The organism is Alcaligenes parafaecalis (genome assembly GCF_026344135.1).
GTDB lineage: Bacteria > Pseudomonadota > Gammaproteobacteria > Burkholderiales > Burkholderiaceae_B > Alcaligenes > Alcaligenes parafaecalis.
The window spans coordinates 171615-276735 of the sequence record NZ_JAPKNA010000006.1 but is presented as its reverse complement, the minus strand read 5'-3'; the positions used below and the strand labels follow the sequence as shown (position 1 = coordinate 276735).

The window sequence follows — 105121 nt, the reverse complement described above, 5'->3', positions numbered from 1 at the left end:
TGAGGAGGTGTGGCTGCGCGTAGTCGGTGAGTGGGTGGTGTCTGGAGTTGGGCTGTCGGAGGCAAAGCTCAGTCAGATTGAGAAGCCAATTCAAGCTGCTCTTGTTATACACATTGGAAGATTGAGGACGACCGGGTTTTACAGTGTGGTTAGCGGCTGTGTCGGGAATGCCAGCATGCTCGGCTTGGTCAGTCCGGTCAGTGCCTGGATGACTTTTCTGGCTTGCTCCATGGGGGCGCTGCTGATGAAGGCGCTGTTGCCTGTTTGTATTTGTGTATTCAGGCAGTTCGCTTGTTCCAGGCGGCGGTGGACTTGGGCGGCGACGGCGAAGGAGGGTTCCAGAATGTGGAAGCGCGAGCCGCTGATGGCTTCGATGGTGGGGCGCAGGAAGGGGTAGTGGGTGCAGCCCAGTACGAGTGTGTCGGCTTGGCTTTGCAGGGCCGGGGCCAAGCGTGCCTGGAGTTCTGCTTCGATTTCCGGGCCTGACAGTTGCAGGGCTTCGACGCGGTCGGCCAGGCCGGGGCAGGGAATGCGGATGACTTCTATGTCGCTGGCGTAGCGCTCAATCAGGTTTTGCAGGCCGCTGCTGTCCAGAGTGCGGCTGGTGGCCATCAGGGCGATGCTACGGCTGCGGCTTAAGGCAGCCGCCGGTTTGATGGCCGGTTCGATGGCGATGATGGGGATGTTGAGTTGGGCCCGCAAGGTGGGGGCGGCAACCAGGGTGGCGGTGTTGCAGGCGATGACGAGCGCTTTGCAGCCTTGGTCGACCAGCACTTGTGCCATGCGCTGGGTGCGTTCCACGATCCATTCGGGGGAGCGGTCGCCGTAAGGGGCGCAGTGTGAGTCGGCCAGATACAGCAGGTTCTCGTTGGGCAGGGACTGGCGCAGGGCGCGCCAGATGGACAGGCCGCCCACGCCCGAGTCAAACAGGCCGATAGGAGCCTGAGCAAAGGTGGACGAGGTGGATGGACTCATGGCGCTGGATAATTCTTGTGGAGCAAAGCTCGTATTATGGCGCGTTTGTGGTCCTTGGAGCAGGGGGCGGGTTCTGCCTGGAGACAAAGTTAAGGTTTCTAGTTGCAACGAGTGAGGTGGGGTGTGGGCGGCCGGTGTTTGGCCGCCCTGTGTGGCGTGTCAGGCCAGTTGCTTCAAGACGCCGCCCACCGCATCAAAGAGTGAGCTGAGTTGGGCGGGTGTGCTGGTGAAGGGCGGGCCAAATTGCAAGGTGTCGCCGCCAAAGCGTACGTAAAAACCTTGTTTCCATAGTTGCAGGCCTGCTTCAAAAGGACGGATGGCGGGGTCGCCATTGCGGGGTGCCAGTTGAATGGCTCCCGCTAAACCGCAGTTACGGATGTCGATGACGTTGGGGCAGTCGCGCAGTTGGTGCAGGGCTTGTTCAAAGTGTGGCGCCAGTTCGGCGGAGCGTTGCAGCAGATTGTCTTGTTCCAGCAATTCCAGTGCGGCCAGACCGGCGGCGCAGGCCACGGGGTGGGCGGAGTAGGTATGGCCGTGGCTGAATTCGACGGCGTGCAGTGGCAAGTCCTGGCCCATGAAGGTTTGGTAGATCTCTTTGCTGGCAATGACCGCGCCCATGGGAATGGCGCCGTTGGTCAGTTGCTTGGCCATGGTCATGACATCGGGTGTGACGCCAAAGTATTCGGCTCCGGTGTGGGTGCCCAAACGACCCAGGCCGGTAATGACTTCATCAAATACCAGCAGGATGTTGTGCTGATCGCAAATCTGACGCAGGCGTTGCAGGTAGCCGGTGGGGGGAACCAGCACGCCTGCCGAGCCGGAGACGGGCTCTACAAATACAGCGGCGATGGTACTGGCATCGTGCAGTTCGATCAGTTTAAGCAGTTCATCGGCCAAAGTAAGACCGCCGGTTTCAGGCTGGCCGTGGGTGAAGGCGCAGTCTGCTTGCAGTACGTGGGGCAAGTGGTCGGCATCCATCAACTGGCCAAACATTTTGCGGTTGCCGCCTATGCCACCCAGGCTGGTCCCAGCCACGTTGACGCCGTGGTAGCCGCGGGCTCGGCCAATCAGGCGGGTTTTGGTGGCCTGGCCTTTGATGCGCCAGTAGGCACGCACCATTTTGACGACGGTGTCCGTACATTCAGAGCCGGAGTTGGTGAAAAACACGTGGTCCAGGCCTTCAGGGGTGAGTTGAGTCAGCTTGTCGGCCAGTTGAAATGCGGCGGGGTGTCCAAACTGAAAGGCGGGGGAGTAGTCCAGTTGCCCCAGTTGGCGATGCACGGCTGCCTGGATCTCATGGCGGGCGTGGCCTGCACCGCAAGTCCAAAGCCCGGACAGGCTGTCAAAAATCTGGCGGCCGTCCTGGTCGTACAGCCAGTTGCCTTCGGCTTTCACGACCAGGCGTGGGTCCTGCTGAAAGTGCCGGTTCGCGGTAAAGGGCATCCAGTGGGACTGGAGATTGAGTTCACTGGCGATCTGCTGGGGCGCAAAGTAGGGTGAGTTCACGTCGGTCTCCTCAAGGCGGTGAATACCCCCAGTGTAGGGAGCTAAGTTGTTGAGTAAAATACGTTTTTATTCAACTTCACTTATTGTTTTACTCACCTATATGCATCTGAAAGGACTCTTGCAGGTTTCCGATTTTGATTTGCGCCTGCTGCGTGTGTTCAGAACGGTGGCGCAAGTGGGCAGCTTTTCGGCTGCAGAGGGTGTGCTGGGGATTACGCGCTCGGCCATCAGCTTGCACATGAGCGATCTGGAAAAGCGCCTGGGGGGTATACGGTTGTGCCAGCGTGGCAGGGCGGGTTTTGCCTTGACGGAAGAAGGCCGGCAAGTGCTGCGGGCCAGTGAAACCTTGATGGCGGCGGTGGAGAACTTCCGTAGCGAGGTTAATCAACTGCATTCCAGTTTGAGGGGAGATTTGAATATAGGGTTGATGAATAGCCTGATCTCGCAGCCACATATGCACATTACGTCGGCCTTGCGCACCCTGCGGCAAAACAGTGATGCAGTGCGTGTGCATATCAGCATGAGTACGCCGGGGGAGATAGAGCGTGGCTTGTTGGAGGGCCGCTTGCACATGGGCGTGCTGCCTGAAACCAATGCGCTTAGCGGTTTGGAGTACCGCACGCTGTATGCCGAGCCTTATTTTCTGTATTGCTCCTGGGAGCATCCCTTGTTCCGTACCGCTCAAAAAGGAGAAGTATCACCTGCAGATTTGCGCGCTGCGGCTGCTATTGCTCCTGCGTATCGCATGAGTTCGGAAGCCATTGCCCAGCATCAGGATTTGAATTGTGTGGCGACGGCCAGTGATCGAGAAGGCATCGCTTTTCTGATTCTGACCGGCGAGTACATCGGCTTCTTGCCCGAGCATGTCGCTGCCCGTTGGGTGGAAAAAGGGCAGATGATAGCGGTGGACCCGCAGCAACGCCAATTCACGATTCCCCTGTCGCTGGCCATGCGCAAGGATCGGCAGGCGCATGCGATTGTGGATTATTTTTTGAATGCGCTGGACTCTGTTGCGCCGAATTGAAATGGCCAGCGTCGTGGCTGGCCGTGTGCTTGTTGGACGTCTCTGACGTTTGCGCCTAGGTCGGGCTGGCCCGGTGCCATAACAAGGTGCCCATGCCCAACTTGCCACCGACGACCACGGGGTCACGGGTGATCAGTTCCAGGGCTCCTTCTGTGAGCCGCGCCAGTCTTGGCTGGGGCACGTCTACCCAGTCCGGGTCTAAGGACATATCCACAAAATGGGTCACACAGTGGGTTTGCTCATCGACCTCAAACGTACCGGCATAAGCCAGGTAGCTGTCTATCAGGCTTTGGCAGGGGTCTTGCACGGTTCTGTCACTGCTGCTCAGTTGGGCGGCCATGTAGCCTGTTCCCGTATAAATCAGCATGCCGATCGGGTTGGGGCCTAGACCTGGATAGGCAGGCGAGCCATCCGAGGGGACGAAATCAAACGACACCAGTTTCCAGACGCCAATCAGTTTGCTACGTAAGGTATGCGACATCAAAAACTCCTGAATAGTCGGTTTTTTTCTGCAGTAAAACCGTTTTATCATGAGGTTTTTGTCTATATATATCAATCTATTAGCGATTTTTATTTCCTATCGATCAACCCTATGGGTCTTTATTTTTTAAGTGACAATGGCCTGCACAGATTGCCCAGTATTTCAAGGGCACTGCTGCTTTGATCGGTCCAGGGATGACCAAAGTTCAGGCGTAAACAATGGCTGTAGTTTTGGGTGGTAGAGAAAATAGAACCCGGTGCCAGACTGATGCCTTGTGACAAGGCCTGACGATGCAAGTCCAGGGTCTGTACGCTTTTTTCCAGCTCTACCCAGAGAAAGTAGCCGCCTTCGGGACGCGTGGCACGGGTGCCTGTCGGGAAGTAGCGTCCCAGGGCTTTGGAGAACTGTTCATACTGATTTTTCAGTTGGGTGCGCAGGCGACGCAGATGCTGGTCGTAGGCTCCTTTTTCCAGATAGCTGGCCAGTGCCAGTTGAGTGGGAACGGGAGAGGTCAGCGTTGTGGTTAGCTTGGCTTTGGCAACCTCGCGGGTATAGCGTCCCGGCACGGCCCAGCCTACTCGATAGCCGGGGGCCAGGGTTTTGGAAAAGGAGGAGCAGTGCATCACCAAACCCTGGCGGTCAAAGGCTTTGGCGGGTCGTGGGCGTTCGGTATCGAAGTACAGCTCGCCGTACACATCGTCCTCGATCAAGGGGATTTCGTGGCGGGCCAATAGTTCTACCAGTTGTGCTTTTTTGGCGTCCGGCATCAGGCTGCCCAATGGGTTCTGGAAGTTGGTCATCAACCAGCAGGCTTTTGGGGAGTGGCGCACGATGGCTTGCTCCAACGCATCCAGATCGATGCCCTCGCGTGGGTGAGTGGGCACTTCCAGAGCTTGCAGTTTCATACGCTCCAAAGACTGCAAGGCAGCATAGAAAGTGGGGGACTCCACCAGCACGATATCCCCCGGCTGGGTGACGGCGGCCAGGCAGAGATTCAGGGCTTCCAGTGCGCCATTGGTAATCACGATATCGTTGGCGTTGACGGCCATGCCTTGAGCCAAGTAACGCAAGGCAATCTGCCGACGCAAGGCGGCATGGCCTTGGGTCAGATCATCCAGGCTGGCCCAGGGATCTTGCTGTTTGAGACTGGCTGATAAAAAGCGGCCCAATCGTTCCAGTGGAAAGAGCAGGGGACTGGGAAATGCCGATCCCAAGGGAGCAACGGAGCGCTCTGAACTGGATTGCAAAATCGCCATGATCAGGTCGCTATTGTTGACGCTGGTGGCTTGCAAGGGAGGCTGGGACGCGGTGTCGGCTTCCAGCGTATGTGGGGCCAGATGAGAGCACACGTAATAGCCCGAACGCGGACGCGCCTGTATTAGCCCCTGTGCTTCCAGGCGGTAATAAGCCTGGAAGATCGTCGAGGCGCTGATCTTGTGCTTATCCATTAACTGACGCACCGAAGGCATGCGTTCGCCCGCCGCGACCGTGCCCTCCAGAATGGCCTGGGCCAGCTCTTTTGCCAGAGTCTCATACAGTTTCATGCGGCTTAATAATCCATCTGATACGGTTAATTCGCCAAATGTGGTTTTTTTATTATCTGATGGGTAAGGCTGTAAGCACAAGCAATCCGCTATTTACGCCGCTTACAGGACAACTGATAGGGTTTTTGAAGCTTTAACTGATTCTTGGAATGCTCTGTACCGACAGGTAGCCTTGCGAGTGTTTTCGTCCGTGCCCCTGCGGGGGACGGCCCTATCTCATCAGAGGAATACCATGAACCCGACGGCGCTTTTGCTTGCCGCATTCATCCTGTCGATTGCCGGGCTTTTTGCCTTTATCTGGTCCTTGCGCAAGGGCCTGTTCGATGCTGACGTCAGTGGTGCACGCACTATTTTCCATAAGGGCGAGATCGGCCAGCCCGAAGAGCCTTCTGCCGGTGATGCTCAACGGCAAGCGCTCAGTCTGGCTGCCGCTGACCATCTGGCAGAGAACCACGGCCAGCAAACCAGTGCTGTAGAGATGGAGGCACGCGAGCAGGCTGACCGTTCCAGCTCCATGCCTGCTTTTTTATTGATTGTCTGTGCGGTGGTCTGGCTGGTGGTGGCGTCTTTTGCCGGTCTGATCAGTTCGCTGAAACTGCATTGGCCCGAGTTCCTGGGCGATGTGTCCTGGTTGAGCTTTGGCCGTCTGCGCACGATTCACCTGAACGGTGTGGCTTATGGCTGGGCCCCGATGGGCTTGCTGGGGCTGACAATCTGGATGCTGCCGCGCCTGCTGCAAACCCCACTTTTGGGTGGCCGTTTGGTGATGGTCGGTGGCTTGGTCTGGAACGCGGCTCTGGTCGCCGGCATCGGGGCCTTGGCCATTGGTTTGAATGCTGGTTTGGAGTGGCTTGAAATTCCCTGGCAGATTGGTGTGTTGTTTGCCTTTGGCGGCATGATGATCGGTATGCCTCTGGCCTTGATGCTGTCGCAACGCAAGGTCAAGCACTTGTACGTGTCGGTTTGGTACATCGGTGCCGCATTGTTCTGGTTCCCGATCCTGTATCTGGTTGCCAAGGTTCCGGGCGTGCACTTTGGCGTCGAGCAAGCCACCATGAACTGGTGGTTCGGGCATAACGTATTGGGTCTGTTCTACACCCCCATGTCGATTGCGGCCATTTACTACTTCCTGCCTAAAGTCATTGGGCGTCCCGTACGTTCCTACAACTTGTCTTTGCTGGGTTTCTGGACGCTGGCCTTTTTCTACGGTCAGGTCGGTGCGCACCATTTGATCGGTGGTCCTATTCCTGAATGGCTGATCACTCTGTCCATCGTGCAAAGCGTGATGATGGTGATTCCGGTGCTGGCCTTCTCGGCCAACCAGCACTTGACCTTGAAAGGTCACTTCAGTGCGCTGCGTCATTCGCCGGTTCTGCGTTTCATCGTCTTTGGCGCCATGATGTACACCGTCGCGTCCCTGCAAGGTTCTGCTGAAGCCTTGCGCTCCCTGAACTCCATTACGCACTTCACGCACTTCACCGTAGCGCATGCTCACCTGGGCATGTATGGCTTTGTGACCATGGTGATTTTTGGTGGGGTGTACTTTGCCTTGCCACGCATTCTGAATACCGCCTGGCCCCGTCCTGCCTTGATCTCCTGGCACTTCTGGCTGGTGGTGGCTGGCTTTGCGGTGTACATGATCACGCTCAGCATTGGTGGCGTACTGCAAGGCTTGGCCTTGCTGGACCCAACGCGTGGCTTTATGGAATCCGTGGCTGTCACCATGCCCTGGCTGCAAGGTCGCTCCATTGGCGGCGCCCTGATGACTTTGGGCCATCTGGTGTTTGCCCTGCACGTCTTGCTGATGATTGTGAAGTCCGGTGCGTTCGCCTTGACCGAGTCTCGCTCGGCTGCCGTGCGCCGTACTGCTGAGCTGGAGGTTTGAGGACATGGAAAACGAACTGAAGTTGATTATCGGGTCCATGGTGACCTTGTCCCTGGCCACGGCCGCCATGATTGTGGTGCCTTTTCTGCAGTTGAAAGACGAGCCTGCACCGGAAGGCTTGTCGCCCTATACCAGCCAGGAAGTACGTGGCCGGGCGGTGTATCGGGGCAATGGTTGTATTACTTGCCACACTCAGCAGCCCAGTACCACGGGAGCCGGTGTCGCTGATGCCAGCCGTGGCTGGGGACGCGCCTCTGTGGCGGGGGATTATCACTATGATGATCCGCCTTTGCTGGGCACCATGCGTACCGGGCCGGATCTGTTCAATATTGGCGTGCGTCAACCTAGCCAGGATTGGCATCTGGGCCATTTGTACGATCCGCGCGCGTATTCGCCAGGTAGCAATATGCCTCCTTATCGTTTCCTGTTTGAAGCCAAAGACCCGGATCAGGTGCAGCCTGATGAGCGTGTGGTCAGCCTGCCGCCGGGTGTAGCGCCAGAGGGCAAGGTGGTAGTGGCACGTCCGGAGGCCTTGGATCTGGTCGTGTATTTGCAGTCGCTCAAGCACGTCTATCCAATCTTGAGTGCTGATGTCGTGGAGCGCGAGGAATGAACAAGCCTGTGCAAAATCGTCAAAGCGAGAACGCCGATCCCCATGAGCAGTACAACCCGGTTCCGCGAGTTGTGATTCTGGTGATTTTGGCGCTGCTGGCCTGGGCGGTGTACTACATCGTGTCGGCTCAGCCTAATAGCTCTCCCCGCTTGGGTGATCAACGACCGTTGGCTGTGTTGGCTCCTGCCCCTGCCAGTGCCTCTGTGGATGGCAAGCAGCTTTATGCCAATGCCTGTGTGGCCTGCCATCAGGCGACGGGGCAAGGTTTGCCGGGAGTGTTTCCCCCTTTGGCTGACTCTGAATGGGTGAAGGGCGAGCCCAAGGTGTTGGCTCAGTTAGTGCTGCATGGCATTAACGGGCCTATCACGGTGAAAGGGCAGCAATATCAGGGAGCAATGCCTGCTTTTGCGGAGCAGTTCAGTGATGCGGAGCTAGCCGCCGTGTTTAATTTCATTCGCCATGAATGGGGGAATGAGGCAGAGGCGCTTACTCCTGAACTTGTCGCTGAAGCGCGTGCGGCTAGTGCGGAGCGTACTCAGCCTTGGCAGGGGGAGCAGGAGTTACAGGACTGGATTGCAGCGCAGTAAGACGCTGGGATGCTTTTGAAAGGAATCAATAATTAGAAGCACGTTTTGAAACGGTAGCACGCCGGGAACAGGCCCCCGGCTTTTGAACCGATATCTCACCCGACCCCAGGGTTGGAGATGTCGGTTCTTTTTTTGTTGTTTGGTCGTCTCGGTGAGGGACGCCGCTTGGGGCCGGGTTCAGGGGCTTGGGCTTGACTACTTGCCGATGCTGCGCATCGGTGCCCTTGTCGGTGTCTTGATCCGGGCGCACTCTGAACTCGCCCGGTGGTTTGTCCCCCGGACAAACCACAAGCGTCGGGCTCAAACAGCAGAGTGCTTGCACCCCGGATCAAGACACCGCCTGCGGCAAGCAGTCTGAATCGCCCAAGCCCCTGAACCCGGCCCCCAAGCGGCTCATAACGGAGAAATACAAAAAAACCGATTTGGGGTGGGAGGAAGTGCTGGTTGTAGAGAGGACGGGGGGCTGTGTAGCGATCCTCGGTTTGGCGCTTGGTAGGGTTTGTTGTTGGCTAAGTTGTTGAGATGAATTGGAAGGCTATTGTGATTGAGCGTAGCGAGAACTCGTAAACCAGGGGCTTTTAGAGGGGGCTTTGAGATTTGTCTCTGAGCATCTGGATCTTGGAAGCAAACCGGCTTGAATCGTGGATATGCATCACTGTGAACCACTTGGGTCCCTGCAGAGGGACCCAAGTGGTGGCTTCATGGAGACCGATCTCATCATTCAAAGACCGGCCTCACTTGTGTTAACGCAGGTAAAAACCCACCTTACGCTGCTTTCTTCCGTAAAGTCAGCCACAGACCAGCCAAGATAGCGACCAGTCCCAATCCAGCCCGAGCGGCCAAGGTATTCCCCAGAATCAGGAAATCCAATCCCGCTGTCACCACTGGCACCAGATAAAATAGGCTAGTGACATTGACCAGATTCCCGCTGCGAATCATGCGATACAACAGCAACTGAGCCAGCACGGAAATCACCAGGCCAAGCCATATCACCGGCCCCCAAAAGCCTAGTGTGTTTTCCCAGCGAATCTCTTGCCCCAAACCCAGGGACACCAGAATGAACAAGCCCAGAGACAAGGAGTACTGCAAAGGCATGCCTTGCAAAGCACCGACGGGCTGACGCTTTTGCACAATCGTCCCCACCGTAATACTGAGCAAAGCGGCAATTGCAAACACCAGACCCGTGACGGACAAACGGCTGACAATCAGGCTTTGATAAACCACCAGAATCAGGCCAGTCAAAGACAAGGCCAAACCAGCCATACGAGTCAGGGAAAAACGCCGTTCGGTCAATGCCAAGGTCAGAATCGGCTGTACACCCAAGATTGTGGCCAGCAGACCCGGCGTAATCCCTTGTGCCAGGGTTTCAAAATAGAAAAACGAATACAGCCCGATCATCAGCAAACCGCTGATTGCGGGCAGCAGACGTTGCCCTTTGGGCGGTAGCCAGCCGCCATTGAAGTGCCCCAGCAGGATCACCATAGGCAGGGCGATGGCAAAACGCAGGATCAGCATGGCCATGACCGAGCCATGGTCCAAACCCACACGCGTGAAAATACCCGCGCTGCCCCATAGCAGCACGAACAAAGCAATAGCACCCGCTTGGGCGCGAGAAGAAGAAATCATGATGTTCTTTATCTGTCTAAATAAATTAGGTTTGTCTGCAAAGACATTCCAGGCGCATCGGTAGCGCAGGGAAAAAAAGACGAAGTCTTAGGAGCAGACGCTGTAGACGCGTGTGTCGACGACGACGTCGGACACGACTGCGGCTTGATTGACGACGCCCGGGGCGACGACAGTCATCAGCAAGACAGATGGAGGAGGAGGAGAGCCCGCCCGCAGCGACGCGGCCCGCGATAGGGGCAGAGTGCTTAGCAAAGAGGATGCGGGGCGGTTCATGGAATAAGAATCAGATCGTTAAATCGATGGGCTACTTTAGCACAATTTTTATTTAGGACGCCAATAGTCAGCCGCTAGGGTAATCGCTAGTACAGGCGAGAGACCGGGCTATGTAAGAATTGCACCGATCGCGATTTCAGATCGCTGTAACATTTCCGAATTGAAACGACATCTGCTGCCAATGTTGCCAGCGTTGATGTTGGGCAAAAAGGCCCAGACTGGTTCATCCCTTGAATCCGTCTGGGCCTTTTTGTTTGCCCGAAATAAGTCCGACCTCATAGTTAGGTTGCGAACTATCTGGAAATGCCAAACAGCAAGAAGCCATTGCGATACACAGAGCTCACGCAGCGCCAGGAGGGTCCTGACGCCAGCCAGGCCGGAATCGTCACCTTGTTTTGGAGGCTTATGCCATGTTGGGTGTTGCGCTTTTCTTTATTGGGGCTGTGCTGATTGTTAATGGTGTGGGTTTGACTGGACGTATTGAAAGTCGGGACCTTGCCCCCTTTAATTTGCTGGTGGGGCTGCTGGCCCTGTTCATCAATCTGGTGGGCTTGCAGCGTGGCGAGCAAATGGCGGATTTCTTTGCCGTTGCCGGTGGCTTGCTGTTTGCCTTTACGTATCTGTATCTGGCCGTGGTGCAGTGGTATGGCCTGAAGGGCGTTGGCTTTGGCTGGTATTGCCTGTTTGTGGCTATCAGTGCGCTGGCCTTTGCCTGGACGGCGGGTGATCCACGCTTGATCACCATGTGGCTCTTGTGGTCCAGCTTGTGGTTCCTGTTTTTTCTGGCTTTGGGACTGGGTCGCACAGTACGTATCTTGCCCGTGTACACCATCCTGATTGGTGCGCTGACATGCTGGTTACCCGGCACGATGATCTTGATGGATGCCTGGTAAGCAAGGCAAGAATGGAACGTCGTTTGGGAGCCGAAGTCATGCTGTTTTTTGGAGTAACCTGATGCTCGCTCGTAGTGTTTATTGGCAGGTCTGTCGACCTGCGCCTCTACCATGCTAGACAGGAGATGGACTTTGGCTCACAACGACCCCGTACGCGTCGGCGTTCTTTATTCCGCAACCGGCATGACCTCTACCATTGGCCAGTCGCAATGGCAGGGGACCAAACTGGCGATTGATGAAATCAACGAGGCCGGTGGCCTGTTGGGGCGCGAATTGGTTGCCGTGTGCTACGACCCGGCTTCCAAGCCCTCATGCTATGCCGAGCAGGCCGAGCGGCTGATTGTGCATGACCGCGTCAATGTGATTTTTGGCGGTTATATGTCCAGCAGCCGCAAGGCGGTGATCCCAATTGTGGAGAAATGGAACAAGCTGCTGTTCTATCCCACTTTGTACGAAGGCTTCGAGTTCTCGGGCAATGTGATCTATACCGGCGCCGCGCCCAATCAGAACAGCGTGCAACTGGCGCATTTCATGACCAGTAATTTCGGGGCACGGGTCTACATGATTGGCTCGGACTATATCTATCCCTACGAGTCCAACCGCATCATGCGCGAGCTGGTGATGCAGCATCCTGACAGCAAAGTGCTGGGCGAGCACTATCTGCCTCTGGATGCCAGTGAAAGTGATTACAGCCGCATCATGCAGGACATACGGGACAAGCAGCCGGACTTTATCTTTTCTACGGTGGTGGGGGATTCCACGGCCAATCTGTATCGCGCGTATGCCAATGCAGGCTTTAATCCGCAGACCATGCCCATTGCCAGCCTGACGACCTCGGAGGCAGAGATCGCGCAGATGGGGGCAGAAATTGCCTGTGGCCATTTCACGGCAGCACCGTATTTTCAATCGATAGAGTCAGAGGTCAATGCGCGTTGCCTGGCCAGCTTGCGCAAGCGCTTTGGCGCTGACTGCCACCCTAATCTGTGTTGGGAAGCGGCCTATTCACAGATGCATTTGTTCGCCAATGCGTATCGACAATCGGCCAGTGATGCGATCGAGGACTTGTTGCCTTATCTCTTGGGCAGTGAGCTGGATGCGCCTCAGGGGCGGATCAAAGTTGATCCCGATAATCACCACACTTGGCTCTACCCCCGGATTGGGCGCATTAACGCCGATGGCGAATTCACGATTGTGCGGCAAGCAACACGCCCCGTCTCGCCCGACCCGTATCTGGTTACCCACTCTCTGGGTGACTGGACTGCCAAGCTGGATACTTTGGAGACATAAAGCGTGGCCAACTCCTCTTCCTACGGTGATGAGCCGGCAAACAAGCCCCTGCGAGCGCGGAACCGGTTTCCGCATGCCACTTCGCCACAGTTGAAGGAACTGCGGCAATTGACGATGGTGGTCATGCACCCGGACGATAGCGATGGCCGCTTGCTGACCCAGCAACTGCAGCGTATTGGGTGTGCGGTCCAGACGATCTGGCCGCCCACGCAAAACCTGCCTTCAGGAACTGATCTGGTTTTTCTGGCTGTGCAACCTGATCTTTTGCACCTGCGCCTGGATTGGGTATGTGATGAGGAAGCACCCACCATTATTGCGGTGGTCAATTATGAGAACCCCACTATTGTGTCGGCGGTGCTGGATCTGAATATACAGGCGATTTTACCGTCGCCCATTCGTTCTTTTGGTCTCTTGTCTACCGTCGTACTGGCCCGTAAATACCATAAGGAACTGCGTCAGCAACGTCGTCTGATCAGCAAGTTGCAGAGTAAATTAGTAGGGCAACGCCATGTGGCGCAAGCCAAGACGATTTTGATGCGTGCCCATCAGGTTTCGGAGGATCAGGCCTATGATCTGATTCGCGAGCAGGCCATGAACAAGCGCAGCACGATTGAAGATATCTCGATTGCCATTGTGAATGCCAGTGAAGTGCTGTCCTTGGGGCAGAAAGGTTCGTCCTTGCAGGGGAACTAGCAAGGTTTTATAGCGTTTTTCTAGAGCACTCCGCTGCCAAGCGTAGAGATAATGAGCCATCAGGAATATGAACAGACCCGGTCTGACTTCGTTGTGACATCGGAGCAGCGCATGGCCTGGGTACAGTTGAAAAAAAACCGTGATCAGTTGTGCGAGCAATTGGAGACCCTGGAGCGTGGTCACCAGGACTTGAGTAAATTTCTGCTCAAAGCCAAACGCAATAACTGGATTGCCTGCACCTTGGTGGTGATTTTTACCGTGCTTGGTTGGTTGCTGGATGCTTCGGCCTGGCTGCGTTGGTATGTATTGCCGATTACGCTTTTCTGCTGCGCTTTGTTGTGGTTTGGCGGGAAGCTGCTGGACCGGCTGATGCAAAGCAAGATTGCGAATCTATCCGAGTTTCTGCAACAGACGGATGCCCAAATAGAAAAGGGGCGGTCCATCTTTGAGACAGACCACCCCCAATCCCATCAAGTCTGAAATTACTCAGTGATGCTTGGCGTTGCCACTCCCCAACCCAAGGCCTGATACAAGGCAATCACATTCAGGTAGGAGCCGGTTTCAGCCATTGCCAGCTCTTGCCGGGTCTGGTTCAGGCTGCGTTGATTCTCCAGCACTTGCTGATACGCACCTGCGCCCACTTCATAGCGCGTCAGGGCACGAGTGTGAGCATTTTCCAGATGCGAAGCAGCCCGTGTCAGGCTAAGCAGGCTTTCCTGATGTTGCGTCAGCCTTTGCAAAGAACCCTGAATTTCCTCCTGGGCCTGTAGCAGGACTTGCTGATAGTGCAGACGTGATTCGTCTGCCACGGCTTCCATGCCTCGCAAGCGTGCCTTGGCATGCCCTAAACGAAGAGCAGGCCATTGCATGGCAGGCGAGACATCGAAGGCTCGCGCAGCATTACCCAGGTTGCTCCCCCGCAGAGCAAAGAAGCCGATGAAACCAGCCAGATCCAGACGGGGGTATAGCTCGGCGGTGGCTGAGGCGACTTCGTGCGAGCTGGCCAGAATCTCCTGTCGTGCAGCGCGTACGTCAGGCCGGTTGAACAGCATGGCGTTTACATCGCCCAAAGGCAGGGAAGCGGCCAACGGCGCTTTGGCGCTGGGCAGCGGTGTATCGATGGTTTCGGCTTCGCCACCGCTCAAGACCTGAATGCGCAGGCGGGCCAGTTCCAGGTCGCTGCGCAGTTGCGGCACTAGGGTTTTGGCACGCTCCAGACCGGCGTGGGCATTGTCCAGATTCTCGGGCAGTTCCCGGCCCAGCGATACACCGGCTTGCACCAGTTTGAGGGTATGTTCCCAGCTTCGTACATCGTCCTCTGCCAGGGCCACGCGCCGTTGCAAGCCCTGGGCCTGCACGTATTGGCGTGCCAGTTCAGCGGCCATCGCCTGTCGAGTCAGCTCCAGTTGATCCGCGCTGGCTTCGCTGCGTGCCTGGGCAGAGCGGGCCAGTTGTTCCACACGGCCAAACAGGTCGATCTCCCAAGTGGCTTGCATACCCAAGCGCCAGTTCTCGGTAATGCCGTGATCAATGGAGCCGTCTGGCGCGGTAAATTGTGCGCCGCTACGGTTGTAGCTGGCCTGGGCAGTGACTGCGGGCAGCCTGTCATGCTGGCGCTCGTCGATCAGGGCGCGGGAGGCCCGCCAGCGGGCTTGTGCCTGGGCAATATCCAGATTGTGATCCAGAGCCTTGGCAATCAAGGCGTCCAACTGGGGGTCTTGAAGCAAGGTCCACCAGTTTTCGCGCTGCTCAGGGGCTTGTGCAAACTGACTGTTCCAGTTGCTTTGGGCCAAGGTCGGGGCGGTGGGAATGGAGGTATCCAGTCCCACGGCGCAGCCGCTCAGGATCAGGCTGGGGATCACCAGTCGCAAAGCACGTGCCACAGGGACGAGCCTGTTTGATAAAGCATGTGGCGTCATGATGCGTGTTCTCCAGTCGAAGGGCGCAGGGCCTGAGCCAGGTCGCGCGCCCGCGGGGTGTCTGCTTGATGGGCGTGATCACGCGCCAGCAAGGTATACAAAGTAGGCAGGATGAATAAGGTGAAGACGGTGCCGATCAACATGCCCGATACCAGCACCACGCCCAGGCCAAAGCGGCTGCTGGCACCCGCGCCCGAGGCAAACAGGAGCGGCACCAGACCAAAGACCATGGCCCCGGTTGTCATCAGTACAGGACGTAAACGGATACGGGCCGCTTGCAAGATGGCTTCAGGTTTTTTCAGCCCCTCTTTGAATTGCAGCTCATTGGCAAATTCCACCATCAGGATGCCATGTTTGCTGATTAGCCCCACCAGGGTCAGCAAGCCAATCTGGGTATAGATATTGAGCGTGCCCAATCCTAGCGCCAGAGGCAGCAGTGCGCCGCATAAGGACAAGGGGACGGTGACCAGAATGATGATGGGGTCCACCAGGCTTTCATATTGCGCGGCCAGTACCAGATAAATCACTACTAATGCGGCCAGGAAGGCCCACACCAGAGACTGGCTTTCCTGCGTGAACTGGCGCGATTCGGATTGCCAGTCATGGGTAAAACCGGCGGGCAATTGGCTGGCGACCTCATCCAGATAGGCAACGGCCTGGCCCAGGGTGACGCCGGGCGCAGGAATGGCTTGCAAGGTGGCCGAGTTCTGCTGATTGAATTGGCGCAGGCTGTTCGGTTCCACTTCGCTGTGAATCTGGACCATGGTCGACAAAGGCACCAGCTCGCCATTGGCACTGCGTACAAACTGGCGGGTCAGAGCCTGGGCGGTCAGGCGCAGTTCGCGCTGGCTTTGCGGAATCACGTCATACGAGCGACCATCCAGCGAGAAGCGGTTCAGGTAGTTTTCGCCCACCAGCACAGCCAGGGAGTCTGCAATATCACGCAGGCTGATGCCCATGCTGGCCGCTTTGCTGCGGTCGATCTCGACGCGGGAAACGGGCTTGTTGTAATCCAGATCACTGTCCACCACCACAAACAATCCGCTTTCACGCGCCTGCTGTTTGACCCATTCCATGGTGTCGTACACCGTGCGGTAGTCGCCGGGACTGCGCAGCACCAGTTGGACGGGCAGACCGCCGCTGGAGCCGGGCAAGGGGGCGAGCTGGAAGGCGAAGATACTGCTGCCGGGAATGCTGCTGACGCGTCCTTGCAGCTCACCTTGTACGGCGCTGGCATCGCGCTCGCGCTTGCTCCAGTCTTTCAGGTTGATCCCGCCAAAGCTGGCGGCCGGGCCGTCTGTGCCCACAATCAGCCAGGTGCTCTCGGTTTCGGCTACGTCACGATAGGTATCGTCTAGCAGCTTGCCGTCGCGCTCGGCATAGGCCAGGTTGGCGTTCTGTGGGGCTTTCACGGCCGTCAGCACGCTGGCCTGATCTTCAATCGGTGCCAGTTCGCTGTGTGTCATTTGATAGAGCACAGGCAGGCTGATAAAGACCAGCAGGGCCATAGCGCCGGTAAGCCAGCGGTGACGCAAGGACCGGGCCAGCAAGCGGCCATAGCGGGCAGACAAACCACCGAAGAAGCTCTCGGCCAGATGGGCCATGCGACCTTCATCTTGCTGAGAGGGCAGCAGCAAAGAGCTCATCACCGGGGACAAGGTCAGGGCCACCACACCGGACACCAGCACGGCACCGGCCAGCGTCAGGGCAAACTCTTTGAAGAGCGCTCCGGTCAGGCCGCCCATCAGGCCAATCGGTGCATAGACGGCGGCCAGGGTCAGGGTCATGGCGATAACAGGTCCCGCCACTTCCCGTGCGCCCAGCAAGGCCGCCACCACGGGTGAGCGTCCGGCGGCAATGTGACGGTGCACGTTTTCAACCACCACAATCGCATCGTCCACCACCAGCCCGATCGCCAGTACCATGGCCAGCAATGTCAGCAAGTTGATACTGAAGCCAAAGGCCAGCATCAATGCGGCCGCACCCAACATGGACAGGGGAATGGTAGCCAGGGGAATCAGCACACTGCGGAAGGAGCCCAGGCACAGGTAAATGACCAGCACCACGATAATCATGGCTTCGGTCAGGGTCTTGAGCACCTCATCAATTGAGGCTTGAATAAAGCGGGCGGTTTCAAAGGCCAGAGCCACTTCAACACCGGGTGGCAGGGTGGCTTCAATAGCGGGCAGGCGATCACGAATGCCTTCCACAATGCGCAAGGGGTTGCCGCCAGGGGTGGGGAACAAACCCAGGTGAATCGCGGGCAGGCCATCCATCAAGGCGCTGGTTTCGGTCGCCGCCGCACCCAGTTCCACTTTGCCCACATCGCGCAGTCGTACCAGGGACGTGCCGTCTTCACGCACAATCAGGTCCTGGAATTCGGCCACGCTGGTCAGGTCTGAATTGAGCTGAATATTGCTCAGTACATGCTGGCCTTTGACCATGCCGGGGGCGGCCTGATAGTTATTGGCTCGCACGGCCTGGGCGATATCGGCGGCTGTCAGTTGATAACCGGCCATGCGGTCCGAATCCAGCCATAGACGCATGGCCAGCTTCTGACCACCAAAGGTCTGGATTTTCGCCACGCCGTCAATGGTGGAGAACATGGGTTCGACCACGCGGGACAAGTAGTCATTCAACTCCGGGATGGAGATCGACGTGGTGGAAAAACCGACATAGGCCACCGCCGTGGAGTCCCCGGAGGAACGCTCCACCACCGGGTCGTAGGCACCTTCAGGCAGGCGATAACGCACCTGGCTGACTTTGCTCATGACTTCGGTCAGGGCCTGGGTAGAGTCGCGGTTCAGTTCCATGCGCAAGGTCACGACACTGCGGCTTTGCACGGAGTTGGAGGAGAGATAGTCCACCCCTTCCACCGAGGCCAGAGCCTGGGCGATGGGCTGGGTCACAAAGCCTTGCATCAGTTGTGCAGAGGCGCCGGGGTACTCGGTGGTAATCGTGATGGTGGAGTTTTCCAGCAGGGGATACTGCCGGATGGGCAGCTTGTCCAGGGAAAACAGACCCAGCATCAGGAGCAGGGCGCTGACCACCAGGGCAAGTACCGGCCGACGAACGAACAAGTCGGTAAAGCCGGGACGGGAGGTGGTGTTCATACGGGCTCCTTATCCTTGGCGGTCTGCACGGTGGAGCCGTCCTGAATCTTGATCTGACCGGCGCTGACAACGGTATCGCCTGCTTTTAGCCCATCGGTAATTTCGACACGCTCATCCCAGGCTTCGCCGGTTTGCACCGATACGCGACGCACTTGCCACAAGCCCTGGTCCTGAGGGGTAGCAACGAATACGGTTTGCCCGTAAGCGGTATAGGTCAGTGCGGTTTCAGGTACGGTCAGCACGGGGGCTTCGGCCGGGCGCTTTAATTGTGCGCGGGCATACATACCCGCCTGCAAACGGTGTTCCGGGTTGTTGAGCACGGCTTGCAGGCGAACGCTGCGCGAGTCTCCAATCAAGGGGTCAATCGCACTGATCTTGGCCTCGAAGGTTTCTTCGGGCCAGGCATCTACCTGTATCTGCAAGGTCTGGCCCACATTCAGGTCACGCAAACTGTGCTCGGGCACGGTCAGGTTGACGCGCAACTGGCTGTCATCAACCAGGCTGGCAATGGTTTGGCCTGGCTGCAGATAGTGGCCCTGGTGCAGGCTGGTGATACCGATACGGCCTGCGAAAGGGGCGTTGATCTGCTTCAAGGCCAGCTCAGCGCGCTGGTATTGCAGTTGGGCTTGAGCCACGGCGTGATCGGCCTGGGCCTGATCCAACTGTTCCTGGGTAGCGGCTTGCTGTTCTTTCAATTTGCGCACGCGGGTCAATTGAATGGCCGCCTGTTTGACCTGTGCTTGCTCCCGACGCACGCTGGCTTGTTCCAGTTCGTCATTCAACACAAGCAGTGGCTGGCCCGCCTTGACCGCCTGTCCGGAGGTGAAATCTATCTTGCGAATGCGGCCGCTGGTTTCTGCGCTTAGCAGCACTTGTTGCCAGGCTTCCAATGCTCCCACCGCATGTAAAAGACGGGGAGCAGTTTGAGACTCTACATTTGATAGCTCGACGACGGCGGGTGGGTAGGCGCCACCAGCCTGTGCTTCTTGTGAGGCGGGCAGCAAACGCCAGCCCAGGGCCAATACGCCGGCCAAAACGGGAATCATGATCCATGTACGACGCGAACTCATGCTGCTTGCCCTCCCTGTACGGAGGAAGGCCACAGAGGCAGTTTGTTCGGGAGAGTCCAGCCGAATCGTTGATCACTTTGTGACCAGTCTTCGGGTTTGAAGTACGTGGCTGACACAAGCAGGGATTGCCGCAACCATGACAACGGTCCGGCAAACATAATCCAAATGAGGGGAGGCATGGCAGGTTCCTGTGACAACAAAGGGGGCAGCCAACACGGCTTGCCTTAATTAGGTACCTGGACTATAAAACCTCAAGTTAACTTGAGGTCAAGGGGTGGCAAGATGGCAAAAACAGCGGATTACAGTCGTGTATTGACGGTGGGGGAAGTGGCTAAACGCAGCGGTGTGCCTGTGTCGACCGTGCATTTTTATGAATCCAAGGGCTTGATCGCCAGTACCCGAAACAGTGGCAACCAGCGCCGTTTTGAATCGGTGGTCTTGCGCTACATTGCGATCATCAAAGTGGCGCAACGCACGGGGATTCCGCTAGAGGAAATTCATGAGGCTCTGAGTGGTTTGCCACCGGGGAGCAAGCCATCGAGCAAGCAATGGCGGGCCATGTCCAGTCGCTGGCAAGACAAGCTGAATGATCGTATTGAACAGTTGACGCGGCTGCGTGATGAGCTGACCCACTGTATTGGCTGTGGGTGCTTGTCGATGAGTGAATGCCCCTTGCGTAACCCAGCCGATATTCTGGGCCAGCAAGGGCCCGGCCCCCAGATTTTGGAACGAAAACTGGAGGCCGGATCAGAGGCTTAGGTCGGGTCAGGCGACTGTGCGTAGAGTGCGGTGGCCTCGGAGGTCACCAGGGCCTGATAGCGCTCGAAGTGGTTCAGGATGTCGTTAATAACCTGGCTGGACGACAAGCCCATCAGGTCATAACCCCGACTGCCATCAGCAAACACCGTGCGCACTTGCCATTCGTGGGGGCGCGTCTGCTCATTGCGGGCAGCGGCCGCCGTAAAGCTGGCGACACGGCGTGCGCTCAGTTCCACGCCATAGACAAAGTTGCGTTGGTTATCGGCCTGGATGGTCAGTTGAGCCTTGTCTTGCTCGCCTGTGTCCAGGCTGACATTCAAGTCGCGCTTGCCCAGCTCATCGGCCACGGCTTGCAAGGAAGGCAGGACGGTATCGGCCAGGAAGCGACGTGCATCACGCTGATTCGGCGTATGCAGAATGGTCGACAGGCGTCGACGCCAGGATATTTCCGAACCCGGGGCAGGCCCGGAGGCAGGACCCTGTTGACGGCGCAGGCGTGACATATCCGCTTTCATGCCCTTGAACAGCCCCAGTATCAGCAAGAACATGATGATGGCAAAGGGCAGGGCACTGACCAGCGTGACAGTCTGCAAGGCGGTCAGGCCACCGGCCAGCAAGAGCAGCGAAGCGGTGGTGCCTTCCAGTGTGCACCAGTAGATACGTTGCCAGACGGGAGCGTCTTCCACACCACCGGCAGCCAGCGTATCGATTACTAGCGAACCCGAGTCGGCCGAGGTCACAAAGAAGATAGCAACCAGAATAATCGCCAGGGTCGAGGTCACATTGGACCAGGGCAGGTATTCCAGGAACTCGAACAGCGCGACAGAGGCGTTGGCTGCCGCATCCTGTGCAAGCTGACCCCCGGCTACCGTCATGTCCAGGAAGATGGCGGTGTTGCCAAATACAGTCATCCAGAAGAAGGTAAAGACCGTGGGCACCAGCAAGACACCCAGCACAAACTCACGTACTGTGCGGCCACGCGAGATGCGGGCAATAAACATGCCGACAAAAGGCGACCACGCAATCCACCAGGCCCAGTAAAACAAGGTCCAGGCTTTCATCCAGCTTTGCCCGCGGAACGCTTGTGTACTAAATGAACGTGCAAAGAAGTTATCGAGATAACCGCCGATATTCTGTACAAAAGCATTCATCAAAAAGGCGGTTGGCCCCACGGCGAGCACAAACAGCATCAAGGCAATAGCAACCAGCAAATTCAGTTCGGACAGGCGGCGAATACCGACGTCCAATCCACTGACCACGGACAGCGTTGCCAACGCGGTCACGACCACAATCAAAATAATTTGCAGCCAGGTTTCCTGGGGCCAGCCAAATAAATGCTCCAGACCGGCATTGATTTGAAGCACGCCCAAACCCATGGAAGTGGCAATGCCAAATAACGTGCCGCAAACGGCGAAAATATCGACGCTATCGCCAATCCAGCCTTCGATGCGTTTGCCAAATAAGGGATAAAGACCCGAACGAATCGTTAAAGGCAGGTTGTAGCGAAAGCAGAAATACGCCAGCGATAAACCCACGACCGCATAGACGGCCCAGGCATGAACGCCCCAGTGAAAGAAGGTGATGATCTGCGCCTGGTGGGCGGCTTCCACTGTGCTGGCCAGACCCGAAGGCGGGGCAGAGAAGTGTTGCAGTGGCTCGGCCACGGCAAAGAACATCAAGCCAATGCCCATACCGGCGGCAAATAGCATCGCCATCCAGGTGAGATACGGGTAGTCAGGCTCTGAATCATCCGGCCCTAGTTTCAAATTGCCATAGCGGCTTAAGGCCAGATAGACGACGGCAAAGAAAAAGAGGGCAACAGCCAGGATATAGAACCAGCCGAAACTTTTGATGACCCAGTTTTGTAACTGTTCAAAAATAAGTGCGGCATCTTTAGGGAAAATGATCCCGATCAGCAAGAAGATCAGGACGATAAAGGTAGATCCCCAGAACACCCGTGGATGTAGCGTGCTTTTAAAAGGCAGCCCCATGTCATGCTCCGTTTGTAACTAAGAGCGCACAGCTTAACGAGAACGGCCGCCTGTTGAAAGGTTTGTTAGATTAGGAAATATTTGCTCAGGCTCGGAAAGGATCTATGGGCAAAATCAATTCCTGATGCCCGGCCTGACGCGTTAATTCCAATTGATGCAAGACACTGGCACTGGCTGTATGCACCGCAGAATGCAGGTCTGCGCCCAAAATCAGGTGGGCCAGCAAGGTGGAAGCAAACAGGTCACCCGTGCCTTTGGCAGCACAATCCACGCGGGGATGGCTAAGCAAGGTGTCGGCGCGTGGCTCTTTGCGGGCCATTAATAATTTGATCTGGCCATCCTGCCAGGACTCGGGGGCGGCACTGGTGGCAATGACCCATTCGGTACGGCCATTGAGCAAGGTGTGCGCGGCAGCCGAGCTGGCTTCAACGGTGTCGCAAGGCTGTTGGGTCAGCAGGGACAGTTCGTAATTATTGGGTGTCAGGCCAGTGGCCAGGGGCAGCAGGGTTTTGTGATAGGTCTGGATCAGGGCCGGATCGACATAGACCCCTACATCCAGATCACCAATGACCGGGTCCACAATAACCAGGATATCCGGGTGTTGCAGTAACAGCGTTTTCAACCAGTTTGCAATGATGACAGCCTGGTTCGCGCTGCCCAGATATCCCACCAGGACAGCCCGTACCTTGTCCAGCGCGCCCCGTAACACCAGGTCGTCCAGAAAGCCTTCCAGCCATTCGTCGGGTACGGCACCGCCATGCACCGTGGGATATTGCGGGTTGTTGCTGAGCAACACGGTAGGAACGGCAGCGACTTTAAATCCGTGTCTACGCAAGGTCGGGCCAGCAACATTGTTGCCAACCCGACCGTAGACGACTTGGGACTGAATGGAAACGACATCCACATGGTAGGGATGTCGTTCCCGGTCAACGAAGCTTACTGCTGTGTTCATGCAGCGCAATCGGCCTTATCGGTTTGTTTAAGTTGACTGAGCCAGCTAGTCAGCACGGTTGCGGCGGCGGCGTGCAGGCGTTTTTGGACCGCCATGGCTTCCAGACGCAGCATTTGCGGATCGATATCGGCTTGGCCCAGTTCGTTAGCATGGCCCACCAGCCAGCGTTCCAGTTTGCTGGTGTCAGCTTCCAGGTGAAATTGCAGGCCCAACACCTGTGTGCCAAAAGAGAAAGCCTGGTTCGGACCCACATCGGTACTGGCCAGGTGAATGGCGCCGTCCGGGATATCGAACTGATCCCCGTGCCAGTGCAGCACCGGAATGCCGCTTAGGGCGGCCAGGGGCGATTCTTTGCCCGCTTCGCTCAGTTTCAAGGGGGAAAAACCAATTTCTTTGACACCCAGAGGGTACACATTGGCTCCCAGGGCGCGCGCAATCAATTGTGCGCCCAGACAAACACCCAGCAAGGGTTTGCCAGCCAGCAAGAACTTGTTGATCAGTTCCAGCTCATCGCTTAGGAAAGGGTAAATCTTTTCGTCGTAGGCGCCGATAGGCCCGCCCAATACAACCAGCAGGTCAGCGTCCTGTTCATCTACGTGGCGTAGTGACTCGACGGAAGGGTCAATGTATTGAACTTGGTAGCCCTGTTCGAGCAGAACGGGTTCCAGTGTGCCCAAGTCTTCAAAATGGATATGACGCAGTGCGATGACTTTCTTCATAAGGGTTTCTTTCAATCCAGAGGGTAAGGATGTCAGCTCGTGGTACCGATGTCTACATTAATGGCACCGGATAGGGGGAAGGTGCAACACGCCAGCGCATGGCCCTGGGCTTTGTCCTGATCGCTCAGGCAAAAGTCCGGCTCGGAACGGTATTCGCCATCCGAGATCTGGACCCGGCACGCACCGCAAATACCCGAACGGCACTGGCTGCGGATAGGCACATCGCCCGCTTCCAGCATTTCCAGCAAGCTGCTGCCCGGTTCGGGCGACAGCGTTTGCCCCGTTGTACGTACATTGATCTGCAAAGGAGCGCTGCCTGCTTCAGGCAGGATTTCCACGCCGGACTTGGCAGGCGGGGAAAAGGCCTCGATCAACATATGCGAGATGGGGTGCGCCTGAATGGTGTATTCGCGCAGCGCCTGGGCAAAGCCGTGGCTGCCACAAATCACCACCGCCTGCGGGTCCTTCAAGAGCTCCAGGTTTTCAAAAGAGGGGCGACCCACTTTGAAATGAGCGCTATCGCGGATTTTTTCCTGCGTGACAAACACGGTCAGCGTGAACCAGCTACTGGTCAGATCCAGTTGCAGCAGTTCGTGCAGAAAGGGAATGTCGGCAATACGGGCAATACTGAGCAGCAAATGTACTTGTGGTACTGGCAAGCCGTCCTGGGCTCGCGCCGCCAGTTCTCGCAGCAAGGCAATAGGCAGGGTAATGCCAATGCCGCCTGCGATCATGGCGATACGCTCGTAACCCACAATAGAGTCCACCGAGATATCACCCGCCACATATTGCAGGGGCACATTCATGCCCTCGCGCAAGGTGGCGTGCAAGTGATCGGAGACGCTATTGCGGCCCGATCCTTTAACGGCAATTTCAATCAGGTCTGGATCGGCCATACGAGTGATCGAATACATACGCTGTTGAAGAGTGCCGCCGGTATCGGGGTAGCTCAGGGCGACATGCTTGCCCGCCTGCAGGCCCTGCAGGAAATCAAAGTGGCCACTTTGCACGCGCAAGGTGAAAACTTTGACATTCCCGGCCTCTGGGCGAACGGTCTCGCAGCGCGCCTGAATCATGGCTGTCATTGCAGCGCCTCCTGTTGCTCGGCTTCAGGCTGGGCCTTGCCGGATTTGCTGTTCAGGCCAATGCGCTCGATCAGGCTTTCTACCGAACCGGTGTACACACCAATTTCGTTGGAGTCGCCCGTGTCGTGCAAAATGTCGCGGGCATTGGGGAAGTTCACCATGGAGAACACTTTTTCCCAGGCGCCCATTTCATTGTTGGCAAACATTTCTACGGTGCGCAAAATAACGGCACGCATATGCTCGCGCTCTTTCTGGCTCAGGCCGTGAATGATGTCAGAGGCCACAAAGCTGAACACGCTGGAATGGCTCCACTCGTCCATGGCATGGGTGCGGGTGACTTCATGGCACACGGTCTGGATGCTCTTGTCCTCGGCCATGGTCTTCAGATAGTCGGTAATCAGGGTCTCGGAGGCGCAGGCAATCGCAAAGCGGGTCAGGCGACGCTCGGATTCCGAACCGCAGTGGCTCAGGATTTCATTGCGCCACTGCACCAGGTTGAAGTTGGTGAAGTCCAGGGGCTGCAGGCCACGCATGGAGTAGATGTAGTTGCAGGCCATAATCGACATGCGAGTGTGCAGGGCTTCGTCCAGCAAGGCCTGGGACATCACGTCTTGCAGCAAATTGCGGTTGGCACTGGGTGGTGGCGTCTTGATGATGTCTTCGCAGGAAGGCGTGACCACGTTGCACTCAACGTAAATGGTCTTGAGGTTGTAAATCCCCCAGGCGTAGGACAAGCATTGCGATTTCAATTCTTCAGGAGCTTCCAGCCAAGCCTGGTGCTCGCGAAATGGCAATAAGCATTCGCTGAAGTCTGCTTTGTTGGCATCGAAAGCCAGATTGTTGTAATCAGGCAATTCCTGATTAACGGCAGCCCGGTTTTTCCAGAGTACAGACAGCTTTTGCAGCATATTACGTACGGCGTCATCAGTTTCGTAGCTTTTGATTGTCATTTCAAACTTCCTTGCTGTGTTGAGTGCGATCTGTTCGAAATGAACAGATCGTTTCGTTATTCCACCCATCTTTATTTCCAAATGGAAATTCGCAGGCTTAAAAGAATGTGCTGATTTCGTAGAATAAGGACCAAAAAAACCCCGTTGCCGGGTTTCTTGAGGCTTGGGGGATCAGCGTGGTTGAACTGCCGTTAAAGCAATGGCGTTTCCTGTAGTCATGGGAAAACTGGGGATGTTTTTTTCGTTTGCAGATTGAAAAAAGTGATAATCTGCTTGAGCGTTTAGAAGTATGGGTGTTGAGTATTCGTTGGCTGCATTCTAATGATCCTATGACAATAAATGACAGACCATTTCAAGATCATTTAACAGACCACTTGATAATAAATTTATGATCTCCGTTTTAATTCTTGAGTGAATTTATCGGAATTGGCTTTCGCCCTGTGTTTTAGCGGGTTTTGATTGTTTTATGCTTTGAATATTTATTCAAATAACAATAATTAAAAGTGGTCTGGTGAATTAACTTTTAATGGACTGTTTGATAGGGCGATAAACAGAATAGGATGTTTATCTTTCGCCCTTGGAATCGTCAGGCCAAGGGCCGCGCTTTTGCTTCGTGCCTGAATAATGGCCACGACCTTGAAGCGGCCAATATCTAAACAGGAACTCCCATGAAGAGTCTTGCCGGTGGCGACACCCCCCACCTGCCTCTGGTGGGTTCGCAATTTCTACAGCAAAGCGATCGCAATCTTTGGGACATCATCGAAGCCGAGCGGCGTCGTCAACAACACACCATTGAGCTGATCGCTTCCGAGAATTACCTGAGCCGTGCTGTCCTGGATGTACAGGGTTCCCTGCTGAGCAACAAGCAGGCGCAAGGCTATCCGGGACACCGGATTTACGGCGGGTGCGAACAGGCAGATCAGACTGAAGAGCTGGCTATTGAACGGGCCAAGTCTGTCTTTGAGGCGGCCTATGCGAATGTGCAGGCTCATTCGGGTAGTCAGGCCAATCTGGCGGTGTACCTGGCCTTGCTCTCGCCAGGTGACACGATCCTGTCCTTGGATCAATGTGCGGGTGGCCATCTTAGCCACGGCTCGCACTTCAATGTGTCGGGGCGTTGGTTTCAGACCTGCTCCTATGGGGTGGATCGCCAAACGCAATGGGTAGACATGGATCAGGTGCGCGCCTTGGCCCACAAGGAGCGCCCACGGCTGATTATTGCCGGGGGCTCGTCCTACTCACGCACGCCCAATTTTGCAGAATTCCGGCAAATCGCCAACGAGGTCAACGCGTACCTGATGGTGGATTTGGCCCATAGCGCCGGGCTGGTTGCGGCGGGCCTGATGGAGTCGCCAGTCAAACATGCGCACGTCACTACGTTTTCCACACATGGGACCTTACGGGGCCCGCGTGGCGGCATTATCTTGTGCAACGAGCCCAAGCTGGCAGAGCGCTTGAATCAGGCTGTGTATCCAGGGCTGCAAGGTGGACCTTTGCTGAACATCATGGCGGCCAAAGCGGTGGCGTTGGGTGAAGCCATGAGCCCGTCTTATAAAGCCTACGCCCAGTCCGTTATTGTTAATGCTCGCAGTCTGTGCCGACGTCTGTCTGAAGGGGGGTTGACCGTGGTGTCAGGCGGGACGGATTGTCATTTTGGGGTGGTGGATTTGCGCCCCTGGGAGTTGTCCGGCCCCTTGGTGGAGCGGGTATTAACCCAGCTAGGCATCAGCCTTAGCAAACACCGGGTGCCTTACGAGCAAATAAGTGGTGCTTACTCCGGTATCCGCGTAGGAAGTGCTGCCTGTACGACTCGCGGTTTGGGCGAAGACGACTTCAAGGAAATTGGCGACATGATTTTGGCTTTGCTGGGTGGGGTGCGCAGTGGGGCGCGCAATCCACGAACCGAAAATGCCATTCTGGAAGGGGTCACCGACCTGAACCGGCGATACCCCTTGATGTACTGATTGCCCCCACTTAGCCTTTGCCCTGACGCAGGGCGTTGGCTAGACGCAACATGGCGGACTCGATCTCATACGCGGTCAGTGAGGCATAACCTAATAACCAGCCCTGTTGTTTTTCTTCACCGATGTACAGGCGACTTAAGCCTGGCAGTTGTACTCCCGCACTCAAGGCACGACGCAGGGTGTGTTCCTCGGACCAGCCCGGTTCCAGAAAGCAGGGGATTTGCAGACCGCCTTCGGGGCGGGCAGCGCGGACAATCCCTTGCAAATGCTGTTCGATCGCTTCCAGCATGATCTCCCGTCGTCCTGCATACAGCTTGCGCATGGCGCGGATATGGGAGTTGTAGTGTCCGTCTTCCATAAAACGTGCCAGCGTCAGTTGCAGGATTTGTGGCGTATGACCATCCATGATGCTGCGCGCCTGGGTGAAGGGTTTGACCAGTTCGGGTGGCAGGGCCATGTACCCCATGCGCAGCCCTGGATAAAGGGTTTTACTGAAGGTGCCCAGGTAAATCGTGCGCTGGTATTTATCCAGGCCCTGCACACAAGCGGTCGGCAATCCGTCGTAGTGAAACTCGCTGTCGTAGTCGTCTTCCAGAATCCAGCGACCATTTTCAGCGGCCCAGCGTATCAGCTCCAGGCGGCGTTCCAAGGACAGGGTCGCGCCGGTGGGGTATTGGTGGGAAGGTGTGACGTAAATGCAATTGGCTCCGCTGCGATCTTCATGCAAGAGCTCGGTACGCAGACCTTGTTCGTCCACACCAATAGGTACAACTCGGGCCTCGGCGGCTTCAAAAGCTTTGCGGGCACCAAAGTAGCCGGGGTTTTCAACCAGAATGGGTTTGCCCGCATCCACCAGCAACTGAGCACACAGGAACAGGGCTTGGCGCGTGCTGCTCAGAATCAGGATCTGGTCCGCAGACACTTTGGCTCCGCGCTCCAGATTCAGGTAGACAGCAATGGCTTTACGCAGGGACTCCGTGCCTTGCGGATCACCGTGCAGCAGGATATTGGCTCGAAAGTCTTTCATGGCCTGACGCTGCAAGCGTTCCCAGACATCCGTGGGGAAGTTGCGGGTTTCAGGCAGGCCCGTGGCAAAGGCCTTGATGGTCTGCTGGTCGGCAATGCCACCACTTTCAAACACGGCGCGACCCCGGCGGCTTAAGCCCGTACCCGGTTCCATCACGCTTCGTTTCATATCCTGAGCCTTGATGCGGCGGTAGGCGCTGCCACGCAGCTCGGTGCCTACCGATTCGGAAACATAGCTGCCCGAGCCTTCGCGCCGCACGATAAAGCCGTCGCGGTGCAGTTGGACATAGGCATTTTCAACCGTATCGCGCGCCATGCTCAGGGACTTGGCCAGGGAGCGCGTGGCAGGCAGCTTGACTCCCGGACCCAGGGCACCATCCAGAATCAGTGCCCGCAAGGCACGCTGAATGCGCTGGTGAAGATCCAGGGATTGAAGTTCGTCATCGTTAAGACGCATCTTCAAGGTGTCCAGTTCAAACGAACGCGTCATGCGGTCTGCTCCAGAGAATATTAATGGTCTGACTAGTCAGACCATTGTGCTCGTAGACTTGATTGTCATTGCCGAAATAGGGGGGGCCTGTTCCGGCGTTCAGGTTTGTACAGGATCTCAGCAAGTATGTCCCGACCCTTTAATTTCAGCGCAGGGCCCAGCGCCTTGCCAATGGATGTTCTATTGCAAGTGCGTGATGAGCTGCTTGATTTCGCTGGCACAGGTTTGTCTGTGATGGAAATCAGCCATCGTTCCCAGCCCTTCATGGATTTTGCCCATCGTACCGACGCTGCGTTGCGCCGTGTCCTGGCGGTTCCATCGGACTATCACGTCTTGCTGCTGCAAGGTGGTTCTTACTTGCAGTTTTCTCAAATTCCGATGAACTTGTTCCATCAAACAAACACAGCGGACTATATACATACGGGTTTATGGTCGGAACAAGCAGCTAATGCCGCCAGGCAATATGGAAAGGTAAGAATCATAGCCAGTTCTCATGAAACTGGATTTGATCGTATTCCCGAGATTAATGAATCTAATATTAATCTGGATGCGGCTTACTTGCATTACACAGAAAACGAAACAGCACAGGGCTTGCAATTTTCAGCACCACCTGTCTCGCCTATTCCATTGGTGTGTGATGCTTGCTCCAGTTTGATGTCAAAACCGCTTGACATTTCGGCGCATGATTTGATTTATGCATCTGCCCAAAAAAATATGGGGATTGCTGGAGTCACGCTTGTTGTCCTGAATCCCGCTATTTTAGACAAACCTTTAACAAGTACACCACAAGCCCTGGATTTTTCCATTCAAGCAAAAAAACAATCCTTATTAAATACGCCTTCCACCTTTTCCTGGTATGTGTTGGGTTTAATACTGGAATGGATTGAGCGTGTGGGTGGAGTAAATGTGTTGCATGAAATAAATAAGAAAAAATCACAACTGCTCTATGAGGTTATTGATAGAAGCAATGGTTTTTATATCAATAATGTTTTGCCTGACTATCGATCCATCAATAACGTTCCATTCCATATTTCCAAAAATAATGTAGATGCTTTATTTGCAGAAGAAGCACAAAAAAATGGTTTTCATGGTTTGAAGGGACATCAATCAACGGGGGGCTTGCGCGCCAGCATCTACAACGCCGTCACCTTGGATGCGGTACAGGCGCTGGGGGAGTTCATGCGCGAGTTCGAGCGCACGCACGGGTAGGGCGTGTGCCTGCTTTACACAGCGGCCCGGCAAGTGGCTGCAACTTGAGTTGAAATTTTTTAAGGAAAAGCGATGTACGACAACACACTCAGCCTGGCTGAATTCGACAAGGAATTGGCGCAGGCCATCCAGGGCGAAGAAAGCCGTCAGGAAGATCACGTAGAACTGATTGCCTCGGAAAACTACGCCAGCCCCTTGGTGATGCAGGTGCAAAACTCGGTGTTTACCAATAAGTACGCCGAAGGTTATCCCGACAAGCGGTATTACGCTGGTTGTGAATTTGTGGACGTGGCCGAACGCCTGGCGATTGAGCGCCTGAAAGCCGTGTTCGATTGCGACTATGCCAACGTGCAGCCTCATGCTGGAGCACAAGCCAATACTGCCGTGTTCCTGGCCTTGCTCAAACCAGGCGATACGGTCATGGGGATGAATCTGGCTCAGGGGGGACACCTGACACACGGTAACCCCATCAATATTTCCGGGCGTCTTTACAACATTGTTCCTTACGGGGTTGATATCAAAACCGGCTTGATCGATTACGACGAAATGGAGCGTATTGCCATCGAGACCAAGCCCAAAATGCTGATTGGTGGTTTTTCGGCCTATTCCCGCGTGAAAGATTGGGCACGCATGCGCCAGATCGCGGACAAAGTCGGTGCCTGGTTCTGGGTAGATATGGCCCACGTGGCGGGTCTGGTCGCGGCGGGCGAGTACCCCAGCCCCTTGCCATATGCGCATGTGGTTACCAGTACGACACATAAAACGCTGCGCGGTCCACGTGGTGGCGTGATCATGGCCAAAGGGCAAAGTGAAGATTTCTACAAACGTCTGAACTCTGCCGTTTTTCCTGGCGTGCAGGGTGGCCCCTTGATGCACTTGATTGCCGCCAAGGCGATTGCTTTCAAAGAGGCCCTGCAGCCGGAGTTCCGTAGCTATCAGCAAAACGTGGTGCGTAATGCCCGCGCCATGGCCACCGTATTGATGCAGCGTGGTCACAACATCGTGTCAGGTGGGACGGATAACCACATGATGCTGATTAATCTGTCGGCCAAGCCTTATACGGGTCAGGAAGCCAGCGATGCCTTGGCCGATGCCTACATTACCGTGAACAAGAACTCGGTGCCTAACGACCCGCGTTCGCCCATGGTGACTTCCGGGATTCGTATCGGGACGCCTGCCGTCACCACGCGTGGCTTTACCGTAGCGGATTGCGAGCAGTTGGCTCATTACTTGTGTGATGTGCTGGATGCTTACGAGGCAGGCACCCTGGACAAGATCAAGCACGATATTCGCGAAAAAATTGTGACCTTGTGTCGACGCTACCCGGTATATCAGGTGCAGACAGAGCCAGCACAGTTGTGAACTGATTAACTTCTTTATAAGGGCCCAGCTACTTTGGTGGCTGGGTTTTTTTTGTCATGAATTTAATGTCTTCTGTTTTTTACTCTTTCTCTTCCATTGCCAATATTTTCTTTTTCAGTTTTATTATTGTTGGATTTCTTTTTCTTGTCTTTAATCGTGCTTATTTTGTATTTTTCAATAAGCTCTGGGCTATTTTTCATCGAGAGGAGTTTTACGATTCCTATCTGGACTCCACACGGAAAAACACGTTGGATGTTGAGCGGTTCAAGGTGATGTTTGGAATGGGTAGGGGACAGGGAATTCGTACTGTGAGGGATACGCATCAAGCGATTAAGTGGGCAGATAGCGTTGCTATCCCTTTGAGAACTTTGGGTAGAGCAGGGGATTGGGTCAACTGGCCAGAGCAGGATGTGAAAAATCCTGGTTATTTTCAGAGGGGAGTCTTGTGCGTGTTTATTGCGCTTCTTTGCCTTTTTTTGGCTCCCGCTTCTATTTTGTCTTTTGGTTCTGAGTCTATTGTCAAATTTAAAGAAAGTGAGGTTTGGGCTTGGCAGGGTGAACAGGGGATGAGATCGCTTCTTGCTCCGGATGGTAAGCGATGGGTTTTTAATATAGCGGATTGTTCGCTGGAAGCAAGGAATTCGGAGACGCCTCTCTTTCAGAATGAGATTGACTATATTTGCAACTCTGTTCAGTCAGGAGCTTATTTCTCCAGTTTGAAATCAGGGGTGAAGTCCCAGCGTTATTTTGGAATTCCGGCCTTGATTTATCTGGTGTCTTTTTTGATCTTTTTATTCAGAGCAATGCAATCCTGCAATGCGGCACGGCGTGCGTATCTTGTTCTTCACCCGTGCCGCTGCAAGAAGTAGCAAGGTAATCAGTCTCGCACGGCCCAATCCTGATAGCCCTTGGCCCGCAGCTCACACGCCGGGCAGTGCCCGCAGCCATATCCCCAGTCATGCAGCGTTTCGCGCTCATTCTGGTAGCAGGTATGGCTGTCTTGCTGGATCAGCTCCACTAAAGCATCTGCGCCTAGCTGGTGGGCCAGTTCCCAGGTGTCTGCCTTGTCCAGCCACATCAGTGGCGTTTCCACGGTCAGCGGGCGCTCTATGCCCAGGCTCAAGGCCACTTGCAAGGCTTTGAGCGTATTGTCTCGACAATCCGGGTAGCCGGAGTAGTCGGTTTCAGACATGCCACCCACCAGCGTATCCAGGCCCCGGCGGTAGGCCAAGGCACCTGCCAGGGTAAAGAACAGCAGGTTCCGACCCGGTACAAAAGTATTGGGGAGCCCGTCTTCCTGCATGGCAATCGTCATGGATTCGGTCATGGCACTGCCGCCAATCTGAGCCAGCACGCGGGCGTCCAGCACATGATCTTCCCCCAGGCGTTCTGCCCAATGCGGGAATTGCTGGCACAGCTTGTCTCTTAAGGTCTGGCGGCACTGCAATTCCGCATGGTTGCGCTGCCCGTAGTCAAAGCCCACGGTTTCCACCAAGGCAAAGCGGTCCAGTGCCCAGGCTAGACAAGTGGCTGAATCCTGTCCGCCCGAAAATAAAACCAGTGCCCGGCGGCGGGGAGTGTGCGGCTTCATGCCTTGACCTGTGCGGTACTGAGCGCGCGGCGCTTCATGGTGCTGATCAGGGAGTTCAGCAGTACGCCATACATGGGCACAAACAGCAGCAGGCTGACGCCCAGCTTGATAACGTAGTCCACCACGGCAATTTCACCCCAGTGCTCGGCCATGAACGGGTTGCTGCTGCGCCAGAAGGCGATGCCGAAAAAGGCCAGGGTATCCAGAGCCTGTCCAAAGATGGAAGCGGCTGCGGGTGCGATCCACCATTGCTTATAGTCGCGGCGGATGCGATCAAATACCTGCACATCCAGCAACTGCCCTAGTACATAGGCAGCAAAACTGGCCAAGGCAATGCGGAAGACAAAGCTGTTGAATTCGCCTAGTGCTTGCAGACCATTGAAATGGCCTTCGTTAAACAGGACGGACACCACATACGAGGCGATCAAGGCCGGGAACATGGCGCGGGTAATGACGCGACGCGCTTCGGACTTGCCCATTAGACGGACTGTCAGGTCTGTGGCCAGAAAAACGAAGGGAAAGCTGAAGGCTCCCCAGGTACTATGAAAGCCGAACAGTTCAATGGGAAGTTGAACCAGGTAATTGCTGGCGATCACAATAAAAATGTGAAACGCAATTAAAAGTCGCAAATAGAACGACAGCCGTGAAGACGGCACGGTAGGCAGAGTCATGTCTGAACCTTTTTGGTGGATGGGGTGAGGGAACCCATTGGAAATAGACTGCAACCGATTATTGTACGGGCAGTTGCTGTTCGAGGGAATGATCGTTGCCCTCAAGTGTAGCGTGAGCGCCCGAGTCGCTTATACGTTTGGCTTGATGAGGATTATGAGGAAAAGCGAGCGGGTTGCAGCAGCGGGCCATGAGCCCGGCTCTATCACCAAGGCAGCCGAGCCGGTGTTGCCTGCTTCACCTGGACGAGTGCTTAGGCCGTTGCAGGCTGCAGGCACTCGATTAGCAAGCGCTTGTGCAAAAGATGGACTTCCTCAAAAGGCACGGGCGAGTTCTGCGGACCTAGAACCAGCAGAACCATAAGCCACATCAGGGAAGGGGAGGCCGCCAGGATGTAGTCAGACGAGCTGACGTCGGGGCGGATGAGACCACGCTGTATGCCCAGTTCAAAAAACGCCTGATTGGACATGTAGTTCTGACTCAGGAGTTGTTTGCCCCAGTAGTGCGCCAGATCGGGCACGCGGCCGCTCTCGGTCATCAAGAGTCTGAACATGGCTTGCACGTCCGGGCTGGACAGGCGTTTGTACAGTTGCTTGAGGTACTCATCCACGATACAGGACAGGGTGTCGGCATCCGATGTATCGGTCAGCTCAAAAGTATTGCCATCGGGTGGCAGCAGGGTGCTGTGGAGCATGTCCTCGAACACTTCATCCTTGCTGCTGTAGTGCGCGTAGATCCCGGACTTGGAAATGCCGGCGCTGGCGGCAATCCGTTCCAGAGAGGTTCCCAGAAAACCCCGATGGGAAAATTCTTCAAAAGCGGCTTTCAGGATTTCGCGTTTGCGCTCGGCCGAGGGCAGGTAGCGTCGCTTGCTTGTGGTTTCGTTTTTTGGAGGTTTATTTTGGTGCGAGTCTGTCATGTCACCCTGTGTGGATGGGCAAGATATGGGGCTTGCAGTATATCAGGCCACTGCTTTCGGGCTGGCGTCTGATCAGGTCTGTAGTGGCTTGAATCCCTAGCCGGGACGGCAGCTTCGTTTTGTCATATAGCTAAGAAATAATTGTTCTGTTGCCTGTTTGAAGTGCCATATGTTTCAGTGGGTTGCATGGTCTTTGTTGTTTTTAAAAGCCTTCCCTTTTCAGTGAGGGTTTATTTATTTTTATGCTTGTTTTTATTTCCCCATTTCATATCAGGCACGTTATAACAGGAAAGGTGGCTTGAGCTGACCGTTTTTTATCTGTCATGAACTTGATCTACCGCAAAGGTTTTTTATAGGTCTTTGTTAAAAGGCCTGCATGCAAAAAGTTTAGATGTAAACTGGTGTATTATTAAAAAGACTAAGCAGTCGTATCTGCTTTTTTCTTTATGTGTACTTTTTGCGGAGTGGCAATGGTAAGCAGGCAGTGCATCGATCAGACTGAGCATTTAGACGCATCCGCACGAGCCGCCTGGGCCCGTATCTGGAGCTCCATCTCCCCCGAATCGCAGTTCATGGCCTGGATGGACTGGATACGTCATCTGACCCTGAGTCCCGGCAAACAAGAACAATTACGGCAGTTGGCCCTTAGTCAGTGGGAACAGTTGTTCCGTGACTGGAGCGAGGAGCTGGCCGCCTCTGCCCAGCTTCCTGCGCAAGCCCCTGCTCAAGCAACCCCCCCCGCTCAGACAGACCGCCGGTTTGCGGATCCCGCCTGGGACCGCTGGCCCTTTAATTTGTTGCGGCAAACCTATCAGGCGCAGCAGCAATGGTGGCAAAGCGCAACCGAGGGTGTGGCAGGGGTAGAACCCCATCATCAACAGTTGATTGCCTTTGGTGCCGAGCAATGGCTGAACATGCTCAGCCCCAGCAATTTCGCACTGACCAATCCTTTGGTATGGGATAAAACCCTGGCAGAGCAAGGGGATAACTTCAGCCGTGGTCTGGAGCATTGGCAGCAGGATATGCAGGCCCAGTTCGCGGGCGAGCCTCCTGTCGGTACGGAAGATTTCACGGTAGGGAAGGATTTGGCGGCGACACCAGGCAAGGTGGTGTTGCGCAATGAGCTGGTGGAGCTGATTCAATACACCCCCACCACGAAACTAGTACACCCAGAGCCTATTTTGATCGTTCCGGCCTGGATCATGAAGTACTACATTCTGGATCTGTCTCAGCAGAATTCGCTGATCAAATACCTGGTCGACCAGGGCCATACAGTGTTTTGCCTGTCCTGGAAAAACCCCGATGCCAAGGACCATGCCTTTGGCATGGACGACTACATTCGTCTGGGCTGGAAAGCCAGTCTGGATGCCGTCAATGCCATTGTTCCAGGCCAGAAAGTGCATGCTACCGGCTACTGCCTGGGTGGCACCTTGCTGGCTATCGCGGCGGCCGCCATGGCACGCGATGGGGACGACAGGCTGGCTTCCCTGACTTTCTTCGCCGCTCAAACCGACTTCTCCGAGCCTGGCGATCTGTCCCTGTTCATTGACGAAAGCCAGGTCAGCCTGCTGGAAGCGCAGATGGCCGATGAAGGGTTTTTACGCGCCAATCAGATGGAAGCCGCATTTCAAATGTTGCGTTCTGCTGATTTATTGTGGGCGCCTATGATCAATAAATATTTATTGGGCGAACGTCGTCCCTTGAACGATTTAATGGCCTGGAATGCAGATGCCACACGTATGCCTGCCACCATGCACTCGCAATATTTGCGCCGCTTGTATTTGAATAATGATTTAAGTCAAAACCGTTATCCGGTTGAAGGCCGTATCGTTTCTCTGGCGCAAATCAATTTGCCTGTTTTTTGCGTGGGCACCGTTTCCGATCACGTCGCACCCTGGCGTTCGGTTTACAAGCTGCATTATCTGGTTCCTGCCGAGATCACCTTTGTCTTGACCACAGGTGGTCACAACGCCGGAATTGTCAGCGAACCCGGCCATCCGCGTCGCAAGTATCAGATCCATACCCGAGCCGCAGGCACTGCTCCTGTTCTGGTGGACGAGTGGCAGGCACAAGCGGCCTCGCATCCGGGCTCCTGGTGGTCCGCCTGGACCGAGTGGCTGAAAGCTCGCTCCGGTGCAGACGTGAAGCCACCGCAAATGGGGGCGGCCAAGCAAGGCTTTGCCCCGGTGGGCCCTGCGCCCGGTCAATACGTATTAGTGAAGTAAGCAGTCAGGTCATGCAAGCTCGCTAAACAGTGAGCTTGTCGCTCTGTGTTATGTCGGCGATAGGCGCAAGCCCATCGCTGACGTGCTGTTTTGTCTTGACGGCAGTTTCCCTTTTTCTCATTAGGCATTTTTTACAATGGCCCCACAGACCTACGATTTGAGTCTCAAGCACCGAAGCGCTGCGCGTCGCCCTCATTTCGCGCTGGCTGCCTTGCTGGTCACCCTGGCGGGTTGCGCCTCGATGGCGCCCGATTACGATCAGCCAGCTTCCCCTGTTCCGCAAGCCTATTCAGACCTGTCGGCTGGCTCGGCCACTGCGGTACGAGCTCGCGACTTGGGCTGGCGCGAGTACTTTAAAGATCCGGTTCTGGGCAAGCTCATTGAGACCGCACTGGAAAATAACCGCGATATGCGCGTGGCGGTCCTGCGGGTGGATGAGGCTCGCGCCATGCTGAATTTGCAGCGTAGCGAACGCTTCCCGGAATTTACTGTAGGTGGTCAGACCGCTCGTTCGCGCGTGCCGGGGGATATGAATCCTAGCGGCCAGGCCGTAACGGGAGGCGATTACCGCGCTCAAGTCGGGTTGACCAGTTGGGAACTGGATTTGTGGGGGCGGGTCCGTAGTCTGGAAGATGCCGCCTTGCAAGGCTGGCTGGCGACCGAAGCGGGCCGACAAGCCGTTCATGTGGCTCTGGTCTCGCAAGTGGCCAATAACTATATTGTGGTGCGCGAGCTGGACGAGCGTGTGCAGATCGCTCGTAAAAGTGTAGAGACTCGTCAGGAGTCCTACCGTATTTTCTCCCGCCGCTACGAGGTAGGAGCAACGTCCAAACTGGATGTGACCCAGGTGCAAACCTTGCTGACCCAGGCCCAGTCCATGCTGGCCCAGTTGGAGCAGCAACGTGCTGTGCAACTGCATGCTCTGCAGCAGCTATTGGGTGCAGACCCTGGAGTTTCCCCAACTGGCGCGCCATTGAATGAAAACGTCATGCTGGCTGAACTGGCCCCCGGCCTGCCTTCAGACCTGATGATGTGGCGTCCCGACATTATTGCAGCTGAACACAAGCTGCGTGCGGCCAATGCCAATATTGGTGCCGCGCGAGCCGCTTTCTTCCCGCGCATCGCCTTGACAGGCAATTTTGGTACGGCCAGTGCCGAGCTGGATGGCTTGTTTGATTCAGGCAGCAAGGCCTGGATGTTCGCCCCCACCATTTCCCTGCCTATTTTTGACGGCGGCCGTCGCAGCGCCAATCTGGACGTCTCTTATGTACGTCGTGACATGCGTGTTGCCGAGTACGAGAAAGCGATTCAAACCGCCTTCCGTGAAGTGTCAGACGCCTTGTCGACCCGTCATTGGTTAAGTCAGCAACTGGAAGTCCAGTTAGTGGCCCGAAGCGCCCAGACCGAGCGCGCTCGTTTGGCACAAATGCGTTACGACAACGGCTCGGCCGCTTATCTGGAAGTGCTGGATGCGCAGCGCGATTTGCTGGATGTGGAGCAGCAAGTCGTGCAAACGCGCCGTGCGCTTCTGGCCAGCCAGATTGCCATGTATAGCGCCTTGGGCGGTGGTCTGGACCCCGCCGAGCCCCTGACCAACACCCATAACTCCTCTACTTCGGATCCATCCTCGAGCCAGCTATGAGCAAACAATCTTCCTCTTTGAAAAAAAATCTTGTTCCTGTCCTGATCGTTGCTGGGGTTCTTGGCCTGGGTTGGTGGGCATGGCAGAAAATGTCCAACACTGGCCCGGGAGAAGGCTTTGTGAGCGGCAATGGCCGTATCGAAGCCACCGAGATTGATATCTCCACCAAGTTTGCCGGCCGTATCCAGAGCATTGCCGCTCATGAAGGCGACTTCGTGAAGGAAGGCGAGGTTCTGGCCATCATGCAGCAAGACAGCCTGGAAGCGGCTCGGGATGAAGCGGTAGCCGGTTTGCGTCAGGCAGAAAACAATGTGGCTGCCTCTGAGGCTCAAGTGGCCTTGCGTGAAAGTGATGCCATCGCCGCCAAAGCTTTGATTGGTCAGCGTGAGTCGGAGCTGGATGCGGCCCAACGTCGTCTGGCCCGTTCCACCACCTTGTCCAAAGAAGGCGCCGCCTCGGCTCAGGAACTGGATGATGACCGCGCCCGTGTGCGTGGTGCTCAGGCTGCCGTTGCTGCTACCAAGGCCCAGGCCACCGCAGCAGAAGCCGCTATTAACGCTGCTAAAGCTCAGTTGATTGGCGCACGTTCTGCCGTGGAAGCCGCCACGGCCGCTGTCGCCCGTATCGAAGCCGACTTGCGCGACAGCAAGCTGGTCAGCCCCCGCGATGGCCGTGTGCAATTCCGCGTTGCTCAACCCGGTGAAGTGCTGGGTGCCGGTGGTCGTGTGCTGAACGTGCTGGACCTGTCCGATGTGTACATGACCTTCTTCCTGCCTAGCGAAGTGGCGGGCAAGGTCGCTCTGGGGACCGAAGTTCGTCTGGTGCTGGATGCCATCCCTAATATTCCGGTCCCCGCTACGGTGTCCTTCGTGGCCAGCTCGGCCCAGTTCACGCCCAAGAGCGTAGAAACTGCCTCGGAGCGCCAAAAGCTGATGTTCCGCGTCAAGGCCCAGATTGCCCCTGAATTGCTGAAAAAGCACCTGGAGCAAGTCAAGACCGGCTTGCCCGGTGTGGCCTGGGTGAAGCTGGACCCCAATGCCAGTTGGCCTGAGTCGCTGACTTCTACCTTGACGGAGTAAACCATGCCCAAGCAGCAAGCGGCGGCCGTTGCTCGCGTTGTTGAGCTTAGTCAGCGTTATGGCGACACGCTCGCACTGGATCGTTTAAGCCTGGATGTTCCTGCCGCTTGCATGGTCGGACTGATTGGTCCTGACGGCGTGGGTAAATCCAGCTTGCTGTCCCTGCTGGCGGGTGCTCGCGTCATTCAGGAAGGGCGCATTGAAGTGCTGGGTGGCGATATGGCGGAAAAAAGCCATCGCGACCAGATTTGCCCGCGCATTGCCTACATGCCTCAAGGTCTGGGCAAGAACCTGTATCCCACCTTGTCGGTGGAAGAGAACTTGCAGTTCTTTGGCCGCCTGTTTGGGCATGATGCCGCCGAGCGTCGCCGTCGCATTGATGACTTGACGCGTAGCACGGGCCTGTATCCCTTTTTGACCCGTCCGGCTGGCAAGTTGTCCGGTGGTATGAAACAAAAGCTGGGTCTGTGCTGCGCACTGATTCACGACCCGGATTTTCTGCTGCTGGACGAACCCACCACCGGTGTTGACCCCTTGGCTCGCAAGCAGTTCTGGGACTTGATCGAGCGTATTCGCATCGAACGACCCAGCATGAGCGTAATTGTGGCCACCGCCTATATGGACGAAGCCCAGCGCTTTGACTGGCTGGTGGCGATGGATGATGGCCAGATTCTGGCTACCGGCACGCCCAAGGAATTGCTGGAGCGTACCGAAAGTAAAAGTCTGGAGCAGGCCTTTATCCGCTTGCTGCCTGACGACAAACGCCAAGGCCATAAAGCAGTAGAAATTCCGCCTCTGGAGGTGGATGCCGACGATATCGCAATTGAAGCCGAAGGGCTGACGATTCGTTTTGGTGACTTTACGGCTGTCGACAGCGTGTCCTTCCGCATCCGACGCGGGGAGATTTTCGGCTTCCTGGGCTCGAATGGTTGTGGCAAGTCCACCACCATGAAGATGCTGACCGGGCTGTTGCCCGCGTCTGAAGGTCAGGCCTGGCTGTTCGGTCACGAGGTGAATCCTAAAGACATTGATACCCGCCGTCGCGTGGGTTATATGTCGCAGGCTTTCTCCCTGTATAGCGAACTGACCGTACGACAAAACCTGGTGCTGCACGCTCAGCTTTTCCACGTTCCTGCCGAGGAGGTTGAGGCTCGTGTCGCCGAGATGGTGGAGCGCTTTGATCTGGGGCAGATTCTGGATCGCCTGCCTGACGCCATTCCTTTGGGGATGCGTCAGCGTTTGTCTTTGGCAGTCGCGATGGTGCATAAACCCGAGCTGCTGATCCTGGATGAACCCACCTCCGGCGTGGACCCGGTAGCACGTGATAATTTCTGGCGCTTGCTGATTGAGTTATCCCGCCGCGACAAGGTCACGATCTTTATCTCGACCCACTTCATGAACGAGGCCGAGCGTTGCGACCGCATGTCCATGATGCATGCTGGTAAAGTGCTGGATAGCGACACACCGGCCAATCTGGTTAAAAAACGCGGTGCTGCTGATCTGGAAGAGGCTTTTATCGGCTACCTGCTGGAAGCGAGTGGTCCTGAGCCAGAAGTGGAAGCCGCGACAGAACAGGCCGTGGTTTCTGATGAACAGGAACATGGCGGCAAACCAGACCGTTTCAGCTTGCAGCGTCTACTAAGCTACACCTGGCGCGAGGCGCTGGAGCTACGTCGGGACCCGGTACGAGCGACCCTGGCCCTGGCCGGTTCCCTGATTTTGCTGTTTGTGATGGGTTTTGGTATCACACTGGACGTAGAGGATTTGCGCTACGCCGTGCTGGACCGCGATCAAACTAGCATCAGCCAGAACTATGCTTTGAACCTGTCCGGTTCCCGTTATTTTCTGGAGCAGCCGCCGCTGACAGATTACGAGGACCTGGACAACAGAATGCGGCGCGGCAAGATTGCGCTGGCGATTGAAATCCCGCCCGGCTTTGGCCGTGATGTTCTGCGCGGCAGCAAACCAGAAATTGCCGCCTGGGTCGATGGCTCCATGCCAACCCGCGCCGAGACCATTCAAGGCTACGTCAAAGCCATGCACCAGCAATGGCTGATTACGCAGGCCAAGGAGCGCCTGGGGGCAGGGGCCTTGGTAGTGCCCGCCAGTATTCAGGACCGTTACCGTTACAACCCGGACGTCAAGAGCTTGCCCGCCATGGTGCCCGCGGTGATTCCGGTGCTCTTGCTGATGCTGCCTGCCATGTTGACGGCGCTGTCCGTGGTACGCGAAAAAGAGTTGGGTTCCATCATCAATCTGTACGTCACGCCGGTGACGCGAGTGGAGTTTCTGCTGGGCAAGCAGATTCCCTATATCGGCTTGGCGATGATCAACTTTTTGTGCATGTGTCTATTGGCGATCACGGTCTTTGATGTACCGATCAAGGGCAGTTTCCTGACCCTGAGTGTGGCGACCTTGATGTTCTGCGTGATCTCAACCGGCATGGGTCTGGTGGCGTCCACCGTGACGCAAAGCCAGATCGCGGCCATGTTCTTTGCCATGATTGGCACCATGCTGCCCGCCACGCAACTGTCCGGTTTGTTGAATCCGGTGTCTTCCATGGAAGGGATCAGCCGCTGGGCGGGCGAAGTTTACCCGGCCACCCATATGTTCAACATCAGTCGCGGGGTATTTAACAAGGCGCTGACTTTCTCGGATCTGCATGGTGCTTTGTTCGCTTTGCTTTTGGCGATTCCGGTGGTGTTGGGTGCGGCAGTCATGCTGCTGAAAAAGCAGGAGAAGTGAGATGAGAAAACTCAAGAATGTGCTGTTGCTGGGTCGCAAAGAGCTGTGGAGCCTGGCGCGCGACCCCATGATGTTGCTGCTCATCGTATATGTGTTCTCGGTCTCGATTTACACCTCGGCAACGGCCCAGCCGGAAACCCTGAACAACGCACCGATTGCGATTGTGGATCAGGATCAAAGCCCTTTGTCGGCCCGTATTACCTCGGCCTTTTATCCGCCGGAATTCATTCACCCGCACATGATCGAGTACGGAGAAATGGACTCGGGCATGGATACGGGGGCGTTCACCTTTGTGCTGAATATTCCCCCCAATTTTCAGCGTGACGTGCTGGCCGGGCGCAGTCCTGAAGTGCAATTGAACATTGATGCTACCCGCATGAGTCAGGCTTTTACCGGCAATAACTACATCCAGCAGGTGGTGATGGGCGAGGTCAACGAGTTCGTGCGGCGTTATCGCAGCATTGATACCTTGCCGGTGGATCTGGCCTTGCGGATTCGTTTTAACCCCACACTGGAAAAAGCCTGGTTCGGCAGTATTGCCGAGGTCATCAACTCGGTGGCCATGTTGTCCATCATCCTGACCGGGGCTGCCCTGATTCGGGAGCGTGAGCACGGCACCATCGAACACTTGCTGGTGATGCCCGTTACACCGGGCGAGATCATGGCCTCCAAAGTCACGGCGATGGGTCTGGTGGTGCTGATTGCCACGGCGGCTTCGCTCAATTTTGTGGTGCGCGGATTGTTGGGCGTTCCTATTGAAGGTTCTATCCCGCTGTTCTTGTGTGGTGCGGTGCTGTGTCTGTTTGCCATGACCTCCATGGGTATTTATCTGGCCACCTTGTCGCGCAGCATGCCGCAATTCGGTTTGCTCCTGATGTTGACCTTGTTGCCCATGAACTTGCTCTCGGGCGGTCGCACGCCCCGTGAGAGCATGCCGGAAATTGTGCAAAACCTGATGCAACTGGCCCCCACTACGCACTTCGTGTCTTTAGGGCAGGCCATATTGTTCCGCGGTGCTGGTATTGAAACCGTATGGCAACCCTTTTTAGCCCTGCTGGTGATTGGGACAGCCCTGTTTGTCCTGTCGCTGCGGCGTTTTCGTAACACCATCTCTCAGATGGCTTGATGGACTGGGCCCCCTCAGGGGGCACTTTTTTCCTTTAAGGAGATTTCGATGAGCATGGAGACACTTCCCCTGGATCTGTACAAGGCTAATGTTGAGTTGCAACTGCGTATCACCCGCCTGCTGCAGGCGGGTGGTCATCGTTGGTTGGAGTCCGTACAGAAAAGCAGCATGAGGAGCATGGAGCAGACCACGGCTGAAATTGAAGGCCTGCTGCAAACCGGCAATTGGCAGTCTCTGGCGACCTTGCCTGCCGACACCTTCTGGCGTTTGTTCCAGCACGGTGTGAATGACAGCCAGACCATCAATGAACTGGCCATTCAGAACCAGACCGAGTTCACCAACGGTTTGCAAGAAGCGCTGGAAGCCTGGCAGAAGTCGGTCATGGGCGTGGTCAGCAACACCAGCGCCGCTGTGCCAGTCATGGATATTTTCAAGCAGTGGGGCGCACCTTGGGCAAATGCTGCCAGCGCCTCTGACACTAAAAAGGGAGCATAAGCGGTATGTCTACGGTTAAACGCACTGCGTTGGTGACAGGTGGTATGGGCGGTCTGGGTCAAGAGATCGCCCGTGCTTTGCATGATGCGGGTCACCATGTTCTGGTGACTCACTCGCGCAGCGATGCTGATGCCCAGATCTGGCTGAAAGAGCAGGCCGACGCAGGCTATGTGTTCCAGGGCTATCACGTTGATGTGGCGGACTTCGAGTCGTGCCAGCAAATGGCGCGGGCGATTGCAAAGGATGGTCAGCAGGTCGACATCCTGATCAATAACGCCGGTATTACGCGCGACGGCACCTTCCGCAAATTGAGTAAAGACAAATGGGACGATGTTTTGCGCGTCAATCTGGACTCGGTCTTTAACGTCACCAAGCCCTTTATTGACAGCATGCTGGAGCGTGGCTGGGGCCGTGTGATCAATATCTCTTCTATTAATGGCAGCAAGGGGCAGTTTGGTCAAACCAACTACTCGGCCGCCAAGGCAGGGATGCACGGCTTTACCAAGGCGCTGGCTCAGGAAGTGGCGCGCAAGGGCGTGACGGTGAATACGATCTCCCCCGGTTATCTGGCCACGCAAATGGTCATGGCTGTGCCTGAAGATGTGCGTAACAGCATCATCGCGGGCATTCCTGTGGGCCGTCTGGGCAAGCCGGAGGAAATCGCGGCCTTGGTTACTTTTATTGCCAGCGAAGCAGCCGGATTTATGACGGGTAGTAATGTCGCCATGAATGGCGGCCAGCATATGTACTGAGCCCGACTCGGTTCGGCTGCTGCCTGTATGGGCCCGCTAGTCGGGCCTGCGACTTATGAAAGGAATGGATATGCACAAAGATATCGCGATTGTTGCGGCGACTCGTACCCCCATTGGACGCTTTCAAGGGGGGCTGTCTACGGTGCCCGCCCATGATTTGAGCGCACAACTGATTCGTGCCGTGCTCCAGAGCACAGGCGTGGCAGCCGAACAGATTGATGAAGTCATTCTGGGTCAGATTCTGACTGCTGGAGCCGGGCAGAACCCGGCTCGCCAGGCGGCCGTGAACGCTGGCCTGCCTTATGAAGTCCCCTCCATGTCCCTGAACAAGCTCTGCGGTTCGGGCCTGAAAGCGGTGCATCTGGCGGCGCAGGCCATTGCCTTGGGTGATGCGGATCTGGTGCTGGCCGGTGGTCAGGAAAGCATGAGCCTGGCTCCCTTTGTGGTGCACAAGGCGCGCACAGGTTTGGGCCTGGGCCACGCCATGATGGACGACACCTTGCTGCGCGACGGTTTGACTGATGCCTTCCATAACTACCACATGGGTATCACGGCAGAAAACCTGGCCGAGCGTTATGACATCAGCCGTGAACAGCAAGATGCTTTTGCGGTGGAGTCCCAGCGTAAAGCTGTAGCGGCCATGGAAGCTGGGCGTTTCAAGGACGAGATCACCCCGATCGACGTGCCCCAGCGCAAAGGCGATCCTGTCCGTGTCGAGGCCGACGAGCAACCACGCGCACAAACCACACTGGAATCCCTGGCCAAGCTGCGTCCTGCCTTCAAGAAAGACGGCACGGTCACGGCAGGTAACGCGTCCACCATTAATGATGGTGCCGCGGTGCTCTTGCTGGCCAGCGCCGACAAGGTCAAGGAATTGGGTCTGCCCGTTCTGGCGTGGATTCGTGGCTGGGCCAGCACGGGTGTAGACCCGGCCATCATGGGGATTGGCCCTGTGTCGGCCAGCCGCAAGGTCTTGAAGAAAGTGGGTTGGGAAATTGATCAACTGGACCTGATCGAAGCCAACGAAGCCTTTGCCGCCCAATCGCTGGCTGTGGCCAAAGACTTGCAGTGGGACATGAGCAAGGTCAACGTCAACGGCGGTGCGATTGCCTTGGGTCACCCCATTGGTGCGTCCGGTGCGCGCGTGTTGGTCACCCTGATTCATGAACTGCGTCGCCGTGGTGGCCAGAAAGGTCTGGCGACCTTGTGCATTGGTGGCGGTCAAGGCGTAGCCATTGCCATTGAGGCCGCTTGAATAGCTAGCTGATTGAAGGGAGAAGATGATGACAGATAAGTCTCGTGACGACCGTACGGCCTGGTCCCCCTGGAACCTGGGTCAGACCGTCTCCTCGTACTTTGTGGACGCCTGGCAGCGCGCCATTCTGTATGCCGATATCGAGCGTCAGGTCGGGGATCAGTACCAGGCCCAACGCAAGGTAGAAGTGCCGAATGTGCTGAACTTCCCGGCCGAACTGGTCATGTCGGGTCTGACTCTTCCCCGACCCGTTAACTATCTGATGGTGCGTATTCTGGCACCGGAAGATCAGCCTACCGACCCCAGCAAACGCCCGTTTCTGGTGGTTGACCCTCGTGCCGGTCATGGGCCGGGCATCGGTGGCTTCAAGTCGGATAGTGAAATCGGTGCCGCGCTGCAAGCGGGGCACCCTTGCTACTTTGTCGGGTTTTTACCGGACCCTGTTCCTGGCCAGACGGTTGAGGATGTGATGCGTGCCCATGCTGCCTTTGTCAGCAAAGCGGCCGAGCTGCATCCAGAAAGCCAGGGCAAGCCGGTGGTGATCGGTAATTGTCAGGCGGGCTGGCAGATCATGATGGCGGCGGCTGTGTGGCCGGAGTTGTTTGGTCCCTTGATTCTGGCCGGAGCCCCCGTGTCTTACTGGGCAGGCCGCAACCCCATGCGCTATGCCGGTGGCTTGCTGGGTGGTAGCTGGTTAACAGCGATGACCAGCGATCTGGGCAATGGTCGCTTTGACGGTGCGTGGCTGGTCAAGAATTTCGAGAATCTGGACCCGGCCAATACCTTGTGGTCCAAGCAGTACAACGTGTACGCCAATGCAGACACCGAAGCCGAACGCTATATCGGTTTCGAGAAATACTGGGGCGGTTATGTATTTCTGAACGATGTGGAAATGCAGTACATCGTGGATAACCTGTTCATTGGCAACAAGCTGTCTACGGCACAGTTAATGACCTCCGACGGCATCCGCATCGACCTGCGCAATATCCGTTCGCCCATCGTGGTGTTCAGCTCTTTTGGCGACAACATTACGCCGCCCGCACAGGCACTGGGCTGGATTACTGATCTGTATCTGGATGACGATGATGTGCGCAGTCACGACCAGACCATCGTCTTTACGACCCATGATCGTATCGGGCATTTGGGCATTTTTGTGTCCGGTAGTGTGGGCAGCAAAGAGCACCGCAAATTTGCCAGCACCATTGATCAAATTGATCTGCTGCCAGCCGGAATTTATCGTGCGACTGTCGAAGAAACGCCCGATGACGACACCTTGCTGAATGACCCCTATTTGATGTCGGTGCGGCAAAGCAATCTGGCTGAAATTGCCGAGATCGTGCAGCCTGATCCTGAGTCGGATCGACGCTTTGCAGCCGCAGCGCGTCTATCTGAAATCAATCTGGCGTTCTACAAGAGCACCTTGCAGCCTTGGGTCAAAGCTCTGTCTACTCCCTATACCGCGGCATTGCTGGAAGCCGTTAACCCCATGCGTCTGTCGTACGAGTCCTGGACCAGCGCCCATCCCTGGGCCGCCACGATTCATCAGTGGGCAGAAAACATCGCACAGCAGCGCCAGACCGTGGATGAGGACAATATTTTCCTGGAAGCGCAGGAGAATTTCTCCCAGGCTATGGAACGGGTCCTGAACAATTACCGTGACCGGCGCGACAGTATTTATCAGATCTGGTTCGATACCGTTTACGGCTCCCCTTTGCTGATGGCCCTGGCCGGTCATGCACCGGGCGATTCTATCCCGGCGCGTCCCCATCCTGGCAGCTCGCCCGAGCATCTGGCTTTTGTACGCCAGCAAATGCACAGATTGGATGGTTTGTTGAACGAAGGCGGGTTGCTGGAAGCAGCACTGCGTGGTTTGTTCCATATTGCCAAGCAGCGCAACAGCGTGGACGAGCGTTATCACCATGCCGCCATGCGTTTGCGCGAGCAATACGACACGGGCAATTTTGATATTGAAAAAATGCGTGCTGCAATTCGCGAGCAGGCCCTGGTGCTGGCGCACCACGGTCATAAGGCCGTGGAAGCGATTCCGCATTTGCTTAGCAAGCAGACGCCCGAGGAAATTCGTCTGGTGGCATCCCTGATCAAGAAATTGATCAGCGCCATCGACGAGCAAGACCCCGCCTCTGAGGCGGTGACTCAAGCTTCCCAAGAAGTTCTGGGCTTGTTCGAGGCTGCGGCCAAACAGCAGGAGCAGGCGGAAAAATCGAGCCATATGGACACCAAGACGGTAGCCAAAACTACGGCATCAGCCGCCAAGAAAGCGGCAGCTCCTGCGCCGGTGAAATCTGTTGCCCAAGCCTCGACCGCGGCGACTGCAACACCAGTGAAACCTGGTGTCCAAGCCCCTAAAGCGACAGAAGCCAAATCAAAGACAGCCACACCGGCAAGTAAAACGCAGCCAGCCGCTAAAGCAGCAGCAAAACCGGCCCAGGCAAAGCCAGTGAAACCGGCTGTGAAATCGGCAACAAAGCCCTTGGCTCAAACCGAAGCAGCCGTGCCCGCTCAAGGCGTAGAGAAGACAAGGGCCAAGCAGGGTGCAGTAGCGGGTTCGGGGGCCGCCAGCAAGTCAGCCAGCACCGGCGCTGCGGCATCTAGGAATCGTCAGCGCAAATCCTGAGATTTGGCGTGAATGAATTTTTGAAGGAGTTTCGAACATGAAGTATTCATTTTCCGGCCACTCTGTTCTGGTAACGGGTGCGGCGTCCGGCATTGGCGCCGCCACGGCCCGCATGTTGGCAGCCAATGGTTTGTCGGTCGTGGTGTCCGACGTACAGGCTGATGCCGTGCAGGCCGTGGTCAAGGAAATTGAGCAGGCCGGTGGCAAGGCCGTGGGCAATGTGGCGGACGTCACCCAGCCTGATCAAGTAAAGGCGGCTGTCGATTGCGCCATTGAGCATTTCGGGGCCTTGCACTTTGCCGTTAATAACGCCGGTGTGGGCGGAGATTCCGGCCCGGCTGGTGAAATGGACTTGGACGGCTGGCGTCGCTTGATTGACATTAATCTGAACGGCGTCGCTTACGGTCTGCGTTACCAGATCCCCGCCATTTTGGCGGCAGGCGGTGGTGCCATCGTGAATATGTCTTCCATCATGGGCCTGGTGGCTAATCCTGCTTTGCCCGGTTATAACGCCGCCAAGCACGGAGTTGTCGGCCTGAGCCGTTCCGCAGCCCTGGAGTATTCCTCCAAAGGCATCCGCATCAATACCATTCACCCCGGTTATGTGGATACTCCCATTCTGTCGGGCTTTGATGAGGCCGCGCGTGCTGCTTTGGTGGCCCAGCACCCGATTGGTCGTTTGGGCCATGCGGATGAAATCGCCCATGCCATTGCCTTCCTGCTTTCGGACGGTGCCAGCTTCATGACGGGCGCCTGCATGGTGGCCGATGGGGGCTACACCTCTATTTGAGTTGGGGGATCACGTCGCTGCGAGAACAAAATCAGTATTTCCATCCAGAACCAGCCAGCGAGAATCCGGGCCCCATCTTGTATTGGGGCCTATTTTTGAGGAGTTCCACAATGAAGTATTCATTCTCTGGTCACTCAGCGTTGGTGACGGGTGCGACGTCGGGTATTGGCGCTGCCACCGCCCGTTTGCTGGCTGCGAATGGCTTGTCTGTGCTGGTATCCGGTAGAAATCGTAGTGCCTTGGAGGAGGTGGTCAAGGAGATCGAACAAGCGGGTGGCAGGGCGCTTGCTCAAGTGGCCGATGTGACCAAGTCCGAGCAGGTAAAAGCGTTGGTGGATTGCGCCATTGAACATTTCGGTGCTCTGCACTTTGCCGTCAATAATGCAGGCATTCTGGGCGGCTCCAAGCCGGTGGGGGAGATGGATCTGGATGACTGGCATCGCCTCATCGATACCAATCTGAATGGTGTGGCCTATGGTTTGCGCTATCAGATTCCGGCTATTTTGGCGGCGGGTGGTGGCTCGATTGTCAATATGTCGTCCATCATGGGGCTGGTGTCCAATGCACGCTTGCCGGGCTATAACGCGGCCAAACATGGGGTAGTGGGTTTGAGTCGTGCGGCGGCTCTGGAATACTCCTCCAAAGGCATACGCATTAATACGATCCATCCCGGCTATGTGGATACGCCGATTTTGTCGGAATACGACGAGGCGGCGCGGGCTGATCTGGTGACTCAGCATCCTATTGGCCGTTTGGGCCATTCTGACGAAATTGCCCATGCCATTGCCTTCCTGCTGTCGCAGGGGGCCAGCTTCATGACGGGATCATGTCTGGTGGCTGACGGGGGCTATACCGCTCGTTAAGTGACAAGTTTGGCGGCTCTTTTTTGTGTTGGAGCCGCCATCCTGTGCTCAAAAATATACTGATGCCGATACTCGATACTCGATACTCGATACTCGATACTCGATACTCGATACTCGATACTCGGTCCTTGATGTAACAAGGCCCGGGTACTGCTGTTCCAGCCTTATTTCACGCCAATAATCCTGATTGTGGTGATCGATACCGAGCCGGGCGGCACGCCTGTGGCGACATGAGCCTCGGTGATAGGGATATGGACTCTTGCAGAACCACCAATACCCAGTTGTTTGACGATGTCTTGGAACAGTGGCGGTAAGTCCGTGGTGAGGCTGGTTTTGGTTTCTCTGGCCGCTAGCACTTCACCTGTTCCCAGTTCTTCATCCAGCTCAAACAAGATATCGCTGCTAGCGGTCACCATCGGCGCCTTGCCCTTGTTCAAGATTTTGTAGACCACACCATCAGGCATTTTGACTGCGCCTTTTTCGGCCCCAGCCGCAGCAAGAACAGACTTGGCCTGCTTTTCGTTCTTGGACAGCATGGCCTGTTCCAATAACTTGTCTACGTTGGCCAGTTCCACAGAAATGATGCTGGAAGACAACTGCAGGCGCTGATCGATTTTGTCGCTAAAGCCTTGGGAGAAGGCTTGCAAGTCCAGTTTTTTGCCAATGGATGCCAGTTTCTGTGTCTCGTGAGGCGCACTGTCCGCATACCAAGCACCAATGGCATAGCTAAGGCGGACATCTGATGAGGCGGCGTCATTCACAATCATACGCCGGGGTGTTCCCTGAGGTTCGGCCTTGCTTGAATTAAGCGCCTGTGCGACCAGCCGGTGCTGCAGGTCCTGCTTGGCTGCTTTCAGCTCGTCTATTTCTTTTTTGAGGGTGGCCATTTCAGAAGCGGTCGCAGCAAGGCTGCTTTCTCGTGACAGGCGATTGGGTAAACCCTGGCTCCGGGTTCTTTGCAGGCTTTTCAGCTCAGATGCCAATATATGCTTCTGATTGAGCTCCTCTTCCAGGCGTTGGCTTAATTCCTTGATCCGTGCCAGGTTTTGTTCCTGATCGATGGCGATGGGCGCCAGGACCATAGAGCCGTCTGGTTCCGCCTGTAGCTGCAGCAATTGTTGTTGCAATTGGCTGTTCCTGCTTTCGGTGTCGGACAGACGCTGCTGCAAGGCGATCAACTGAGTGTTGGCCTGATGCAGCTCGTTTCGGAGCAAGGCGTCGTTATTATCCTGATCAGAATTGGCAGCGAAAGAGGGGGCTGCATTTAGTTGTGCAGCATTTGTGGAGGGCTGGGGGCGCGCAAGACCGTCGCCAATGATGTTTTCCTGGGCCAGACGGTCCAATAGGCCAGTTCCAACTGAGTGAGAGGCTTCATAAAAAATCAGCAAGGTGCAGCATAGGGCGGCGTTGAAGTACTTTTTCATAGCTTGTTCAGGGATTGAACGCGATCGACCATATTGGAATAGACGGCGTTGTTAATCCGGATGCAAACCAGGGATAGCATTTTGTTCACTTCGGTCAGCATGATTTCAGACGAATTTGCATCAATCAGGGATTCATTGGCTTTGTAGACGCTAAAGTGCTTATCAATGGTCTGCATTTGCTGCCGATATTTTTCGTAAGAAGCGGGGTCCAGTTCTTTTAGTGCAGCGAACTCTTGATAGCACTTGTCTTCCTTGCCGGACGCGGCGGATTCCTGGGCGAGGCGAATCGGGGCGGTAGCTTGGCAAGCGGACAGAAAACAGGCGACCAGGATGGCCGTGCCGGGAACAGCGAATCGCATAAACACCTCGAGACGTTCGACTATCTTTATTCAGGTTCTTTGAGGGGACGAGCATTGAGTTCGAGCGTTGCAGGCAAGCTTGGAAATGCAGGTTCTCGCTCCCTGTGTTGAACAGTGGCGGAGATTGGCGTGAGCGGCTTGCATGGGCTTGTGCTGCACTGAAATTGGATCATGCGGGTGCGGGCAAAAAAATAAGAACTATCTGATTTTCATGGCTTTCGATTGTCGACAGGAATGCAAAAATCGCACTGTGACTCATGGGGAAGGTGTGATTGTGGCTAGACTTGATTGAAAGCCAACTCGCTTGTTGAGCGGGCAAGCTCCTGATCTACGGTTTGTCTGACTTTTGAGGCGGTATATAGATCAGCGACAGAAGCAGGAGCACCAGACAGAGGATTCCGGACAGAATATTGGTGCCGCCCCAGCCTGCAAAGCTGAACAGGAAGGCGGGGGCAAAGGCCCCCAGTGTGGCGAAGATGGACACGCCCAGATCATTCAAGCCTTGTACTTCCAGAGCTTGTGGTTTGCCTTCCAGGTTATTGGTCAGCAAGGCACTGCCGCCCACATAAGTGAAGTTCCAGCCCAGGCCCAGAATCAGCAGAGACAGGCTAAGTGCTGTATAGCCGTGGGCCACGAGATTGCTCAGACTGCTGAGCAGTAAAAGCACGATCCCGCTGATGGCAATGGTTTTCAGGCCAAACTTTTGAATCAGAATGCCAGTGAAAAAAGAGGGGGCAAACATGGCCAGGACGTGCCATTGAATGGCGGTGCTGATGTCCGAGAAATGCACATGCAGATGAGACATATACATGGAGGCCTGAATCATCAGCAGATTCATGATGCCGTAGCCTATGGCGGCAATGCAAATGGCAGTGGCCACCGTTTTGTTGTGTAGAACCAGTGTAAGTGTCTGGCCGCGGCTGGCTTTCTTGAGTGCCGTGTTATGGACCGGCTTCACTCCTTTGATGAACAGATTCAGGATCAACGACACTACAGCTAGCATGGTGAAGGCGCCATAGCAGGCTGCAAACTCCTGCCCGAGACTGCTCGTTTTCAAACCCTGTATCAGCAAGGGGCCTGATACGGCAGCAATCACTCCGCCGGCCACTACCAATGAAATGGCTCGCGGTTTCAATGTGCTGTTCAGCCCGTCCGTGGCCGCAAAGCGATTGAAGTTGGCAAAGGCAATATAGATTCCCAGCAGGGCGTGCGAGGCCACCAGCCAGGAAAACTGCTTCATTTCGATAGCCCAAAACCCCACCACCCCTGATGCCGCCAAAGGCAGGCTTGCCAGCAGAAAGGATTTCTTGCGACCTATGGCAGCCATCAATCTGGAGGCGGGCAGGGTAAAGAGCATCACAAACAGAAACTGAAAACCGTAGGGCACGGTGGATAACCAGGGCTCGGGGGCCAAACTGCCACCTACCAAAGCAGCCATGGTGACAGACATGACGGCAGTGGTCAGGTTGATGGATTGGGCCAGAAAATAAAGGTAGGTTCTGTAAGGAAGGTGGGTGGCTGTCATGGTGCTACGTGGCGAGGGATATTGAAGCTGATAGTGCAGTCAGGAACAGTGGAAGTGTGATGCAGCGCTTTCTGCGTGTGAGGGAGAAAATGCTTGTGGTGATTTTGGCCTTGTCGGGTGCACCTGTCTCGAACAGTCGGTGTACTATTCTGAAAACTGTTAGCTAATTTTTTCTAACAGTGTTTGGGGAGCAGGCAGGCATGGATTTTCACGAGCGTTTGAAGGACGCCATCCTCCAGGGCGAGTGGGCGGCGGGGCAGCAATTACCTTCGATTCGCAAGATGATGGCAATGGAGGGCTTGAGCCATCACACCGTCGTCAGTGCATATACTCGTTTGGTGGGCGAGGGCATGCTGGAGGCCTTGCAAGGCTGCGGTTATTTCGTGGCCCGCTGGTCCGGTTTGAACGAGGACCTGCCCATCCTGTCTTCCGAAGCTCCGATGGATCCCTTATTTAAACTGCTGCAGGCCAAGCCCGAGCAGTGCAAGCTGGGCTGTGGTTGGTTGCCCCTGCCTTGGCGGGATACGGATGCGCTGGCCAAGGCCATACGCAAAACGGCCCGATCTGGTCGTAGTGGTTTGGTGGAGTATGGCGATATTCATGGTTATCTGCCGCTACGCAAGCAGTTGTCCCTGTTGCTGCGTCAATCGACCTTGATTCAGGTTTCCCCTCAGCAGATTTTGACGACCCTGGGGGCAACCCAAGCCTTGGATCTGATCTCGCGCACGGTAATTCGCGCTGGGGATCATGTTCTGGTGGATGAGCCTTGCAGCAGTAATTTGATCAAGCTGATTCGTTTGTGCGGTGGGATACCTGTCGGGGTTCCCCGTCTGGCGGATGGGCCCGATGTGGCGGCGCTGGATCGTATTTTGCAGACTCATAAAGTGCGGGCTTTTTTTTGCAATAGCACTTTTCATAATCCAACGGGTGCGGGTTTAAGTCCCAAGGTGGCTTTTGAAGTGGTAAAGCGCGCAGCCGAACACGATTTTCTGATTGTGGAAGATGATGTGTATGGGGATTTTTTCCCTGGTGTGCGTCAGACGTTTGCGGGGTTGGGGGATTTTGAGCATGTGGTCTATATAGGTAGTTTCTCCAAGTCGCTGTCGGCTTCCTTGCGGATCGGGTATCTGGCTTGTGGGCCGAGGTTGATGGAGTCCTTGCTTCGTCTGAAATTGCTGACCAGTGTGGCCATACCGGGGTTTTGCGAGCGTTTTGTGAATACGATTCTGGCCGATGGCACCTATGCCAAGCACACGCAGGCGATTCAACGACAGTTGATGACGCATCAGCAAATTGCGCAAAAGGTGCTGAAAGAATACGGCTGGGAGTTCGAGGTGCAGTCGCAAGGTGGGATGTTCTTGTGGATTCGGCATCCGGATCTGCCGGATTTGACGGACTTTATTCAGCGGCTGGAGAGCAAAGGAGTTCTGCTGATGCCAGGCAGTGCGTTTGCTGTCAGCAAGGAGTTCAAGGACAGGACGCGATTGAATGTGGCGCATCTGATGCCTGAGGTGTTTGATTGTCTGGATGTGAGTGGGGGAGCTTGATTCTTGGCCAGTATCTGGGTTTTTTTGCAAAGACGCCCCTCAAGCCCGCCGCTCGGCCAATCGGCTGAGCCCTTGCCGGTGCTGCGCACCGGTGCCCTTGGCGTACCATTGCTCCGGGCGCGCCCTTAACTCCGGGGGGGACTGGTCCCCCGGACCAGCCACAAGCGTCCCCGTCAAACAGAAGGGCGCTTGCATCCCTGCGCAATGGTTCGCCTGCGGCAATGACTCTGACCCGCCGATTGGCCGAGCGGCGGGCTTGAGGGGCTTGGGAAATACATAAAGAACAAGCCAGAATGCCGGTGTGGCGTTCTGGCTTGTTGGTGTAAAAAACCGGCCCCGTTTGCCTATGCATACAGGTGGGGTCGGGGTCGGCTTAAGGCTTCAGAGCGGGTTGGTGTCCTGCCAGGGGTTTCATCGATTCCACGGCGTAGGCCACGTTCAGAATGCGTGCCTCTTCAAAGGCAGGTCCGATGATTTGCAGGCCTACGGGCATGCCGTTGGCGATACCGGCAGGCACCGTGACGGCCGGCAGACCGGTCAGGTTGCTGGGGCCGGTAAAGCGGATGCCTTCGTCGATGAAGTCCAGTGTTTTTCCATTGATGTTGACGGTATCCACGCCAATGTCCGGTACCTGGCAAGGCAGGGTGGGGGCGATGATGACGTCTACGTCGCTGAAGGTGCCGGTAAATTGCTGTTTGAGGGCGCGGCGTACTTGCTGGGCTTGCAGGTAGTCGATGCCGCTGAACAGTTCGCCCAGTTCAAACAGGAAGCGAATGTCACCGCCAAAGTCTTCTGGGCGTTTGATCAGGTCCTGGTGGTGGATGGTCGCCGCCTCGGTCAGGCTGACGGCCAACTCGGCCCATTCGGAGTAGCGCAGGGCAGGCACGTTCAGGGGGATGACCTTGGCGCCCTGTTTTTCCAGGTCGGCCAGGCGGTCGCGGATGACTTTTTCAATGCCGGAGTCGACGTTCTTGAAGAAGTAGTCTTCGATGATGCCGATGCGCAGACCTTTGACGTTGCCGTTCAGAGCGCTCAGGTAGGAGCCGACAGGGACGTTGGCGCAGGTCGGGTCGCGGGGATCAAAACCGGCAATCACTTCCAGCATCGCGGCTGCGTCTGCTACGGTTTTGGACATGGGGCCAACGTGGTCCAGGGTCCAGGCCAGTGGGTAGACGCCAAATTTACTGACGCGTCCGTGCGTGGGTTTTAGGCCCACGATGCCGCAAGCGGCCGACGGGATGCGAATGGAACCGGCCGTGTCAGTACCCAGCGTGTTGTAGGAGCTGTGGGAGGCAACGGCGGCGCCGGATCCACCGCTGGAGCCGCCGGGGACGCGGTCGGGATTCCAGGGGTTATGCACGGCACCAAAGTGCGGGTTGTTGTTGTCGATGCCCCAGGCATACTCGTGCATGTTCAGCTTGCCGGTGAAGATCACCCCGGCATCGCGCAGCTTGGTGGCAACGGTGGCGTCGTCCTTGGAGATAAAGTCTTTGTGAATCTTGGAGGCCATGGTGGTGACCTCGTTCGCAAAGTAGATATTGTCTTTCAGCGCCAGGGGCACGCCATGGAACACGCCCTTGTACTTGCCGGCCATGATGTCCTGTTCGGCTTGCGTGGCACTGTTTCTGGCCTGCTCGGCGGTGACGGAGATGTAGGCGTTGGTCTGTGGGTTCGACTTGTCGATGTAGGCTAGTAGATTGTCGGTCACTTCGACAGGGGAAACAGCCTTGTTGCGCAGTTTGTCCGCCAGTTCAATGACGCTTAGTTCCAGCAATTCCTTATTCATGGTGATCCCCTCCGGCCAGGTGTTTGATGGCAAGGTCGGCATCGTCAATGGCAATACCTTCCAGATTGCCCTTCATGGCTTGAATCTCGCGCCATTTGGTCTCCAGCTTGGCCAGATGTTCGGGACTGGGGTGTATTCCTTTTGCAGCCAGGGTGTCTTTGACACTTACAGTCATTTGTCCTCTCCTTATCGTTTTCAAAACCGTGCATGCGCAAATGACGCGCACAAAAAAAGCCCCACCCCTTGTGAAAGGGAATGAGGCTTTATTGCCTGCATGTCACTGGCAACGTTGGCAGCGCATACAACTGTTTTAGCAGACTCAGATGTCTGCTTTTTCAATCTACAAAATATTGATGCCTAAACATACTGGGGTTTACCAGAGGGCGTCGGGGGCGGGAGAGACAGCTCGATTTTGCAGCTTTCCTGTCCCTAAACTGTGCTCTTGAGCCGGCTTGGGTCACAGGTTTAGACGGTGGGTGAAAAGCACTATCGGAATAGTCTTATGGTTTGTTGGGGTATGAGTTGGTGAAATTGTATCTGGGTCTTTTTACATACCTATTTAAAAAAAGGCAATCCCATGAGAAATAAAAAGCGCAAAAGTAAGTTGTGTTCAATGCTGGTGGCCATTTTTTTCCCCTGCTTTGCCGTGAATGTTATTGCTCAGGTTAATGAGGATTGCCTAAGAAATACGGGTTTGAATTTATATGACTGGAAAGTAGAGCCTTATGGAAATGGGTTCTCTAACGGTCAGATAATAGCCTCGGCATTGACAAACTCGACATTCTTTTATTCGCCACACGAGCGAAAAGCCAGTGTGGATGCAGGGGGGGTGAATGGTCGTGCTCACCCCTATAACGCTATTCCCATGCCCAAAACACCAGGTGTGGGAGTACGAGTTTCCTGGAATGGATTTCATAGTATTTACGCTTTTACTGCCTCTTCTGTCCGTCCTAACGGAACCCCGGTTTCTGTTCCTTATATGGGGGGGATGTTGATTGGAGAAGGCCCCAGAAGCTATACGATTACTTATTATTTCAAATACGAAATTGTGGTGATCGATGCGGAAAAATATAAAGGTGGAAAACTGGTGGTCAGCAATGAGCAGGCCATTCGTGCTGTTGTTTCTCGGATAGGTGAAAACGGTGGGAAGACAATTTGCAAGAATGGAATGCTTGATTTGCTGACTCCCTTGGTTAATGGGGGGGGAATCCCGGAAATGCCCAAACCTCCAGCTCCTACCTGTTCGTCGGCGGACCTGAACCGGGTGGTGTCCATGCCACCCATCACCCTCTCGCAGTTGGCCGCGTATGGCAGCAGTCGCAGCGAGGGGAGGATCGCTGAACAGAAGTTTGAACTGGTAGGCCGCGGTTGTCCGGCAGGCACCACAATCAAGGCCTTTTTTACCGATACTCGTGCCAGTTCGGAGCCCAAGAGTTATTTGCGTTCTTCACATCCGTCGGTTGGTGTGCGTCTGTATCACCGGGATAGCCAGCAGCCAATCGGGTTTGGTCCTGCGCCTGTAGGTTCCACTTTGCCGGACCGGCCTCCTGTTGTGGAAGGGCCAACAAGCAGCTCTTTATCTGATATGCATTTGCCTATCACCGCCCAGTACGTGCAATTGCCCAATGTGCAAAGCGGCACGGTGACACCAGGCAGTTTGCAGGCCGAGGCCGTGGTCACTTTCATGTATGACTAGGCCTGGGATGGCATCCGTTCATACAAAGAGCGGGCCGTACTGGCAAGGGCTGGGGTTTTCAGACTATTCCTAGGCCAGTAGCCCGCAGAAAATTTTACGATCTCAGTTATCGGTTCTGGCCTGGAACTTCCAGTCTGTTCATTGTTAGCCGGGGACATTCATGTTCGCACCATCCACTTCTCACATGCCACCTACGATGGTGATGAACTTGCTTGGTCAGCTTCGCTCGGAGTCCGGCTTGTGGATGCCACGGCGCATTGTCCCTGCTGTCGGGCGTTCTGCCAATACAAGCGCAACACCGGTAGACAGCAAGGCCTTGAGCAGCCGCATAGTCCGGCCTTACGGCTTTTCGGGCCGTAGCGTGTGCGCTCAGGCTGAACAGGGTGGGATGTTGATTACGCGGGCCGTTTTGCTCGATGCCTTGCGAAAGGAGCAGGTTCAGGCGTGGCTGCAGCCCAAGGTCTCGGTGCATTCCCAACAGTTGGTTGCGTTGGAGGCCCTGGCGCGCTGGCGTCACCCTCAATGGGGTGTCTTGTCACCCGATGTGTTTTTGCCCTGGTTCAGTGAGCATGGCCTGGATGAGGCTTTGCTCTTGCATATGCTGCAAGAGGTAATAGGTTTGCAGGCCTATTGGCGTCGTCAGGGTTTGGCGGTGCCTGTTGCAGTGAATCTGCCCACTCATTTGCTCGATGATGTCAGCCTGCCAGATCGTTTGATGGCCTGTGTACAGGAACAGCAGGGGCAGGCCAGCCAGATTACGTTGGAGTTGCTGGAAGACTCCAACACCCGGACGCCTTGCGCCTTGTTTTTAGGGGCTTCACGCCTGGTGGCGATGGGCTTTGGGCTGGCGCAAGATGATGCCGGGGTGGCCCACAGCTCAATGGAACGTTTGATGTCAACCCCGTTTTCAGAGCTCAAACTGGACCGGCAAAGTGTGAATGGCTTGGCGCACAGTCGCGAACAGATCGAACAGGTGCACGGCTGGATCCGGGTGGCCAAGGAGCGTGGCCTGCGAGTTACCGCTGAAGGAGTAGAGCAGCAGGAGGATCTGGATTGCTTACGACAAATGGGCTGTGATTATGCCCAAGGCTATCTGTTCGCCAAACCCACTCCAGCCTTTGAGCTGGATATGTGGATGCGTCAGCGTTGGGCGACATGAATCAAGCATGCCCGGCTGTGCCTTGTGCGTATTCAGGAGAACAGATTGTTCTGGGTACAGAACGCAATCAGGTCCTGGTTGTTATGCACATTGAGCTTGCGCATGGCCGATGCTTTTTGTGCACTGATGGTTTTGATGCTGCGGTTCAATTGCTCGGCAATGGCGCTGATGGAGTCCCCCATGGCAAACAGGCGCAGGACCTCAAATTCTCGGGGGCTCAGGGATTTCAGACGTTCCTGTACCGAGCTGGACAGCACGTCTTTTGGGGTATCCTGCTTGAAATTGGCCGGGTAGTACTTTACGCCTTGACGCAACAAGTGCAGGGCGACCAGAACTTCAGAGAGCTCGTCCTGTTTAAGGACAACTCCTTGTACGCCAGCATCGTACAAAGAAGAAATAATCATGGGGTTGGACACCATGGTCAGCACAATCAGTTTGACGTCGGGGAAGTGGCGCCGTAGATAAGAAATGAAGCGCATCCCGTCGCCATACTGCTCGTCGCCGGGCATGGAGTAATCGGTAATGATGGTATCGGCCTGGTTTTTCTGCAGGTGCTCGACCAGCCCCGAGGGGCTGGCTGCTACGGCTTCAACGCTCAGGTTGATATCGCGGCTCAGCAGCTCGCGTATCCCCATCAAGATCAATGGGTGATCGTCTGCAATGATGACGCGCAGTTTCTGAATGGCGGGCATTCGGGTTTCCTTGCCTGTTTTGCTAGACTTGTTCAATCAACTCGCGTAGTGCTTGGCACACGGCAGCGGCTGTATGAACTTGTGTTTCAGTTTGTTGAGTATTTTGCCTGAAATTCTGTTCCAGTTCTTTCACTCTGTCAGCGATTTCATGCAGACCCATTACCACCAGTGCTCCAGCCATACGATGCAAGACGGCCTGGCTTTGCGCCGCATTTTGCTCTTGCAGGGCTTGTTCCAGAGTCTGTAAATCCTTGCTCATGGTGCTGCGGAAAATCTCCCGGTAGCGTTTGGGCACAGGTGAGCGGGCTAACGATTCCAGCAGACTGCTCAGGGTGGCCAGATTCATGGGCTTGACCAGGCATGCATTCATGCCGCTCTGCGTACAGCGCTGGGCTTCGTCGCGCATGGCGTTGGCGGTAATACCAATGATGGGTGCATTCATGCCTTGAGCACGCAGACGTCGGGCCAACTCGTAGCCCGTCATGTTGGGCATATTGACGTCTGTCAGCAGCAGATCATGGATGTTGCCATCCCAAAGACTCAAGGCTTCTTCGCCATCTTGAGCCAGGGTCACCTGGTATCCCAAACGTTCCAACTGTTCACGCAAGGTCGCCTGATTGAGCGGGTTGTCTTCTGCGACCAGCACATGCAGGCCAGGGCGACTGGGGGGCTTGATCGCTGCTTTGGCGGGTGGCGCGGACTCCATGATCTGAGCAGGCGTGGTGTGTTGTTGTGCCTGCCAGTGCTCCAGGGAGAGGGCGATGCTTTCGGGACTGGTGCCATCCGCCTCGGGCAAGGTGCTACTGCCATCGCGTGCCGAGACACTGACGTAGGGGCCGAGCCAATGAGGCACCGGCTTGCTGCCGGGCATCATCACATCCAGCAAGATCTCCTCGGCCTGTCCTGTCAGGGAATTGTTGGGCAGCAGGGCTTGTGCCTGGGCATTCCAGCGGATGAGCCAATTGCAGATCGACTCGGACAATTCGGCATGGGGTGTTCGCACATGCAGCTTCATGCCATGCAGGTTTGGGGCAGGGCGGGTTTCGATCGCTTTTGGCTCTATGTCCAGGTTCAGCGTAAAGGAGAAACTGCTGCCCAGTCCTGGCTCACTGGTTAACTGAATCTGACTGTTCATCAGTTCGGCCAGACGGGCACAGATGGACAGGCCCAAGCCAGCTCCGCGTATGGTGTGCTCGCCCGCATGGGCGACATAAAAGGGGGTAAACAGTTTGTCCTGTCGTTCGTGCTCAATGCCCACACCACTGTCAGCCACCTGAAACATTAATTGGGCTTTGCCTTGGGCAATTTGCTCAAGACGCAATCGCACAATAATGTGGCCGGCCTGGGTGAACTTGATGGCATTGCTGATCAGATTGCTCAGGATCTGACGTATGTGTAGTGGATCGCCTAAGACGCAAGGGGGTACATCCGGGTCTACACGGCAAAACAGCAGCAGGTTTTTTTGCTGGGCCATGGCGGTATAGGTGGCGGTGCAATCCTGTACTAAAGCAACCGGGTCCAGGGGCACAGATTGCACATGGGTCTGGCCCGCCTCAATCCGGCTGATATCCAGAATGTCACTGATGATCTGCAACAACTGGCGCGAGGCACCTTGAATTCGGTCTACCTGTTGATGTTGCTGGCTATTTAATTCGGTCATGGACAGCAACTCCAGGGAGCCCAAAACTCCGTACAGGGGCGTGCGAATCTCATGACTCATCGTGGCCAGGAAAGCGGACTTGGCCGTACTGGCTTCATCGGCGGCCGCGCGCGCGCGTTGCAGTTCACGCTGGATTTCTTCTTGTGCCGTCAGGTCCATCAACACACACAGCAGAACGTCCTGCTCATGATAGCGGCTGGGTGCGCAGGCCAAATGCAGGCTGCGTCCATCTGCTAAATCTACTTTGCCTTCGGTGGCCTGCGCTCCCTGTTGCTGCAAGGCGTTCAGGGCTAAGGCCAGGGGTGCCTGTTCAGGTACTACATCCCCCGCATCCAGCCCCAGCCATTCCAGGGCCTGGGCATTGCCAAAAATAATCTGTCGCCTTTCTTTGTTGATCACGCACAGGGCTACCGGCGAAGTAGCAATAATGCTGCGGTTGAAGTCCCGGCTCTCCAGCAGCGCACGTTGGGCCTGACGTGCTGGTTCCACCACACGGCGCCCGTACCAGCGGGCATAAGCCATGCCGCCCAGCAAACTCAACAATAAAAATGCGACCGTGCCCAGGGGCACCCACGTGCTGTTCAGCAACTGACTGGGGCTGATCAGGTAGCGCCCTGTCCAGGTACCGGAGGGATCGCTCATTTGAAAGGCCAGGCCCCGCCAACTGATGCTAAAACCATCGTGCTGCAAATCAGGGGAGTCGTTTTTACCGATCAGCAATCCCTGCTGGGTATGGTGCAGCCAGAACCGATAGCCGACAGGTGCTTCGGACTGATTGAAAAATTCCCGCAACCTGCCCTTGTCAAACAGACTCATGGCCTGGAATCGGGCAGGGTCTGCACCCGGTACGGGCAGGCCGGGCAAGGCAATCGGGATGATGCCCAGCATATGCAAAGGGTGCTCGGGCAAGGAAACCCATTTCACCGGCTGCGGGCCGGATAAGGGAGTGCTTGACGGTTGAATATGTTCACGTGCTTCCTTGTGCGACGCAATGGGCAAGACCGTATCCGTGCGGGAGGATTCCAGCTCCGGAATGCTCAGGCTGTCCTCCATGTCGGGATGGAACAGGAACAAGTAGCCGGACGGGAAGTAGGATCTGGCCCAAAAGGACGCAAAGCTGTCGGCCAGATCGGCCCCCAAGGTTCCGTAGGCCTCTTTGGGGGCGCGGCAGTGCTGCTCGCAAATCATGGAAAAGGAGACGCTGGCGGTGGGCCGCCAGATATTCACGGAGCGGCCGCTTTCTACCGGCGGTGGTTCCGGCTCTGGCCCGGCCTGCAGTTTGGCAGCATCAGCCTTGAGCTGCGCCAAAAATCGTTCCTGTTCGTGGATATAGGCCACCGTCACGGCGAAATCGGATTTCAGACGATGGCGCTCCTGGCTAAAAAAATGCTGGCCGCCGACGACCAGAGCGCCCAGCAAAACGAAGGAAACAGGAATAACGCTGAGCAATAGTCGCGTGTGTCCACGCGAGCGTCGCGTCATACGATTAAAAGGTGAGTTGGCCATGGTTCTCCGTGAGGTCGCCGATTTGGGCAATTCCTGCCGTATCATACCGCCCTGCGCCGCGGTAGCGACGTAGCATTTGTGGGTAATCGGGCTGGTTTAGAGGGTCGGAGGCTGCAGGCTATCGCGCAAGGTGGCCATGGGCAGAGGTTTGATCAGCAGGGCATCCATACCTGCAGCGGACCATTCTTTGTCTTTATCCAAAATGGCATTGGCGGTAATGCCAATAATGCGTCCCTGGTACCCTTCCGCGCGCAGGGCACGGGCCAGAGAGTAGCCGTCCATGCCGGGCATGAACAGGTCTGTAAACACAATATCAAATTGATCTTTGTTTGCCAGTGTCAAGGCGGCTTCGCCGCTGGCTTCCAGATGAGTAGTGCAGCCCAACAAAGTCAATTGCTCCTGAAGAATTTGCCGGTTAACCGGGTTGTCATCCACGACCAGTACATGTTGGGTGCGCATGGAAGGCTTTAATGCCTCTTTGGCCGGCTGGGGCGCGCAATCCAGCGCTTGAGCCTGCTGCACCGCTTGCATGATATGTTCCATGGCAGTCGAGGCGGTGTAGAAGCGGTCGGGATTGTCGGCTTGAGGGGCTTGGGTCTGGGTATTGGGTTGAACCATGACCTGGCGGCCTGTCCACTCAGGTGTACTGGTGGCAAAAGACGGCCAGCTATGCACCAGTACAGCCCCCGGTTTGGCGACTTGTCCGGTGTAGGGCAGGGCATAGGCACCCCAATGACGGAGCCATTTGCTGACGTTGGAGACAATTTCCGGGATGTCTCCAGTCACATAGACGGGGCGGAACGCCAATTGGGATCCGGGCGTCGGAGCTGTGCCGGGCGGTGAGGCCACAGGCAAAATCACTTCGAACGTGATACTGGTGCCCAGGCCCGGTTCACTGACCACGGACAGGGAGCCACCCATCAGGCTGGCCAGGCGCTGACAAATGGGCAAGCCCAGACCCGTGCCAGGCTGCTTGTTGGTGCCGCCTTCGTTAAGACTGAAATAGGGCAGGAATAGTTTGGGCAGAACCTCTGCACTGATGCCCTGTCCGGAGTCCGTAATCTGAAACCGCAGTGACAAGCGATTACCCGGCTGGGGCTCAGTATGCAGACGCAGCACCACATGGCCAGAAGTGGTGAACTTGATGGCATTGCTGATCAGGTTGCTCAGAATCTGGCGAATCTTCAGGGGGTCACCGATAGTGGGGACCAAGGCCCTGACAGGGGTGATGGAATATAGTAGCAAGCCCTTGTTTTGTGCGGTTGCAGCAAACGCTGCAATAATTTCATCCACCTGCTCCTGCGCACAGAACTCGCGCGGTTCCAGGGTCACGTGCCCCGCTTCAATACGGGACAAGTCCAGCGACTCACCTACTACTCGGAACAGCGTTTCGGCCGAGCGGCGCAAGGTGTCCAGATAGGGCGAAGGGTGTTGTTGTTTTTCGGACAGAGACAGTAGCTCCAGCGTCCCTAGAATTCCGTACAGGGGCGTGCGGATTTCATGACTCATGGTGGTCAGGAATTGAGTTTTGGCGATATTGGCGTTCTCCGCCAGTTTGCGGGAGTGGCGCAGGGCAGCCTCTTCGGCCTTTTCAGTGGTGACGTCAATAATGGAGCACAGGGCCGCAGGATGTCCGCGGTAATTCAAGCTGATGGCATGTACACGTACACTGCGGCCATCCTTCAGGGTAACGTCGGTGCATGCGCTTGGCTCATGCTCACCGGGTAAGCGCGTACGCCATTGATCATCACCTTGCATCCAGGTGCGTGCCTGCAGGTTTTCTTGAAAAACCACTTTACCTTGTGCGTCGACCAGGGCCAGGCCGACAGGAGCCATGGCAACCAGCTTGCGATTCAAGGACACGCTATCGACCAGGCTTTGTTGCTGCTGGCGAGCAGGCAGCAACAAGCGCCTCCGGATTAGGGAAGCGCCGACCAGAACAACGGTGGTAAAGACCGTGAGGGTCAGCAAGGCCGTAATCAAGGCGTTGCGGCCATCGTGCAACAACTGCCTGGTTGGCAGGGCGTAGAGTACTCGCAGGCCGCCCGTCCCAATGGACTTGCTCAGGATGATATGTTTGGGCCAGCCTTTGCCATCAAAACCGAAATAGTCTTGTTGCACCCAGCGCAATTCAGAAGCATCGGGTGGAGCGCTGCTGTACAAGACTGCTTGCCCGCGGACATCGAACAGAATGTACTCCGTCCCGGTTGGTGGAGGTGTCAAGGTTAGGACCTGATCGATGTTGTTTAATTCCAGGCCCAGCCAGGCCCCCTGGCGATTATCTCGATCGACGGGCGTATAGGCAACCAGTTGTGAAAGGGCGTCATTGTCCTGATGCAGCCAGAGTACGGAAACCTGACGAGCATGAGGTTCTTTATTGATGGTACTTAGACGCGTGGCCAGGGCATCCACTTGTGGTTCCCAGTGCAGACGCTGGCCGTCGCTCTCCAGGCGGTAGTCCCGCGCGGGGTTTAACTCGCTGTAGCGTAGGGTGCCTGTTCGATGAATGGCATTCCAATGGCGGCGCGTCAGCAAGAAGGTATAGCGATCAGGTGAGCCATTGTTCGGCGTGTCGAGCGCCTCCAGATTGTGACTATTGGATGAGAGCAGCACCGTGTCGGGAGAAACCGCAGCCGCGGCCACGGCGCGCAGCAGGACCTCACGCTGGTCAAAAAATAATTGGGCGTGGTCGGCTGCGCCGTTCAGTTGCCGACGATACTCGGAAATCAGGTGCGTAGCCGATGCATACAAATATGCCCCGGTGCCCAAAGAGGCACACAGGATAAGGATTAAGGACAAGGCACCCAGCAAGACGCTGGGAAAGCGAGGAACCTGCATGCAGGGCAGGTTCTCTCGCATGGGGCTGCCTGTTAGCTGAACGGTCCTCATGCTGTTCCGTCCTGGTTTGCGCCCTGTTTGGCCAGATCGCCGGGCAGCATGGGATCGGGTTCACGCTTGACACAGTTCAGGCGAAGCAACTGATAGTTCAGGCTCTCGGCTTGTTCGGCCAGCTCGTAGCGGGCACGACACAACTGGCCGTTACGGCTGATATCCAGATAGCCGCGCATTTGTTCAGGGGAGATCATGGTCAGAATACGGCCACGCGGGTCGGTCATGCCCAGTTGCTGGCCGACGGCATCCCGCACCATGGCGCCAAAGGGCAAAGCTGCACCTTGTTCATCGCGCAATTCAAACTGTACGCGGTAACCGACCTCGGCCTTGAAGGTGGCTAGGGCAACCGCACCGCGGGTAGGGACGATTTGCTGTACGGTGTTGTCGAATTCGGCATTGCGCGGGGCGTTGCGTGTATCCAGGCTGACGTGGTTACTGCGGTAGGGGGTGGCATTGGGGATGATGGCGTAGCCGTTCGAGCCGGTCTTGACACCAGCGTGGCTGGACACGCCTACCCCGGCTACAGGCGGCTCCACTTTGGCCAGCATGATGGTCTCACCCAGCGCCTGCCCCAGATTCACCCCACCGCTATGCGCGACAACCGAACCATTGGCCGAGAAATTGCCGGAGCTGTGCTGACTGCCATAAGAGTAGCCGGCATTCATGCGGGCAAAGGAGGTTGCCGTTCCCACGTTGACCGAGGCGCTGCTTTCACCGGCAGCACTGCGGCCACCAGCAACGGCGTAGCTGATCTCGTGATCGGTAGGCAGCAGGCCGCTGGCACCGGCCTGGACAGCATTGCCACTATTGTCGTGGCTGACCGTGGTGAAGCTTTGCGGTGCATTTTGTCCGCTGCCCAGAGGAATGCTCAGAGTCAGCATGACAGCGTTGTCGTGCGAGCGCGAAGGACCAAAGGAAGACTGCAGGTTCCGGGTACGGGTGTACGACAGGTTGTAGTTCACCTTGCCGATATGGTTGCTGTAGCCCACCGACAAGCTGTTGGAGGAGTTGTTCTCCCAGTTCTTGTTGTAGGAAGCGCTCAGGTACAGATTTCCACCGCCTACAGGTTGGCTGATATTGGCATCGATACGCTGGCGCGAATCACGTTGACCGTACAGGCGCAAGTGCGCTGGCGCTTCAGTGGCGGTGACGTGATCGGCCAGGGTGCGATAGCCACGGCTCAAGTCGTGACGCATATTGATGGATACATTTGAGCCGGTAGCCTCGATGAACTTGTTGTAACGCAGGTTCATGCTGGTGCCCTGGGATTGCTGGCCCTGGACACGACTGGTGGAGCGGGTCGCATCCAGCGAGACCGCACCCAGTTGGGTATTCATGCCGACCCCCAGGGAATAGGCATTGAAGTCTTTGGACACTTGCACCCCAGCGGCCAGGGTGGTGTTGGCGCTGACGCCATACAGCATGGAGCCGCTGACAAAGTGGGGACGCTCCTGCATTTCGTCGTTCAGGCGCAGTTGACCGGCGGCGATGTCATAGCTCAGGCGGCCTTCACGCACCATCAAGGGCGGTGCAGAGAATGCCTGGCGCAAGATGCGACGCGAACCATCGGCTTCGATAATAGTGATTTCCAGATCACCGTTCGAGCCCGAGGGTGCCAGGTCACTGATGGCAAAAGGACCGGGGGCGACGTTGGTGGTGTAGATCACATAGCCGTTCTGGCGCACTTCTACTGTGGCATTGCTCTCGGCCGTGCCACGGATAACCGGCGCGTAGCCTTGCTCGCTGTCGGGGCGCATAGCCTCGTCCGAGAGCATTTGCACACCCATAAAACGCACACTGTCAAACAGTGGCGAGCGGGTATACGTTTGCCCAGCCAGCAATTGGCTTTTCAGGGCCACGATATCGCGCTGGGCGTAGGTGTTCTGGCTGGTAAAGGAGCTGGAACGATTGGTGCCCGAGGTGTAGTAGGAGTTGTTGCGTACGCGCCAGGGGCCGATATTCACACCCATGCGCAGGTCCGCGCTCAGGTGGTTGGTGGAGGACATGCCTTTACTTTGATCGCGGCGTACATTGACGCCGTAGTTCACAAAGGCAGCCGTCTGGCCCGAGTCCCACAAAGAAGGATCAACATAACCGCGTTTGCTGGGGCTCAGGTAGATCTGCGGGATGCTCAGCAGCAGACGCAATTGGGCACTTTCATAGACCACCGTGGCGTCGGGCACAATCTCAGGCAGACGCAAGCAGGTGGATTCAGTCGACACCGGAGTGGGCAGTTTGCTCAGATCAACCCCGATCTGATCGAGCATGTCCTTGTTAAAGCAGGGCTCGTTTTCGTCGGTACGCGGGTTGCGCTTGAAGGTGATGTCGCGTCGTCCGGTACGCTGCTGGTTCACGTACAGGTCCACGCGCTGTACGCCTTCAGCTACGTTGCTGTTCGAGAGTAAGGTGCGCAAGTCAGCGGTGGAGGCGTTGCCTTGCAGGAAGGCCATGTTAAATGCCATGGAATCGCCGCTATCCAGAGCAGCGACTTGTACAGGCTTAGCCTTGTTTTCTTCGGGAGCGGGCACGTTAACGGAGGAGGACGTCTGAGCCTGGGCAGCACAAGCTGCAAATACCATGCAGGGCAGCAAGGCAATCCGCAACGCGGCCAGCGGCTGGCGGCTGATGGGATGAGTGCGATGGCAGAACAGATGGTTTTTTGTGAACATGACTCTGCACCCTGGGGGCGTGATTGACGATTTGAAGACGTGCAAGGGCTCCTGCTACTGGCCGGGTGCCAGTAGCCGAAAGGGTCAGACGTGAGACGCGGGGAGTGGGCGGCGGGTCGTGCCGCCGGCTTACGGGGTGTCCGAGCTCAAGGCGCGGGCCTGAACTTTGCTTTGGCCGTTCAGGCGAACTTCATAGGGATCGGCGCTGCCGTAGTCACTGATCGCACGAAACTGCAAGGTGTCTTGTGCTCCGGAGCGACCCAAGGGCAAGCGGCGGGTCTGGCCAGGGGCAATCATGCCGGGCTCTTCCATTTCCTGGCCCTTGGCAGTGCGCAGGGTGGACATGGACACGTGGTAAGCGCTGGGGTTGTGGATCTCCAGCATAGGTGCGCCCTGAGCGTTGACCACGGACCACTGCAAATCGGCAGGGGCCTGGGCGGCTGAACCGGGTAAACCGTCAGGACGGAAAAATAATTTGATGCGTTGGCGAATGGCTATTTGCAGCTGATTGTCACCGGGACTCTGTTGCGGGATTTCCTGGATGTTCAGCCAGAGCACGGTTTCGCGGTCACGAGGCAGGCCCTGTTCACCACCGGCATAGAGCACACGCATCACTTGCTGGCCGTTAGGGGCCACTTTGACCAGTGCCGGGGTAATGGCAAAGGGTAGTTCTGCTTGATCGTGATCGGTATTCGTTTCCAGCCAGGACTGAACCAGGATGGGTGAATTGTCGTTGCGAACCACAATGGAAGCTTCTTGCTGCTTCTCGGGCAGGATCAGGCGGGTACCGCTCAAGGAGATGGATGCCTGGGCCTGGTTGCTCAACAGCGCAGCGCTCAGGGCCAGACATCCAAAAGCCAGTTTCTTGAAAGTTAAGATAGACATGGTTCATTCTCCTTGAGGGGTTAGGTCTGGCGAAAGGGATCACCCTTCGCCAGTGGTTCAGCAGCCTTATTCGTAAGACAGCTCGTAGGCAACGGTCGCGTTGGCTTGGCCACCGACAACATCAGCAACTGCAGCACCGGCCTTGCGGGTGTAGTAGGCGGTCAGAGGAATGTTGATGGCGCCGTCAGCGTAAGGAGCTTCCAGCTTGGCGGTGCCGCTGGTGAAGTCCAGAATGGTTTGGTCGCTGACCAGCATGATCTGGACGTTTTGTGCGCCGCCAGTTACTGCAATGCCCTTGCCGGAGGTGGTGGTAGGAGCCAACTTCAGTTCAACTTTGGTGCCGGTGGCACATTCGATCTGCATATCGATGTTTTTGGAGATCGATGTGATGCCGCCAGCAGAGGTAGCCGGCGTCGCTTCAGTGCCCAGAGTCTTGGCCGACACAGGGCCCATATCGACCAGCATGTTGGCACCAGAGCTGGAAGCACCAGGAGAACGCACGGTGCAGCTATCAGCGTTGATGCTGCCTACAAAGTTGATGTTGCCGCGGGCAGCAGTCGTGAGCTCGGCTTGGGCACCGGTAGCAGCAAAAGCGGAAAGGATAGTGAGGCCGAAAAGGATCTTTTTCATGATTGATTTGACTTCCGATTGTTGGACAAACGAAGCAACCTTGTTGTACGCCTTGGGGCGCTCTAAGGTTCCCAGGAGTGTGCTCTGTTTGGGCACAATTGAAGTTTAGGAAATCAATCGGGGAAAAGATTTAGGACTATTCTTAAAATGTGGTCCTATTAATTGAGCGGGCTTTTTTTAATTGTTTTCTGTCAAGTGGATTGTTTGCTGATTTTGCAGTTCTTGACTATTGGGTGTGATTGGAGTCGAGTATCTAATAAAAAAAATAAAGTACTCTAGGAATAATTTCAAATAATTAAATGAGTCGAGCTTTTAAAATCTCATCATTAATTGGCTCGGAACCGGGCCGAAAACGAGTTTTGGTGAGTGAGGAGCGCGATATGCGGAACTATCTATTCAAGAAGCAGAAGTTATCCCGTCAGTTGTTCGCGTGGACTAAAGTGCTGATGTCGCCCCTTGTCTGGCTGATGGGGTAGGCCAGGCTCAAGCGCAGTCGACGAGCTGTTTCAGGTCCCGAGACCTGACGGCCAGTTACACGCTGGCCCAGTTCTATAGTTTTGAACTGGTGGTTATTGATGACAAGGTATATAAAGGCGGCAAACTGACCTTTACTGAAGCCAATAAAGTCCTCGTTATGACAGCCAATCAAAAAGGCACGGCTAATGCCCAGCTTTGTATTAATGGATTCGTGGACCCCATGGCGGCTTTGACCAGCACAGTGCAAGTGCCCGAGTTGCCCAAACTTGCCTTGCCTAGTTGCAAATTCTCGACCAATATCTTGACTCAAAATGTGGTTCTGGGGCCGATTGATCCTAGTCAGATTGTGCCTGCAGGTGCAAGTCGATCTTCAGGTGCGTCAGGGCAAGCCCATTTTTTTATTTGCTGGCGGGGGGCTCCTGCCAGTGTAAATAGGCATTGCGGGTTTGGGTGGAAACGGACTCCAGAACCTTTTGATGGGTCACCTTATGGCGTGCCAGCAAGCGTGCATCGGCCACAGAGCGGGACTTGCAGAACCAGTGGCAGCTATGTTGAAACAGGTATAGCTCGGCGGACAGATGAAAGGCCCGGCTTTTTGGGTCCAGATGTTCGGGGTTGTCCACCCTATGACGCAGTCCGGCAGCATGAATCTGCAATAGCTGGCGGAAGTCGCGCGTCATTGACGGGATAATGCGTTCGGCATAGGGCACACAGAAGGGCAGCATGCCCACTCGGGTGTTTTCTGCTGGTTCTTTTTGCAGAAGATCGGCCAGGGATTGAATCTGGGTAGCTACCGCGTTTTCGGTCTGGGCAAACATCTCCAACACCTGCAGTTGGCGTGAGGGGTCCTGTTCGCCAATCGCGCGGGTATAGCCTTCCGTCAGCGTTTCCATATGGCGTTCCAGATGGAAGCTGCTCAAGTGGCGACCCAGCAAGATAATGCGTCCGCGTTGATACCGTGCCCGCACAAAGTGCAGGGCGATCGCGGCGACCAGAAGAAGAATTACTGTGTCCATCATCCGTGTTTCCGTGCAGGGCCAGGCACCTTGTTGTTTTCTACTGCAGCGCAAAGCCTGGCTATAAAAATATCGGCTGCCAAATAGCAGTCGGCCATTGTATCCCGCCATTCTTTATTCTTGTTTTCATTCTCAGTGGGGATGACCAGCATAAAGGATGAGATAAGCAGAATACCGATTGCTGAAATCAACAGACGCGCCGTTTGGCGCGTCTGTTGTTATGCTCTTCCTATCAAGGAGCAAGCAGTAAATGGGACACTGCTTGTGTGGCTTGGAAGGCCAATCCGCAGGATGACTCGCGTTCAGGCTTTCGTAGCGGCTGGCAAGCCTGGTCTGTCTGGTGCTTGTGATTGTTCCTGACTGATCTGACGTACTACCAGCAGCATGCACAAGGCCGAAACAATAATGCAGGGAATCGCCGAGCTGATGACGCCAGCGGCTCCATATCCCTGGCTAAGCAAGATGCCAGCAAGGGTTGGACCCAGAGTTGCGCCGATACGGCCAACGGCTGCAGCGGTGCCGACGCCGGTGGCACGCACGGAGGTGGGGTAGACAATACCGCCAAAGGCATACAGCACGCCCTGGCAACCAATCACAAAAGCGCCCGTCAGTGCGGCGGCCCAATACATTTGTGTCAGGCCGGCTGCAGCGTTCAGGCTTAACAGACCAGCCAGAATACCGCCGTACATCAGTGCAATAACCAGGGTTTTGTGCCAGCGGTCGGTCAGATAGCCCAACAAGACCGTGCCCACGGTTGCGCTGACCATGAACCAGAATTGGGCTGTGCTGCCTTGCTTGCGGCTAAAGCCCAGTTCCTGGAACAAGGAAGGAAGCCAGCTCAGCATCAGGTAGACCACCATCAGCGTGAAAAAATAGCTGACCCACAAGAGCAGGGTGCGGGTGGCCAGACCATTGCTGAACAGATCCTGGAAGCGTCCTTGTACGATGGTTCGATTCTGGCGTGCTTGCAAAAACTCGCGTGACTCGGGCAGCAGCCACACCATGACAGGAATGACGAGCAGTGGCAGCAGGCCGCCCAGGTAGAAGATATTTTTCCAGTTTTCACCAAAGTTGGAAGCGGCGACCAGCGATAAAATGGCTGCCCCAACGGGCATGCCCGCATACATCATGCCCACGGCGCGGGCACGGTGTTCGGGCTTGACGGACTCGGCAGCCAAGGTGATCAGGTTGGGCATGGCTGCGCCCAAACCAGCACCGGCCAGAAAGCGCACCAGCAACAGGGTGGCCATGCTGTTGACCCAGGCGGTGAACAAGGTAAACAGGGCAAAGATGGCGACCGAGGCAATCAACACGGCTTTGCGACCGTATTTATCTGCCCAGCGCCCGCCCATCAGGGAACCGGGCAGTAGCCCTAGAATGCCTGCGCTTAGAAAATAGCCCTGATAAGTTTTATCCAGTCCAAACTCGGCTGCCACGCCTTTAACGGCAATGCCAGCAGCTTGAATATCCATGCCTTCGATAACGGCGATCAGAAAGCAGATCGCCACCGTGATGACCGCGTGCCTGCGGCCGTGGGTTTGTGTCATTGCAATGTCTCCTCGGTTGACCGGGACGTTTTTTTTATTGCTTCTGCGACCTGCCCGCCCCGAATTCAGGGCGCAGAAATCCGCTCACCGCGTGTTAAAGCGGCGGTGAGTCGGGGTAGAGCTTTTTTAGAGTTCCGGAGTCAGGCCGTCGCGGCTTGTCGTTGCAGCAAGTCCAGAGCCACGTCCACAATCATGTCTTCCTGGCCGCCAACCATGCGGCGCTTGCCCAGCTCGACCAGAATGTCCACGGTTTTCAGGCCGTATTTCTGGGCGGCTACTTCGCTGTGACGCAAGAAGCTGCTGTATACGCCTGCATAGCCCAGGGCCAGAGTCTCGCGGTCTACGCGCACTGGGCGATCCTGCAAGGGGCGCACAATGTCGTCTGCTGCGTCCATCAGGGTGTACAGATCCGTGCCATGGTTCCAGCCCATGCGTGCGGCGGCAGCAATAAACACTTCCAGCGGGGCATTGCCGGCTCCGGCCCCCATGCCTGCCAGGCTGGCATCAATGCGGTCGCAGCCTTCCTCCACGGCCACAATGCTGTTGGCCACACCCAGGGACAGGTTGTGGTGGGCGTGAATGCCGGTTTCGGTTTCGGGTTTGAGCACATCCTTGAAGGCGCGGAAACGGTCGCGCACATCGTTCATGTTCAAGGCCCCGCCCGAGTCGACCACATAGCAGCAGGTCGCCCCGTAGCTTTCCATCAGCTTGGCTTGTTCGGCCAAATGTTGCGGCGTAGTCATGTGGCTCATCATCAGAAAGCCCACCGTGTCCATGCCCAGATTGCGGGCATATTCGATGTACTGTTTGCTGACGTCGGCCTCGGTACAGTGCGTGGCCACCCGCACAATGCGGGCACCGGCGTCATAAGCGGCTTTCAGATCGTGAATGGTGCCAATGCCTGGCAGCAGCAAGGTGGCAATCCTGGCATGGGTAATGACTGAGGCTACGGCCTCAATCCATTCCAGGTCGGTGTGTGCGCCAAAACCGTAGTTGAAGCTGGAGCCACACAGCCCGTCGCCGTGGGCCACTTCGATGGAATCGACCTTGGCCTGATCCAGGGCACGGGCAATATCCATGGCGTTTTGCAGGCTGTATTGATGACGCACCGCGTGGCTGCCGTCGCGCAGGGTCACGTCGGAAATAAAGAGCTTCTTGTTGGGATCGTGTGCCATTGTGATGTCCTTGCGTGTCATGCGGTTTGCGTGAGCAGGCGGGTTTGGGCCAGTCGCTCGGCGCAGGCCAGCGCAGCACTAGTCATGATGTCCAGGTTGCCAGCATAGGCAGGCAGATAATGTGCGGCGCCTTCCACCTCGATAAACACCGAAGTTTTCAGGCCGGAGCGCCATCCCAGACCGGGCACATTGATGGGCTTGTCCTCGGGAATTACATCGAACTGCACTTTTTGCTTGAGGCGATAGCCGGGCACGTAGGCCTGAACCTTGTCGGCCATGCGCTGGATGGACTGCTCGATTTCCGCTTCCTTGCCCGGATCGCTGAGGGTGTAGACGGTATCGCGCATCAGCAAAGGCGGCTCGGCCGGGTTGAGCACAATAATGGCCTTGCCCACGGTGGCACCGCCTACGACCTGCATGGCTTTACTGGTAGTTTCAGTGAACTCGTCAATATTGGCGCGGGTGCCCGGACCGGCGGATTTGGACGAGATCGAGGCGATGATCTCGGCATAGTGCACGGGGGTCACCTGCGAGACCGCTGCAATGATGGGGACAGTGGCTTGCCCGCCGCAGGTGACCATATTGATGTTGGGCGCCTCCAGATTGTCGTCCAGGTTCACGACCGGGATGGTGTAGGGGCCGATAGCCGCAGGGGTCAGGTCAATGACCTGGATGCCATGCTCTTGCAGGACGGCATTGTGACGGGCGTGGGCTCCTGCGCTGGTCGCATCAAACACAATGCGAATGTCTTTGAAGTTGGGCAGCTTCAACAGCCCGTCCAGTCCTTCGTGGGTGGTGGGCACGCCAAGGCGGGCCGCACGGGCCAGGCCATCGGAGGCCGGGTCGATCCCGACCATCGCGGCCATTTTCAGGTGTTTGCTTTGGCGCATCACCTTGATCATCAGGTCGGTGCCGATATTGCCCGAGCCAATGATGGCGACGGCAATGCCGTTGGGGTTTGTCATGTGTGTTACTCCGTACAAAGAGGACTTAGCCTGCGCTGAAGGTGACGGATACCGAGCCTATGCCCTCGATCACGGCTTCAAAGTGATCGCCGGGGGCGACGGGAGCCATAGGGCCTAATGCACCGGTCAGAATCAGATCGCCGGCCCGTAGCGGTTCGCCCAGTTTGGCCATGGTGCGGGCCAGCCAGGCGGCGGCATTAAAGGGGTGGCCCAGGCATTCGGCACCGCTGCCGCTGGAGGCCAGTTCCCCATTGCGATGCAGGCTCATGCGGGCATTGCGCAGGTCCAGGCCGTCCAGGCGACGGGCGGGGCCGCCCAGCACGTACAGGCCGCTGGAGGCGTTGTCGGCCACGGTATCCACAAAGCGGATATCCCAGTTGGCAATGCGGCTGCCCACGATTTCCAAAGAGGGCATGACCCAGCCTACTGCTGCGGCGACATCGCCAAAGCTGGTGTCGGCATGGGGCAGGTCGCGCTCCAGTACCAGGGCAATTTCGGCCTCGATCTTGGGTTGCAGGACACGTTCGACAGGGACGGTTTCGCCATCGCCATAGGCCATGTCGGCAAACAGGGCGCCAAAGTCGGGTTGCGACACGCCCAGTTGCTGCTGGACCTTGGGGTTGGTCAGGCCAATCTTGCGGCCCGTCAGGCGACGACCTTGGGCTAGTCCACGGGCAATATTGATGCGTTGGATGGTGTAGGCCGCCTCGGCATTGTCTTCACCAATCAGGCTGCGAATCGGGTCTATGGACTGATTGCTGCTCTCGGCCTGGCGCAGTCGGCTGGCCAGGGTATCAAGCAGATCGCTGGATGCCGTATTCATCTTAACGCTCCAGGAAATCCAGAACCAGCTGGTTGAATTTCTCGGCATGTTCCCACTGCGCCCAGTGACCGCACTGGTTGTAGACGTGCAACTCGGAGTTGGGAATGCCAGCCAGCAAACGCAGGCCGGTATCGAAAGGTACAACACGGTCCTGACGGCCCCATATGATCAGGGTAGGGGCGGTAATGCCGGGTAGACGCGGGCTGAAATCGGGGAACTGGCGGGGATTGGCTTCCAGGGACTTCAGGAAGTTTTCCAGGTGGTCCTTGCGGCTGAGCATATTGTTCAGACGGGCCTGCAGCAGCTCTTCAGTCAGCACGCTGGCGTCGAATACGAACACATTGTTAAAGCGCTTCAGGTTTTCCAGCGTGGGTTCGCGGTAAAGACCGTTCAGCAGCTTGATGCCTTCGCTGGGCATGGGGGTAAACAGGCTCATGCCACCTGTGCCGCCACCCATCAGGACCAGCTTGGCAACGCGCTCAGGCCAGGTCAGGGCAAAGGCAACCGAGCTATGGCCGCCCATGGAGTTGCCCAGCATGTGGATTTTGTCTATGCCCAACTGGTCAATAATGTTTTTCACCACACGGGCGTTCAGGTCGGAGCGCGAGCCGCTGTTGACAATGGAATCGCTCTTGCCCCAGCCAGGACAGTCGATCAGCAGGACGCGATAACCAGCCTGGGTCAGCGACTCAATATTGCGATTGAAGTTGGCCCAGCCGGTGGCACCGGGGCCCGAGCCGTGCAGCATGACAACCGTCTGTTCGCCCTGACCCAGGTCGTTGTAGTGGATGCGCAGTTCTTTGCCTTCCTCGACCACGGTCGCGAAACGGCTGTAATCAGATTCATTCAGACTCATGACAATCTCCTGATGTTTTGTTGTGGTTGATTTCAGTTCTTGTTGGGATGGGCAGACAGGCCGCCAAAACCGGCAATCCACTCCGGAATTTCGCGGTAGTAGCGATGTCCTGCTTCGTAAGGGCCATAGGCCGACAGCCCGGCAAAGGCGGCTACCCAGGTTTTGACTTCGTGGGCGCTTCGGCCTGCCAGGGTGGACACGTCGTCGTTGGCGACCTCATCGAGCTGGGCATAGCCCTGCGTTTGCAGCAGATCCAGAAAGTTCTGGTCCCATTCGGGGTTGAGCGGATGCAGAACAGAAGGGTCCTGGGTGAAGGCTCTGCCAGCATCGATCGTGCGTTGTGTGCGGGCGGCACGGGCTTCGGGCGACAGCGTGTAGCCTTCACCATCCAGCGAGCGTCGTACGGCATCGGGGGCTTCGGCGTAGACGGGTACGGGAGGTTGATGCGACAAGCCGCCCGAGCCGATCCACAGCACGCGCTTGCCGGTAGAGCGGGCCCATTGCCCGATGGCCTCGCCCAGCAAACGGGCACGCTTGAAGGTCGGCAAAGGGGCGGCAACCGAGTTGATAAAAACCGGGATGACGGGGTACTGATCCAGACTGCCCACAAGATGTTCCAGTGGGTAGGCGGCACCATGATCCAGTTGCATATCGTGTGAAATGGCCACGTCCACGCCGCTATTGATCACATGGGTGGCGCATTGTGTGGCCAGCTCGAAGGGCACATCCAGGCGTCCGACCAGGCTGTCAAAATCGCCAATGGCATGCGCGCCCGTGCCTATGCAAAAGCTGGGCATGACGTTGTAGAAAAAGCCGTTGAAGTGATCGGGGGTGAACAGCACGATCAGATCAGGCTTGAAGGCCGCAATCCGTTCGCGGGCGGCTTTCTGTACCGCAAAGACCTCGTCCAGTACCGCTTGAGCCGGGTCGTGATGCCCCAGCAACGGCGTGTGTGAAAGACACTCCAGGTGTGCCAGCATGTCAGTCTCCTGATTCTGATTATGGGTGTACGGGTGCCGCCGCTTCGCCAGTCAAGGCGGCGAGGGTGGTGTGGCTGTTTGCTGCCTGCGCGACTTGTTTGGCCAGATTGCGCAGGTTCTGGGCGGTGTCGTTCCATACCTCCAGCGGCAGGACGGCCCGGTGTTCAATCAGCTCTTTAAGCGGGCGCATATCGCGGCCCTGATTGACGGTGATGGCACCGCAAATGGCCCCTTCAGGGTCCAGACCAATCAGGACAAAAGGAGGCGTGTCCAGCTTGCCGCGCAGGATCCAATGGGCAGCGGCCATGTCTGCGGCGAATTGAATGTTCAGATCGCACTGGTCTGTCCAGAACCAGGCTGGGCTGGCCTGGGCAGGTTCCTGGTCCAGCATGTGGCAAACGGCCATGCAAGCCTGACGGTTGGCGTTCTCCCAGGTCTCCTGTCGTTGCCAGCGGCCATCCAGACCAATTTGCACGGTGGTATCTCCCGCGGCATAAATGGCAGGCTGGGAACTGCGGCCGTGTTCATCAATCACAATTGCACCCTGTTCGGTGTGCAGTCCGGCACTATCGGCCAAACGGGTATCAATGGTCACACCGACACCGTAAATCAGCAGATCACCTTGCAGTTGCTGGCCATTGCTCAGTGTCAGCGCCACTTTCTGTTCTTCGTCCAGGCGGGCCTTGCTGACCTGTGTGCCCAGGTGAAAGCGCACGCCGCGAGCTTCATGCACGGTCTGCAGATACTGGCTGAGGACTTCCGGTGCGTTGCGCGACATGATGCGGCTAGCCGGATCGATCAGCTCCACCGTGGCACCCAAAGCGACCAGGCTGGATGCCAGCTCCAGGCCAATCACACCGGCACCGACCACCAGCACATGGCTGCCAGGTTTGAGCTGAGCGCGAATGCGGTTGGCATCGTCCAGGGTGCGCAGAACATGCGATACCGAACCTAGCGCGTCCAGTTCGGGCAGACGTCGGGCTTGTGCGCCCGTTGCCAGCAAGAGGCTGTCGTATTGCAGAGTTTCGCCGTTGGACAGGGTGATGCAGCCTTGTTCAGCGTCAATCGCTTCGGCACGGATACCCAATTTCAGGCTGATGCTCTGCTCGTTGTAAAAGCTGGCTGGATGCAGGTTCAGCTGCACATTGTCCGGGTCCAGCAAGGCGTCTTTGGACAGGGGCGGACGTTCGTAAGGCAGGTGGGGTTCCTCTCCGACCAGGGTGATCTGTCCGGCAAAGTCACGGCGGCGCAGTTCAGCGGCAGCCGTGGCACCGGCCTGTCCCCCACCAATAATCACAATATGGGGTGTCTGCATCACAGCTCCAGTCCACCGGCCACATTGCGTATGCCGCGTACTCCCAGACCTGCGTCGGCATTGATCATGACGCCGGTCAGAGTCTGGTTGTTCTGGCGCGAGGCTAGCAGCACAAAGGGGCCGGTAAATTCTTCAGGTTCGGGAAAGAATTGCAGGGGCAGGATTGCTTTGATGGCATCCGGTGAACGCGAATCCATGATGCGCGTATCTTGCTGCCCCAAGGCTTGCGGGCCACGCAAATCGGTTTTCATGCCGCAAGGCCCCACGCCGTTGACACGGACTTTAGGCGCCAGCTCAAAAGCCAGTTCACGAATCAGACCGACCGCGGCATGTTTGCTGGCGGTATAAAGCGGGCCACCGCCTTCGGCGTAAAAGGCCGAATTGCTCAAGGTGAAAATCATGCTGCCGCAGGATTTGACCAGTTCGGCTGCCGCCGCCTTGGCACCGAGCAGATAGCCTTTGACGTTGATGGCAAACAGCTCGTCAAAGCCTTTGTCCAGTTGCTCCATGCTGATGTTGATCAGCCTAGCGCCATGGTCCCAGACTGCGGCATTGCCAATAAAGCAGTCCAGCTTGCCAAAGCGGGCGACCGTGGCCTCCACGGCGTTCTGGTTGTCGGCTGCGCTGCACACATCCCCCTGGATGGCCAGCACCTTGCCGTCGAACTTCTGTTCCAGATCGGCACATTTTTCTGCCGAGCGCTCCAGCACGGCCACGGATGCGCCTTCCTTTAAAAAGCGCTCGACCAATGCCAGACCCAGGCCTGAACCGCCGCCGGTAATCAAGGCGACTTCGTTTTGTAGCCAGCCATTCATGCCTGGGCCTCCAGATCGATATAGACCATGCCTTCGCTGATGATCACCGGATAGGTGCGTAACGCCTCGGTCGCGGGCTGGCACAGGGCAGCGCCCGTTTTCAGACAGAAACGGGCAGCGTGCAGCGGGCACTCCACGGTGCCGTCGTCCTCGATATAGCCTTCGGACATGGACGCGTTGCCATGAGTGCAACGGTCGTCTGTTGCATAGAAGGTGCCATCAATATTGAACAGGGCAATCTGGCGGTCGGGAGTGTCTATCTTCAGTGCCTCGCCATCGGCCAGGGCACCGGTTTCACATGCGGTAATGCGTGTCATATCAATCAACATCGGAAAGTGAGCAGGGTCAGAACAGAACGCTCAGGTTGTGGGATGTAATGACGACTTGATCCAGAACGATCTCGCGTTCATACAATTCCCAACCAAAGCGCTTGTCTGCGCGGCGTACATAATCCAGGCGCTTGCCGGCGTACCAGGTCTCGTCCTTTTCTTTCTGGGCGCGGTACAGGATATAGTTGCTGCGTATCTCGTAACCCTGGCCGTCGGCGGTGGGGCGGATACGCAGGTTGCTGACAAAGTGGCGGGTGCGCGAAGGCGGCTCCTCCGCCCAGGCCATGCCGGTTTCCAGGCGGGCAACGCGACGCTCCAACTGGAACTTGTTGTCGTTGAAAATCCAGGTGGTCGGCGGTTGCACGCTGCGGCGGCGATCACGGGTTTGTGCATTGCTGGTGCTGCGCATGTGGTAGTGAATGTCCTCAGACAGCAGGTCAAGCCAATCGCGAAATTGCCAGTCGTCCAGCAGTTCGGCTTCCATGTAAAGGAAGTCGGCAATTTCATGATGCAGTTGCATGTCGACGATGGCTGTTTGGGTCGGTTCTTCAATGACGGCGCTCATTTCACCAACTCCTCTTCATAGATGCGGCTGCGCTCCAGTACTTCATCCCAGGTCTCGGACACCATCAGGTCGGCCCAGTACTTGTACAGACCGCGAGCGGCTGTTTCGGAGAAGATGTAGTTGGTAACGCCTGGCACGCCATCGCTGCGCAGACCCTCGTTACCCAAGCCCATTTCCATGCACAACTGAGTGCCACGGGCGCGTTTGCCACGCAGGATTTTCTGAATTTCAGCCCAGTTCTCGGAGTCGTCCTGCTCCAGGAAACCGGCGGGGCCAAAGGCGCGGGTGGCGCTGCGTTCAAAGGCGGCCTTCACATCGTCGGGAGCGGCGGCATCGGCAATACAAAATGCCCAGACCTCCACCTGGTTCGGGCCACGTGGATGCCAGACGCGCAGTGTCGCCGTGCCGTTCAGCCAGCTCAGTGTGGGGAACATATTGTTGTGACCGGCCAGACGCAGGGCACGCACTTCGCCCAGGCGCTCGTGGGCTTCGGCATAGGTGTCGCGAAAGTACTGTGAAACTTCGCCATCTACCCATACGTTGGCGTCGGGCTGCTCGGTAAAGAAGAAGCCACTGCCATGGCCGCGTTGGCCATATTGAACGGCGTCCTTGGCGGTTTCCCAGACCGGGCGTGCGGTTTGGCCAGCGCCCAGTGCCTTGTCCTCATCACCAGGTTTCTGGCCCAGCACTTGCACGGCAGACGCATGCGAGAACAGGGCGTGATATTGGTCAGACGCGAACTGCTCGGCGGGGAATTTCCAGTTGCATTCAATGGTCCATTTCTGAACACCGCCAATGATTTCGGTACCGCCTTCGCGCCGGTCCAGCACACCGTCCAGGTACCAGGCAATGTCGCCCATGTACTCTTCCAGATCAGGGGCGGTGGCGTCCCAATTGCCAAAGACCAGGCCTTTGTATACTTTGACGCGGGTCACTTCCTGCAGGCCCCACTTTTCCTTGCACAAGCCTTGCGGATAGGCGCGTGGTTCCAGCGGTACATCCACCAGATCGCCGTTGGTGCCATAACTCCAGCCGTGGTAGGGACAGGTAAAGGCTTTGGTATTGCCCGAGTCGGCATAGGACACGCGCATCGAGCGGTGTCGGCATTGGTTCAGAAAGGCCTTGATCGAGCCGTCTTTTTGACGAACCACGATAATCGGGTCTTCGCCCATATAGGTATTGAAGAAGTCTCCCGCTTTGGGAATCTGGCTGGTGTGACACAAAAACAGCCAGGTGCGGCCAAAGATGCGTTCCAGCTCCAGCTCATAAATATCCGGGTCGGTGTAAATGGAAGGGGTAACGCGTCCATTACGTGCATCGACCAAGGCTTCGATTTTTTCAGGGTTGATTCCCATCGCTTGCTCCTCGCTATTGCAATGCGTGCTTTTGCAAAACAGGTTTTTGTCGCCAACGGCAAAATGTAGAAGCTTGAAATGAATCCGACCAATACTTGCTTTAGATCGGGTGATCGGCAAACCCGATAAGTCCGCTTTAAAACCCTGGTATGGATAGGGCTTAAGTCTGAAGTCCAATATTGATGCGGTCTTACAGAGACATAGGGTTTACGTGAGCTTCAATTGCTGCGCTGCAGCAATGAGAATCGAAGCTGTTTTTGAAGTCTTGGTAGCAGCGACAATAGTGCTTACAAGAACGGCCTGTTCAGGTGAGATACCGCAGGCCGAGCCAGATGCTGTTCGGGTCCGAGCCGGGCAGAGGGCGACTAATTTGACAGGAGACAAACTTGGAATTGCGACACTTGCGTTACTTCGTTGCAGTCGCGGAAGAGTTGAATTTCACCCGTGCTGCCGAGCGGCTCTACACCTCTCAACCCTCCTTGAGCGAGCAGATCCGTAATCTGGAGGAAGAGATTGGCTATCCCTTGCTGAACCGGACTCGTCGCAAAGTTGAGCTGACAGAAGCGGGGGCTGTTTTCCTGGATGATGCCCGCGAGATTTTGCAGAAAGTAGACGAGGCGGTGATACGTGCCGGCAAGGCGGCTTCGCAAGCCAGGGAAGTGCTGACGATAGGTTTTGTGCCCGCGGCAGAAGTCCGTATTTTCCCGGCAGTCTTGCCCGCTTTCCGTGCTGCTTTTCCGCAGGTGGATGTGGTGCTGCGCAGTCTGACGTCCAACGAGCAGGAAGGGGCCATGGCCCGAGGGGAATTGGATCTGGGTTTTATGCGCGGTCCGGTGCGGGCAAGCAATGTCTGTAGCGAGGTGGTACTGGATGAGCCTTTGCGAGTCTATCTGCCTAAAGGCCATCGCCTGGAAGCGTATAGCCTGATCCCGCCCGCGCGCTTGAACCGCCTGCCCATGATTGCGGTGGACCGCTCCTATGGCCGTTCCATGCACGATGTGCTGGCTCGTTATCTGGCCCACCATAAGGTTGTGCCCGAGCACACCTATAACTCGGCCAACCCCTTGATGAGCATTAATCTGGTGGCGGCCGGTTTGGGCTACACCTTGCTGCCGACTTACGCGGAATACTTCATGCCCAAGAATGTGGTGTCGCGGCCCTTGATCGGCGGTGGCCCGCGCTGCGAGTTATTGATGGCCTACCCACGAGAGACCGGCAGCATGAGTGAAGCCGCTGCCAGCCTGATAGAGCGTATACGGGAGCTGGCACGCTGGCATGGTTCGGGACCTTCAGCGGTCAGTCATTTGAAACAGGCGCCCAATAAAATAGCCTGTATGTAGTCACTCACACAGGCTACGACATTTTCTATAAGAAGACGGACTTTATCTTATTTTTTGATAATGTTGATCTCGTTTGAGAGTTCAGGTGCATTTATTATTGTGTCCAGAACTGGGCAGGTTCTTTCAATGAAACTGACAAACTCTTTTATTTCTTCATCACTGTTGTTGGCCTGAATATAGTATTGGGATGTGATTTTATGAAATCCCATTTTTGCTTCTTTGTTGATTCCATAGAATCCATCGGTATCTATTTCACCGTCCATCTTGACTTTGATGTCGATTAAGTCAATTTTTTGACTCTTTGCAAAAGCTTTTGCAGCAATGCATTTGCAGGCACCAATGGCTGAAAGCAGCGCCTCCAAGGGAGTCATGCCACTATTTGCATCGCTTTGCTTGCCCGGTTCAGTCAGGAAAAACGAGGAATCCCTTGCTGTGCATTCAATCTTTAGTTGGTCGATTAACGTAGCAGTAGCGGAAAAAATGTGGTTGCTCATGGCTTTTCCTTTTGTTTGCGACTTGTTAATTGGCTAATGATTTCAAGGCGATTGTCTGTTTTTCCTGGCTCTTGTGTGTTTCTGATTTCTTTGGTGAAAACAGACGCGAGTTCGCAGTACCTATTGCCTTGGTCTGTAGTTTATATATTTTTCTTTGTGCCGCGAGTTTTATTTTAAAACCTGGCTTGGCAAGCGGATAGCCTTCATCTTCTGGCATGGGTGACAGCAGTTTTTTGACTCGGCAACGGCACTAGTTATTATGAGCACGAGGCTTTTTTATCGACGTTGCCGGTTCTTGGTTTTGCCTCTGGGACAGCCCTTTTTACTTATCTTCCACAAAGCGCATGCGGAAGCGGCGGCCTTTGATATTGGTCTCTGCAATGCGGTCAAAGAATTGACGGGCAATCCCACGATCCAGAGCCACGTAGGAGCGGGCGTCGGTAATCGCAATCTTGCCGACCTGATCCCCTTTCAGACCTACATCACGCGTCAAGGCACCCAGCAAATCGCCGGGACGCAGCTTGTCTTTTTTCCCACCCTGAATTTCCAGCGTCATCATGGGCGCGCGCAGCGGCTCTTTGGATTGGGAGCGCAAGCCTTTCAAATTGCCCCATTTCACTTCACGGCCCTGGAAGTCTTCAATCAGCTTGACCCAACGCAGTTCGTTGCGCGAGACCAGGTTCAAGGCCAGGCCTTTCTGATCACCACGGCCAACACGGCCTACGCGGTGGATATGCACTTCGCTGTCCTTGGTGACATCCACGTTAATGACCGCACCCAGGTTCTGGATATCCAGACCGCGAGAGGCCACATCGGTCGCCACCAGTACGGCGCAGCTTTGATTGGAAAACTGCACCAGAATTTCGTCGCGATCACGCTGTTCCAGATCGCCGGTCAAGGCCAGGGCCTGGATGCCTTCGGATTGCAGCTCTTCCACCACTTCCTGACAACGCATTTTGGTGTTGCAGAAAATCAGGGTAGAGGCGGGGCGGAAATGTTCCAGCAGTGTCACCACGGCAGACAAGCGGTGCTCGGGGTGAACTTCGTAAAAAATCTGTTCGATCTGGCTGGCATCGTGCAGCGCTTCCACTTTGACTTCTGCGGGGTTTTTCAGAAAGCGGGCGCTGAGCTTGCGGATATTGTCCGGGTAGGTGGCCGAAAACAGCAGGGTCTGACGACGGGGCGGGCAGTGCGAGGCAATGGCCACAATATCGTCATGAAAGCCCATATCCACCATGCGGTCGGCTTCGTCCAGCACCAGGGTCTTCAGGGCGGACAGGTCCAGATTGCCGCGTTCCAGATGATCCTGAATTCGGCCAGGCGTTCCCACCACTACGTGGGTACCGTTGCGCAAGGCTTCGGTTTGCGGACGCGAGGGCACGCCGCCACACAGAGTCAGCATGCGCACGTTAGGAATCTGGCGGGCCAGACGGCGCAGTTCGGTGGTGACCTGGTCGGCCAGCTCGCGCGTGGGGCAGATCACCAGGGCTTGTGGTGTCAGCTTGCTGGGGTTCAGGGTTTGCAACAGACCCAGGCCAAATGCGGCGGTTTTGCCGCTGCCGGTCTTGGCTTGGGCGATCAGATCACGGCCTTGCAGAATCAGCGGCAGGCTTTGCTCCTGAATGGCCGTCATCTTTTCAAAGCCCAAGCTATCCAGGGTTTCGAGCAAGGCAGGAAGCAGGGGGAGGGTACTGAAAGAAGTAGAGGGCACGATGGGGGAGCTCACAAAAACTGCCTGAAATAAAGAGAATAGCTATTGTAGCTGGGCGCTGGACTGGGCAGGGGCAGTGCTGTGGTTTTTAGTGCTGTATGGGACTATTGCTCGGTGTCTGGGGCCGTGTTGGGGGCAGCCGGGATTGCTGGGCAAGCCACACGCAGCAGCTTGCGAAAACGCTCGCACTCCATGTGCGAGGGGGCCTGGCATTGGGCAACATGACGCAGCATATGGCTTAGGGTTTTCATTCGACGAATTTGGCGATCAATGTCATTTGCGCGTTGTTGCAAAGTGGGGCGGGGGAGATCGGAAGGTGTGTCTTTATCGAACATTTTGCCGATTTCTTCCAGTGAGAACCCCGCTGCTTTGCCTAAGGAGATCACCGCCAACTGTACCAGGGTGTCTTCGCTATATTGGCGCCGCAGGCCGTTGCGGGCCGGTGACTGGATCAAGCCAATTTCCTCGTAGTAGCGCAATGTGGAGGTGCTGACTCCACTGGTTTTGGATAGGGCCCCAATATCAATCAGTTTCATGCTTGACCTCAAGTTGGCTTTAAGTTGCATAGTAGGTGAACACCCCTCTGACAACAAGAAGTTGGACATGAAAAAACAAATGATATCGACGGGCAGCACGGGTTTGCTGCTTGCTTTGGCTGGTTCTATTTTGCTGGCCTCTTTGGGGACCAGTATTGTCACGGTGGCTTTGCCCACCCTGAGCCGGGTATTTTCGGCAGGCGTCCAGCAGGTTCAGTGGGTCGTGCTGGCGTATCTGCTGGCGGTGACGGTCACGATTGTGCTTGTGGGTCGTCTGGGAGACTTATATGGGCATAGGCGTGTCTTGTTAACGGGTTTGGCGCTGTTCACCTTGGCCTCGGCACTGTGTGCAGGGGCTCCAAGCCTGGGGTGGCTGATTGCCGCTCGTGCGTTGCAAGGATTGGCAGCGGCTATCTTGATGGCGTTGCCCCTGTCGATGGCTAAAGGTTTGGTACCCAAAGCGCGGCTGGGAACAGTGATGGGCTTGATGGGAACCATGTCAGCGATAGGCACAGCTCTGGGGCCGTCCTTGGGAGGGGTGTTAATCGGCGCCCTGGGTTGGCGTGCCGCCTTTGTCTTGCTGGGGCTGGCAGGATCAGGATTATGGGTATTGGCCTTACGCGGTGTTCCCCATGAGAAAGCAACTGGTGGCTCTGCTCAAAGCATGGATTGGGCAGGCAGTGTCTGGTTGTTCATCACCTTGCTATGTTTCTCTTTACTGGCCACTGGCGGCAAGGTGGGGCTGGCCATCCAGCCCTGGATCTGGCTGATTCCGGGTGTCGTGTCGCTGTGGCTGTTTATCCGAACCGAACGACAGGCGACTCGCCCTTTGGTGCCTGTCACTTTGCTGGGGGAACGCGCGTTGGTGAGCTCGCTCAGCATGAATCTGCTGGTGGGTGCCATCATGATGTCTACCCTGGTGGTCGGGCCGTTTTTTCTATTTTTTGGGCTGGGTTTAAAAGAGGCTGAAACCGGCGTGGTGATGGCGATGGGGCCATTGGCGGCTGCCTTGTCCGGGGTTCCTGCAGGCCGTATTACGGATCGCTTTGGTGTACATCGAACCCTGATGCTGGGTTTGCTGCTGTCGGGTATGGGGCTGTGTTGCTTTGCCATTTTCCCTCACTTTTTTGGGGTGGCAGGCTATATCATCGCGCTGGTTCTGATCACGCCCGGGTTCCAGTTATTTATGGCCGCCAATAACACGGCTGTCATGGCTCAGGCCGTGGAAGAACATAAAGGCCTGCTGTCGGGTCTGCTGGGCTTGTCGCGCAATTTGGGCTTTATGGCCGGGGCTTCTTTACTTCCCCTGGTATTTGCGTCTTTATTGGGCGGTCAGGTGGTGGCGGAGAGCTCTGCACAGGCGATTAGTAGCGCCTTTTCCATCACTTTCCTGATTACCGCAGGACTCTGTGTATTGGCGATTGTGCTGGCCTGGTGGGGCAGGTCATCGCAGCGCGCCTCGGCGTCTTGTTAACAGGCAAAAGACATCAAGTGATGCTGTTATTCAGGCCTAACGGCATTGCCGGGCAGCCTTGGCTGCCCCAATATCTGAAAGCGCCGTTGTCCGACGCTCTGCATCAGGCTTTACGCGATGCGCCTAAGCGCTCTGACAAACGGTTGGCCAGCTTGCGCATGGCTTCACCGGCACGGCGCTGTGCGGCTTCATCGGCTTCCTGAGTCAACAAGCTGACGGCCACACCGGCTACCGCTGCCCGGTTATTGGAATCAAAAACCGCTGCTCCAAAACAGTGCATGCCATCACGCACGCCACAGGCGTCTACGGAGTAACCCAGGCGCTGTACATCGTTCAGTTCCACCATCAAATCATCTTTATTGCGTGGGCCATGAACGGTCAGCGGTTCTGGCCAGGGATGATTCAAGGCTTGTTCCAGATCTTGCCCTTGCAGCGTGCTCAGCATGGCTTTGCCGGTAGCGGTATAAACCGCGGGCAAACGCATTCCGGCGCGGAAGGTAAAACCCAGTGGCCGGGTGCCGTTTCGGCAGGCGATATAGACCACATCCTCACCATCCAGAATGGACAGGGTAATGGTCTCTTCAGGCAAGACGCGCATATCGTCCCACGCCGCAAAAAACTCTTGCGTCAGGTCCAGTTGGGACAGGAAGGCATTGGCCCAGCCCATGACGTGTGTGCCCAGGGTGAAACTGCCATTTTCCAACTTACGAATCAGGTGCAGATCCAGCAAGGTGGTGCACAGACCATACAAAGAGCTTTTGGGCATACCCAGGCGTTTGACCAGGTCCGTAAATGACAGGGGCTCCGGCGAGGCCGCCAATTCGTCCAGCACGGTGACTGCACGTACTACAGCCGGAACCAGTTTCTTCTCTTCCACTACGACTAACTCCATAACAACACACAGGAAGTCCACTAAGCCCGCCTGGGCGGGCTGAACTCGGGAAACAGGGGTAAGGGTCTGTCAGCACAGCAAGCGGCATCCCACGGACAATCAGACCGCAGACCAAGCGTGCAGGTCCTGAATTAGGCCAGATTTGCCGCATTGATGCCAGCGCTACATTGTGCCCTTAAACCCCCCGGAATAAAAAATACGGTGACTGATGCTCTACGGGTAAACCCGTAAGCCGATTCGTTGACGTCACGATTTTTCGGCTCCTATAATTCTATCAAGTTCACTATAAGAGAAACAGGTTCAGCATAATGAACAATATCGCGGCATCATTGATTAGCAAACTGAAGGATCCCAGCCTGGCTAAAGATCAGTCCTGGACCGCTCAGGGTTGGGTCTCGGCAGGCGATGGCAACACCTTCGCCGTTCTTAATCCTGCTACGGGCGAGTGCCTGGCCAATGTCGCCAGCCTGGCCACAGCAGAAATCGAATCGGTCATCAGCGATGCTGAAGTGGCCCAGCGCGAATGGAAAGCACGCAGCGGGCACGAACGCGCCAAGCTGTTGCGCGCCTGGTTCGATGCCATGGTTGCCAATGCGGATGACCTGGCCACCATCATGACTATGGAACAGGGCAAGCCCTGGGCCGAGGCTCGTGGTGAAGTGCTGTACGCCGCCTCCTTTGTGGAGTGGTTCAGCGAAGAAGCCAAGCGTGTGTATGGCGACGTGATGGGTCACCCTCAGTCGGACAAGCGCATTGTGGTGGTCAAGCAGCCTGTAGGCGTGTGCGCGGCCATCACTCCCTGGAACTTCCCTGCGGCCATGATTACCCGCAAGGTGGCACCAGCCCTGGCTGCTGGTTGCAGCATTATTGTTCGCCCTGCCGACCTGACTCCCCTGACCGCCGTGGCGCTGGCCGTACTGGCCGAGCGCGTGGGTATTCCTGCTGGCGTGTTCCAGTTGGTCACCGGCCAGTCCCGCGTGGTGGGTGCGGTCCTGACCGCCAGCCCTATCGTGCGCAAGCTGTCCTTCACCGGTTCTACAGAAGTGGGCCGTTTGTTGATGGCGCAATGTGCTCCCACCATCAAGCGTCTGTCTTTGGAACTGGGTGGCAATGCTCCGTTCATCGTGTTTGACGATGCTGACCTGGACGCTGCCATTGAAGGCGCCATGGCTTCCAAGTACCGCAACAGCGGCCAGACTTGTGTGTGTGCCAATCGCTTCCTGGTGCAAGACGGTATTTACGATCGCTTTGCCAAGGCCTTGAGCGAGCGCGTTGCTGCTCTGAAAGTGGGCAACGGTATGGAAGAGGGCGTGGAGCAAGGTCCGCTGATCGAGCAAAAAGCCGTCAACCGTCTGCGTGAATTGATTGATGATGCCGTCGAGCACGGCGCCAGCGTTCTGCAAGGTGGCGCTCCTCATCCTTTGGGCGGTACGTACTTCTCGCCCACCGTGCTGGGTGATGCAACGCCTGCCATGCGCGTGGCTCGCGAAGAATTGTTTGGCCCTGTGGCGCCTTTGTTCCGCTTCAAAGACGAAGCCGAAGCGATCGCGATGGCCAATGACACCGAATATGGTCTTGCTGCCTATCTGTTCACCCGCGACAACGCACGTGCCTGGCGCATGGGCGAATCGCTGGAATACGGCATGGTCGGCGTCAATACCGGTTTGATTTCCAACGAAGTGGCTCCGTTTGGGGGCGTCAAGCAATCCGGTCTGGGTCGCGAAGGCTCTCGCTACGGTATCGATGAGTACCTGGAAATCAAATACATGTGTCAGCAGCTGTAAGTTGATACATACCCGCGCCTAGCGCAGCGAAGGGGGCCGCTCTTATATATAGAGAGCGCCCCATCAGCAGAAACCCACAATAAGCTAAATACGGAGACGCTATGTCTATCCTGTCTGCAACCCCACGAAAATTGACTTTGGCCCTGACACTGGCCACCGCTGGCATCATGGCCAGCACGACGGCCAACGCTGATGATGTCAAACCCATCAAGATTGGTGTGGTTACTTTCTTGTCCGGCGCTGCCTCCGGTCCTTTTGGTGTGCCTGCCAAGAACGCCGCTGAACTGACCGCTGCTCAACTGAACGACGGTAAAGTTCCTGCCCCTTACAACACCAAGGGTCTGGGTGGCGCACCGATTGAACTGGTCTTTATCGACGAGAACGGTGGTACGGCCAAACAGGTTAGCGAATACCGCAACCTGGTTCAGCAACAGAACGTGGACATCGTGGTTGGCTACATCTCCTCGGGTGATTGCCTGGCCGTGGCCCCTGTTGCTGAAGAGCTGAAAAAACTGACGCTGATTTTCGATTGCGGCACACCACGCCTGTTTGAAGATGCCAGCTACAAATACGTGTTCCGTCCTGTGGCCCATGCCACGATGGACAACGTGGCGGCTGCCCGCTTTGTGCTGGAGCGCAATCCTGAGCTCAAGAGCTACGCCGGTATCAACCAGAATTACGCCTGGGGCCAAGACGCCTGGCACGATTTTGAAGGCACACTGCAAGCCCTCAAACCCGGTGTAGAAGCCAAGACTTCGCAAATGCCTAAGCTGGGCGCCGGTCAGTACAATGCTGAAATCTCGTCCCTGATGGCCGCTCGTCCTGAAGTGATTCACTCCAGCTTCTGGGGTGGCGATCTGGAAGGCTTCGTGGTGCAGGCTCTGCCACGTGGTCTGTTCCGCAACACTCTGACTGTGCTGACCGCTGGTGAAACGGCGACTCACCGTGCCAACAATCAGATCCCTACCGGCACCATCATCGGTGCTCGTGGCCCACACGCTGCTTTCGCTCCTGACAATGAATTGAACCGTTGGTTGCGTGCCAGCTACCGCGAGCAATTCAATGCAGATCCTAGCTACCCATCCTACAAGATGACGCAAACCCTGCTGGGTCTGAAAGCAGCTTACGAAAAAGCCCAGGCTGCCAACGAAGGCAAAGCTCCTTCCACCGAACAAGTGGTCAGCGCCTTTGAACACCTGACTTTCGAGAGCCCATCGGGCGACGTCACCATGTCCCTGGGTCAAGGTCACCAAGCTGTTCAAGGCACGACCTTGGGCGTGGTGAAAAACGACAAGGGCGTGATCAGCTTTACCGATCTGCGTCACTTCAAACCTGAAGAAGTGACTCCACCCGAAGGCGTGAAGTCCATCGACTGGATCAAGGGCGGTCTGAAGTACTGATCCGAGCAGGCGTCCTGAAAAGGACGCTGCCCTGAAAATCCGGGCATGCAAGATCTTGTTTTGCATGTCCGGTTTTTACCGCTAGGCCACTCCAAGGTACAAGTTTCTCCCATAAGGGGAAGCGAACCGAAGGCGTGGTGGCATTTTTTATTCCATTTCCACAGAAACCGACTATGTCTCTTCTTTCTGCTGCCCTAATAGATGGCATCATGTACGCCGCCTGGCTGTTTCTGGTCGCGGTCGGACTCACGCTGATCTATGGTGTGATGAAGATCCTGAACATGGCCCACGGCAGCCTCTATACCATTGGCGCCTATACCGCCGTCACCATGGTGACGCAGTGGCTCTCTACCGATCAAAGCCCTTACGGCAGCTATCTGATGCTGATCCTGGCCGCGGTTATTGCCGGTCTGGTCCTGGGTCTTGTCATTGAATACGGCTTGCTGCGCTTCTTCTACCAGGAAGAACCTGTTGTCTCTTTGCTGATTACCTATGCGGTCTTCCTGATTCTGGAAGATACCGTCAAGCTGGTCTGGGGCGTTGATCCTTACGTGATCGCCGAGCCTTATGGTTTGTTGGGTAACGTCGAATTCGGCGACCTGTTCTACCCCACCTACAGCTTTGTGATTGTTGTGGCTGCCATTCTGGCTGGCCTGTTCCTGACCCTGTTCCTGAAGTATTCGCGTCAAGGCCGCATCTTGCTGGCCGTGATTCATGACCGCGAAGTCAGCCAGGCCATGGGCATTAACGTGCAACGCTACTTCCTGCTGACCTTTATTGCAGGTGCCACGCTGGCCGCCCTGGGTGGTGCGCTGACGGCTCCTACTATTTCTGTCGCTCCCGGCATGGGTGTTGAGGTCATTGTGATGGCCTTCGCCGTGGTCGTGATCGGTGGTCTGGGTTCCTTGCCCGGTGCCGCTCTTGGGGCCGTGATTGTTGGCCTGGTGCGCTCCTTTGCTGTGCATTACTGGCCCGAAATCGAACTTTTCTCCATCTACGCGGTAATGGCACTGGTGTTGGCCGTCCGTCCTAAAGGATTGTTTGCTGCCGCCGAGGCCCGAAAGATATGAACAAGACCAACATTACGCTTAAGCAGGGCATGATTGCCCTGGTCATTACGGTGGCCGCCCTGATCGTGGGCTTTGGCTTGCCGTCCTGGCAGTTCCTGATTACTGTGGCGCTGGCCAAGGGCCTGGTTGCCCTGGGCGTGGTGCTCTTGCTGCGCTCGGGCCTGGCCTCTTTCGGTCAAGGTCTGTACTACTGCATCGGCGCCTATGGTGTCGGTATGGCCATGAACTACCTGGACTGGCGCGAAGCTCTGGTCCTGCTGCCCTTCGCTGCTGCTTGCGCTGCCTTGCTGGCCTGGGTGCTGGGCTTTTTGCTGGCTCGCTACCGTGACATTTTCTTTGCCATGCTGAGCCTGGCTTTGTCCATGATCATGTACGGCCTGCTGGTGCGTAACCCTAGCCTGGGTGGCAGTGACGGCTTTAACGTGCATGCGCCTTCCTTCATGTGGGGTGCTTTTGCAGAAACCCTGTCGCGTCCTGGCGTGTTTGTCCTGACCGTGGTGCTGGTGGGTTTTGTGCTGTGGGCCATGCAAGGCTTTCTGCGCAGCCGTGCCGGTCGTCTGGGACCAGCAATCAAAGACAATGAAATCCGTGTTGAGTACCTGGGTGCTTCGGCCTATCGCAATATTCACCTGAGCTACGTGCTGGCTGCCGCTTTGGCCGGTCTGGGCGGTGCCCTGTCCTCGCTGAGCATCGGTCACGTGGACCCTGAACTGGCGTTCTGGACCACCTCGGGCGAGTTCATCTTTATTGCTGTGCTGGGCGGTACCCGCAATGCTTACGCGCCTTTCCTGGGTGCCTTGAGCCTGGAACTGATTCGCACACTGGCTTACCAATATGCGCCTAACACTTGGCAGATCGTGATGGGTGTCAGCATGTTGGCCCTGATTGTGTTCTTGCCAGGTGGCCTGATCAGCATCTTGAACCGCCGCAACAAGGCGGCTAACACCACCGATTCTTCTTCACCGACAGGGGCCCGCTCATGAGTCAGTCACCCTTGATTTCCGCTAAAGGTTTGTGCAAGCAGTTTGGCGCTGTCCACGCTGCACGCGATATGACCGTTGATATCCATGCGCAAACCATTACGGGCCTGATCGGTACCAATGGCGCAGGTAAAACCACCTTCGTGAACATGTTGACCGGCTATATGAAGCCGGACTCCGGCAATATCTTTTTTGCCGGTCGTGAAATCACGGGTTTGCCACCACGGGAAGTAACCCGTTTGGGGATTGCCCGCTCTTTCCAGATTCCTCAGTTGTTCACTTCTCTGAACGCATTGGAAAACGTGGAAATCGCCTTGGGCGTGGCCAAGCAACCTTTGTCCGAAGCCAGTGCGATTCTGGAGCGTTTTGGCCTGAGCGCCTTCGCCCAGTCCCAGGCAGGCACTTTGCCTGAAGGGATTCGCAAACTGCTGGACATCGCGCTGGCCATGGTAGCCCAGCCTAAAGTGCTCTTGCTGGACGAGCCCACCAGTGGCGTGGCCAGTGACGAAAAATTTGAAGTGATGGACCGTGTCATGAAAGTGGTCCGCGATGCGGGCGTGACGGTTCTGTTTGTGGAACACGATATGGAAATCGTGCGCCGCTACAGCGACCGCGTGCTGGCTTTCTACGACGGCACTATTCTGGCCAACGGCACTCCTGATGAAGTGCTGGCCCATGAACAGGTTCGTGAATACATCATCGGCGAGCCGGTGGGACGCAATAAACAGGAGGCCGATAATGCTGCTTGATGTCAAAAATCTGGATGTACGTATTGGCCCAACCAGCATTCTGCGCCAGGTAAACCTGCAGGTGCGCCAGGGCCAGATCGTGGGCCTGGCCGGTCGTAACGGTGCGGGTAAAACCACGCTGATGCGCACGGTGATGGGCTTGCTGGCGGTGGACAATGGCTCGGTCATGTTTGATGGTCAGGAACTGGCCAAGATGCCCGCCTACCGTCGCACCAGCCTGGGCATGGGTTTTGCCCCCGAGGATCGCAAACTGATCCCCGAGCTGAGCGTGGAAGAGAATATCCGCCTGCCCGCCTGGGCCCTGAAATCCCAGGATATTGAAGAGCGCCTGGACCGTGTCTGGCGCATCATCCCTGAATTGAAAGTCTTCGGCCCACGCCGCGCCCTGCAATTGTCGGGTGGTCAACAAAAGCTGGTCGCGATTGGCCGTGCCTTGATGACTGCTGACAAGCTGCTTTTGCTGGACGAGCCTTTTGAAGGCGTCGCTCCTGCGCTGTCCAAGCGTATTGCAGAAGTGGTGGGCGAGCTGAGCAAAGAGGGCTTTAGTGCTTTGTTGTCCGGTGCTGACTTGCAGCACGCGGGCAATGTGATCGATTACACCTACCGGATGGACCGCGGCCGTATCGAAGTACCGCAGCCCGCCATACCATAAGGAGAAAGCCCATGTCGGCATTCGAGTTCAGAACCACCCCCGCTATTTATGTTGAAAGCGGAGCCGCTGCCCGGCTCGGTCAGATCCTGCGCAAGCGTTTCTCGCAAGAGCGCGTTTGTCTGGTAACCGACCGATTCCTGCACGAAAGCGGCTTGCTGGATCCTGCCCTGGCTGATCTGAAAGCCAACGGCTGGAGCGTGCAAGTGATTGACGATGTTATTGCCGATCCTCCAGAGCACATTGTTTTGCAGGCAACCGAGCGCGCTCGCCAGGCCAAGACGGAAATCGTCGTCGGCCTGGGAGGCGGTTCATCCATGGACGTGGCCAAACTGCTGGCCGTCCTGCTGGCGTCCGACCAGCCCCTGCAAGAGATGTACGGCATTGATAATGTGCGCGGCTCGCGCCTGCCCTTGGTGCAGATCCCGACCACGGCGGGAACAGGCTCGGAAGTGACGCCTATTTCCATCGTGACCACCGGCGAAACCACCAAATCCGGCGTGGTGGCTCCCGAGCTGTACGCAGATCTGGCCATTCTGGACTCCGAACTGACATTGGGCCTGCCTCCCCGTATTACGGCGGCGACCGGTATCGACGCCATGGTGCACGCCATCGAGGCCTACACCAGCCGTGTCCTGAAAAATCCGCTTTCGGACAACCTGGCCAAACAAGCCTTGCGTCTGATTGGCGGCAAGCTGGTGCACGTTTGTCGTAACGGCAAGGATGCTGCAGCACGTCAGGACATCCTGCTGGGTGCGACCTTGGCTGGCCAGGCATTTGCGAACGCCCCCGTGGGTGCCGTACACGCCCTGGCTTACCCGATCGGCGGTATTTTTCACGTGCCACATGGCTTGTCGAACTCGCTGGTTCTGCCACATGTGCTGCGTTTCAACGCTCCGGCTGCAGCCCCGTTGTATGCCGAACTGGCTGAAGTGCTGATCCCCGGCATCCAGGGTGATGAGGCCTCCAAGACCGAAGCCTTCATCAACTTCATGGAACAGATCGCCATTGATACCGGCATCGAGCGCCAACTGCGCGAAGTCGGCATCAAGGAAAGCGACCTGCGCCGTATGGCCCAGGAAGCCATGAAACAAACCCGTCTGCTGGGTAACAACCCCCGCGACGTGACCGAAGACGACGCCTTCGCTATTTACAGCGCCGCATTCTGATAGACCGCTAAACAGCGGAAACCTTTTGCCTGAGTCTGGTGCTGTGCCGGCTCAGGTTTTTTTTCGCCCAATTTTAGGTCTTTAGCTTATATGCCTCGAATGTTACATTTTTCATTGTTGAGGTCTGAGCTTTTGCTTGATGCTGTATCTGCATCAGCGTAGTCATGATGCGTAAGTGTATAAAAAAGGGGGAGGAGGAGTGTCTACAGCTTGGAGTGATGAAGAGCTAGCAGCGTCAGTACAGAGCTATCAAAAAATGCTAGATAACGATCGTGACGGTATTCGCTACGTTAAGACGGAGATCTATAAAGAATTGGCGCGGAGGTTTGGCCGTACTGCGAAAGCCTATGAGTACCGTATGACCAATATTTCGGCTGTACGCCGAGAACTAGGCTTACCGTGGGTTGCAGGACTGCTCCCTTTGGGAAATGTAGGGTCTGAAGTGCGTTCCAGACTGATCACCCTGATAACAGGAGAGCCTCCTACTAAGGCTCAATCAGTGGTTGGCGCTAAAGAAAGTCCGTACTGGCAAAAAGCTTTGCAAGCCGTAGTAGAGCTAGGTGGAAGCGCTAGCCGGAAAGAAGTGGGAAGCTGGATTATTGAGCACGATAGCGACTACAACACAAAGAATCTATCAGATTTGTACATGATGTCCGTTAACTCTAAAGCGCGGACAGGCTATGAACGGAACAAGAACCCTCGTAGAACAGACGAGGGTTACGCTTGTGATTGCCTGTTTATGCTAGGGGGAGGGCGATTTGAGCTGTATGAGCCTGAAAAACATGGGGTCTGGGAAATTTATCGGGACCCAGCTTCAGGCAGTCGGCTTGGTGTGTCAGTCCGTAAGGTAAGTAGTTTGGTTGACGAAGCCTTGAGGGAAGCCGAGTCAGAGGTGACAAAGACTTCCTATTTCGATCCTACAGATAGTAGTGATGCCAGAAAAAAAGTAATGACTGAGATCGTTCGTCGACGAGGGCAGCCCGCTTTTCGTCGAGCATTGATGAGTGCGTATGAGGGGTGCTGTGCTATTACGGGATGTACCTTATCCGCCGTATTAGAAGCGGCCCATATTTATCCCTATGAAGGGGAGCACACGAACGTGGTGTCTAACGGCCTTTTATTACGTGCCGATATCCATACGCTATTTGATCTTGGTTTGATCGTGATTGATTCCCAGAGTATGACGGTACAGATATCCGTAGAGTTGCAGGGTACTGAATACGAGGCTTTACAGGGGAAGCCGTTGCGCCAAACGAAAAATGACTTTGATCAAGCGAGTGCGCAATCTTTAGACTGGCATCGCAGTCAATTTGCTAAGGCGAGTTAGCGGCCAGCCCATCGACTGTTGGAGCCGGGCTTACATATTGTCTGCAACAATCAAGACCCCAATCCGTTCAGCTAGATCTAGCACGGCATCATAGGTAGCTGGATCTTCGCTCAACTTGTGTGATGGGCCTTGGGGCTTTAATCCGCTTTTGGTAATACGGTCCCCAAACAGCATCACAGCCCGCGCGGAATCATCTTGCCGAGACACCCAACATAAGCCTTGGGCTTGGGGGCATTGTTGATAAATAGCAGCCGCCCATAAGCGCGTGGCGGGGTACTGATCTTTTTCTGTATCGATTAGCTGTTTGCGTGTCACACCCAACTTCCGCAAGGAGACGCTGGCCAGATCGACCAAAATCAAGGGGACATTGATTTGCACCATGGAGTGCACCTGGGCTAGCAGCTTCTTCTTGTCATAGCTTTTAAAGCCTGCGGCATGCGGGACGTCATGAAAGATGGTTTCCATCATGGCGCAGTCACGGCTGGTGCCACCGTACAAGGTGGGGATGGCTTTGCCTTTGTTGTCCTGAATCGGACTGAAGCGCGCATTGCCTTGCGTACCGGGATTGAACTGGGCAGCCGAGTATTTATCTTGATGGACACGATGCAGCAACTGCCCTTTGGGCCACTCCATCAACGTCAGCCGTAGCTCACTACCTGGTACGGGAATGCCGAACGTCCCTTGCTCTGGAGCAGGCTTACCGTCCATCACTATTGACGAGGCTGGATTAGCCATGAGCCACGGCTTGAACTTCGTCTTGAGCCGCGGCAATGACTTTCTCCGGGGCTGAGATCAACAAGTCTTGAGGGCGTTTTCCACCCAGAAAGCTATTGTTGGACATGAACCAGTAGGCCATGCCCCAGCTATCTTTATGCCCGGCCAGAATCTCCAGAACCTGAGCCAAAGGCTTGGCTGGACGGAAGCTGGTAGCTGGGTCCAGACCATAGCCGGGAAAGTAATCCGCACCACCATGATTAATGGCAAAAATCTGCCCCTGCTTCTTCCATTTATTAGGCTGGGCGCTAGGGTTGCGGGTACTTAAGCCCGCCAATTGCGCGACATCAGCAGCACTAAGCCAATCCCCACTTTCCAGCACAGCCGTGCGGGCTTGAACCAGCATAGCGGCTTCTTTCAGCAAGCGAGGAGAGGGTGGTGTACGTGGCACAAGAACTTCAGCCAGACGCTCCAGCGACTCCTTGTCTTGACGCTCCTGTAAAACCTCGAACATGGACGAGGCCACATTGGTGAAGTTCTCTGCCAAGGCCTTGAAAGCGGCAGGTTTGATGTGATCAAACGCCAGTACCAAAACTTGTTCGGCCTTAGACCGTCCTAAACTTGCCTTAACCTCTTTGGGCGTACCCACCAAGGTCGAGACACTGGGACTACTTACCAGGACGCTCATGGATATACTCCTTAAGGGTTATTTTGAATTATTAATAATATCATAACCCTGATAACCCAGATCTAGACCTGCTAGCGGTTAGCTCTCATGCGCAAAGTCGGCTGTGAAGCGCGGTGATGGCACTAGTTTTTTCTGTGACTACACCAAATCAGAGTTTGATCGCCGACTTTTAAGTCTGAGTATGGTCTTTCTGTGAGCCTAACTTCTGCTTACAAGAGCAGTCCTACCCAGTACTGAGGGAGGCGCTCCACCGTACTAAACTAGCCGGGTTCCGCAGGGCATCACATGGGTTATCACCCTATGTCCTGACGCCGTCAGCAATGGTGTTCCTCCCTATGCTGTCCTTGTTGAATCGACTGCCTTTTTCTCACCATGATTGCGATCTCATTTTCTTCCTTACAAAACCGGCGGACGCTGACCTTGTGTCTGGCCGGGGCCTTGCTGGGCCTGCTTGAATGGGTGGCCTTCAGTAATTTGATGGTGGCGCCTGCGTCCCGCGAGCATATTTGGGTGTCCTTGCTGTTGGCAGTGGGAATTTTTGGGGTGGCGTCCTTCTCTTTGCTGATGCATGTGTCTGCGCGCAAAGCCTTGCTGGCCTCTCTGGGACTGGGCGTTGTTAGCGCTGTGCTGATTCTGGAAGGGCAAGGTGGGTATGCGGAGGTTGAGCTCTTTTGGCGCGCACCGCAGATGTGGGTGGCCATAGGCTTGTTGTCGACCATTACCTTGCCGTTCTTAGCGCTTGTCGTGGAGCGGCGTCAGGACTGGAATAAATATCAACGTCTATTTGATGTGAGCTGGTCCATGGTGTGCTCCTGGGCGGTGGCGCTGTTCTTCTGCGGCCTGGCCTGGGGCGTGTTGATGGCTTGCCATCTTCTGCTCAGTTTTGTCGGTATTACGCTTTTGGAGGATGTGCTGCTGGAGCCTACCGTTGCGGCGGTGGTGTCTGGTGCTTTGGTGGGGGCAGGTCTGGCGGTTGCCTCGGACTCGGAGGGTGGCTATTTGTCACCGATATTGTTGCTGAAGTTGCTGCGTTTGCTGACCCCCTTCTTGCTGGTGGTGATGGTGGTGTTCATTGTGGCTTTGCCCTGGCGTACCGGTGAAGGTTTGCCACTGTCGGCATTGTGTGTGGCGGCGGTATTGGGCGCGTCGACTCTGGTGTCTTCGGTGGTGGCGGATGACGATGTGAATGCCAGTCCAACGCCATTGCTGCGTGCTTCGGCCCGCTTGCTGGGTTTTGTGATGCCTGTGTTGGCGGCCGTCGCTGTGTGGGCAATCTGGGCACGGGTTGATCAATATGGCTGGACCCCGATTCGTGTCTTGGCAATGACGGCTGCTTTGGTGGCGGCTGGCTATGGTTTGAGCTACTTCTGGGCGGCCTGCCACGCCAGGAACTGGATGGCAAGAGTACGCCGTTCCAATATTGGCATGGCCTTGGTGTTGATTGTTCTGGCGGTCGTCTGGTTGACCCGGATCTGGTCTCCCGAGGCGGTGTCCGTAGACTCCCAGGTGGCACGGCTGGAAGCCGGTACTCTTGCGCCGGATGATTTTCCGGACACAGAGATGAGAATGTACTGGGGCAAGCCAGGGCAGGAGGCGGTGCGCCATCTGGTGGAGCGGGACATGTTGGTCGACAAGTCTCAGGAAACGGAGGAGGCTGTTGACCCTGGCCAGGAGCTGGAGGTCTGGAACATCGGTGAGGACAAGGCGCGGCAGATGTTGATGAGCTCTTTACCCAGTTCTCCTGCAGATCATCCTTTGCGTCAGTCTTTTATCGAAACCTATCCAGGCTGGGACATCGCCTATCTGGCCAAGGCGTGCGAGACCCGGACGCCCGCTGAGCACGCTGGTTGCTTGCTGGTTTTTGCGGATTTGTTGCCAGGCGAAGCAGGAGAGGAAGCGATTGTTCTGTCGGTCAACAATCCCATGAATATTGGTGCTGTGTTTGTGCAGACGGCTGAGGGGGGATGGGACAAGGCGACAGCTTTTACGCCTGGTTTGTCTCTGGATAATATGGGCGCCGTTATTGATGGCATTTACGCCAAGGGGGCGGTGATTGAACCCGCACCTTTCAATGTGTTGAAGTTGCCCGATGGCGGCTTTGTGGGGGTGGGCCAGCGCCCTTGAGAAAAGAGCGCTGATTCTGTTCAGTGGTGATGCCTTACGGGCATCACGGCTGGGCAGCGATGCGTAACGCCGGTTTCAAGGACGCGGCCAGCATCTGCCCATGGTTTAGTTCGCTAAAGTTCTCGTAGCTGACATTCAGCCCCGCATCCTGCAAATGTTTGGCCAAATCCTGCGTGGACCATTGAGCCGCTGCATTGCTCATGGACGTATTGCGACGTTGTCCACCCACCATGATGGCGATTTGCTTGTCTTTTGCCCGTGTCGTATCAAAAGCCTGAGCTGTCTTGACCAGAATGCCATCGTGCCACCACAAGGAAGGATCGCCAGCGACGTAGCGCTGGTACAGGTCCGGGTGGGTGAAGAGAGTATGCAAGGTGAACAGACCGCCGTACGAGTGACCCCACAGCGTTTGGCGGGAGCGATCAATAGGCTCACGCTCTTCCACGGCGGGCTTGATGTGCGTTTCTATATAGTCCAGAAAAATATCTGCGCCACCTCCTAGACGACCCCGTACTTCTACAGGCTTGCTGACGCCGTTTTCCGTAACGGGAGGCGTGTAGTCGAAGGAGCGGGCAATTACATCGTGACGAGCTTCAGTGTCATAGCCAATCGCTACCAATACTGGGGCAGACAGGGCACTGATGGCTTTCAGGTCGTCCACGTCAATACTGGCCATGGCGGCATTGCCATCCACCATGTAAATCACCGGATGGCCGCGTGCGGGCGCAGGCCGGTTCGGCGTACCTATCTGTACTTTGTAATGACGTTTGCCGTCTTCCGAGGCCATGATCAAGGTTTCAAAGCGGTAAAGGCTTTGTTGCTGGTCCACGATGGTCGGGCCCGCTGTTTCGTTCCAGGGGCGTTGGCTTTGTTGAGCTTGAACGGGAAGTGTGAAGGCCAGGCAGAGCGTGGCAGCACTGAGCAGAAAGCGGGGCAGGGAAGTTTTCATCAAGGTCAGATCACAGAAGGCTAAACAGGAATCATTCTTGATTATAGGGCCGCTTGCGACTTGGCAAACAAATACCCGGATCAGCATTCAGCAAATCCGGGCTTTTTTTTCTATAAGGCCTGATCAGGCAGTGCAAAGGGGTTCAAGCCTGTGCGGCCATAGCCTTCTTCAGTGGCGGCATCATCCAGTATCAGCGTAGCCAAATCGTCAGCGACGCTTTCCGCATTGGGTTCGCGTTCTTGAGAGATGACTTTCAGATAGCTATGGCAATGCCCGCAGCTTTCTGCACGCACCACGGCTTCGGTCGTGTCGAAGCTCAGGTAATCCAGGTCGCCTGCATCGGCACAGTTGGTGCACTTGGCGCGAACCATATGCCATTCGCATTCACACAAGGAGCAATGCAGATAGCGCAGGCCTTGGCGGGCGCCTTTGTGAATCAGGCTGGCGACCGGAGCACTGCCGCAAACCGGGCAACTGGCAGACTCTTCATCATTTGTCGCAGGCAGAGGCACTGCTCGCGCCGTCAAGGCGACTTCCAGCGACAAGGCGGCCCACAGGAAAGGAGCCAATGCCTGGGACACGGCGTCAAACTGGTTTTGTGCCAGCGCCAAACCGGCATCCAGACGAGCCTGGGCGCTCATGGCACGCAGGGCATCCAGATGAGGGGTGATGGCAGGCGAAGCGTCTGGAGCAAGCTGGCTCAGCAGCACATCCAGATGGGCCAGCCAGGCACCTTGACGAGCGATCTCTACAGGATCAACGGCCACTGCATCGGAACGGTTTTCAGGCGAAACTGCTGCCTGAGCCTGAGCCTGAGCCTGAGCCTGAGCCTGAGCCTGAGCCTGAGCCTGAGCCACATCCGCCGCCAAACGCAGATAGGCCTCCAGCTCATGCCCTTGAGCCAGCTCACGCAATCGGGATGCGCGGGCGGTGTAGAGCTCATGCAGTTCAGGCCGCAAGATGGGGTCGAAATGTCGAGTAGATTCTTCCGACGGAACCGAGCGACGGACAGGAACTTCGTTCATGCTTTGCCTTCCTTCGCGTCTTTTTGGGTGGCTTGCAGCTCTTCATGCCAGCGGTCATGGTGATGACGTATCCAGGCTTTGGAGACATAGCCCGTCACCATGCCGGTGATGGAGCCACGCACCCAGATAGCCAGATAGATATGGCCCAGAATCAGTAGAATCAAGCCAATTCCGGCGACCGAGTGAATCAGGATAGCCAGGCGCAGGACGGGGATAGAAAAGAATTCCGCAAAGTAGGCACGCCACATGATCAGGCCCGATACCAGCAGCGTGACGATGGACAGCATGATCAGCCAGAACAGCACCTTCTGACCGGCATTGTATTTACCGATTTTCAAAGGCTGTTTGGTGTTGTTCAGGACCACACCTTTGACGTTGCGAAACCAGATCAGGTCTGTTTTGGCGGGCAGGTTGTATTTCACAAAGCGCACGAACATATAGCAAAGCCCGGTGAAGACCGCGATACCCAGAAAGGGATGCAGCACTCGGGCTAGTTGTGGCGTGCCCAGAAAGGAACTCAACCAGGAAAAGGATGGGTAGAACCAGGACAGCCCCGATGTTGCCGCCAGAAAAAAGCACAGCACTACTGCCCAATGACACAGGCGTTCGGGGAATT

89 protein-coding genes (1 of these 89 running past the window's edge) are annotated in these 105121 nt (G+C 56.1%); 38 read left to right on the top strand and 51 right to left on the bottom strand.

What is annotated here, in order from left to right:
• Nucleotides 1-138: 138 nt before the first annotated feature.
• Together murI and OSH09_RS17470 are read right to left on the bottom strand one after the other, a co-directional pair.
• The gene (gene murI, locus OSH09_RS17475) at nucleotides 139-975 is read right to left on the bottom strand and encodes a glutamate racemase (RefSeq protein WP_266121714.1); all 837 of its coding nucleotides are present in this window, start codon (nucleotides 973-975) and stop codon (nucleotides 139-141) included.
• Between the two features lie 159 nt (nucleotides 976-1134).
• On the bottom strand, nucleotides 1135-2481 hold the full coding sequence (locus tag OSH09_RS17470) for an aspartate aminotransferase family protein (RefSeq protein ID WP_207875568.1): 1347 nt from the start codon (nucleotides 2479-2481) through the stop codon (nucleotides 1135-1137).
• Nucleotides 2482-2599: 118 nt separating this feature from the next.
• Here OSH09_RS17470 and OSH09_RS17465 point away from each other — a divergent pair, with 118 nt between their 5' ends.
• The gene (locus tag OSH09_RS17465; protein ID WP_266121713.1) at nucleotides 2600-3505 is read left to right on the top strand and encodes a LysR family transcriptional regulator; all 906 of its coding nucleotides are present in this window, start codon (nucleotides 2600-2602) and stop codon (nucleotides 3503-3505) included.
• A 55-nt stretch (nucleotides 3506-3560) separates the two neighbouring features.
• On the opposite strand, the gene OSH09_RS17460 is transcribed toward OSH09_RS17465, so the two are convergent.
• On the bottom strand, nucleotides 3561-3986 hold the full coding sequence (locus OSH09_RS17460) for a lipocalin-like domain-containing protein (protein WP_266121712.1): 426 nt from the start codon (nucleotides 3984-3986) through the stop codon (nucleotides 3561-3563).
• Nucleotides 3987-4105: 119 nt separating this feature from the next.
• Nucleotides 4106-5530, bottom strand: a complete 1425-nt coding sequence (locus OSH09_RS17455; RefSeq protein ID WP_266121711.1) for an aminotransferase-like domain-containing protein — start codon at nucleotides 5528-5530, stop codon at nucleotides 4106-4108.
• A gap of 232 nt (nucleotides 5531-5762) precedes the next feature.
• On the opposite strand from OSH09_RS17455, the gene OSH09_RS17450 reads away from it, so the two are divergent.
• From OSH09_RS17450 to OSH09_RS17440, 3 genes are read left to right on the top strand one after another with little or no spacing between them, the layout of a single operon-like run.
• Nucleotides 5763-7415, top strand: a complete 1653-nt coding sequence (locus tag OSH09_RS17450) for a cbb3-type cytochrome c oxidase subunit I (protein WP_207875564.1) — start codon at nucleotides 5763-5765, stop codon at nucleotides 7413-7415.
• 4 nt (nucleotides 7416-7419) lie between these two features.
• Entirely contained in the window at nucleotides 7420-8028 is a 609-nt protein-coding gene (locus OSH09_RS17445; RefSeq protein ID WP_207875563.1) for a cbb3-type cytochrome c oxidase subunit II, read from the top strand.
• Nucleotides 8025-8615, top strand: coding sequence for a c-type cytochrome (locus tag OSH09_RS17440; protein ID WP_266121710.1), 591 nt, complete (start codon nucleotides 8025-8027; stop codon nucleotides 8613-8615). Before OSH09_RS17445 ends, OSH09_RS17440 begins: the two co-directional genes overlap by 4 nt.
• Before the next feature lie 765 nt (nucleotides 8616-9380).
• Here OSH09_RS17440 and OSH09_RS17435 read toward each other — a convergent pair.
• A complete protein-coding gene (locus OSH09_RS17435; protein WP_266121709.1) occupies nucleotides 9381-10241 on the bottom strand; it encodes a DMT family transporter in 861 nt (286 codons plus the stop codon).
• Nucleotides 10242-10924: 683 nt separating this feature from the next.
• On the opposite strand from OSH09_RS17435, the gene OSH09_RS17430 reads away from it, so the two are divergent.
• The 4 genes from OSH09_RS17430 (at nucleotide 10925) to OSH09_RS17415 (ending at nucleotide 13867) form a co-directional block, all read left to right on the top strand.
• Entirely contained in the window at nucleotides 10925-11407 is a 483-nt protein-coding gene (locus OSH09_RS17430) for an AmiS/UreI family transporter (protein ID WP_266121708.1), read from the top strand.
• Between the two features lie 132 nt (nucleotides 11408-11539).
• On the top strand, nucleotides 11540-12694 hold the full coding sequence (locus OSH09_RS17425; protein ID WP_266121707.1) for a transporter substrate-binding domain-containing protein: 1155 nt from the start codon (nucleotides 11540-11542) through the stop codon (nucleotides 12692-12694).
• A 3-nt stretch (nucleotides 12695-12697) separates the two neighbouring features.
• Entirely contained in the window at nucleotides 12698-13387 is a 690-nt protein-coding gene (locus tag OSH09_RS17420; RefSeq protein ID WP_266121706.1) for an ANTAR domain-containing response regulator, read from the top strand.
• Nucleotides 13388-13438: 51 nt separating this feature from the next.
• Nucleotides 13439-13867 carry a hypothetical protein gene (locus OSH09_RS17415; protein ID WP_266121705.1) on the top strand — a complete coding sequence of 143 codons (429 nt, stop codon included), beginning with the start codon at nucleotides 13439-13441 and terminating at the stop codon, nucleotides 13865-13867.
• Between the two features lie 2 nt (nucleotides 13868-13869).
• Here OSH09_RS17415 and OSH09_RS17410 read toward each other — a convergent pair whose 3' ends face one another.
• Genes OSH09_RS17410 through OSH09_RS17400 form a run of 3 tightly spaced genes read right to left on the bottom strand, consistent with a single transcriptional unit; the run spans nucleotide 13870 to nucleotide 19489 of the window.
• Nucleotides 13870-15270, bottom strand: a complete 1401-nt coding sequence (locus tag OSH09_RS17410) for an efflux transporter outer membrane subunit (protein WP_266121704.1) — start codon at nucleotides 15268-15270, stop codon at nucleotides 13870-13872.
• Between the two features lie 32 nt (nucleotides 15271-15302).
• Nucleotides 15303-18419 (bottom strand): MexW/MexI family multidrug efflux RND transporter permease subunit, encoded by a 3117-nt coding sequence (locus tag OSH09_RS17405; protein ID WP_266121703.1) that lies wholly within the window; start codon nucleotides 18417-18419, stop codon nucleotides 15303-15305.
• Complete coding sequence (locus OSH09_RS17400; RefSeq protein ID WP_266121702.1) at nucleotides 18416-19489, bottom strand: efflux RND transporter periplasmic adaptor subunit; 1074 nt, start codon at nucleotides 19487-19489, stop codon at nucleotides 18416-18418. The genes OSH09_RS17405 and OSH09_RS17400 overlap by 4 nt, the downstream gene beginning before the upstream one ends.
• Nucleotides 19490-19771: 282 nt before the next feature.
• Between OSH09_RS17400 and soxR the strand changes: the two genes are divergently transcribed.
• On the top strand, nucleotides 19772-20248 hold the full coding sequence (soxR, locus tag OSH09_RS17395) for a redox-sensitive transcriptional activator SoxR (protein WP_266121701.1): 477 nt from the start codon (nucleotides 19772-19774) through the stop codon (nucleotides 20246-20248).
• Here soxR and OSH09_RS17390 read toward each other — a convergent pair.
• From OSH09_RS17390 to OSH09_RS17370, 5 genes are all read right to left on the bottom strand, one after another.
• Nucleotides 20245-22239 (bottom strand): BCCT family transporter, encoded by a 1995-nt coding sequence (locus OSH09_RS17390; protein ID WP_266121700.1) that lies wholly within the window; start codon nucleotides 22237-22239, stop codon nucleotides 20245-20247. The two genes, soxR and OSH09_RS17390, sit on opposite strands and share 4 nt — an antisense overlap.
• A gap of 85 nt (nucleotides 22240-22324) precedes the next feature.
• Complete coding sequence (pdxK, locus tag OSH09_RS17385; protein ID WP_266121699.1) at nucleotides 22325-23191, bottom strand: pyridoxine/pyridoxal/pyridoxamine kinase; 867 nt, start codon at nucleotides 23189-23191, stop codon at nucleotides 22325-22327.
• Nucleotides 23188-23910, bottom strand: coding sequence for a glutamine amidotransferase (locus OSH09_RS17380; RefSeq protein WP_266121698.1), 723 nt, complete (start codon nucleotides 23908-23910; stop codon nucleotides 23188-23190). The genes pdxK and OSH09_RS17380 overlap by 4 nt, the downstream gene beginning before the upstream one ends.
• 32 nt (nucleotides 23911-23942) lie before the next feature.
• Nucleotides 23943-24995: a 2Fe-2S iron-sulfur cluster-binding protein gene (locus tag OSH09_RS17375; RefSeq protein WP_266121697.1), complete on the bottom strand. Its 1053-nt coding sequence runs from the start codon at nucleotides 24993-24995 to the stop codon at nucleotides 23943-23945.
• On the bottom strand, nucleotides 24992-25945 hold the full coding sequence (locus tag OSH09_RS17370) for a diiron oxygenase (protein WP_207875549.1): 954 nt from the start codon (nucleotides 25943-25945) through the stop codon (nucleotides 24992-24994). The genes OSH09_RS17375 and OSH09_RS17370 overlap by 4 nt, the downstream gene beginning before the upstream one ends.
• A gap of 668 nt (nucleotides 25946-26613) precedes the next feature.
• On the opposite strand from OSH09_RS17370, the gene OSH09_RS17365 reads away from it, so the two are divergent.
• A complete protein-coding gene (locus tag OSH09_RS17365; protein ID WP_266121696.1) occupies nucleotides 26614-27909 on the top strand; it encodes a serine hydroxymethyltransferase in 1296 nt (431 codons plus the stop codon).
• A gap of 10 nt (nucleotides 27910-27919) precedes the next feature.
• On the opposite strand, the gene pdxR is transcribed toward OSH09_RS17365, so the two are convergent.
• On the bottom strand, nucleotides 27920-29425 hold the full coding sequence (pdxR, locus tag OSH09_RS17360; protein WP_207875547.1) for a MocR-like pyridoxine biosynthesis transcription factor PdxR: 1506 nt from the start codon (nucleotides 29423-29425) through the stop codon (nucleotides 27920-27922).
• Nucleotides 29426-29551: 126 nt separating this feature from the next.
• Between pdxR and serC the strand changes: the two genes are divergently transcribed.
• The 3 genes from serC to OSH09_RS17345 all read left to right on the top strand — a co-directional run bounded on the left by serC (nucleotide 29552) and on the right by OSH09_RS17345 (nucleotide 32865).
• The gene (serC, locus tag OSH09_RS17355; RefSeq protein WP_266121695.1) at nucleotides 29552-30634 is read left to right on the top strand and encodes a 3-phosphoserine/phosphohydroxythreonine transaminase; all 1083 of its coding nucleotides are present in this window, start codon (nucleotides 29552-29554) and stop codon (nucleotides 30632-30634) included.
• A gap of 72 nt (nucleotides 30635-30706) precedes the next feature.
• Nucleotides 30707-31996, top strand: a complete 1290-nt coding sequence (gene glyA / locus OSH09_RS17350) for a serine hydroxymethyltransferase (protein WP_207875545.1) — start codon at nucleotides 30707-30709, stop codon at nucleotides 31994-31996.
• Nucleotides 31997-32052: 56 nt separating this feature from the next.
• Entirely contained in the window at nucleotides 32053-32865 is an 813-nt protein-coding gene (locus OSH09_RS17345; protein ID WP_266121694.1) for a DUF6216 family protein, read from the top strand.
• 8 nt (nucleotides 32866-32873) lie between these two features.
• On the opposite strand, the gene queC is transcribed toward OSH09_RS17345, so the two are convergent.
• The 3 genes from queC to OSH09_RS17330 form a co-directional block, all read right to left on the bottom strand.
• Entirely contained in the window at nucleotides 32874-33587 is a 714-nt protein-coding gene (queC, locus tag OSH09_RS17340; RefSeq protein WP_266121693.1) for a 7-cyano-7-deazaguanine synthase QueC, read from the bottom strand.
• Nucleotides 33584-34258, bottom strand: coding sequence for a 7-cyano-7-deazaguanine/7-aminomethyl-7-deazaguanine transporter (locus tag OSH09_RS17335; protein WP_266121692.1), 675 nt, complete (start codon nucleotides 34256-34258; stop codon nucleotides 33584-33586). Before OSH09_RS17335 ends, queC begins: the two co-directional genes overlap by 4 nt.
• A 251-nt stretch (nucleotides 34259-34509) precedes the next feature.
• Nucleotides 34510-35175 (bottom strand): TetR/AcrR family transcriptional regulator, encoded by a 666-nt coding sequence (locus OSH09_RS17330; RefSeq protein WP_266121691.1) that lies wholly within the window; start codon nucleotides 35173-35175, stop codon nucleotides 34510-34512.
• A 470-nt stretch (nucleotides 35176-35645) separates the two neighbouring features.
• Here OSH09_RS17330 and OSH09_RS17325 point away from each other — a divergent pair, with 470 nt between their 5' ends.
• From OSH09_RS17325 to OSH09_RS17275, 11 genes are all read left to right on the top strand, one after another.
• The gene (locus tag OSH09_RS17325; protein WP_266121690.1) at nucleotides 35646-37400 is read left to right on the top strand and encodes a PHA/PHB synthase family protein; all 1755 of its coding nucleotides are present in this window, start codon (nucleotides 35646-35648) and stop codon (nucleotides 37398-37400) included.
• 136 nt (nucleotides 37401-37536) lie between these two features.
• Nucleotides 37537-39042 carry an efflux transporter outer membrane subunit gene (locus tag OSH09_RS17320; protein WP_207875538.1) on the top strand — a complete coding sequence of 502 codons (1506 nt, stop codon included), beginning with the start codon at nucleotides 37537-37539 and terminating at the stop codon, nucleotides 39040-39042.
• Nucleotides 39039-40121 (top strand): HlyD family secretion protein, encoded by a 1083-nt coding sequence (locus OSH09_RS17315; RefSeq protein WP_266121689.1) that lies wholly within the window; start codon nucleotides 39039-39041, stop codon nucleotides 40119-40121. The genes OSH09_RS17320 and OSH09_RS17315 overlap by 4 nt, the downstream gene beginning before the upstream one ends.
• 3 nt (nucleotides 40122-40124) lie before the next feature.
• Entirely contained in the window at nucleotides 40125-42866 is a 2742-nt protein-coding gene (gene rbbA, locus OSH09_RS17310; RefSeq protein ID WP_266121688.1) for a ribosome-associated ATPase/putative transporter RbbA, read from the top strand.
• Nucleotide 42867: 1 nt separating this feature from the next.
• Nucleotides 42868-43992: an ABC transporter permease gene (locus tag OSH09_RS17305; RefSeq protein WP_207875535.1), complete on the top strand. Its 1125-nt coding sequence runs from the start codon at nucleotides 42868-42870 to the stop codon at nucleotides 43990-43992.
• A gap of 54 nt (nucleotides 43993-44046) precedes the next feature.
• Nucleotides 44047-44487, top strand: coding sequence for a phasin family protein (locus OSH09_RS17300; protein WP_243430312.1), 441 nt, complete (start codon nucleotides 44047-44049; stop codon nucleotides 44485-44487).
• Nucleotides 44488-44492: 5 nt separating this feature from the next.
• A complete protein-coding gene (gene phbB / locus OSH09_RS17295) occupies nucleotides 44493-45239 on the top strand; it encodes an acetoacetyl-CoA reductase (RefSeq protein WP_266121687.1) in 747 nt (248 codons plus the stop codon).
• Between the two features lie 70 nt (nucleotides 45240-45309).
• Nucleotides 45310-46494, top strand: a complete 1185-nt coding sequence (locus OSH09_RS17290) for an acetyl-CoA C-acetyltransferase (protein ID WP_266121686.1) — start codon at nucleotides 45310-45312, stop codon at nucleotides 46492-46494.
• Between the two features lie 28 nt (nucleotides 46495-46522).
• Nucleotides 46523-49129, top strand: coding sequence for a DUF3141 domain-containing protein (locus OSH09_RS17285; protein WP_407653293.1), 2607 nt, complete (start codon nucleotides 46523-46525; stop codon nucleotides 49127-49129).
• Between the two features lie 37 nt (nucleotides 49130-49166).
• On the top strand, nucleotides 49167-49919 hold the full coding sequence (locus OSH09_RS17280) for an SDR family NAD(P)-dependent oxidoreductase (protein ID WP_266121684.1): 753 nt from the start codon (nucleotides 49167-49169) through the stop codon (nucleotides 49917-49919).
• Between the two features lie 110 nt (nucleotides 49920-50029).
• Complete coding sequence (locus OSH09_RS17275; protein ID WP_266121683.1) at nucleotides 50030-50782, top strand: SDR family NAD(P)-dependent oxidoreductase; 753 nt, start codon at nucleotides 50030-50032, stop codon at nucleotides 50780-50782.
• Nucleotides 50783-50946: 164 nt separating this feature from the next.
• On the opposite strand, the gene OSH09_RS17270 is transcribed toward OSH09_RS17275, so the two are convergent.
• From OSH09_RS17270 to OSH09_RS17260, 3 genes are all read right to left on the bottom strand, one after another.
• Nucleotides 50947-52170, bottom strand: a complete 1224-nt coding sequence (locus OSH09_RS17270) for an FKBP-type peptidyl-prolyl cis-trans isomerase N-terminal domain-containing protein (protein WP_266121682.1) — start codon at nucleotides 52168-52170, stop codon at nucleotides 50947-50949.
• Between the two features lie 32 nt (nucleotides 52171-52202).
• Complete coding sequence (locus OSH09_RS17265) at nucleotides 52203-52565, bottom strand: hypothetical protein (RefSeq protein WP_266121681.1); 363 nt, start codon at nucleotides 52563-52565, stop codon at nucleotides 52203-52205.
• Nucleotides 52566-52893: 328 nt separating this feature from the next.
• Complete coding sequence (locus OSH09_RS17260; protein ID WP_266121680.1) at nucleotides 52894-54090, bottom strand: MFS transporter; 1197 nt, start codon at nucleotides 54088-54090, stop codon at nucleotides 52894-52896.
• Between the two features lie 200 nt (nucleotides 54091-54290).
• On the opposite strand from OSH09_RS17260, the gene OSH09_RS17255 reads away from it, so the two are divergent.
• The gene (locus tag OSH09_RS17255; protein ID WP_266121679.1) at nucleotides 54291-55637 is read left to right on the top strand and encodes an aminotransferase-like domain-containing protein; all 1347 of its coding nucleotides are present in this window, start codon (nucleotides 54291-54293) and stop codon (nucleotides 55635-55637) included.
• 373 nt (nucleotides 55638-56010) lie between these two features.
• Here OSH09_RS17255 and OSH09_RS17250 read toward each other — a convergent pair whose 3' ends face one another.
• Entirely contained in the window at nucleotides 56011-57423 is a 1413-nt protein-coding gene (locus OSH09_RS17250; protein WP_266121678.1) for an amidase, read from the bottom strand.
• On the bottom strand, nucleotides 57416-57598 hold the full coding sequence (locus OSH09_RS17245; protein ID WP_003803240.1) for a hypothetical protein: 183 nt from the start codon (nucleotides 57596-57598) through the stop codon (nucleotides 57416-57418). The genes OSH09_RS17250 and OSH09_RS17245 overlap by 8 nt, the downstream gene beginning before the upstream one ends.
• Nucleotides 57599-58000: 402 nt before the next feature.
• On the opposite strand from OSH09_RS17245, the gene OSH09_RS17240 reads away from it, so the two are divergent.
• Together OSH09_RS17240 and OSH09_RS17235 are read left to right on the top strand one after the other, a co-directional pair.
• Entirely contained in the window at nucleotides 58001-59119 is a 1119-nt protein-coding gene (locus OSH09_RS17240) for a fimbrial protein (protein WP_266121677.1), read from the top strand.
• 160 nt (nucleotides 59120-59279) lie between these two features.
• A complete protein-coding gene (locus tag OSH09_RS17235) occupies nucleotides 59280-60278 on the top strand; it encodes an EAL domain-containing protein (RefSeq protein ID WP_266121676.1) in 999 nt (332 codons plus the stop codon).
• 32 nt (nucleotides 60279-60310) lie between these two features.
• Here OSH09_RS17235 and OSH09_RS17230 read toward each other — a convergent pair whose 3' ends face one another.
• From OSH09_RS17230 to hcaE, 19 genes are all read right to left on the bottom strand, one after another.
• Nucleotides 60311-60970: a response regulator gene (locus tag OSH09_RS17230; protein ID WP_266121675.1), complete on the bottom strand. Its 660-nt coding sequence runs from the start codon at nucleotides 60968-60970 to the stop codon at nucleotides 60311-60313.
• Nucleotides 60971-60992: 22 nt separating this feature from the next.
• Nucleotides 60993-64136, bottom strand: a complete 3144-nt coding sequence (locus OSH09_RS17225) for a hybrid sensor histidine kinase/response regulator (RefSeq protein ID WP_266121674.1) — start codon at nucleotides 64134-64136, stop codon at nucleotides 60993-60995.
• A gap of 96 nt (nucleotides 64137-64232) precedes the next feature.
• Nucleotides 64233-66995, bottom strand: a complete 2763-nt coding sequence (locus tag OSH09_RS17220) for an ATP-binding protein (protein WP_266121673.1) — start codon at nucleotides 66993-66995, stop codon at nucleotides 64233-64235.
• A 26-nt stretch (nucleotides 66996-67021) separates the two neighbouring features.
• Entirely contained in the window at nucleotides 67022-69697 is a 2676-nt protein-coding gene (locus OSH09_RS17215; protein WP_266121672.1) for a fimbria/pilus outer membrane usher protein, read from the bottom strand.
• A 129-nt stretch (nucleotides 69698-69826) separates the two neighbouring features.
• Entirely contained in the window at nucleotides 69827-70582 is a 756-nt protein-coding gene (locus OSH09_RS17210; protein WP_266121671.1) for a fimbrial biogenesis chaperone, read from the bottom strand.
• A gap of 66 nt (nucleotides 70583-70648) precedes the next feature.
• Nucleotides 70649-71212 (bottom strand): fimbrial protein, encoded by a 564-nt coding sequence (locus OSH09_RS17205; RefSeq protein ID WP_266121670.1) that lies wholly within the window; start codon nucleotides 71210-71212, stop codon nucleotides 70649-70651.
• A gap of 418 nt (nucleotides 71213-71630) precedes the next feature.
• Nucleotides 71631-71999 (bottom strand): hypothetical protein, encoded by a 369-nt coding sequence (locus tag OSH09_RS17200; protein WP_266121669.1) that lies wholly within the window; start codon nucleotides 71997-71999, stop codon nucleotides 71631-71633.
• Between the two features lie 88 nt (nucleotides 72000-72087).
• Nucleotides 72088-72708, bottom strand: coding sequence for a hypothetical protein (locus tag OSH09_RS17195; protein WP_266121668.1), 621 nt, complete (start codon nucleotides 72706-72708; stop codon nucleotides 72088-72090).
• A 299-nt stretch (nucleotides 72709-73007) separates the two neighbouring features.
• The gene (mhpT, locus tag OSH09_RS17190) at nucleotides 73008-74252 is read right to left on the bottom strand and encodes a 3-(3-hydroxy-phenyl)propionate transporter MhpT (RefSeq protein ID WP_266121667.1); all 1245 of its coding nucleotides are present in this window, start codon (nucleotides 74250-74252) and stop codon (nucleotides 73008-73010) included.
• Nucleotides 74253-74392: 140 nt separating this feature from the next.
• Nucleotides 74393-75427, bottom strand: a complete 1035-nt coding sequence (gene dmpG / locus OSH09_RS17185; RefSeq protein WP_045930316.1) for a 4-hydroxy-2-oxovalerate aldolase — start codon at nucleotides 75425-75427, stop codon at nucleotides 74393-74395.
• Between the two features lie 17 nt (nucleotides 75428-75444).
• A complete protein-coding gene (locus tag OSH09_RS17180; RefSeq protein WP_266121666.1) occupies nucleotides 75445-76392 on the bottom strand; it encodes an acetaldehyde dehydrogenase (acetylating) in 948 nt (315 codons plus the stop codon).
• 25 nt (nucleotides 76393-76417) lie between these two features.
• Nucleotides 76418-77215, bottom strand: a complete 798-nt coding sequence (gene mhpD, locus OSH09_RS17175) for a 2-keto-4-pentenoate hydratase (protein ID WP_266121665.1) — start codon at nucleotides 77213-77215, stop codon at nucleotides 76418-76420.
• A gap of 1 nt (nucleotide 77216) precedes the next feature.
• On the bottom strand, nucleotides 77217-78071 hold the full coding sequence (locus OSH09_RS17170; protein ID WP_266121664.1) for an alpha/beta fold hydrolase: 855 nt from the start codon (nucleotides 78069-78071) through the stop codon (nucleotides 77217-77219).
• Between the two features lie 32 nt (nucleotides 78072-78103).
• A complete protein-coding gene (locus tag OSH09_RS17165; protein ID WP_266121663.1) occupies nucleotides 78104-79051 on the bottom strand; it encodes a 3-carboxyethylcatechol 2,3-dioxygenase in 948 nt (315 codons plus the stop codon).
• 19 nt (nucleotides 79052-79070) lie between these two features.
• Nucleotides 79071-80366 (bottom strand): 3-phenylpropionate/cinnamic acid dioxygenase ferredoxin--NAD(+) reductase subunit, encoded by a 1296-nt coding sequence (hcaD, locus tag OSH09_RS17160; protein WP_266121662.1) that lies wholly within the window; start codon nucleotides 80364-80366, stop codon nucleotides 79071-79073.
• The gene (gene hcaB / locus OSH09_RS17155; protein WP_266121661.1) at nucleotides 80366-81181 is read right to left on the bottom strand and encodes a 3-phenylpropionate-dihydrodiol/cinnamic acid-dihydrodiol dehydrogenase; all 816 of its coding nucleotides are present in this window, start codon (nucleotides 81179-81181) and stop codon (nucleotides 80366-80368) included. The genes hcaD and hcaB overlap by 1 nt, the downstream gene beginning before the upstream one ends.
• Complete coding sequence (gene hcaC / locus OSH09_RS17150; RefSeq protein WP_026484793.1) at nucleotides 81178-81498, bottom strand: 3-phenylpropionate/cinnamic acid dioxygenase ferredoxin subunit; 321 nt, start codon at nucleotides 81496-81498, stop codon at nucleotides 81178-81180. Before hcaC ends, hcaB begins: the two co-directional genes overlap by 4 nt.
• Before the next feature lie 28 nt (nucleotides 81499-81526).
• A complete protein-coding gene (gene hcaF, locus OSH09_RS17145; RefSeq protein WP_207875511.1) occupies nucleotides 81527-82075 on the bottom strand; it encodes a 3-phenylpropionate/cinnamic acid dioxygenase subunit beta in 549 nt (182 codons plus the stop codon).
• Nucleotides 82072-83430 (bottom strand): 3-phenylpropionate/cinnamic acid dioxygenase subunit alpha, encoded by a 1359-nt coding sequence (gene hcaE / locus OSH09_RS17140; protein ID WP_266121660.1) that lies wholly within the window; start codon nucleotides 83428-83430, stop codon nucleotides 82072-82074. The genes hcaF and hcaE overlap by 4 nt, the downstream gene beginning before the upstream one ends.
• Before the next feature lie 386 nt (nucleotides 83431-83816).
• Here hcaE and OSH09_RS17135 point away from each other — a divergent pair, with 386 nt between their 5' ends.
• The gene (locus tag OSH09_RS17135) at nucleotides 83817-84770 is read left to right on the top strand and encodes a LysR substrate-binding domain-containing protein (protein WP_266121659.1); all 954 of its coding nucleotides are present in this window, start codon (nucleotides 83817-83819) and stop codon (nucleotides 84768-84770) included.
• Nucleotides 84771-84817: 47 nt separating this feature from the next.
• Here OSH09_RS17135 and OSH09_RS17130 read toward each other — a convergent pair whose 3' ends face one another.
• The 4 genes from OSH09_RS17130 to OSH09_RS17115 all read right to left on the bottom strand — a co-directional run bounded on the left by OSH09_RS17130 (nucleotide 84818) and on the right by OSH09_RS17115 (nucleotide 87511).
• Nucleotides 84818-85264, bottom strand: coding sequence for an OsmC family protein (locus tag OSH09_RS17130; RefSeq protein WP_207875508.1), 447 nt, complete (start codon nucleotides 85262-85264; stop codon nucleotides 84818-84820).
• A gap of 25 nt (nucleotides 85265-85289) precedes the next feature.
• Entirely contained in the window at nucleotides 85290-85481 is a 192-nt protein-coding gene (locus tag OSH09_RS17125) for a hypothetical protein (RefSeq protein ID WP_266121658.1), read from the bottom strand.
• Nucleotides 85482-85586: 105 nt separating this feature from the next.
• Nucleotides 85587-86975, bottom strand: coding sequence for an ATP-dependent RNA helicase DbpA (dbpA, locus tag OSH09_RS17120; protein ID WP_207875792.1), 1389 nt, complete (start codon nucleotides 86973-86975; stop codon nucleotides 85587-85589).
• A 104-nt stretch (nucleotides 86976-87079) separates the two neighbouring features.
• The gene (locus OSH09_RS17115; protein ID WP_266121657.1) at nucleotides 87080-87511 is read right to left on the bottom strand and encodes a helix-turn-helix domain-containing protein; all 432 of its coding nucleotides are present in this window, start codon (nucleotides 87509-87511) and stop codon (nucleotides 87080-87082) included.
• Nucleotides 87512-87578: 67 nt separating this feature from the next.
• Here OSH09_RS17115 and OSH09_RS17110 point away from each other — a divergent pair, with 67 nt between their 5' ends.
• The gene (locus OSH09_RS17110) at nucleotides 87579-88985 is read left to right on the top strand and encodes an MFS transporter (RefSeq protein ID WP_266121656.1); all 1407 of its coding nucleotides are present in this window, start codon (nucleotides 87579-87581) and stop codon (nucleotides 88983-88985) included.
• A 103-nt stretch (nucleotides 88986-89088) separates the two neighbouring features.
• Here OSH09_RS17110 and OSH09_RS17105 read toward each other — a convergent pair whose 3' ends face one another.
• On the bottom strand, nucleotides 89089-89862 hold the full coding sequence (locus OSH09_RS17105; RefSeq protein ID WP_207875505.1) for an IclR family transcriptional regulator: 774 nt from the start codon (nucleotides 89860-89862) through the stop codon (nucleotides 89089-89091).
• A 323-nt stretch (nucleotides 89863-90185) separates the two neighbouring features.
• On the opposite strand from OSH09_RS17105, the gene OSH09_RS17100 reads away from it, so the two are divergent.
• The 8 genes from OSH09_RS17100 to OSH09_RS17065 all read left to right on the top strand — a co-directional run bounded on the left by OSH09_RS17100 (nucleotide 90186) and on the right by OSH09_RS17065 (nucleotide 99005).
• A complete protein-coding gene (locus tag OSH09_RS17100) occupies nucleotides 90186-91661 on the top strand; it encodes an NAD-dependent succinate-semialdehyde dehydrogenase (protein WP_207875504.1) in 1476 nt (491 codons plus the stop codon).
• A gap of 101 nt (nucleotides 91662-91762) precedes the next feature.
• On the top strand, nucleotides 91763-93061 hold the full coding sequence (locus OSH09_RS17095; RefSeq protein ID WP_153230763.1) for an ABC transporter substrate-binding protein: 1299 nt from the start codon (nucleotides 91763-91765) through the stop codon (nucleotides 93059-93061).
• 173 nt (nucleotides 93062-93234) lie between these two features.
• A complete protein-coding gene (locus OSH09_RS17090; protein WP_035272061.1) occupies nucleotides 93235-94131 on the top strand; it encodes a branched-chain amino acid ABC transporter permease in 897 nt (298 codons plus the stop codon).
• Nucleotides 94128-95114: a branched-chain amino acid ABC transporter permease gene (locus OSH09_RS17085; protein WP_207875503.1), complete on the top strand. Its 987-nt coding sequence runs from the start codon at nucleotides 94128-94130 to the stop codon at nucleotides 95112-95114. Before OSH09_RS17090 ends, OSH09_RS17085 begins: the two co-directional genes overlap by 4 nt.
• Nucleotides 95111-95860, top strand: a complete 750-nt coding sequence (locus OSH09_RS17080) for an ABC transporter ATP-binding protein (protein WP_207875502.1) — start codon at nucleotides 95111-95113, stop codon at nucleotides 95858-95860. Before OSH09_RS17085 ends, OSH09_RS17080 begins: the two co-directional genes overlap by 4 nt.
• Complete coding sequence (locus OSH09_RS17075; protein WP_083053200.1) at nucleotides 95850-96512, top strand: ABC transporter ATP-binding protein; 663 nt, start codon at nucleotides 95850-95852, stop codon at nucleotides 96510-96512. Before OSH09_RS17080 ends, OSH09_RS17075 begins: the two co-directional genes overlap by 11 nt.
• Before the next feature lie 11 nt (nucleotides 96513-96523).
• On the top strand, nucleotides 96524-97678 hold the full coding sequence (locus tag OSH09_RS17070; RefSeq protein ID WP_207875501.1) for an iron-containing alcohol dehydrogenase: 1155 nt from the start codon (nucleotides 96524-96526) through the stop codon (nucleotides 97676-97678).
• A 199-nt stretch (nucleotides 97679-97877) separates the two neighbouring features.
• Entirely contained in the window at nucleotides 97878-99005 is a 1128-nt protein-coding gene (locus OSH09_RS17065) for an HNH endonuclease (protein WP_266121655.1), read from the top strand.
• Nucleotides 99006-99035: 30 nt separating this feature from the next.
• Here OSH09_RS17065 and OSH09_RS17060 read toward each other — a convergent pair whose 3' ends face one another.
• Both OSH09_RS17060 and OSH09_RS17055 read right to left on the bottom strand, forming a co-directional pair.
• Nucleotides 99036-99740, bottom strand: coding sequence for an RES family NAD+ phosphorylase (locus tag OSH09_RS17060; protein ID WP_266121654.1), 705 nt, complete (start codon nucleotides 99738-99740; stop codon nucleotides 99036-99038).
• Entirely contained in the window at nucleotides 99733-100407 is a 675-nt protein-coding gene (locus OSH09_RS17055; protein WP_207875498.1) for a hypothetical protein, read from the bottom strand. Before OSH09_RS17055 ends, OSH09_RS17060 begins: the two co-directional genes overlap by 8 nt.
• Before the next feature lie 372 nt (nucleotides 100408-100779).
• Between OSH09_RS17055 and OSH09_RS17050 the strand changes: the two genes are divergently transcribed.
• Complete coding sequence (locus tag OSH09_RS17050; RefSeq protein WP_266121653.1) at nucleotides 100780-102531, top strand: DUF4153 domain-containing protein; 1752 nt, start codon at nucleotides 100780-100782, stop codon at nucleotides 102529-102531.
• A 43-nt stretch (nucleotides 102532-102574) separates the two neighbouring features.
• Here the strand turns inward: OSH09_RS17050 and OSH09_RS17045 are convergent, their stop codons facing one another.
• The 3 genes from OSH09_RS17045 to OSH09_RS17035 all read right to left on the bottom strand — a co-directional run.
• Complete coding sequence (locus tag OSH09_RS17045) at nucleotides 102575-103480, bottom strand: alpha/beta hydrolase (RefSeq protein ID WP_266121652.1); 906 nt, start codon at nucleotides 103478-103480, stop codon at nucleotides 102575-102577.
• A gap of 110 nt (nucleotides 103481-103590) precedes the next feature.
• The gene (gene fdhE, locus OSH09_RS17040) at nucleotides 103591-104505 is read right to left on the bottom strand and encodes a formate dehydrogenase accessory protein FdhE (protein ID WP_266121651.1); all 915 of its coding nucleotides are present in this window, start codon (nucleotides 104503-104505) and stop codon (nucleotides 103591-103593) included.
• Nucleotides 104502-105121: the 3' portion of a formate dehydrogenase subunit gamma gene (locus OSH09_RS17035; protein ID WP_266121650.1), read on the bottom strand. 34 nt of this gene lie beyond the right edge of the window; only the last 620 of its 654 coding nucleotides appear in the window; the start codon falls outside the window, past its right edge; it ends in the stop codon at nucleotides 104502-104504. Before OSH09_RS17035 ends, fdhE begins: the two co-directional genes overlap by 4 nt.

Bases quoted from the DNA above. Each gene is read 5' to 3' on its own strand.
- murI (WP_266121714.1), bottom strand. From the start codon at position 975: ATGAGTCCATCCACCTCGTCCACCTTTGCTCAGGCTCCTATCGGCCTG.
- OSH09_RS17460 (WP_266121712.1), bottom strand. From the start codon at position 3,986: ATGTCGCATACCTTACGTAGCAAACTGATTGGCGTCTGGAAACTGGTG.
- OSH09_RS17455 (WP_266121711.1), bottom strand. From the start codon at position 5,530: ATGAAACTGTATGAGACTCTGGCAAAAGAGCTGGCCCAGGCCATTCTG.
- OSH09_RS17450 (WP_207875564.1), top strand. From the start codon at position 5,763: ATGAACCCGACGGCGCTTTTGCTTGCCGCATTCATCCTGTCGATTGCC.
- OSH09_RS17445 (WP_207875563.1), top strand. From the start codon at position 7,420: ATGGAAAACGAACTGAAGTTGATTATCGGGTCCATGGTGACCTTGTCC.
- OSH09_RS17440 (WP_266121710.1), top strand. From the start codon at position 8,025: ATGAACAAGCCTGTGCAAAATCGTCAAAGCGAGAACGCCGATCCCCAT.
- OSH09_RS17435 (WP_266121709.1), bottom strand. From the start codon at position 10,241: ATGATTTCTTCTTCTCGCGCCCAAGCGGGTGCTATTGCTTTGTTCGTG.
- OSH09_RS17430 (WP_266121708.1), top strand. From the start codon at position 10,925: ATGTTGGGTGTTGCGCTTTTCTTTATTGGGGCTGTGCTGATTGTTAAT.
- OSH09_RS17415 (WP_266121705.1), top strand. From the start codon at position 13,439: ATGAGCCATCAGGAATATGAACAGACCCGGTCTGACTTCGTTGTGACA.
- OSH09_RS17405 (WP_266121703.1), bottom strand. From the start codon at position 18,419: ATGAACACCACCTCCCGTCCCGGCTTTACCGACTTGTTCGTTCGTCGG.
- OSH09_RS17400 (WP_266121702.1), bottom strand. From the start codon at position 19,489: ATGAGTTCGCGTCGTACATGGATCATGATTCCCGTTTTGGCCGGCGTA.
- soxR (WP_266121701.1), top strand. From the start codon at position 19,772: ATGGCAAAAACAGCGGATTACAGTCGTGTATTGACGGTGGGGGAAGTG.
- OSH09_RS17390 (WP_266121700.1), bottom strand. From the start codon at position 22,239: ATGGGGCTGCCTTTTAAAAGCACGCTACATCCACGGGTGTTCTGGGGA.
- pdxK (WP_266121699.1), bottom strand. From the start codon at position 23,191: ATGAACACAGCAGTAAGCTTCGTTGACCGGGAACGACATCCCTACCAT.
- OSH09_RS17380 (WP_266121698.1), bottom strand. From the start codon at position 23,910: ATGAAGAAAGTCATCGCACTGCGTCATATCCATTTTGAAGACTTGGGC.
- OSH09_RS17375 (WP_266121697.1), bottom strand. From the start codon at position 24,995: ATGACAGCCATGATTCAGGCGCGCTGCGAGACCGTTCGCCCAGAGGCC.
- OSH09_RS17370 (WP_207875549.1), bottom strand. From the start codon at position 25,945: ATGACAATCAAAAGCTACGAAACTGATGACGCCGTACGTAATATGCTG.
- OSH09_RS17365 (WP_266121696.1), top strand. From the start codon at position 26,614: ATGAAGAGTCTTGCCGGTGGCGACACCCCCCACCTGCCTCTGGTGGGT.
- pdxR (WP_207875547.1), bottom strand. From the start codon at position 29,425: ATGACGCGTTCGTTTGAACTGGACACCTTGAAGATGCGTCTTAACGAT.
- serC (WP_266121695.1), top strand. From the start codon at position 29,552: ATGTCCCGACCCTTTAATTTCAGCGCAGGGCCCAGCGCCTTGCCAATG.
- glyA (WP_207875545.1), top strand. From the start codon at position 30,707: ATGTACGACAACACACTCAGCCTGGCTGAATTCGACAAGGAATTGGCG.
- OSH09_RS17345 (WP_266121694.1), top strand. From the start codon at position 32,053: ATGAATTTAATGTCTTCTGTTTTTTACTCTTTCTCTTCCATTGCCAAT.
- queC (WP_266121693.1), bottom strand. From the start codon at position 33,587: ATGAAGCCGCACACTCCCCGCCGCCGGGCACTGGTTTTATTTTCGGGC.
- OSH09_RS17335 (WP_266121692.1), bottom strand. From the start codon at position 34,258: ATGACTCTGCCTACCGTGCCGTCTTCACGGCTGTCGTTCTATTTGCGA.
- OSH09_RS17330 (WP_266121691.1), bottom strand. From the start codon at position 35,175: ATGACAGACTCGCACCAAAATAAACCTCCAAAAAACGAAACCACAAGC.
- OSH09_RS17325 (WP_266121690.1), top strand. From the start codon at position 35,646: ATGGTAAGCAGGCAGTGCATCGATCAGACTGAGCATTTAGACGCATCC.
- OSH09_RS17320 (WP_207875538.1), top strand. From the start codon at position 37,537: ATGGCCCCACAGACCTACGATTTGAGTCTCAAGCACCGAAGCGCTGCG.
- OSH09_RS17315 (WP_266121689.1), top strand. From the start codon at position 39,039: ATGAGCAAACAATCTTCCTCTTTGAAAAAAAATCTTGTTCCTGTCCTG.
- rbbA (WP_266121688.1), top strand. From the start codon at position 40,125: ATGCCCAAGCAGCAAGCGGCGGCCGTTGCTCGCGTTGTTGAGCTTAGT.
- OSH09_RS17305 (WP_207875535.1), top strand. From the start codon at position 42,868: ATGAGAAAACTCAAGAATGTGCTGTTGCTGGGTCGCAAAGAGCTGTGG.
- OSH09_RS17300 (WP_243430312.1), top strand. From the start codon at position 44,047: ATGGAGACACTTCCCCTGGATCTGTACAAGGCTAATGTTGAGTTGCAA.
- phbB (WP_266121687.1), top strand. From the start codon at position 44,493: ATGTCTACGGTTAAACGCACTGCGTTGGTGACAGGTGGTATGGGCGGT.
- OSH09_RS17290 (WP_266121686.1), top strand. From the start codon at position 45,310: ATGCACAAAGATATCGCGATTGTTGCGGCGACTCGTACCCCCATTGGA.
- OSH09_RS17285 (WP_407653293.1), top strand. From the start codon at position 46,523: ATGACAGATAAGTCTCGTGACGACCGTACGGCCTGGTCCCCCTGGAAC.
- OSH09_RS17280 (WP_266121684.1), top strand. From the start codon at position 49,167: ATGAAGTATTCATTTTCCGGCCACTCTGTTCTGGTAACGGGTGCGGCG.
- OSH09_RS17275 (WP_266121683.1), top strand. From the start codon at position 50,030: ATGAAGTATTCATTCTCTGGTCACTCAGCGTTGGTGACGGGTGCGACG.
- OSH09_RS17265 (WP_266121681.1), bottom strand. From the start codon at position 52,565: ATGCGATTCGCTGTTCCCGGCACGGCCATCCTGGTCGCCTGTTTTCTG.
- OSH09_RS17260 (WP_266121680.1), bottom strand. From the start codon at position 54,090: ATGACAGCCACCCACCTTCCTTACAGAACCTACCTTTATTTTCTGGCC.
- OSH09_RS17255 (WP_266121679.1), top strand. From the start codon at position 54,291: ATGGATTTTCACGAGCGTTTGAAGGACGCCATCCTCCAGGGCGAGTGG.
- OSH09_RS17250 (WP_266121678.1), bottom strand. From the start codon at position 57,423: ATGAATAAGGAATTGCTGGAACTAAGCGTCATTGAACTGGCGGACAAA.
- OSH09_RS17245 (WP_003803240.1), bottom strand. From the start codon at position 57,598: ATGACTGTAAGTGTCAAAGACACCCTGGCTGCAAAAGGAATACACCCC.
- OSH09_RS17240 (WP_266121677.1), top strand. From the start codon at position 58,001: ATGAGAAATAAAAAGCGCAAAAGTAAGTTGTGTTCAATGCTGGTGGCC.
- OSH09_RS17235 (WP_266121676.1), top strand. From the start codon at position 59,280: ATGTTCGCACCATCCACTTCTCACATGCCACCTACGATGGTGATGAAC.
- OSH09_RS17230 (WP_266121675.1), bottom strand. From the start codon at position 60,970: ATGCCCGCCATTCAGAAACTGCGCGTCATCATTGCAGACGATCACCCA.
- OSH09_RS17225 (WP_266121674.1), bottom strand. From the start codon at position 64,136: ATGGCCAACTCACCTTTTAATCGTATGACGCGACGCTCGCGTGGACAC.
- OSH09_RS17220 (WP_266121673.1), bottom strand. From the start codon at position 66,995: ATGCGAGAGAACCTGCCCTGCATGCAGGTTCCTCGCTTTCCCAGCGTC.
- OSH09_RS17215 (WP_266121672.1), bottom strand. From the start codon at position 69,697: ATGTTCACAAAAAACCATCTGTTCTGCCATCGCACTCATCCCATCAGC.
- OSH09_RS17210 (WP_266121671.1), bottom strand. From the start codon at position 70,582: ATGTCTATCTTAACTTTCAAGAAACTGGCTTTTGGATGTCTGGCCCTG.
- OSH09_RS17205 (WP_266121670.1), bottom strand. From the start codon at position 71,212: ATGAAAAAGATCCTTTTCGGCCTCACTATCCTTTCCGCTTTTGCTGCT.
- OSH09_RS17195 (WP_266121668.1), bottom strand. From the start codon at position 72,708: ATGATGGACACAGTAATTCTTCTTCTGGTCGCCGCGATCGCCCTGCAC.
- mhpT (WP_266121667.1), bottom strand. From the start codon at position 74,252: ATGACACAAACCCACGGCCGCAGGCACGCGGTCATCACGGTGGCGATC.
- dmpG (WP_045930316.1), bottom strand. From the start codon at position 75,427: ATGGCACACGATCCCAACAAGAAGCTCTTTATTTCCGACGTGACCCTG.
- OSH09_RS17180 (WP_266121666.1), bottom strand. From the start codon at position 76,392: ATGACAAACCCCAACGGCATTGCCGTCGCCATCATTGGCTCGGGCAAT.
- mhpD (WP_266121665.1), bottom strand. From the start codon at position 77,215: ATGAATACGGCATCCAGCGATCTGCTTGATACCCTGGCCAGCCGACTG.
- OSH09_RS17170 (WP_266121664.1), bottom strand. From the start codon at position 78,071: ATGAGTCTGAATGAATCTGATTACAGCCGTTTCGCGACCGTGGTCGAG.
- OSH09_RS17165 (WP_266121663.1), bottom strand. From the start codon at position 79,051: ATGCTGGCACACCTGGAGTGTCTTTCACACACGCCGTTGCTGGGGCAT.
- hcaD (WP_266121662.1), bottom strand. From the start codon at position 80,366: ATGCAGACACCCCATATTGTGATTATTGGTGGGGGACAGGCCGGTGCC.
- hcaB (WP_266121661.1), bottom strand. From the start codon at position 81,181: ATGAATGGCTGGCTACAAAACGAAGTCGCCTTGATTACCGGCGGCGGT.
- hcaC (WP_026484793.1), bottom strand. From the start codon at position 81,498: ATGACACGCATTACCGCATGTGAAACCGGTGCCCTGGCCGATGGCGAG.
- hcaF (WP_207875511.1), bottom strand. From the start codon at position 82,075: ATGAGCGCCGTCATTGAAGAACCGACCCAAACAGCCATCGTCGACATG.
- hcaE (WP_266121660.1), bottom strand. From the start codon at position 83,430: ATGGGAATCAACCCTGAAAAAATCGAAGCCTTGGTCGATGCACGTAAT.
- OSH09_RS17130 (WP_207875508.1), bottom strand. From the start codon at position 85,264: ATGAGCAACCACATTTTTTCCGCTACTGCTACGTTAATCGACCAACTA.
- OSH09_RS17125 (WP_266121658.1), bottom strand. From the start codon at position 85,481: ATGCCAGAAGATGAAGGCTATCCGCTTGCCAAGCCAGGTTTTAAAATA.
- OSH09_RS17115 (WP_266121657.1), bottom strand. From the start codon at position 87,511: ATGAAACTGATTGATATTGGGGCCCTATCCAAAACCAGTGGAGTCAGC.
- OSH09_RS17110 (WP_266121656.1), top strand. From the start codon at position 87,579: ATGAAAAAACAAATGATATCGACGGGCAGCACGGGTTTGCTGCTTGCT.
- OSH09_RS17100 (WP_207875504.1), top strand. From the start codon at position 90,186: ATGAACAATATCGCGGCATCATTGATTAGCAAACTGAAGGATCCCAGC.
- OSH09_RS17095 (WP_153230763.1), top strand. From the start codon at position 91,763: ATGTCTATCCTGTCTGCAACCCCACGAAAATTGACTTTGGCCCTGACA.
- OSH09_RS17090 (WP_035272061.1), top strand. From the start codon at position 93,235: ATGTCTCTTCTTTCTGCTGCCCTAATAGATGGCATCATGTACGCCGCC.
- OSH09_RS17085 (WP_207875503.1), top strand. From the start codon at position 94,128: ATGAACAAGACCAACATTACGCTTAAGCAGGGCATGATTGCCCTGGTC.
- OSH09_RS17080 (WP_207875502.1), top strand. From the start codon at position 95,111: ATGAGTCAGTCACCCTTGATTTCCGCTAAAGGTTTGTGCAAGCAGTTT.
- OSH09_RS17075 (WP_083053200.1), top strand. From the start codon at position 95,850: ATGCTGCTTGATGTCAAAAATCTGGATGTACGTATTGGCCCAACCAGC.
- OSH09_RS17070 (WP_207875501.1), top strand. From the start codon at position 96,524: ATGTCGGCATTCGAGTTCAGAACCACCCCCGCTATTTATGTTGAAAGC.
- OSH09_RS17060 (WP_266121654.1), bottom strand. From the start codon at position 99,740: ATGGCTAATCCAGCCTCGTCAATAGTGATGGACGGTAAGCCTGCTCCA.
- OSH09_RS17055 (WP_207875498.1), bottom strand. From the start codon at position 100,407: ATGAGCGTCCTGGTAAGTAGTCCCAGTGTCTCGACCTTGGTGGGTACG.
- OSH09_RS17050 (WP_266121653.1), top strand. From the start codon at position 100,780: ATGATTGCGATCTCATTTTCTTCCTTACAAAACCGGCGGACGCTGACC.
- OSH09_RS17045 (WP_266121652.1), bottom strand. From the start codon at position 103,480: ATGAAAACTTCCCTGCCCCGCTTTCTGCTCAGTGCTGCCACGCTCTGC.
- fdhE (WP_266121651.1), bottom strand. From the start codon at position 104,505: ATGAACGAAGTTCCTGTCCGTCGCTCGGTTCCGTCGGAAGAATCTACT.